This is a genomic window from Aliidiomarina halalkaliphila (assembly GCF_007096385.1).
Taxonomy (GTDB): domain Bacteria; phylum Pseudomonadota; class Gammaproteobacteria; order Enterobacterales; family Alteromonadaceae; genus Aliidiomarina; species Aliidiomarina halalkaliphila.
Genome location: NZ_VJWL01000001.1, coordinates 703,194 through 818,536 on the forward strand (window position 1 = coordinate 703,194; position 115,343 = coordinate 818,536).

Below are 115,343 nucleotides of genomic sequence, written 5' to 3' on the forward strand. Positions count from 1 at the left end.
TGTGCGCGGCATGGACGCCGCGCCCAAGCCCCCACGGATGGTTCACGGCGTCCCTCACGGGGGCAATCCCATCCCCGGGCCCTATTTTACTGTGGTAGCTAGAAGCACGGAGATGGGTGTTGGCCTCGTGAGGGTGTGCGCGGCATGGACGCCGCGCCCAAGCCCCCACGGATGGTTCACGGCGTCCCTCACGGGGGCAATCCCATCCCCGTGCCCTAAACTACAGGCACAGAAAAACAAAAGGCAGCCCGGAGGCTGCCTTTCTAAATTCGGTTTTGAACCTATTGCTTACAGAGCAACGATGTTCTCAGCCTGAGGACCTTTCTGACCTTGAGTCACAGTGAAAGATACCTTTTGGCCTTCTGCCAGAGTTTTAAAACCGTTACCCTGGATAGCACTGAAGTGTGCGAATACATCTGGACCGCCTTCGCGCTCGATGAAACCAAAGCCTTTAGACTCGTTGAACCACTTAACAGTACCAGTAATAGTATTAGACATAATCTTTAAATCCTGAAATTTCTTAATTTGATAAAGTGCGCCAATTGGCTGCACAGGTCATGCGAGAAAAATAGTGTCAAACTTAAGGAACTTCAGAACGTAGGCTTTCAACGACGAGGCGTATGGTGCAACTAACGTGTGGAGTATTAAATCAATATCTTTCGAGCACACTGGTTAGGATACAGCATTCCAAGCGAATAGCAATCTATTTCTCTGAATACAACGGATAAATTTGTACGCTTGTCGCTGAAATACAATCCCTCAGTTTACAGGGGCCCGCTTTTCGTTATAGTAAGCCCTGTTTTGCTCACATCTGAGCTTACGCATAGGAGACAGCAATGAAACGTTTTGCCCTCGTGCTTCTGCTGCTGGTCATGCCATTTACGGCTGTTGCAGAAGATAAAAATGTACTATCCGTGGAACTCATGTGGGAGTTACAACGCATTGGTTCACCGGTAATCTCACCGAACGGTGAACATATCGTTGCGCCGGTCACGCGCTTTGATATGGATAAAGAACGTGGTCATACCCAATTATATCTCTTCTCACCGGATGGCAGCACGCAACGCCCATTGACAGCCCAAGGCATGCGCGCAAGTGAAGCCACCTTCTCACCAGATGGAAGCACCCTTGCCTTTATTAGCCAGCGCGATGGTGACGATGCCGGTCAAATTTACTTGCTGCCTATGGATAAGCCCGGTGAGGCGAGTCGCCTTACATCGGTGCCTACCGGAGTATATGGCTTAAAATGGAAAGGTGATCACCTTTACTTTATTACCCGCATTTGGCCCGGCAAAGACTGGGATGAAATGGCGGAACGGTTAAAGCAAGAGAAAGCCAGCAATGTATCTGCAAAGAAATGGACAGCGCTCCCCTTCTCTCACTTTGATCATTGGCTTGATGAAAACCGTCAAGCTCATGTATTCCGTATCGCCGCAGAAGGCGGTGACGTAGAGCCGGTTACTCAGAACTTTAATCGCGAACTTCCACGCTCCACTCAAAGCAGCGGTAGTTACGACATAGACCCAAGCGGCACCTGGATCGCCTTTACGAGCGATAGTAAAAGCGAAAATCCTGAGCCTGAGATTGACTTATTTTTAGGTCGTATCGGTGAATCAACCGCTGAAAACATTACTGAAGCGAACCCAGGCCCTGATGGAAACCCGATGTTTAGCCCGAATGGCCAAACCTTGGCATACACGCGCCAAGTAATTCCGGGTTTCTACGCAGACAATATCAACATTGTGTTGTTTGATATGGAGCGCCGTACACATCGAGAAATCACCGCAGACTGGGATCGCTCAGCCACAGGCTTAGTATGGACACCCGATAGCCAAGGCTTCTACGGTGCAATTGACGATGCCGCCACAGTGCGGGTGTATCATATCAATGCGCGCAACGGCCAAGTTCGTGCGATCACAGGTGAAACCAACTTTGGCGGGCTTACGATTGCCAACAATGGCACCTTAGTGGGCACCAACGAGAGCTTCTTACACCCAGCACAATTGGTGCGGATTAACCCGAGCGATGGTTCAACGGCTCGTTTAGATACCTTTAACGACGATATCTTAAGCTCCGTCGACTTCGGTACCTACGAATCAGTAACCTACGAAGGCTATAACGGCCAAGAAATCCAAATGTGGGTGCACTACCCTCCTGGATTTGATCCAGAGAAGAAATACCCATTGTTTTTGTTGATTCATGGCGGTCCACACAATGCCATCAGTAATGGCTTCCATTACCGCTGGAACGCGCAAACCTTTGCTTCATGGGGTTATGTGACTGCATGGCACAACTTCCATGGTTCAAGCGGGTTTGGACAAGAGTTTACCGACAGCATTAACCCGGATTGGAAAACCGCTCCCTATGCCGACACCATCGCCGCTGCAGAATGGTTTAAAAATCAGCCGTGGATCGATAATGACCGCATGGTTGCCGGTGGCGCCAGTTATGGTGGGTACTTGAGCTCAATTTTATTAGGTAAAGAGCATCCATTTAACGCGCTCTTGATTCATGCCGCTGTGTACAACATGTACTCGCAAATGGCGGCTGACTTCGCGGTTCACTCAGTGCGTTTTGGCAACTACTGGGATAATCCTGAGATCTACAAAGAGATTTCGCCTCACTATTTTGCCGAGAACTTTAATACGCCAGCATTGATTATCCATGGCCAGCTCGATTACCGCGTGCCCGTTGGTCAAGGCTTCGAGTTGTTTAGAACTTTGCAGAGCCGTGGCGTTGAATCTCGGATGATTTATTTCCCTGATGAAAACCACTGGATCTTGAAGCCGAATAACTCGGTGTATTGGTATAACGAAGTAAAAGATTGGGTCACCCGATTCGCCGAGCCAGGCGCACGCTAAGCCCCTTTCTTTCTAAGAATGAATAAGCCCGCCTCGTTGCGGGCTTTTTTCTGCATTGCGTCGGTAGCGGCGAACAACGTAAGATAATCAAACCGCGATACACAGGAGTACCCTATGGCAGATTCTCCCCACGCTGATATTGTGACTTTCACCATGAACCCAGCGATCGATATTTTTGGCGCAACCGATACGCTCTTTGATGACAGCAAAAGCCGCTGCGAAAAAGCACTGCAGCAACCCGGTGGCGGCGGTATAAACGTAGCGCGCAACATCGCCCGAATGGGTGGCGATGCCCTTGTTGTATATCCTGCAGGAGGTCCAAATGGCGCCCTGCTCGAAAGCCTATTAGACGAAGAAGGCACCCGTCAGCTCGTGGTCAAAATCGCCGACCATACGCGGCAGAACATGGCCATAACCGAGTTATCCACGGGCAAGTTCTATCATTTTGTATTTCCCGGCCCAAGCTTAACCCCGCAAGAACAAAGTGCGTGTTTCGATACGATTTTCAGTTGCCAACCGCCTCCGCGCTTTTTGGTGCTCAGTGGTAGTTTACCTAAAACCGTGCCTGAGGATTTTTATGGTCGCATTACGAAACAAGCAAACCAAAACAACACCAAGGTTATTCTAGATACCTCGGGAGCGGCTTTAAAGAATTCGCTCTATCAAGGAGCTTGGCTCGCCAAGCTAAACCGCAAAGAGTTCGCATCGCTCGGATTCCCCGAACACGATTCTATTGCGTCGTTGCGTGATAATATGCAAACGCTGGTTGAGCGCGGCGCGGTAGAAAACTTAATTGTCACCCTCAGCCGGGGTGGTGCTGTTTTAGTGGCCCGAGATCACGAGCCCTTATTTATCAGTGCCCCAGCCGTTACCATTGTTTCGCACGTAGGTGCCGGCGACAGCTTTGTGTCGGCCCTCACTTATCAGTTGGCTCAAGGCAGTTCCCTGGCAACCGCATTCCAATATGGTGTCGCGGCAGCAAGTGTGACCGTCCAAACCGAAGGAAACCAGCTCACAGATTTCGAAAAGCTCGAACGCACATTGCAGCAATGCAAACGGGAGCCGTTTACAGGAAGATAGACTGAAAATATGGCGTTAAATTGCAGGTTGTAGCTGCGTTAAAACGATACGCCTTACGCAATATGTGCTACTTTGAATACGAGGTTGTTGCCCAAGGATTTTCAACATGCAGGAAGAGAGAGTTCCGAGCGCACGTGTAGAGAATCACACGCTGATGCTCGATGGCGAATGGAATATTGCCCACTTTCGCGACGTACAAATGGCATTAAAGCAGCTACCTAAGCAAGACTTAGCTGATCTTCGTGAGCTTGTCATTGATCGCCTGCACAGTATTGATTGTTCCGCAGCCACCGAGCTGATGGAATATGTACCCGCCGATACCATATTAACTCTGGCAGCCCCACCCGACAACGACACCCCACAGGTGTCTGATGAGCCCGATAGCCAGCGGCAACGCCACTTACGCCTTCTGTATACCGTTGCTGAATCATTAGCCGCTGAAACCGATGCCGAACCAACACCATATCGCTTTGGTGATGGCCTTGCGCGTTTTGGAAAGTGGGTGAGCGAACGCAGCCGACACCAATGGCAGCAAACCACGCTGTTATTGTCATTTATTGGGCTTACGTTAGTTCGAACCCTGGTGCTCGTGGTGCTCCCCCATCGTTGGCGGCTTACCTCATTTTTTGTGCATATCCAACAAGCCGGTCTGCAAGCCATCCCAATTGTGGCATTACTCACGTTCCTAGTCGGCGCGGTGGTCGCGTTTTTAGGTGCCACCGTACTTGAAGATTTTGGTGCCACAATCTACACGGTGGATCTCGTGGCCTACGCCTTTATGCGAGAACTGGGCGTGTTACTGGCCGCCATCTTACTTGCCGGTCGCACCGCGAGTTCTTTTACGGCGCAAATTGGAGCGATGAAAGTAAATCAAGAAATCGATGCCTTACGTGTGCAAGGTATCGACCCTATTGAAGTGCTGGTCATCCCACGTTTGCTTGCCCTACTCATTATGCTGCCGCTGCTCACTTTTGTGGGAATTGTATCGGGTATATTAGGGGGCATGGTGGTGTCAGTGCTCTCCTTGGATATTTCGACAGGTCAGTTTTTGCGTATCGTTCAAGCTATTCCAGAACGACACTTGTATTTGGGTTTAGCAAAAGCCCCCTTATTTGCCGCAGTCATTGCCATTATTGGCTGTTTGGAAGGCTTTAAAGTGAAAGGAAATGCGCGCTCCGTAGGGGAACACACGACCTCTTCAGTGGTGCAAGCGATCTTTATTGTGATTCTGTTCAACGCCATCGCCGCGTTATTCTTTATGGAAATGGGATGGTAATACCAATGAGCGATGCGGTCATTCAAGTAAAAGGCTTAAAGAACCAGTTTGGCAGCCATGTGGTGCACGACAATCTTGATCTCACCATTCAGCGCGGCGATATTACCGGTATCGTCGGTGGTTCTGGCTCCGGCAAATCGGTGCTGATGCGGTCGATTATTGGCTTGCAGCGCCCGGTAGCGGGCACGATTGAAATGCTTGGCGAAACCGTAGGTCCTAACGGTATTCAACGGGGAAGTCTCCTGAGTCGCAAAATGGGTGTACTTTTCCAGTCCGGTGCCCTACTGTCGTCGCTCACTGTCCTTGAAAATATCGCCATGCCCCTGCTTGAGCATACCGATATTGCAAAGTCCGATGCGCTACGTTTGGCAAAAACCAAACTAGCCTTGGTGGGCCTGCCCGCCCACGCCGCCGGCTTATTTCCTTCAGAGTTATCGGGCGGCATGGTGAAGCGTGCGGCATTAGCCCGCGCCCTAGCTTTAGAACCAGAGCTACTCTTTTTAGATGAGCCAACGGCTGGATTAGATCCCATTAGTGCAGCGGCTTTCGATGATTTACTGGTCACCTTGCGCAATGCCCTTGGTTTTACAGTGTTTTTGGTCACCCATGACCTCGATACCTTGTATCACAGTTGCGATCGGGTCGCCGTCATTGCAGAAAAACGAATTATTATCCATGATACCTTAGAGCAGGTTGCAGCCTTTGATCACCCATGGCTCAAAGACTACTTTCATGGGCCTCGCGGCCGCGCTGCTGCATCTATCTCTCGCCAAAACAAGGAGCGCTAAACCAATGGAAACTCGCGCCAATTATATTGTCATCGGTTTGCTATCAATATTGCTCATGTTTGGGAGCGTGGCGGGGATTTTATGGCTCAGTAAAAAGAGTGATGATGGCCAATACTCCCAATACGAAGTTCTCTTTCGTGAGCCCGTGTCCGGATTGAGTACAGGCAGTCCTGTGCAATTTAGCGGGATTCGTGTCGGCGAAGTTGAATCGTTGCGACTCGATCCTAATGACGCCCGTATTGTACGTGCATCGATTCGTATAAGCGCCGATACCCCAGTCGACGCTCAAACCCGAGCCCGTCTCACCTTACTGAATATTACGGGTGCCAGCGGCATTGAACTGCAGCCCGGCCCAGATCTCGCCCAAGCGCGCATACCTGGGGAACGGGTTCACGTAATTGAGGCCGATCCTTCGCCCTTTACACGCCTGCGCCTAAGCTCTGAAGAGCTCTTAGTAAAACTTGGGGCATTCCTGGATAGCACCATTGAGTTAGTGTCAGATGAAAACACGGAAAAACTCACCAATATTCTCAGTAATTTGGAAGATTTCACCGGTAACCTCAATGAAAGCACGGCGAAGTTTGACCATACACTTGAGGAAGTAAATCGAGTGCTTACCCAATTTAGTGAGTTGGCGGTGCAAATTACCACCCTCATCGATGATGAAGGCGATGCCACTTTTGCCGATGCACGCGCCGCCATGACTCAGCTCACCGCCCTCGCCCAAGATTTGGCGGGAATTATCGAAGCTAATGAAGATTCCATTCAAAGTGGTTTTGATGGCCTCAATGAGTTCGGACCCGCTGTAAATGAACTGCGCAACGCCATCACCACCATGGGCATGATCTTACACCAAGTGGATCAGAACCCAGCGGCCTACCTGTTCGGACGAGAGAAAATTAAGGAGATAGAGGAATGAGCGCGCTGAAAATTATTCAGAGTACCGCCTTTTTAGCTGTCGTCATCTCGAGTATGGCGGCTTGCACTATCATTCCGAAACCGGAACATGTGGCAAGTTACCGTCTCGCACCGGCCACTATTCAAACAACAAACACCGATATTAGCGCGCGCAACATCCAAGTTAAGCGCCCTCAAGCCACCGATTTATTTGCCGACGACCGGGTATTGCGCTTACAAAACGATGGCAGCTTTAATGCTTACGCTGGCGCCCGTTGGAATAATCCCATCCCGATCTTATGGCGCGACTGGTTGATTGATTCCCTTTGGCGCGATCCACGCTTCCAAGAGATCAGCGGAGATAGCGGTCAAGTACGCAGTGATTTTCAACTTTTAGGCACCGTACGTTCATTTCATGTGGAAGGACAACAAGCGGAGATTCGCTTCGATGCGCAAGTGATGCGGAGCAGCGAAAGACGGATTATTGCCGAGCGCAGCTTTGTTGTTCGTCATCCCATGAGTGGCACCGGTGCATCTGCTGCCGCCACCGCCCTGAGTCGGGCGGCAGACAATTTAAACCAAGAGTTACGTGATTGGTTAGTTCAGACCGTAGGGGCGCCGTAAACGCGTCTCACCCTTGTGGTTTCGGGTATTTCTTGCCCATCAGAAACGCATAGGCCACAGTAAACGCAGTCTCTTGAAAGCCCTTTAAACCCGTATCTGCGAAATCTACTGGGATTGGGTTACGCTTGAGTATGTCTTTTTGTTCTGATCCCGCCATGACATGCACAGTAACCCCATCAATTAACTGTAGCGCCGCTTCGATTTTAAAACCCAAGGCACTCCCTGCGAACTTGCCCTTCTGCGGGCGTTCTTTAATCGCCACATGGCTTACGCGATAATCAGTAAACAGCTTTGCCAACGCAAACTGAAGTTTCTGCATCGACTCCTGATCACCGGTTTTGCTCAACTGAAAGCGCGTTTGTCGACAATCGGGGATTTGCACGAGATCACCATCGAGCTCCATTAAGCAAATAATGGCTTCGTTACTTTTTATTTCAATGCCGCATACACGCATAGTTCATCCTTCCTCTCGTTGGCTTCTTGCAATTAGCGCGCATTAAACCTCAGCGCTACGCTACTGGCAACCCTCTCGGGGATTTACATGGAAATCTATAGAAAAATCCCGTGCTACTAGCACTTTATCCCGTTCCCAAGTAACCTTAGTTGTTGCACCTATGACAAACAAGGATTCTGTTTTTTATGCGACACATTTTTCTGATTACCGTCGCCAGCCTGTTGTTCTTTATCGCCAATCCAGGAGCGGCACAAGCCTCTGCAACCGGTGATCATGCCTATGAAATGGCTGAGCTCGAGAAGCAGCGAGAACAACTTAGCCAACAAATCAGTGAGCTTGAACAGAATAAAGCGGATCTGGACTCCCAGTACCAGAGTTTGTCAGGCAGTCGCTTGCTGCATCGGGTGCTGCAAGAACAACGGTCCATGCTGCCGGATGCGTTTACGGTGGATTACCACGATCGTCTCGCCGAGCTTCGCCTTCAGCTATTTTATACGCAGCGGCAACTACGCGAAGCGGAGCAGCTTGCCCCTTCCCAAGCGGCTGCCTTGCGCCAGCAACGAGACACCCTCGAAGAACACATTGCACTCATTGTTGAAGTACACACAAAAGAACAGCAATTTGGCAACTTACGGCGAGAGTTTGGCAATCAACTCGATGAGTATTTGTTTTGGACACCCAGTAACCCATCGATGAACTGGGCGTGGTGGCAATCAGTTCCGGAACGTATACAGCAACAATTTGGCACCATGCAAAGCGCCGTGCAGTTAATGGTCCAGAATACGCATGTTCGCCTTACATCTTATGTATTCTTTTTACTGCTCGCCCTTGCTGCAGTGATTTACAAGCGTCCGTACCTCAAAGAAAAAATCGACAGCTACAGCGCAAATATTAAAGATCCAGATTTTGCCGCATCACCATGGGTAGTGCCCGGAGCGTTGATAAAAATCGCGCTTTACGTGATGCCCGGAACCCTTGTGTTATTGATCATCGGGCAGTTTATTCAATCACCGCCTGAGGCCGAACACTTAAACCCCGGAGCAGCATTTACTGCCCTCGCTTTTGCTTGGTTTGTCTTGAGCTTTTTGCACAAACTGACCAAGCCCACAGGATTTGCCCATCTCTACTTTGATTGGCCACAAACCACGTGTGCGTCTGTGCGTAAATTTATTCGCTTACTGGGGGCGGTATTACTACCACTCACCTTTATCTTGGCATTTGCGACCCAACAAACCAGTTTGTTTGGTCAGGATGTGGTGGGCAGTCTAGCGCTGCTATTTGCCAGCATTTATTTACTGGCGCTGGTTATATGGATCTTTCAACGCATTCCGCCGCTATATGATTCTCGTTATATCCACCGCAGCATTGCATTCGTTGTCGCTTTATTACCGATAACCTTGATTTACATGGTCACGACCGGTTTTTACTACACTGCCCTTAAACTCAGTGGCTATTACCTCGCCACCTTCTATGTATTAGCCGCTTGGATTATTAGTGAAGCCAGTATTTATCGAGCGATTAACTTCTCAACCCAGCGTTTGCAAAAACAACAAGAAGAGCAGCAAAAGGAATTACTAGCGCTGGCTGAGATTGAAGACGACAGTGAGCAAGCCAAGGAGATTCCAGAACCGGAGGTAGACCCACTGCGTGCGCATCAACAGGCAATTCGCTTAGCACGTTTCTTGCTATTAATTGTTTTTGCGTTTGTTTTGTTTGCGGTGTGGTCGGATGCCATGGTCGCACTTGAATACCTCGACACCCAGTTTATCTGGCAAGACGGTGACGAAGTCGGTGTATTACCCATAAGCTTTGGAGGCCTCTTCTCGACAATATTTATTATTGTTGTGAGCGTTATTCTGGTACGTAACTTACCGGGCTTACTGGAAATGCTCGTATTATCTCGGCTCAATCTGGAGATGGGCACGTCCTACGCGGTTACATCACTCCTAAACTATGTCTTGGTGGGTATTGCCATCGTGGCCATCTTCTCCGCCCTAGGCTTGCAATGGGCTCAGTTACAATGGCTTGCCGCAGGCTTAACCGTCGGTTTGGGTTTTGGTCTACAAGCCATTTTTGCCAACTTTATATCCGGACTAATTCTATTCTTCGAACGGCCGGTGCGGGTAGGCGATATTGTGACTCTCGACAATCTATCGGGTCGCGTGAGTAAAATTCGTATTCGAGCTACGGTAATCACCGATTTCGATCGTCGCGATATTGTGGTGCCAAACCAAAACTTTATTACCAGTAAATTTGTAAACTGGTCACTAAGCAACACCGTTACCCGAATCACGGTCAAAGTAGGCATTGCCTATGGCTCTGATCTTGAGAAGGCTCGAGAGATCCTATTAGATATCGCGGAAAAAGAACCTCGCATTTTACCGGATCCACCACCGCAGGTGCTGTTCTTAAGTTTCGGTGAAAGTACCTTGGATCATGAAATTCGTGTGCATGTGGGCGCCTTGAAAGACCGTAACCCCACTATTGATGCGGTGAACCGCGAAATCGATCGGCGCTTCAAAGAAGCCGGCATCGAGATTGCCTTTAATCAAATTGATGTGCATTTCCGCAATGAATTGGGATTTGAAAAGTTGGTGGAACAACGGGGGCCGAAAGAAACACCGTCAGAAGATAAATAACTGACTGAACATGTTTCTAGGTAAGTATTTCCTACGCAAAGGCCACCGAATGGTGGCCTTTTTTATACCTACACACTTGCCACAACAAACCGCATTTACTGGGAATACTTCGGTAGCACACCACGCACTTTCTGTAGGTAATTTCGCGTTTCTGCAAAAGGATGTTGCTGCACCAAGCGTTGATAAACCTGCTCCGAGGTCAGTCGATTAATTTCATTCAGCGCTTGTTCTGATGAACTCCCAAAGGTACGGAAGACATTGCCGGCCCCGCCGTTATAGGCCGAGATCTTCGCCCACTGGCGGCTTTGCGGGTTTCGAATGCGGTTTAGATATACTTGATCCAGTAAATATAGGTAACCAGTGCCAATGTCCACGTTAAAATCGGCCACAAACAATTGTTGTCGAGTCGGTTCGCCATCAATGCCCTTCACTCGCTCAAATACATCGCGACCGGCGGTTGCCGGCACCACCTGCATTAAGCCGAGCGCATTAGCGTGGCTCACTGCATAGGGGTTAAAGGCACTCTCAATTTCTATCACTGCATACACCAAACTAGGCGCAATATTGTATTCACGACTGTAGCGCAAAACAGAGTCGGAGAATTGTAATTGCCGCAGGTGTAGATGGTTATCGACTAAGTCGGTGCGCACAAAATGGATACGACGACCATCGCTGTTACGTGACCGCAAACTATGCGTGATCAGGTAGTCGGCAAAGCGGCGTGCCCGCCACTCATAACGAATCGCTTCGTTATCCTGATCCAACACCTGCGGATACAAAAATGGTTCATCACCCAGAACGGGATCGTCATCGCTGAAAATATCTTCCAAGGTCAAATTACGGGGAGTCAGCAGGGCCACCACAAGGGCTTCGCGGAGCAGTTCAATAGGGTCGTCTTGAGCGATGGTTTCAACTTGCAAATAGCCACGTTCGAAATCAACGATCGCCCGGGCTTGGTAAGCGTTGGAGTACTTTACATAGCGCTTTTCTGAAGGCACTTCCTGTTCGTCTTTGCCCCAGATGTCTTCAATCACGATAGCAAGAATTTCCAAAACCTCACGCACCGTGCCTATATTCTTAAATGCCTCGGTGCCGCCATAGGGCTCAAGCTGCTCATCAAGGATAATACGAGCATATTCTTTAGCTTGGGTGCGTTCCGCTATGGTGCGCAGGTCATCACGAGATAATGAACAACTCACCAACAGGACGGAGAGCGCGACTGCAAGCAACCACATCCCTACGCGAGAAGGTACTTTAAGCATTCCAACCCTACTCCTTGTTTACGTGTTTTCGCAAAAACAGTCGAAAGTGTAAACTAATTCAGCTCGGGCGAAACGGATTGTCGGTAAAAAACATGAAAAGCTCTATCAGCGTAGAGCGACATTCACTTTGCTGTCTACCTTTTGAATCACGTAGGACACACTCACACTCGCATCGCGAGGCGTATGCACAGTGGCCACACACAGCAATTCTTTTTCTAGGTAGTTTTTGCGAATTTGCCGCGTACTGGCAATTTCGATATTGCTTGCATCAGCGCGGGCGCGCTCGTAAGGGTCGCGCGTATCAGCCGTGTTTTCTTCCGCATATTCAATTACAAGCTTTGCTGCAAAACGATCTTGACTCGCTTCAAGAACGCGTTCACGAACGGGATCTGAGTCACAACTAAAGTTCGCATCAGTGCATGCGCTTGTAGTCCAGATCGTAGCGAATACTATTGCGTAGCGACTCCAGCTTTTTTTATTCATATGGGGCGTCCTCCATTCGTGTATACGCAAGCATGTTGTATGTATTGATGATATAGATATTAAATGTAAAGACCAGAACTAAAATACCATTTAAATCAACAATTAAAAAGAATTAACATTTATTTAATATCATGCTCATTATTACATTTAATCATATGCATTAAGCGCGATGGAATATAGCAATCAGATCTGACCTGCTGAAACTGTCATAATTTTCTGATAACGTGCTATCACATTAAAAATTGGAAGAATAAGCATGCAACACACACACTCTTTACGCTTTTCACTTGCCATGGTGTTTGCAGCAAGCACGCTCATTGCTTGCTCCGATCCACAACCGGTAGTCGATTCGCAACCCACAGCTGCACAACCCCGGGCAATTTTGGTGAGTATCGATTCCATCAATGAACCGATTTTGCGCAGTACGTTAACCGAAGCTCAGGTTCCTGCTTTCTATGAAGTGTTTAATTACGGGGCCTGTTCCGATGGCGCTCAGCCGGCGTTTCCATCACTCACTGCTGCGGGCCATTCCGCGCTATGGACCGGAGCTTATGGCGATATCACCAACATTTCTGGTAACAACGTGCATCCGTTACCGCGTGACCAGCACACGGTAATGGCATCCGCATCGGGTTACTCACCGGATAACTCGGCGGCGGAACCCATTTGGATTAGCGCCGGTTACCAAGGCTTAAAAGCAGGTGGTCATCACGTTACGCAAGCGCCAGGAATCCCAGGGTTTCCATCCGCTGTTGGGGAGCGCACCGAAGAAAACGAACAAGCCCGTCAGCGCATTATTGAAGGCTATGCCAAAGAAAATGTGATTGTGATGAATGGTTATAATGACCAAATCCAAGGCGACGCCATGCTGACGGCAGATAGTGTGAAGTGGGATGAGCAGATTCCTTGGGCCAATAGTGATGCGTTAGATACGTACCTGACACCACGCTACTTCTCTTTTACCAACCAAGCAGGCACGTTTTATGGCGCCCTCTTTGGGAACGACAGCTATGATCATATGGCCATCAATACAGTTCCCGACGCCCAAGGCGCGGTAATTGCTTATGCCGCCGAAGTAGAACAAGCCCCTTTTGCAGGTCGTGAATTGGCGCGTCATTTCTCAGAACCGCTTCGCGTGCACCATGAGCGCGGTAGTCTGTTTATGCGCGTACGCTTATTCGACATCGCCGCAGACGGCTCTGATTTCATGCTATTCCATCCACCAATGCACGTGATCGAAGTGAATCACCCGGAAGCCCAGGCCGCATATGACGATTATGTTCAGGGATGGTTCGGTAACTCGGCCACTCGGATGTATACCCGAGGCGATTTTGGTCAGCCCTTCTTTAATGGCGGCGACGGCCTTGCTGAAGCGCGTTATCTGGAAACCGCAGAGCTAGAAACAAAGCTATTTAATCGCGGTTCGTCGTGGTTTTGGCAAGAACAACAAGTGGATTTGTTAGTGGATTATTTCCCACTCGGGGACTCTATCGACCACTCTATCAAAGCCTATACCTATGAAGCCTATCCAGGCTACAACCCAGAACACAGTGAGAAAGCGCATCAGTTGCGAGGTCGTACTTGGGAATTGGTAAATATTCGCTTGCAGCATTTAATGGATTTAGCCGCTGAAGATAACGCCGCGCTCTTTTTAGTGGGCGATCACGGCATGCGCACCAGTTGGATGGAATTCCGTCCGAACATTATGTTGCAACAAGCAGGTCTCCAGTATGTGGATGCCAACGGTATGATCGATTTGAGCCGCAGTAAAGCGGTATCAAATACCGGTAACTGGATTACCGTGAATACAACCGAATGGCGGGGTGGTATTGTGCCGCCCGAAGACAAAGAAGCCGTCATTGCTGAGATCGTAGCGGCTATGGAAACTGTGGTCGACGATGAAGGTAATCGTATTCTTGAGCGTATCTACGTGGCGACTGAGCACCCTGAGTTAGGCATTGGCGGACCTGCCGGTGGGGATGTGTATTGGGCAGAAGCCCATGGCTATCGCAGTGGCCGCAGCCACACCGCGGATGCGCCTGTTGGACCGATTCGGTTATGGGCGACCCACTCACACGCATCTACCGAGCCGCTTATGCAAACCGTCACTTGTGCCTGGGGTGGTGGATTTGAACCTAATCGCATACCACGCAGCCGTCAAATCGATGTATCCCCCACAGTGGCAGAGTATTTAGGCATAAGTGCCCCACCACACGCCGTAGGACGCTCTCTGCTGAACGATCTGCGTTCCAACTAATCACCACAAGCTTCACCACGTAAAAAGCCAGCACAGTGATGTGCTGGCTTTTTGACATTCCCTGCGAGGCACCGCGTTGGTAATGAGGCCATCAAAGTGCCTCATTTAACGCCTGCTCCCCTCGTGTCACCTTAATCGGCACTCTCAATGACAGCCACCGCATTGCCGTACCTGTCATGGTCCGGAGCGAGCATTTGAGCGATTTCGGCGGCAAGCATTGCTTCATCTCGCTTCCCTTGACGTAACAAAGCCCAAGCGAGGTTAAAGTAAATCACCGGTTCTTCCGCTGCCAGTTCTGTGGCGTGATAATAATGCATCTCCGCATCCGCATAACGTCCTTGCTGGTAAGCAATGTTTCCTAAACCAAATGCAGGCGTATATTCTCGCGGCCAGCGTCGGAGAGCCGCTTCATAACCTTTTATCGCAGTATCAAAGCGCTGTTGTTGCTCAAGGGCCGAAACCGCCGCCAAATAGCGCACAGGCTCAGCTGTGGCCGGTATCTGGCCCGGCTCTGTTACCACAACACCCCAGTAAGCGCCTAATTGCCAGGTTTGTTCAAAACGACGCAGCGACATTACTTCGCGTTCTGTTGTACCCGACCTTAGGATCACTTCTTCCCGCTGCGGATCAAAACCAATAACCACCGCATAATGCCAGCGAGGCCAGCGTTGCACGCCGAGGTTTTGTAGCACTAGCACTGGATGCCCAGCTTCGAGCTCTGTAAACAACGCAGCAAGTTGGGGTTGAATGGGATAAGGAATACGATCAGCTCTGCGAGCGGCCCCGAGCAGCTCGGGTTGCAAACTGCCCTCTCGTTCGGGAAGATACACCTGCGGTTTCAACACATCCGGGGTCATATCATCCACACCACTTACAACAAGCACCGTCGCCAGTGCAGCTGGCCCACACTGATAGGCATCTTGCGGAAAAAATGGCGTATTAACCAACTCCACGGGAGTAAATTCGGCGGTATTTAGCGTTCGGTGTTGCATCGGTGCACTGGCACAGCCGGTGAGGATACTCAGGCCGAGCAGCGCAATAAGCATGGGAAAGAAGCGAGCAGTCACCCTAATACTCCATAAAACGAATCTGAGATAGTCATAAAAAAACGCCCGGGGACCTCACCGGGCGTTTTTCTAGGGTTCATTAACGAAAGAAAATAAGCCAAATAATAATACCGATAAGAATAACCGAAGTACCTACACTAATGCCTGCACCCGCTGGCATTTGATCGATACCTGCGGTGAGTTCCATGATCTCTTGATCAGTCATAGAAGCAACACGTGCGATAGCTTCCTCTGGGTCAACGCCAAAGCGAACGAGCTGCTCACGCACGTCTTCCCGTTGCAGTTGTTCAGTCAGTTGAGCACGATTTAAGCCCGACTGCTGCTCTGCAACAACCTCATGCGTGGCGACGATATCTGCATTCGCAGTCGGCATAACTGCTGGATTCAGAATAAACGAAGTCAAAATGAGGGATGTACCTAAAGCAATAGATTTGTTCATGACAGATCTCCATGTTAATTGTCACTAATAAAAGTAGACCATAACTAAAGAAATGTCTGTGTATTCTTTACAAATAAATTAAAAAAATCCCGAAGATACAAAAATCTATAACGAATTCAAAAGCGCAGTTCGCCTTGTTGAATCTGTTCCAGAACCTGTTCATCGAGCGGTTGATAGCCTTGATCTCGATTTACCAGTACATAAATCGATTCTTGTGTACTTTTTATGTGAAAACCTTCCTGTTTTAAGGCGCTTTTTTTAATTTTCAACGTGGCGGTGGTGTCGTGATAACCTTGGCGCAATCTTACAAAAAGCGGAATCGCGTAATCTGGGAGTTTTTGTTTGATGGTGTGATAGAACTTCACCGGATCAAATTGCGCACCTTGACGAATACACAACGACACCATGCCAGCCCTCCCTTCCGCATGAGGCACCTGCACACCATATACCACGGCTTCCCTCACCTCCTGTAAGGCTTGTATCTCCGCTTCTACTTGGGTGGTCGCCACGTTTTCAGACTTCCAGCGGAAGGTATCACCCACGCGATCAACAAAGGCAATATGACGAAAGCCCTGATCTCGCACTAAATCGCCGGTATGAAACCAAGCATCACCGGGTTCAAATACATTACGTAGTACCTTGGCCGAAGAGGCTTCTGGGTTATTCGTATAGCCATCAAAAGGCGTGTTTTTACTGATTTCCGCTAGCAACAGCCCTACTTCACCCTTGGCTACCCGTTGCATAAAGCCAGCGCTATTCACAATCGGCTGTTCCCTTTCGTGATCAAACTGCACGATGGCAAAACGCATGGGCGAGAAACCTACCGTGCGTTTGAGGTTAAACACATTCACAAAGCCGATATTGCCTTCACTGGCCCCATAAATCTCATAGATTTGTGGAATCCCAAAGCGTTCTTGGAAACGGTCCCACACTTCAGAGCGTAGACCGTTACCCAACACCGCTCGCACCTGATGCTCTCGGTCCGCCGAATCCTCGGCTTGATTGAGCAAGTAGCGACATAGCTCTCCGATATACACAAAACTGGTGGCCCCATGCTGGCGGATATCCTGCCAAAACTGGCTTACTCGAAAGCGTTTGGCGAGCGCCAACGTGCTGGCAGTGGCAATAACGGTGCTTAAAGACGCTGATAGCGCCGTATTGTGATACAACGGCAAGCAACAATAATGCACATCGTTGCCCCGCAACCGCAGCGCCATTCGGCCAAACCCGATTCCGGCTTTATACCAACGCAAATAGGTCATCGCCGCCGATTTCGGCAGACCTGTAGTGCCCGAGGTAAATACATAAAAGCAGGTGTCTTGTAACTGAATGGATTCGGTAACGGCAGGGTTCGAATCCGGCATGGTTTTCGCTAGCTCCGCCAAATGTAACCAGCCTGGGCTTGGCTCGGCGGCCAACGACAAACAGCCAATGTTCTTCAGCGTAACGGCAGGCAAGCTGGCTAATGCCTCTTCGCAGTTATCGCCGACTACCAAGAGCTTGGGCTGAATAATCGAAAAACTATGGGCTAACACGGCGTCACGCTGCTTGTAATTCATCATACCCGCGGTGGCACCAAGTTTGTTTACCGCGAACACACAGGCTAACTGCTCCGGTGAGTTTTCAAACATCAAGGCCACGCAGTCGCCCCGCTCCACGCCCTGGGACGCCAAGGCATGGGCTAGTTGGTTTACCCAATGATTGAACTCTGCATAAGTGAATTCACGATCTTCAAATTTGAGAAACACGCGATCAGGGTAACGTGCAGCCACCCGCTGTAACGACAGGCCAGTTGAGCCAATATCAGTGCCCCGGGCGCGCTTCAAACGAATATTTGCCAATAAGAAACTGGGAAGCCGCGGTATAAAACGCAGAAGCGCTTTCAGCAGATCCGAATAGCGGTGAACTTGAGGTGTTGGGTTTGGGTGCATCGTGTCATTACGGCCTTTCTGGAAGGCTCTATTATTGTCATGTGTACATAAGATATATCAGAACTTGTGAATGCATTCCAACAGATATTGAGCCGAAAACGAGGCCCTAAGCTCCGTGACCGGCGCGCCCAGCAAAAAGGCGCTCCGAAGAGCGCCTTTGATACTGATTCTTTCGAATCATCACGTGCGTGGAATTACAGCAAATCGAAACGATCCGCGTTCATTACTTTGGTCCATGCCGCCACGAAATCACGCACAAACTTTTCTTGTGCGTCGTCTTGGGCATACACCTCAGAAATGGCACGAAGCTGTGAATTAGCACCAAATACCAAGTCGGCACGGGTACCTGTCCACTTCACTTTGCCTGAGTTGCGATCAACGCCTTCAAACTCTTCGGCGTCTTTCGAGGTAGGACGCCATGCGATGTCCATGCTCGTGAGATTCACAAAGAAATCGTTGGTGAGTTTACCGACCCGATCCGTGAACACACCGTGCTTGGTACCACCGAAGTTCGCACCGAGAGCACGCATACCGCCCACTAACACCGTCATTTCTGGCGCCGTTAAGGTGAGCAATTGAGCACGATCCAACAGCAACTCTTCGGTCGACACCGAGTACTTCTGCTTGAGATAGTTACGGAAACCATCTGCAATAGGCTCGAGTACTTCAAATGAATCCACATCAGTTTGCTCATCGGTGGCATCGGTGCGGCCTGGTGAGAACGGTACGTTCACATTGAAGCCTGCATCTTTTGCCGCCTTCTCAACCGCTGCAGCACCACCGAGCACGATCAAATCGGCCAGCGATACTTTTTTGTTACCCGACTGTGCAGAATTGAAGTCTTTTTGGATACCTTCATAGGTCGCCAATACTTTCTTCAATTGCGCAGGTTGATTCACTTCCCAGTCTTTCTGAGGGGCTAAGCGAATACGGGCACCATTGGCACCACCGCGATTATCGGAACCACGGAAGGTTGCGGCAGAAGACCACGCGGTATACACGAGTTCAGACGTTGACAGGCCTGAACCAAGAATCGTTTTCTTTAGTTCGCTAATGTCTTTGTCGTTAATTAAGTCGTGATCAACATCAGGCACAGGATCCTGCCAGATCAGATCTTCAGCAGGCACTTCAGGACCTAAGTAGCGTGATTTTGGACCCATATCCCGGTGCGTCAGCTTAAACCACGCACGGGCGAACGCGTCAGCAAACTCTTCTGGGTTCTTGTGGAAGTGCTCAGAGATCTTGCGATACGCTGGATCTTCTTTCATCGCCATATCAGCAGTAGTCATCATCAAACCGACTTTTTGCGCTGCTTCTTCCGCGTCTGGTGCATGATGCTCAGTGCGCAACCCTTTCGCCTGCCATTGATGCTTGCCTGCTGGGCTCTTTGTGAGTTCCCAATCGTAGCCAAACAACACATCAAAGTAGGTCATATCCCATTGAATTGGGGTAGGTGTCCACGCGCCTTCAATACCACTGGTAATGGTATCGCGGCCTTTCCCGCTCTTAAACGAGCTCTTCCAACCAAAGCCGAGCTGCTCAATTGGAGCACCTTCAGGATCCGGACCTAGATGCGACTCTAATCCGGCCCCGTGAGCCTTACCGAAGGTGTGACCACCCGCAGTTAACGCCACAGTTTCGTAGTCGTTCATGGCCATCCGCTCGAAGGTTTCGCGAATATCACGACCTGACGCTTTTGGATCCGGATTGGCATCTGGACCTTCTGGGTTTACATAGATTAAGCCCATCTGTACCGCAGCTAACGGATGCTCGAGCTCACGATCGCCACTATAACGGTTGTTCGCAAGCCATTCGTTCTCTTTACCCCAGTAAATATCTTCTTCTGGTTCCCAGATATCTTCCCGACCGCCACCGAAACCAAAGGTTTTTAACCCCATGGATTCAAGCGCTACGTTTCCGGTAAGAATAAACAAATCTGCCCACGATAAGCTGTTACCGTATTTCTTTTTCACCGGCCACAGCAAACGCCGTGCTTTGTCGAGGTTGCCGTTATCGGGCCAACTGTTTAGTGGCGCAAAACGTTGATTACCGGTACCACCGCCCCCGCGACCATCTGCCGTACGATAGGTACCGGCAGCATGCCATGCCATCCGAATCATAAAGGGACCATAATGACCGTAATCCGCTGGCCACCAGTCTTTTGAATCGGTGAGTACCGCTTCGATATCTTTCTTCACTTGCTTTAAATCAAGCTTCTTGAACGCCTCGCGGTAGTTGAAGTCTTCACCGAGAGGGTTGGTCTTTTTGTCGTTTTGAGCAAGAATTCTTAAATTGAGTTGATTCGGCCACCAATCTTTATTGTAGGTACCGTTCCCGCCCATTCTGGTGTTACCACCATGCATCACGGGGCACTTTCCAGCCTTGTTGTCACTCATGATTTTCTCCTCGTTGGAACACAAAGTTCGTGGGATGTAGCACAGGAAAGCCCACGAACAAAAATTCATTCAACCATAGGTATAGCAACCGAACCTTGCATGCACAAATCGACTAAATAGGTTGCGTTAAACGGTTTTATAAATTGAAAACAATATCTTGCGAAAAAGCTTATCGCTTCACCGAGCCCTACCCCTTAGAAACAAAGGCGATCCCTACAAATGAGAAAAGTTCTCATTTGCTGTTGACAATGATTCTCATTTAGATTTAAGATCCACGGCGTTCTGGAACAACGTCGAATTGATTGCAGAGACACAATCAAAATTTGTGGAACTAAATAAGCAGGCCCTGTGCACCCCCCCACCCTGCAATAAAAGTGAACTTACGGAGTGTTTATGTCAGCTAGCCCATTTTTGCGCCCTTCTCTTTTAGCCAGCGCGATTGCCATCGCCTTGTTACCGGCCGCAACCATTGCCCAAGAAGAAACGGATCAAGATTCAAGTGCCACAGAACGCTCAGCGTCTATGCCACGCATTGAAGTCATTCGTGTATTTGGTGCCCGCAATGCCCACCGTCACGACGAAACCGGTACCGTGGTTGTGTTAGATCGCGAGTACATTGAACAACTGCAGCCACTCTCAACTGAAGACGTATTACGCCGCGTTCCAGGCATTAATATCAAAGGCGAAGAAGAGACCTCGATTGTCTCTAATTTCGGTATCCGCGGATTATCCGCTAGCGAGAGCAAATCTCTGGTTCTCGAAGACGGCGTGCCTGTTGCCCCAGGATTGTTTATCGGTAACGACCGTTATTTTAACCCACGTATTCAGCGCGTTGAGCGGGTGGAAATTCTGAAAGGCTCTGCTTCCCTGCGTTACGGACCTTCAACCATTGGTGGTGTTGTAAACTACCAAACGAAAACCCCGGATCAGGGCGTGTTGCTCACCGGTCGCGTCGGCTCATTTAACATGCGTGAAGTGAACGTAGAAGCCGGCCAACACGGGACAAATTCCGACGCTTTCGCCGGTGTGGTTTTAAGTCACGCTCAGAGCGATGGCTTTATGGACAAAGGCTACGAAATGACCGACGTGATGGTTAAAGCCGGTATGTCGTTAAGCCCTGAGCACCGAGTTGGTTTGAAATTCTCATGGTATGAAAACGACGCCAATATTTCCTATCGTGGCTTGTTACTCGACGATTACCTCGCTGGTGCAACCTACAACCCGGCCCCAGATGACTACTACTTGCAAGATCGTGTGGCGTTTGATCTGAACCACGAATGGTTGGTCTCCCCGAATACCACACTCAAAACGTTGGTGTACTGGAGCGATGTCAGCCGTGATTACTGGCGTTACAACGTAGACACCGCTGCCTCGAATCAAGCAGGCCGCTGGGTATACACCGATGACCTTACCGGAAACAACCGTGCATTTGAGCGCTTCGGTATCGAAACACGCTTAAACATCCACCATGATTTACTGGGCTTCGACGCCAACAGTGAGCTTGGTTTACGCTACATGCAAGAAGAATCAGACGATCGCCGTATTCGGGCGACTCGTGATGCCGATCGCACCGGCACCAATGACCGTCATATCGTTGATTCTGCAGAAAGCTACGCAGCCTATGTCCAAAGCCGCATGTATATCACCGACCGTTTAGCAGTAACACCTGGCGTACGAATTGAATCGTATCAGCAGGAGCGCACGGTACTGACCCAAAACGGTGCTTCTGCAAAAACGAACAACACCGAAGTATTGCCCGGTATCGGTGCAACCTATGAATTGCGCGAAGGGGCAGAGATGTATGGTGGTGTGTATCGCGCATTCTCACCTGCATCAAACGGTGTAGCTCTTGATGGATTAACCGACCAACAATTGGATGGTGAGCGAGCGATTAACTATGAAATCGGTGTGCGTGGTCGTTCAGGCGACATGACCTACGAAGTGGCTGCGTTCTATATGGATTTCAGCAACCAAGTCGTGACCGGTAACAGCGATCCTAATTTATCACAGTCGAACGCAGGTAAAACGGAACACTATGGTATGGAGTTCGCGTGGGGTTATGTGCTCGGTGGTGGCTTCTCACTCGACACCAACGCAACTTGGATCCCAACGTCGGAGTTTAAATCAGGTGAATACCGTGGTAATCGCTTGCCCTATGCTCCAGAGTGGATGGCCAACGCCGCCCTCACCTACAACTACGATCGCTTTACTACCAGCCTCACGGCTCACTATCGCGGCGAACAGTATGGTGACCCAAGCAATGTAGAAGCACTACCTACGGGCGCAGCCGGTGGAATCTGGGGTGGATTATTACCTTCGTACACGGTGCTTGATTTGATGGCGCAATATCAATTTAACGAAGGCTTGAGTGTATATGGCTCTGTGAAGAACCTTACCGACAAACGTTACATCGCGGGTTTGCGTCAAGGTATCTATGCTGGCCCTGAGCGTTCGTTTGAAGTAGGTTTCCGTTACCGCTTCTAAGTAAGGCCGACGCAGGATAGAAAGCGTTTTCTCCCTAGCGCCCCATGTTGAGTGATCAATGTGGGGCGTTTTTTATCGGGGTCTTACTGTCTTTAGGTGAACAAGCGCGGAGGTTAACGTTTGTTGGGCTTTGAGCCTAATCTTTATTGCTGCTAACAATGAACTTTTTAAGGAAAGAGCGTATATAAGAAGAGTTAAATATTTCACACACACAACGAACGCACAGCCACACTTAGGGGCACCGAACAATGAGCATGCTATTTACCCTGTTATTCACCACGCTATTTATCGCCATGTTATTGCCATTTTTGGCAAAAGCGCCGCTCGTGATTGCCATGAACCGTCAGCCCGGAGGATACGATAATCGTTACCCAAGGGTGCAACAGCAACAACTTGAGGGATTTGGACAACGTGCCACCGCCGCTCACTACAATAGCTTTGAGGCCTTGTTAATCTATGGATTAGCCGTATTCACAGCGGTGGCCTTTAATGCGGTAGATACCTTCACAGTAGTTCTGGGTTGGGTGTTTATCGGCTCGCGAGTCGTATATTTGTTGTGCTATTGGTACGACAAATCAACCTTGCGGTCATTAAGCTGGTTAGTGGGAACGGTTGCCTGCTTCACCATCGCCGGCCGCGCCATCTGGGGCTCCTAATCGTACCCAACGCACCGCGTTGGGAATCCCTAGCCCCTTTGCACCCATCAATGTTAAAAATATTTGACATGGTCTGTTTTTTCGCCATACTAGCGCTATCCAATGTTAAAAATACTTAACACAACGAAAACAAAGCGCGTCACTACACAACGGAGCACTACAAATGGCAAACCATGAAAAAACAGCGTGGATCATGATGGTGGTATTACTTATAGCTTCAGGGAAATTACTGCAAACGATCATCCAACACAGCGAAACCCTCGGAACCCTAGTGCCACCAAACGCCGGCATATTGATCCAGTACGTGATTGCTCTGGTGGTGCTCAGTATCATCGGACACATTGCCCTGGCGATCACCTCAAAACAGGCACTGGAAAAGAAAGATGAGCGGGAACGTCAGTTTGAAGTTTACGGCAGCCATATTAGTGGTTTGGTACTCGGCTTGGGTTGCGTCACCGCGCTTGGCCACTACCTCGTTCACTTCGACGGGTCGCTACTATTTTATTCGGTATTTGCGGCCTTAATTGCCAGCCAGATTACTGAATACCTTGTCGTGATTTGGAGACATCGTCGTGGCTAAACCCCTCCCCATTACCAATTGCGTGAAAGAACTGCGGGAAGCCATGGGTATGACCCAAGCGGAACTTGGTGAACGGGTTGGCCTCACTCGCCAAACTATTGCAGCCATCGAGCAGCGGCGTTATTCGCCGTCGCTCGAAACCGCATTTCGCATCGCCGACACCTTCAACACCAATCTCGAAGCCGTATTTGAATATCAACCATAGGTGTACCCAACGCACCGCGTTGGGTATCCCGCGCCACAATCGTAGCCAACAAAATTATTGAAAACCGAGCCAAACAACTGTATAAACAACCAGTAATTCACAACAACCACCCACGAGGTACATCATGGCTGTGATCACACAGTACGTAGTTGTTCGCAACGGAGAAGAAAAAATGAAGTTCACCACCAAAGCCGAAGCTGATGCGTACGATAAAATGCTCGACATGGTCGATGAGTTAGTGCCTCTACTTGAGCAAAGTGAGATGCTCGAAAACGAGCAAGCCTGCGAAGACCTCGCCTTCTACCTCGCCAAACAGCGCGAGCCGCTGCTAATCGCACTAGGTGCGAAAAAGCCCGCGAAGAAAAAGACGGCAAAGAAAGTAGTTGAGACTGAGTCAGCCGCTTAATCGCCGCCAAATAGCCGGTTATGTATTTCGGCCACATGTCGTTCTGATTCTAGCTCTTCGTATGCTTCGGCGGCGCTGTCCGCCGTGAGTTCATTCGCATCGAACAGATGCTCGTTCGCAAAAACTTTCGCCATATATTGCTCTGTCACCCGGAAATTCTCAGACGATAAGCCATCGGCCCATGTTATATAACCATTGGCAATACCAAAACGAAGGTTCCCGTCAGGTTCGATCAAAAACGTAAAGGCTTGCGCTCTTGATGAGATATCCAAGTGCTCTGCATTAGCTTGGTCTTCGGGAAGTAAGCGTTTCAACGCGCTCATGTAATCGGATATTTTTAGCTCACAGGTAAAGCGTACAGCGCGCGCATCAATATCAGTGTCCTGCTCTTCCCAATAGGTATCTTTGCAGCTTACCCAACTTTCAAGGGCATCGCCAAGGGTAATGCCGTCGTCGAATTCGGTTTTCTGACTTTTCACAAAGTCGATATCGTTATAACTCGAGATATCGCTGTTACCATCGTTGGCGTTTGCATTTCCGCTATCGTTATCGTCGCCGCAAGCGCTGAAGGCAAATACCAAAGGTAATGCTAAGTAGAGTTTCTTCATTTTGGGCTCCATGCTTTTTTAATTTAAGGGTAAGCATAGCGCAAACACACTAAAATTCCCCTGAGTCACGGGGGGTATATTCCAAAGAAGGGAAAAACTGAAGAAGAGAGTGGCGTAACCGCCACTACCACATCAAATCGTCGGGGATTTTGTAATCGGCGTAGGGGTCATTTTCAGAAGGGTTATATTCCGTGGTGTCATTCGTATTTAACAGCACAATGACATCAGGAATACGCTGCTGGATTTTATCCGCGACGGGCGCAGGAATAAGTGCATAACCGTCGCCCTCACGCGCAATCGCGAGCTTGCCTTTGGTCAGCTCATTATGAATTTTCTGATTCACATACAAACGCTTCACCAAGCTGCCATCGGCAAAATTAAACGCGACCTCGCCTTGGTATGCCACACGATTGACATTAATAAGCTGTCGTACCTGCGCCGCAATCGCGCGTTCTTTAAGTTCAGCTTGGCGTTGACGGTTTAACTCCTGATCACGCGCCACCTTCTCCTGGCGCTGCTGCTCCACCGATAACGCAGCCTCACTCACGATGGTTTTCTTTTTACTCACCTTGGGCTGCTTTTGCTTTTCTTTCTTCAGCGCTTTTAGCTTTTTCTCATCGGCTAAGCCCGCTTTTAATAACTGTTCTTGCAACGCATTTTTCATTGGTGTTCTGCTGATTTGTTTAACTCATGGGGATAGTCTGCATTTATTGGTGTTCGAGCGCAACATGGGGAGGCCTCGAATAGGTACAAGGCCCACTAAAGAGCCTGCCGACACCCCGCCTCAAACCGCCCAAAGTACAGGAGGGTCTTACTCAGATCTGCCCTTGCGTTCAACGTGCTTTTTGAAGTTATTTAGAATACTTTGCCAGCCTCGTTCTTGAAGCTCGGCAGAATTTTCTTCTTCTGCATCAAATGTTTCCACAACCCGAACACCGCTCGGTGTTTCAGTGAACTCAACGGTGACTACCCGCTTATCTTCGAGCACATACTGGATGGATTCGTGTGAATCAATCTTGGTAAAAGTTCCTTCGAAGTCGAAGCCCATTGAACCGTCTTTTGCTTCCATGCGGTACTTGAATGTACCACCGACCTTCAGGTCTAACTCGGCCTTAGGGCAGCACCACGCATCTGCAGCAAAGTTCCAGTTTGTGATATCTTCGGGCGTTACCCATGCGTCCCAAACTGTTGTGAGTGGCGCATTTACTTCCGTTTCAATCTTGATTTTCATATGTATTTCCTCACGCTATGCCATCACGAAACTCAAAGGTCAAACGCCAGTTGCCACTGACCGTGATCGACCAAATGCCCTTTCGGTCACCTTTTAACGGATGGAGTTTGTATCCAGGAATGTCGAGATCTGAAACTTCCATCGCAGTATTCAGCGCCGTTAATTGCAAACGCAATCTGTTAGCGCTTTGCGCAACAGTGTCAACCTGCATGACGATTTAGTTATGTGGTAGATTCCGCCCGCCATAGTCCAGGATAGTCTATTACAAAACCAACATTATTGACGGCCAGTGTGCTTATAAAGGCTCCGCCGCCTGATTCATATCGGTAAATCTTGTCGCCCTCTCTACGGTATATCTGGGTCAGCTCCTTCAATTCGAATGAGGGGAATTGCAACCATGCCACTCTAACCTCCGATTCCTCACCCACATCTAACGCAAGACGCCGGATTGGAAGAATATTCGTTGAAGGGCTAAAACCAAGATCCACATCTAGACACCCGGAGACTGCTGGTTGGGCAACCCCATTTCGTCTCCATTCCTGATCAGAGTCCACCTCCAGATCAATCGCGAATCTCTCACCTCCAATCATTCCACAAACACTGACAGACCTAGTGGACCATGAAGAATCACATATGACCAAATACTCGATTTTGGAGGGGCTGCCCTCATGCATAAGAACAGCCGTTCCGGAAAGCTCCCAACCGTCTTCTCTTACGCCAAGATTCGCGAATTCTAGGCCCTGGTCCTCAAGCATTCTCCATATTATGGAGTTAGACATTATTCCTCCTTTTTTCCGGTTCTGCTTTAGGCCACATAACTTGGCCGTAACATTAGGTGATAACAACCGGGAACTGTCAGTCGATGCGCATGATATTAGCAGAGCAATCATACCCACATATGACAAAGATAGCCGTTACATTGATCGAAGATCCTTCGCACCCAACATGTCTATAGTCTACCGATAATTTCGGAAACTGTAATTAAGCCGACCGCGGTGCGGTCTTCGTCTGTCACCCGCTCCTGCCGCGCTTTTATTATTTCACCGTCTAATTTTAAAGCGTAACGATCGAAGTCGTGTGCAGAGTTTTCTAAATAGCGATTGTAGGTAGCCACTAGGAGCCAATTACTATTAGGATGTTTTAACTCATGGGCGCGTCTCGCTAGGAAAAGAACTTAACGCCCTTATTCACGCGCCAACACTACTGGTTGCGTGCAATTTACCGTTAGCTGTCCGACTCGGTGCTCAAAAGGAGCTTTCGGAGCTGCCTTTCCTCTCTCATGACGTGAACAACAAAAACGATATCATCGTCCTGTCGGTAAAAAATGCGACATGGTCTGACATAAAGCTCGCGGTAGATTGAATTGGGCAGTTCTGGTGGGACATGGCCGGAGTCGGGAGACCGCTCCAGTCGCTCGACTGTAGAGAAGATCTGACCCCCAAGGTTCGAGGCTGCATCAGGCTTATCCAGAGCAATGTACTCTGCAATTTCCTCTAGCTGGTCCAGCGCCGGGTCTGTCCATACTATTTCAGCCACTTCTGCATCCGCTCCCTGGCTTTGGTGTGGGAGGTAGTCTTACCCTCCAAAATCGCCCGCTCTCCCTTGGACAATCCTTCCAGCAACGCTAACCTGCGCTGCATAAACTCGTAATCCTGAACGTCAACCAGATAGGCCGACGGCTGGCCGTGCTCGGTTATCAATACGGCCTCTTTGCTTTCGTGCAGTTCAGCCAAAATCTTGGTCGCTTGGCGCTTCAGGTTAGTTACTAGCTCAACTTTCATGGGGTGCCCTCTCTCAAAGTATCACTATAGTATCACTCTGATGGAGTTGTGGGTACAACGTGTATGGCCGAATTCTGATATCTTGCGCTGAGCGCACCGGTGGACTTTTTGGAGCAACGCGGAGAAATAGTCATCCACGTTGCGCGATTTGTTAAGTGCTCCTGGCACGATCTATCCTCTCAAGGAGTTCTACTATTATTGGATTTTTAGAAAAGGGGTTAAAACTCATTGGTGGGTTAAAGATTAGCTCTTGACCAATCTGACCGCCAGAGCGAACTTTAAGAACAACTCTTTCGGGCGAGTTCATTTGCGCATAGCTGACGTTGATAATGTCCTTGAGAAGCACCCTTTGCTCCTTATCACCCTTGCGAAATAATAAAGATTCACCTTCGTCATACACCTCATCTGCTAAATCCCAGATAAGTTTTTTAAACAGAACAAAGCCGAAGACAGCCATGAATACCGGGACAACCAAGAACATAAAGGACTCAGAAATTGCCCCAGATAGAACTGCGGTAACAAAGAAAATGGCTAGGAATCCAAACCATACGGTTGGAAACACCTTCTTAAAGTAGAACGTAGAACCAGAGATTTTTTTCATGTTAGCCCTCACACGTAACGCCCAACTCAGCGGGCTTTTTTGCGCAGCAAAACAGATCCACTGCAGTTGTTTGTTAACCCCTGAGCGCTAAATCTTCCCGAATAACCTCGGGGTGACGGAAAGCAATCTCGATAAGTGCTTTTGCAGGGCCCGAAGGTTTGCGTCGACCTTGCTCCCATTCCTGCAAAGTGCGAGGCGAAATATGCAAAACTTCAGCAAACTCAACCTGCGTCAGGCCAGTTTTGCTACGCGCCTCAGCAACCTCATTAGGCTTCACGTGACTAACTCGAGCCACTTTGCCCGCTTTCATTTCTTTGACAGACTGAAGCAACTTATTACCAAGCTCCTCTGCTCTCAAACTTTCGTTACTCATTTTCCAGTACTCACGAATTGACTTCAAAATATGCGCGGGTATGTTTTCCTTAACAGCTTTTTTGTAGATCACCAACAACCAGATCTCACCATTTGCTAACTTTGTGAAGTAGATAACTCGCACCCCACCACGCTTACCTGAACCCGCTATCGACCACCGAACCTTGTCTACATCCTCCACCGCCAGGTATAAGATCGCCAATCTCCGGATTAGCGGCCAACCACCCGAAGAACGCATTGCGCTCCTCCTCGGTCCAAATATTTCTGGCATCCACTTCGAATGTAGGGGTTTCGATGATTGTATACATGGTGACAATTATACGTCAATGACGGAGTTATGCAAGGCAATGAGAAGAAGGGTTAACGCGAAGCACACGGGCGATAAACACCGCAGCTGTTTGTCGTCCCTGCTACCGTAGGGAGTATGTGATGCGTATTGTTATGTTTGTAATCCCACTGCTAACTAAAGTCACAAATTGTTATTCGCCGTCTAGCTCTCTCAGCATACGTTCGAATACCAATCTTGACCATTCCAAGACATCCTGTTTGTTACTGTGTGATGTTTCTGTGTCGTAGGTGACGACTACCGGGAACTGCCCAGCATCGCAGTATTGCTCAGGCGATATACCGCCCCAAAGAAGACCCAGTCCACTGACTCCGTTATCGATATCACCAGACATCCAGTAGTTCACCTTTCTCGTAAAGCCATTATTAAATATTTGTTGCCCTACAAGTTGAGCTCTTTCCTGCGACTCAAAGCAGGTAGCGACTTCGGAGCTGCCAGTCGATGCGCATGATACTAACAGAGCAATCATACCCAGAGATGACAAAGATATTCGTGACTTTGATCGAAGATTCTCCGCGCCCAACATGTCTATAGTTCACCGATAATTTCGGAAACTGGAATTAAGCCGACCGCGGTTCGGTCTTCGTCTGTCACCCGCTCATGTCGTGCCTTTATTATTTCGCCGTCTAATTCTAAAGCGTAACGATCGAAGTCGTGTGCAGAGTTTTCTAAATAGCGATTGTAGGTAGCCACCAGGAGCCAATTGGTATTAGGATGCTTTAATTCATGGGCGCGTCTCGCTAGGAAGTGAGCCAATAAATGGTTTTCATTCCCCATACTTCGCAAAGTATCACCGACGTATTCAAGGTTTGTATGCTGCAAAATAATAGCCGCATTATAAAAATCATTTGCTGTTACAAGCTCCCCTCGTGATAGGGCAGCAAAAACTAACAACCTTCTGTTTATTTCATCAGCGAGTTTAGGAAAGTTACCTTGCGCAATGTTCTCTTGCGAGCGTGACGCCTGGTCAGCCTCCAACGCACGTACCAACGACTGATTGTCCAGACTCTCGAATGCCATAACTAGCACCGGAGCGCACAGCAAAAGGCTACTGAGAAAAGTAAAAGCTTTCATGTAATTCCCTTAAAACATAACGCCCGAGCAAAGCGGCACGAACGTAGTGAGTGTCCGGTGCCGCAAGCGCGCACTGATGCGACTTGTTATGCTGCGGTGAGCTCAAGCTTCTGAACCTTATCTAAACTCAAATTCTTTCCAGCATGCCACAAGTCATAAGCATCTTGCATCGCCAACCAACTTTCAGGGCTTCTGCCTAAAGCTTTCGATAAACGAAGTGCCATTTCTGGACTGATGCCACTTTGGCACTTCAAAACTCGGTTTAAGGTAGAGGGCGATACATCTAACTTTCCAGCTAAATATCGGCAACTCAAACCAAAGGGCTCCATATATGTTGCCGAAATAAATTCGCCCGGATGGGCTGGGTTAAACATCACAGACATCAGTGATAATCCTCATAATCAAGCAGATACGCATGGCCATCATGAAATTCAAAAGTTAACCGCCAGTTTCCACTGACCGTTATCGACCAAATACCCTTTCGGTCACCTTTTAACGGATGAAGTTTGTATCCAGGAATGTCGAGATCTGAAACTTCCATCGCCGTATTCAGTGCTGTTAGCTGCATACGCAATTTGGTTGCGTGTTTATCCTGAATACCGCGAGTACTTCCTGTTTCGAAGTAAAGCCTCAGTCCTTTGTGCTTGAAAGTCTTAATCATGGATTATAGTGTAGCGCGTTGCGCAACAGAGTCAAGCTGCATAACGCCGCCAACACAGGCCGAGCGTAAGCGAGGTCCAGCCCAATGCTGCTTTTTGCATTGGGCGAATGTGCTTGGCCTTGTTAGGAGCTGCTTTCAAATGTGTGCCTAAGTAAGCTTTGCCAATTACCAAAAATGTATCCATCGTAAGCAGAATAAAAAGTCCTTTCCTGTGCTTGATGACTACAGTTTGATAAGGCTGTATTAAATTCTCTTGGATTTAACTTATTTTCTTTCAGAGACGCGGTAGTCATAAAATGTATCATCCAAGTAACTTGGTCATCAGGCATGATGCGTACTAGACCTATACCTTGATTTCTGGCATAGGAGATAGCACCACTCTGAAATGAGTTTTTCGTAGCGATGACACCCTTAACATTTTTACCTGAAATTTGATCTAACTTCGCCTTAAACTCTTCAACATCATCTACTGGAACTTTATGCCCATAGTTCTTGCATTCACACACCCAAAGCAAGGAATAGTTTGTAGCATTTGGCGGCCATACCTCTATTGAGATATCAACGATGATGTCTTTCTCGCGATCTTTAGAATAGTACCCCTTTTTCTTAAATATTTTTCCTGAAAACGCATCAATTCCCAAACGCCCTTTTTCGAGTTCTTCTTTAAGGAGATCAAAGATCTTATCTTCCAGAGCATCTCCTTTGGCCACTGTATTCATTTTTCTCCTAACGCCCGCATTTGCGGCTGATTTGAAGCGCAGCGGAAAAGCAGCCCGGCAACATGCGCTTGTAAAGTTTTGTCTGCATTTGCAACAAAGTGATCATAATATTTTCGCGCTTCTTCCTCTGGTCCTAACGCAACGTCAATAAGCATTTGAAGACTCCATACAGGGCCGGGAATCACCTGCTCTAAGTCTAGGCCTTCGTGGTAAGCATCTGGGTCTATGGCCATTTCTAAGTTTTCAAACCACCAAATCTCTATTTTTCTCAGTAGACCGACCATTTCTTCAAACGCTTCAGCGACATCAAAGTCGACACCTGACGAAGCAAACGTGAGCATTTCGTGGGCTAAGGTGTTACGACACCTTTTAATATGTTCGAATCTTTCTAAATCTTTATCATCAATAGCATGCATATCTTGCAACCATTTCAATGATGCGTAGAGAGGACTTCTGTTTAGGCTAAGCACCTTTTCTTTATATTCAGGACTAACAATCATCCCATTTTCGTCAAATCCATTTGTAAAAAAACCTTCTATCTTTTCAATAATGCTGCTCTTGAGCATTTCGAAGGCCATTGAAAATATAGAGGCGGTAATAATATTTGTTTTAAGCGTCTCAGGGTGAAGTGCCCGTTCCCATGACGCTTTTACTTTTTCATCCATGTTCGATCTCGATAAAGAAACTTAACGCCCGCGTAAAGCGCGCGAGGTACGAGCGTCGCATTTGACGGGTTTGTTAAGGGGTTTCTCGAAGATGATCCAAATATGGGCTGCACAAATTGATGAACGTAGATTTCCAGCCATCAGGCAAATCAACAAATTCATCTCCCCAATTATTCTGTATATGTAGATGAGCCTTATACGGTTTTTCACTACTCGGAGCGTCATAGCCCAACAAGTCTTCAATGCACTCCTCAATCATAACCCTTCGATCATTTCCAGTTTGAGCCAATATTGGGGCATTCATCGCTTCTGCGCGTGCTGTTCCTGCGTCGCGGTCGTGCATGAAAATGTAGTTCACATCTAGTGCATTCAAATATTTTGCGATTGATATAAGTACTGCTTTTCCTCTAGCCCTTAGAAACTCACAGTTTCCTATAACCCTTGCCTTATCCTCATGAGACAGCCTTTTGATGGTCTCGCGCACGACGACTTCTTCTGTATCACCCTCGACAAACACACACTTTTTCGAGAAGAACATTCTTGATATATAATCATCAACCTTTAAGAGCATTTTTAAGTTTTGCTTTTCATCTCCGACGAGCGTAAGGAAGGCCTCTTCGAGGTTGAAAGAATTTGCTGTCGAAAAATCGTCTTCAGTAAAACTAAACTTCGTGAGACTCATGCTCTTTTCTGATCCAAGATCAACCATATAAGGCGAATGAGTAGTCGCTATGATCTGACAGTTTGGACCAGCCAAGTCATACAATGAATCCCTCATTTGGCTTGCAGCCGAAGGGTGTAAGTATATTTCAGGTTCCTCAAAACAAAATATGGTTGCCCGGGGGCTATCAGTATTTTTATTTATAAAATCTTGCACAAATCTTAGCAACTGGAATGCTGTTGCCCTGATCATTCCATGTCCCTGATAGTCAACGGAAGTTTTTACATTACTCTTCATTTCCACTTTAAACTGGGGCTTGATAGATTTATCTGGTACGTCGAGCGTCGCGCTAACATGTACTGAAGAATCAGGGAAAAGGGTGTCTACCATTCCATTTAGGTCGCGAATTAGCTGCCCAAAATCCGTTTCTTCATCGTTTGGATTAAGCTCGGAAGCTAGGGCATTAAGAAAAGTCTGTGCTTGAGCGTAATTTTCGGACTTGCTTCTAACCGTATCAAATAGTCCCCCAGCAGGTTATACAATGCTCCACCTGAACTTGTCAGCTCTGAAATACACGATTCTGCTGGTATTACAACAATAATAGGAAGCTTGGATAACACGTTACCGGGAATGCCGCCTGGATTCTCTACCCAAGTAGGTTCTTCGTCCACTTGAACGTCCCAGCACTCTGGTAAATCTAATAGCTTTTGTTTTGCTGCTGCAGTAGTTAGGCCTTTCTCAAAATTAGCTTCGCCAAAATGATCTTTTAGAAATACTTCCGAGTAATGCTCTCCTACAAGGTCCGATACCTTTCTGCAGTCAGCATACAAGGCACTTCTTGTTCTCGGATATTCCTTCATGAATATCTTCGGCTTAGTTTGGTTAAGTGACCAAATTTTTTTATAAACAATAGAATTGCCTGTCTCGCCTTCAAGTTGATCTTGAGAGGATAACACTCGGCCTTTAAATCCCAGCCAGTTATTAGCTTCATTTGGTAAGTTGTGATATTCCGCTATAATTTCAACTTCTTCTTCATAGGTATAACTCTCTTCGTCTTCGTTATACTCTTTTGAATAGTCCTCCCTATCCAAATTCGAATTTTTGTGGAAATGTTCCAACGCGGAAAATACGCTAGATTTCCCAGCGTTGTTCGGACCGATAAGAAAAGTGGTATCTCTAAATTTGATGTGGCAATTCTTGAGTTTTCTAAAATTTTTTATTTGGAGCTCATGCAGTCTCATCAAGATTCCTTATTTGACTCTTGGGCACACAGCCCCTTAACGCCGCGATCACGCGCTTGTCGCGTGCATTGCCTTGTTATTGCTAAGACAAGTTGTAGTATTTCATCATTGGAAGGCCTTTGCTCCAGCCATACCATGAATGACCAAAGTTCCACGCCCCCTGATAGAACCCATTTCCCATTAGCTTACTAGGAAATTCTGGCTTGTGGCCTGTGGCAGTACGTTCAAAGTCTCTAGCAACACAGTAGGAAACAAAATCAGCCACCTCAAGAAGATGATGAGATCCAGGCCTCACAAATGTAGGCTTTGTGGCTGTTGCTCCTGCGGTCAACCACGCAAATAGCCTTGTGTACTGGAGCCCAAGAAAGCATTCTTCCGCCCAACCTTCGGTTTTCTCGCCGCTTGAGGTATCTTTCACATTGTCAAAAATCCAATATGTACTAACCTGTCTCAGCCGAAACTGCAGTACTGACGAGATAATAGATTGCTGGAAAATCTCTTGTTTCTGCCTTCTTATAAGCTTTTTACGCTCCTTTTCATTTTCAGGAAGCACGATGCAGCTTGAAAAGTTTAGCGTTACGATATGGTATCTATTTTTACGAATCAGCGAAGCGATCTTTTTTGCATAATCAATTTTTTGTGCTTTTGAAGAGAAAGAGTATTCTTTGTCATCAGCGCCAGCCGACCATATTTTTGTAAAGTGGTGGGCCCACTCCTTTGGGTCAACGTCCGGCCTAGCCTCACGTTTCAAATCTTCAAAATCACTGAGGAATTTCTCCGCTCGGTCTTTGTGAAGACCGACGAGCGTAATGCAAAAGAAATGTAGTCTTTTTGTTGTGTAGTTCGCTTTAGGATTCTGTATATCCCGACTTGCTTCGTCGCCATACAATGCCCACGGACTCAAATTCTCAAGATTGGGAATAGTATAGTTGAAACTATTATTACAATCGAAATTTGGGCACCGAAGAGGAAAGGAGACAGGCACAAAATGGCCTTCGTTTCGTACTGCAATCGGCTGTAAAGGGTGATCCAGCTCCTCTAGCCAAGGTATGTCAAAAGTCGTGTTGCAGTCAGGACATTCCGCCTTTTTATCTAACAGTCCTTTAGGAACTAGACCTGGAGCTTTTCTGTAAGGCTGCTTCCCCTTTTTCTTACCCATAATCTTCCTAGCTTATCTTGACCCGTCTAGCGCACTTGGCTTCACTTTATTCAATAACGTCCGCCATAAACGGCGCGAGGTACGAGTGTCCGGCGACCGCAGGGAGCGAATTTAATGGCTTTGTTATGTGCTTTTTTAACCAAGCTCAATGTTAAATTCACGAAGAATCTCTACTCTAGCGTTTGACAGGGCCTGATCATCAATTCTGTAATACTCGTCTGGGTTGGCCACCATCGTTGATAGGCTCATATTAATAATTTGATTATCGCTTGATATAAACTTTGGTGTTTTAGGTATACAGCTTCTAAGTGCCACTATCTCACCAAGTGCAAGTTTATGTGATGGAAACTCAATATCTCTTTCATCTTCTTGCCTTACCCAATCCCGTAACCGCTCCAGCACCTCCCCGTTTAGGTAGTTTTTTGTGAGGTAACCATCGCAAATGCATAGAACAAGAGTCAAAGAACCTATCTTTAGCAAAATACTGCTTGGATCAACTAAAGTCACAAGGTCTGTAGTAGCATTATTTGTTTTAAAAACATAAAGACTTGATGGCAATTGAAACCCATGACCATGTTTATATGAAGCTCGAACGTACTCGAAGTTTTTCCCCATTACAACGGATGAGCAAACTTCTCGCCAGCCCTCATCTTGAGTCGAAATCAAATCATAATAGAACAGGCCATAATAAATTTTTGACATCCAAGTTGTAATCATTGCCGTTTTGGACTCGTCCGGCCCGTACATTATGGGAATACCAGCCTCTTCTGACTTTATCGCTTCATAGAGAGAATCAGGGTCATCAAGGAGTTTAAGAACTCTACTTTCATAATTGCTACCAAACTCACTATTACAGCTTGAGTGTGCCGGCACCTTGACCCTACTATACTGAGTTTCCTTTTGGCCAGTAATCGTCTGCTCTTTAATTCCAAGCTTGCCAAGAAGGCTATTTGGAATAATATGCTCTAGCGTTTTCTTACCTTCAATTACCTCATTGCAAAAGAAGCATACCTTTCTTAAATCGCTCATATTTCATCTATCCCTAGAGCTACATTAGCACATAACGCCTTGCTCACCGGTAAATTAGGAGCGCAGCGAGTAATTTATCCGCGTGCAGCAACTTGTTAACCATCATATCTCCTGAAGTTCACGCTTCATTAGGCTCATGATGTTGTCTCTGCACTGTTTTACCAAAATGCCAGATTCCTCCGCTTTCTTCTGGTACGGAACGATCAGCGATTGATCCTCCCAGAAGTCAGGGGTAGCCATAAATTTCAGCATCTCACTCGCATCGTTCGTTGATTCTCTTACTGCTTCATCAAGTCGATTCAGAAGGTCGTCCATCTCGTCAGAGGCAATCAACCTTATGCTGTTGGTCTCATTCGCTATTCGAATCTGCTCCTCTGACAATTCATGAAAGAGGGCTTGTACACCAGAATTGAAATCAGCGATAGCTGCTTGATCAGCTTCATCTGAGGTGCCCGTGTATGACGCCACAAATTGATTCATTATTGGGTAAAAACGTTCTCCGAATAGGGTATAACTTCTTCTCTGAAATTCATCCAACATAGAGAAGAACTTAGTAAACTGTTGTCGTTTCTCTTCGTAGAGGTATTTCCTTTTCTCAAGATCAAGCGCATGCTGCCTCTTTAACTCCTGAAGCTCGGATTGGTACTTGGCAATCACACGCTGCTTCTCATCTTCTAACCTTGACACGTCTTCTTCCAAGGCTTTGTTCTTGCCCTTTGCTTTCGCATACGCCGTAAGATAAAGGGACAAAAAACCGAGGATGATTCCAGCTACTGAATATAAAAGCTCTTCCATATGGTGGATGTTTACCTTATCTGGCTAACGCTCGAGCACAGCGGCGCGAACGAAGTAAGTGTCCGGCACCGAAGGTGCGAACTGATGCGACTTGTTAAAAGGCATTATCCTCGACCTCTCAACTTGCAAAAAAGCTTTACCCAAAAGTCAGAACGGCTAGCAAGCCATAGTCCAATTACCAACTGCAATATCAATCCCGCAGACGTCATAAAATGAGTCAAAGAGAAATCAGGTATATTGGATATCGGCACAAACGAACGAGGCAAATAAGCCAAGGCATTGACAATAAAATACAAACCAGCCAACTGGAACAGCATCTTCTGAGAGTCATTACTCAGTGTTAGCGCAGAGTCGCTCTTTGCTCTCGTCAATGCAGACGTTGCCGACTTGAAGATAAGAAATACAGCAAGCAAGCCAAGTACAAAAAATGCACCGGCAATGCCGAAAAGCATCCATTTAGGAGCCTCTTTCCCATGGAACGTCTCAAAAGTTGGAATCATTAAAGCGAAGCTTGGCAAACTCAACAGAAGATGAATCAGCAACCAAATTGACAGGACTCTTAATGCTATAGCTGTAACTTGTTGAGTGACCATATTTTTCCTTTTAACGCACGCGTAATAGGCGCGAGCTTGCGAGCGTCCTAATTGACGCGATTGTTATGAGAGGCACGGCACACACGGTCTCTACCTTCTTGCTTGGCTTTGTACATAGCCTTGTCAGCACGAGCAAGTAAGCTTTCGAGGGACTCTCCATCCTCCAGCATAGCGAGCCCAGCACTTACGCTTAGCGTGATAGATTCTCCGCTGTCGAGATTAATCGGAGACTCTGCTAAATGTTTTCTCAAATTATTGCCAAACTCCTGGCTATCTTCTAAACCCGTTCCGGGCAGGACAAAAAGGAATTCCTCTCCCCCTATGCGGCCACAAAAATCTGTTTTGCGACCTAGTCCTGAAGCCAAACCTGCAAATGTAGCCAATGCCAGATCGCCTGCAGCATGTCCCCATTGATCATTAATATTCTTGAAGTGGTCAATATCAATCGAAAGAATACTGAGATTTTGGGCGGACCGAGCTGACTGCTCTATGAGTTGATTCAAGCGTTCCTGTGTTGCTCGTCGGTTTAGTAACCCGGTTAACTCATCGACTCTGGCCAGGCGTTCCAAATCCTCCTCAGACTGCTTCTTATACAGGAGGTAACTAACAGTGTCAGAGAGCAACTCCATAAGAATATAATCATCCTTGCAAAATGGCTCAGCTGGCAAAGGGCTGGAAAAATTAATTGTTCCATATAGCTGGCCGGATAACCTTATCGGAGCCCCTATATACGACTCCAGCTTGAAATTTTTGTAGCATGGATGATCTTTAATTTCACTTTTCGATGCGAAATGAAAACCGACGGGCTTATTCTCGCTCAATGTGTGAATACAATAGGTTCCCGACAAATCAAAAGTAACAAGTGGCTCCAGCTCTCCTTGGAGATCAACGCAGTGCTCAACAGTGTAATTACTTCCGGAAATGCTTGAAATAATCGCTATTTTCAGACCAAAGTGGTCAAGGCTAAGCCGAAGCAATGACTCTATTTTACTGTCATGGCTCAGCCTGATATCCGAGGTTATATTGTGAACCTTTTGCAGAGTATCCAAGGACTGATCTGCTGAGCGAGCCGGACGGATAATCCCAATAAATCCCACCACTTCACCGTCCGGAGTCCGCATAGCTGAACCAGTCGTCAGACCAAAAAACAGCTCTCCATCCGCGCGACGATATGAAACTCGGTAGTTCTCCGCAGCTATCTTGCTGGCAGCGTTAAAGCGTTTTCGGCCTTGTTCGGAAAAATCACTTTCATCGGCGTAAAGCATTTTTGTCTTTTCGCCATACAGCTCATTCTTTGAATATCCAAACAGGCGTTCTGCCGCTGAATTCACATAAACCATGCACCGACTTATGTCGGCAACGACAACAGCATCTTCAAAGGTATCGAATATTTCAGTGAGTAGTGATGGTGAAACCGAACTGACTGTGCCCCCATCAACCAAATCTTTTCTGGCTTTTTCTACCTCATAGTCTTTCATAAGTTCCTCTTGCATGAAGCCATGACTCATAACATTTGAATACTAAGCATGCGCGGTGTATTGGACGGGGGAATCTTACGTGAGGCCTTATGGTTATTGCTGATGTCATGACATGCTCCCTGCGTTCACTGTGCACAAACCGTGCGTGCTTGTTTATTCTTTTCGTGGCGACGTTATTGTCGCTCGTTTTATGCTCGATGTTTCGACTCTAGCGCGCTTAGTGAAGATCGGCAAGTAGATAATATGCGAGATTGCGCACCAAACTGAGCATAAATTTACTCCCGATTTGGTCTATTTTCTTCTAAGTAGTCAATAACATCGGATGTTAGCTCATGCCCAAAAGCCCTTTCATAGAAATGATGCGTTCAGAAATGCGCCTGCGTGGTAACTCGTTGCGTACGGAGAAGTCTTATCTTTACTGGATTCGCCAATACATCCGTTTTCATCGTTTTAAGCATCCAACTGATATGGGCGCTGAGCAGGTTAAGTCATTCCTTTCATGGTTGGCGTGTGAGCGACACGTTGCTGTTAATACCCAGAAAGTTGCCTTGAACGCATTGGTGTTCATGTACCATAAAGTTTTGAAGCAAGATCTCGGCGAGTTGGACTTTAAGTTGGCTCAAAAACAGCGGCGCTTGCCAATTGTCTTAACACCAGAAGAAATTTTGAGAATATTGAACAAGCTTCATGGGCGTAACAAAACCATCGTTGAAATGCTGTATGGAAGCGGTCTGCGGGTAAATGAATGCTTAGGCCTGCGTGTGCAAGACATTTGCTTGAAAACCTGCGCGGTTACGATTCGTGGAGGTAAAGGTAATAAAGATCGACAAAGTATTCTAAGCCAACATCTCATTGCGCCGCTAACTGAGTTGATAACCTCGGCGCTAGACATTCAGCGAGAAGACAACAAACGGGGTGTTGGCCCCTCGATGCCAGTTGCATTAGCCCGCAAATATCCAAGTGCATTTAAAAGCCCTGGGTGGATGTTCATTTTCCCTTCCTCAGGATTATGCGCGCACCCAATCACGGGTGAACTTTGCCGCCATCACCTGCACGACAGCGTTATTCGCAAAGCATTGAAACCAGCAGTGTCAGCAGCAGATGTTCATAAGAAAGTAAATTGCCATACGTTTCGGCACTCATTCGCCACGCATTTACTTCAGAACGGCTGTGACATTCGTACGGTACAAGAGCTACTTGGTCATAATGACGTCAAAACCACTCAAATATACACCCACGTACTGGGTCAACACTACGCTGGAACCATGAGCCCATTGGACAGAATAAAAGGTGCACTTTAACTCACCGCTTATCTGCACCATATAACGCACATTATCAACTTGCCTAATGGCTGCAAGCCGTTTATGGTCTACTTTATCGGATAAATAATAAGCAAGCATACGAAAGCAAACGAGCATGCGCAATTAGTACCGCGCGAACACAGGGAGCCGTTCATGAAATCCTCAGTATTCATAAACCCCGCACGTCGTTCCTTGCCGCCAATACACCGCGCATGCTTAGTATTCAAATGTTGTGTGCTACCCATTAGAGTCACTTAGGAGGGAACTGTGGGAAATGAGAATAAGCATGGCCTCCCTCGGGACATCCCTGCAGCCGTAAAACGCGAAGTGAGGCAGCGTTGTGGATTCGGATGTGTAGTGTGTGGATTGGCAATTATTCAATATGAGCATATAGATCCGGAGTTTTATGAAGCTAAAGAACATGACCCCGAAAAGATTACAGTACTCTGTGGGGCATGCCATGACAAAGTAACTAGGGGTGTTTGGTCAAAGGAAAAAGTAATACGCCACAACGAAAAGCCGAAGTGCGTATCTGCCGGTTATGCGGCTGACTTCTTTGATATTGGTGAGACCTTACCAATAGTCGTCTTCGGGGGTAGCGAATGGGCAGATACCCCTACGATCATTGAGGCGTTCGGAGAAACTATCCTAGGGCTGTCCCTAGATGATGACTCTGGATTGGTCCAGATTTCAGGAGTTTTCCATAACGACGAAGACCAAGAAATATTCAGAATTGATAAAAATGAATGGAAAGGGTCCGCGGGAAACTTCGATATTGATATTGTTGGAAGCACTCTCACTGTCAGAAAAGAGAAGCGAAAAATTGCTCTAAAAATAAAGGTCGAACCGCCGAACTTATTTATTGTAGAAGAGATCGATATGGTTTTCAGAGGTGCTCAAATCTCAGGGGTTAGAAATAAGGGCTTTAAGGTTGTAGCACCCGATGGATCGACAATTAATGTTCATACGTTAAAGGCAGAGAGCTGTGTTGCAGGCGTAAACATTGAAGAGAATGGTGTCAGTTTAGGTTACAAGTGCAAGAAGTTGAGGTTTTAGCGTGCTTGATCACACAACAAGGCGGTCAACCGGACGCCAAAAGCGTGCCGCTTTTGGTTCCCTCCGCTCGCGCTCCGGCGCCGGTTACCTTTGCGTTATGTGAATAGGTAACCTATGGAGCTAGAGGAGAGATTTGAAAAGTTCATGCTAAGTTTACCTTCAGTTGAAGGGATTGATTTAATTGAACTAGAAGAGTCAGATAGGAAACAGAAAAAAGCTGATTACCTTGCAATGGGAAGACAAATTGTTATCGAGCAGAAGTGCATAAACCAGGAACAGGCAAGTAAAATACAAGAAGAAGTTGAAAAGTTTTCAGACGCCGATGAATATCCTATTTTTTATGGAAAGCGAGACCTTAACTCTGTTATTGATAAACTACCCAACAAGGAAGATATTAAAAGAACGATATATTCAAAATCAACTAGACTTTTGGAGTCTTATTTAATTCAGGCTAATAAGCAAATAGAGTCTACTGTGAATATCTTTGGTTTAAGTTCAACTTGCGGAATTTTAGTTGTACTAAATGACAAGGTCAAAGTGCTCTCGCCAGAGATTGTTGCTTCAAGGATTCAACAACGCTTAAAAGAAACAAGAATCGGGAACCCAAGATTTCCCCAAATTGACTATGTCATTTTTATTTCTGAAACTCATAATTTTGAAGGGGTTCCTATAATAGTTGTTCTTGAAGGTGCTAATGCTTCCGAAAATAGCTCCGCAATTTCTGAATATATTGATTACTTAATTCATTCATGGGGACATTTCAATGGGGGGGATTGTGCTAAGCTTGCTGATTCCAAAACGTGCTTCAAAAAAATAAAGGAAAATGAAGATCCTATCCCTGATAAATTGACTCGATCAGAGGCACGTATCCACTGGTATAGAAATAACAGATATATGGAAGGTTGGACTGATCGACAAGTAGCAATGGGTGCAGCAAAACTAATTGATGATATTCAACCATTTATAATGAAAGGCGGGCCATCGTTGCCGGCGAATGAGTTAGCTGAATTAATGATGCAATTTGGTGATTTTATTGAAGAGTCAAATTTAAGAGGCTTGGATATTAGAGAGTTTAATAAATACCACCAAAGATGAAATTTCACATAACAAACGGCTGTTGTCGCCCCTTCGGGGCTAGGACGGCCTTTCCGCCGCTACGCGGCTGCAAGTCCGCCCCAAAGCCGGGCGTTAGCCCATCGGGGTGATATGCCTACGGGGACATTAAGAAAATGACTGAACCAAATCGATTTCCAATTGTGCTTTCTGTAGTGGTATTGCTTTTTGCAGTTGGCCATCTTAGTTTCGAACATTTTACGGGCGGCGTGAGAAGTCACAACTTGCTCAATGACCCGGACCTACCTGCGATATCAAACTGGCTAGGGCTGATCACTTTGCCGGCCATTGCTGTAATTCTTGGATTACGAGTGCGGACCTATCCAGCTCCAGCGCGTTTGTTCGGATTGCCACGTCCCATGCTCGTAGCGCTTGTAGGTGCATTGCTTTATGGGGCAGCAATGGCCATATCGTTTTGGCTTGGTTTCGAGAATATTACTTTTGCTGCCTTTGTTGGCTTGTTCGTTTGCGCATTGGTGTTTCCAGTGTACCGTGCCGAGTACATCTTGGGATTCGTGATCGGTATGACCGCTACCTTCGGTGGCCTGCTCCCGCTCATTGTTGCGCTTGTCGTTGCAGTTGTTTCCTTCCTGAGCCGCTTGCTGATTGGCAAAGTGGTTAAATTGATAGGCATACGTAATAAATCAGACTAGGCCTAACAAATAATCGCATGCGATCAGCGAAGCGCGCGCAGCAGAATTTGAATGTCCGGTGTAACTCAATTCACCCTGCCGCAATTCTGACACCTATGTGGGAACCGATGCTGGGTAACGGGCCAGAGCGTGAGGCTAATATGGCTGCTTTTGTTCAAGATACACCGCTAAGGCGTTTCGGTTTACCCGAGGAAGTAGCCTCTGTTGTTGTTATGCTGGCCTCAGATGAATCTGGCTATTTAACAGGAACAGAGATAAATATTGATGGCGGCATTCTTGCAGGTTCAGCAGGAGCGCCTGCGAAATAATGTCTAACAAAACGCATCACCCGCTGCGCGACTCGTCGCCCGTTTACTTCACGTTACCCCCCCAAACCCAATCCAACAATCACTCGCTGTTCAAGCGTCGTGTCAGATCAGGTTTGAGTTCGCACAATTTATTTCGCTAATATTGCGCGTTTTTTCGCCTGAAACTCGTCTTCCGTGAGAATGTTTTTCTCTTTGAGTTCATGAAGCTTCAAAAGCTCTTCGGTACTACTCGCGTCAGTTTCTTTTTTCTTCTTGGTGGTTACAACCCCTACGATCGCGTATGGCACGGCATAGGCAAGTCCCAATAAGCCCCAACCCACCGCGGCTTCGATATCAGTATCGGCAAAAGCGAAAATACAAATTAACGATAGCGAAAACCAAACAACGCCAATAATCGACATCACCCACATATACAGTTCCTTTTTATTTATTTTTAGTCCGTACGTATGTACATGCTTCACAAACATGTTTTGAAAAGCTACCTTGATTTCATGAGGTTAGCAAGATAATTAACGAGATCTACAAAGCCTCCGGGCGGTGAATCGCATACCCCTGCCCCAAATTAATACCGAGCGAATGCAAGTGCTCGATAAGCTCTTGTTCTTCGATACGTTCGGCGATGGTGATGAGGTTCATTACCTTGGCGATTTGTTGAATCGATCCCACGATGGCTTGGCTCACCGGGTTCTTTGTTACGTTCTGAATAAACTCACCGTCGATTTTTACGTAACGAATTGGGAGTTTTTCGAGGTAATTAAAGGTAGCCACCCCACTGCCAAAATCATCGAGAGCAAACTCAATACCTCGATCTCTAATTTTCCGCATCATCTCCGCGGTGTTACGAATGTTATTCACTGCCGCCGTTTCGGTAATCTCGATACACACCGAATCGGTCGAAACTTGCGGATATTTCGCCAGAAGCGTATCGATAAAATAAACAAATTTGGGGTTACTCAAGGTGATCCCCGACACGTTCACAAACAACCGACAGCCTTGGTCTTGGGCTTCACTCAGTCGTTGAAATACTTTGCTTAGAATATGGCGATCTAACTGCTCGATTAATCCATAGCGCTCCGCGGCAGAAATAAATGCCCCCGGAGCCACGAGCTCTCCCGACTCATCCTTTAATCGACTGAGCACTTCGCGATGTAACACCACCTTTGGGTTATCCAAAGCAACAATACTTTGTCCAAAAAGAACAATACGATCTTCGCGCATGGCTTTCTTTAACCGATTCGTCCAGTCCATGTCGCGACGCTGCTGACACACATCAGAATCATTCAGGTCGGCAATTTGTACGCGCGCCCTGCCCTTATCCTTGGCTAAAAAAGATGCAGAGTCGGCGGCAGCGAGGGCGTGCGCGAATGTAAGCCCACTCTCTTTTCCAAAGTAAGCAATACCAATACTCGCGGTCACACTATATTGGCGACCATCGCAAACAAAAATATGATCACTAATGGTCTGAATAAAGGATTCGGCAACGGCAACGGCGTTTCCCGACACAAGGCTTTCTAATAACAACACAAACTCATCGCCACCAACGCGGGCAAGCATTCCGTTGTGGTCTATCTCATCCATTGCTTGCGCTAATTGAATGAGCAGTTTGTCGCCTTCCTGATGACCGCATCGGTCGTTTACAATCTTAAAGTGGTCGAGGTCAATATATAAAATTGCGTGCGTGCCAGTGGTTTCTTCCAATATTGCACTGCGTTGTTCAAGCTCTCTACGGTTAAACAAACCGGTAAGCGGATCGTGCATCGCTTGGAACTGTATTTGTTGTGTCATCAAGTGCGCTTGAGTTACGTCGTACCCTTGCACAAATATACCGGTCACTTCGTTCTTGTCGTTACGCATCGGTTGATAAACAAAATCAATATACACATCCTCAGGAGCTTCATTTTCATTGCGCCGTATTTCAACAGGAACCGCACTCCCCACGAAAGGTTCGCCGCTTTCATAAACCTGATTCAGTAAATCAATAAAGCCCTGGTTAATTATTTCTGGCATAACTTCCGCAACAGTTTTACCAATCACATCTTGCCTGCCAATTAAGCGGAGATACGCTTGATTCGTGAGTTCAAATCGATGGCTTTCTCCCGCCAATACACAAATAAAGCCGGGGGCTTGCTGAAAAAGCTCGTTTACGCGTAACCGCTCTTTTGCCAGCAACTCTAAAAAGCCTTTGTTGGCCCTCATATCCGGTATGGAAAATTCGTCCTGCTCGATGTCTAACAGAAGATGGCCATAAGAATCATTATCGAAATTCACTAGCGACGTAATGTTGGTCGGTTGATTGAGAATGTATTGAACTTCCCCGTGGGCGTCTAAAATCGGCGTATTTAGAATTTGCCAATATAAGGTTTGCGTCATAGTAGGGGCTTTAGGTAGGTCGTATTGCAGGGTTGAAATTTGATGAGATTGCCCTGTTTTTATGACGTACTCATATGACTCGAGAAGCGATCTCCGCTGTTCAATACTACTCCCCGGAAATGCCTCGACGACCGTTTTTCCCACCAAATCAGTACGCGTTTCACCAACAACCTGCTCATAAGCTTCATTACACCACAGCACACGTAACTGCGTATCCAATACCATTGAGGGCGCATGGCTTTTTTCGAGAACCGCTTCAAATTCACTAAACTCGCTTACCGCATCAATGTCCATCGGCATCTCTGTTTCAATTCCCATAAATCTTCCCCACGTCCATTCTCGCTGTTGAGGCCCACTCTTACATGCCCTTTTGTAACCTTAATTATAACTAGACATCAACACCAAAACCGTAATTATCGGTATGAAAATAGATAATCAGCTGAATATCTAAGGCTATTTCTCAAAATAAACTGAGAAACTCATACTTACGCTCATACCCGCCGAGGGGCTGATTACAGCCCCGACGCCATCAAGCCCGCCAAGAATACGGTGCTCAGGCCGAGGTAGATGCTCACTCCCGTAATATCCGTAATGGTGGTGAGCACGGGCCCGGTCATCATCGCCGGATCCTTACCCAAGCGTTTAATGAGGAATGGCATGGTGCCACCCACTACACCAGCAACAAGCACATTCATGGCCAGCGCAATTCCGGCCACGAGGCTTAATATCAAACTGCCCTGAAAAATAAAGGCAATCACACCAAAGAGCACACCAAGCGCTATACCGTTCACGATACCGATGGCAATTTCCTTGCGTAGTGCTTTGGTGATATCCCGCAAGCGCGCTTCCCCGAGTGCCATGCTGCGAATAGACACAGAGAGCGCTTGAATACCCACGTTCCCGCCCATGTCGGTGATCATCGGCAAGAACGCCGCCAAGATCGCCACTTGCACAATGGTGGCCTCAAATGAGGAAATCACCCATACCGCCCCTAGGTTCAGGAATACGTTGGCCATCATCCAGGGTAAGCGCATGCGAATCGATTGCCGTGGTGGTGTGAAGAACGATTCATCTACTGAGGCTCCGCTCACCGCAGTAAAGTCGTCAGCCACCTCTTGTTCCAGCAGTTCAATGGCGGTGTCTATCGTGATCACACCCACTATTTCCTTGGTTTCCGACACCACCGGCAACAGCTTTAAACGTCGGGTACGAATACGTCGGGCGGCATCTACGGCAGAATCACCGACTTCAACGGCGAGTACATCTTCATGCATGGCATAGCTAATCGGTACATCATGTTTGGTTAACAGCAATTCACGAGTAGACAACACGCCTATTGGCTTATTGTTCTCATCAATGACATACACATAAGCAGTGGCTTCTATCTCACTTGGCGCTTCGCGCACTACAGCGATGGCTTCACCTACGGTGAGATCTTTTGACACCGATAAAAAATAAGGGCTCATCACCGAGCCCGCGGATCCATCTGCGTGATTTAATAGCTGCTCCACTTCTGATCGAAACTCTGGTTCAAACTGTGATAACAGCAATTCTGAGCGCTTACGATTTAGCAGCGACAACATCTGCGCAATGCTTTGTGGCGGCATATTCGACAGCAAGGTACCCGCGGTATCCACATCTAACTCATTAAGGATACGGGCGGTAAATGGTGCTGGCATATATCGCGCGACCCGCCCCGCACGTTCCCAGCCCAGTTCGGGCAAGAATAAGAGTACTTGAGAAAACTCAGCTTCGGTTAAAATTCGGGCAATTCGGCGTGTGGAAAGATGCTTGGCTAAACGCGACGCCTCAACAGGTTTACGGGCATTCAGAAGCTCAGAAACTTCATCGGCATAATGTTCTAGCGCGCTGGTCGTGAGTAGCATGAGAGATCCTATTTGAATTTCAAAGACTTAAAAACTTTAGTTGTATTTCTAGCACTAAGCAAAATAACAAACGCATCTCTTCAACGTTGTGATCGCGGAAAAAGGCTAATTTTTACATTTGATTTTTCTAATTAAATAGTTCATGAATACAAGTGTAATTACAGTCTACTAAAGCGAGTCGTCGTCCATGGATGAAGTCTTAAGCAAGCTAACACGTTTAGAAGACATCATAACCAGTGCCGGTGTAGGTACGTGGGAGTGGAATGTTCAAACGGGTGAAATGCGCGTGAATGAAGCTTGGACAATGATGCTTGGTTATCGTATTGACGAGTTCGAGCCTTTGACTATCGACACCTGGCAGCAACACGTACACCCCGATGATTTGAAGAAATCAAACACCATATTTGAGCAGCACATCAATGGCGCGAGCGAACGCTTTCAGGCGGATTTACGCGTGCGCCATAAAAATGGTCACTGGGTCTATGTGCGCAGCACAGGACGCCTCTGTTCACGCACAGAGGAGGGCTTACCCGAGTGGATCATGGGAACACACTTTGATATTACCGACCAAAAACTGATAAAACATCGCGTTATCACCCAACAAATTACGTTAGAGCGCGCACAAGAAATTGGCCACTTGGGGTATTGGACGGCGAAGCCTAATATCGAAGATCTATATTGGTCAAATAAAATCTATGCCATTCTCGGCCTTGATCACGATCAGTTTACTCCCTCAGTAGAGTTGTTTGTAAGCATGGTTCATCCCGACGATCTGGATTACTTTGAAGAAAATATGAAACTGCTCGCTGCTGGCGAACGTTTCGATTTTGAGCACCGCATTATTCGCCCTAGCGGTGAAATAGTCTGGGTTCATGAACGCGCATTTCAGACTGAAATTAACGACTCCACAATGCTTATTGGCACCATGCAAAACATCACCGAAGCGAAAGAAACCCAAGCAAAATTGTTGCAACTCAGTCGCGTGGATGATTTAACTAAGCTATATAACCGGCGTTATCTATTGGAACAATTGGAACAGGCTCATTTCGAAGTAAAACAAAATAAGACTACTGCCGTTTTAGCCATGCTCGATATCGACCATTTTAAGTCCATGAACGACACCTACGGCCATGATGTGGGTGATGAAGTACTGCGCCAATTCGCGCGCTATTTGAAAGCATCCGTGCGCTCAAGCGATATTGTCGCCCGTTCCGGCGGCGAAGAGTTTGTGATCCTAATGTTCGACACATCCCTCGATAACGCACAACGCCACATGGAGCAATTACTTGCGGGATTACGAGAGAACCCCTTCGTTGTGCAAGACACTCCACTTCGCGTTTCCGCAACCATTGGCCTCACTCACGTGCTCCCCACTGATTCAGAAAACAGTGATGTTTTAATCCGGGCTGATCGTGCAATGTACCACGGTAAGAAAAATGGCCGCGATCAAGTGGTCGTCGCAAAGGGTAGCAAGTAAGATAACTCAACCACTCGCCTGTAATCTCCAGTTTACCCACTGGTTTAGCTACTCAACTCCGTCCTTAGTCAGGTACTTTTACCGAAACCCCATGCGTCCGAGCTTTCAATCATTACGACCGTCACCAACCGCAGGCAAAACACTTCGAAAACGCTAGCCTTGTTGGCACAGTTCGACAGGGATATTCATAAATATCACCTCAGGGCGCATTCCGCTCCGCCGGGGTTCGCTTAAATGCCTTCACCAACGAGTGAGGATCCACTTTTGCTCGCTGTTCTCTGGTGGCTTGAGCCCACCAAATGAGTTGATTAAAGGTGCGTCCGAAATAATCAAACCACGACGTTTGATCCACGCCTTCAAGCGCAACACCATCCTCGTCGAATACCTCTTGTGCTTTGGGCACATGAATCATGGCCGATACGGGCAAACAACCCAGCTCCGACAAAAACGTGCGCATGCCAATAGCGGCACGCATGCCACCCCACTGACCAGCCGAGTAAGTTACTATCGCGCTCGGCTTGTAGGAAAACAGAGAGCTTCCAAAATGGTTTAGCAAATTTGCTAAAGCAGGACTCATCGAGTGATTGTACTCAGGGCTAATCATAATATAGCCGTCGGCTTGCTCAATTTTATCGGCAAGCGTGCTCAGCTCTTTTAGTGCGCTACTTTTGGGATATGCGAAATGAGGCTTAAATACCGTATCGGTGGGATAATCAAGCACATCTATAAGTTCAACTTCGTGGTCATTGAATCTGTCACTCAAACAAAACATACAAGCCTTCGCCACACGAGCCCCTAAACGCGCAGGTTTTGGGGGGGTGCTATCGCGGGCGGTGCCTAAAAACACTAAAAACTTCATCGTTAAATCCTTAATTTGTTCGTCTCTCAATCTTAACTAGAAACCTAGGTCGTTTAGCTCACTCGGTAAGTGATCATTGGGCTTCCGGAGTGCGCAAAACCATCGTAAGTTTTTTCTAAAAATGCGAGCTCATGCCCCAGTTCTTCCAAGTTTTCCCAGACTATAGAACTGATCATTTGCTCTGTGTACTTAAATTACGCTCGGCCGGAATGTCACTGAGATACTCAACGAACTCAACTTCAAAGCCTGCTGGATCGACAAAATATACATTCTTTCTAAAGGGATCTGCGGCGCCCGTGCTCGACACGGTAAATCCAGCATGATTTAAACGAGTAATAACGTCTGCAATACTATTTGTTACATAAGCAAAATGCGCCAACCCGACACTGTGGCCTTCCAAATCCCGGTTTTCACCTTCTCCGTTGTCGTTTAGCGCTAAATATTGGTAATCATCGCCGAAGTGTAACCACTTGCGAGGCTTCCCATTCCAAAATCCAGTTCCCTCTTCGCGAATACGCCAGTGAGGAAAAGCGGCGCGATAAAACTTTAACATGGCATCCATATCAGCCACGACCAAATTGACATGTTCTAAGTGCATAAAGCCTCCTTGAATTAATGGAGGAGATAGGTTAAAACCTCAACAAAGCTTGAGGTAAAGTGTTTTTTTAAAAAAACATTAAAAAACTTGGGGTAAATCAATGGAAGAAGCAAAGTTAAGCGTTGGTATTGTGGCAAAGCGATGCGGAATTAAGGTGAGCACCTTACACTTTTATGAACAGCAAGGACTTATTCAAAGTTGCCGTAATTCGGGTAATCAGCGCAGATACAAGCCAGAAGTGATGAGGCGAATTTCGGTAATTAAAGCGGCCCAAAAAGTGGGCGTTAGCCTAGAAGAAATTAAACAAGCTTTCTCATCACTACCAAATAAGCGAACACCAACTGTGCAAGACTGGCAAGAACTGTCAAAAAATTGGCAACGTATGCTGGAGGGCCGCATAGCATATCTGCAGTCGCTTCGTGACAACCTTACTGGGTGCATAGGTTGTGGCTGTCTGAGTATGGCCAAGTGCCCCCTATATAACCCCAACGATGAGCTTTCGAAGTCAGGCACAGGAGCGGTGATACTAGATAACGCGGAACAAAAAGCCCGCACTGCATTCACAGGCGGGCTTTTCTGAATTCGTGGTGCGTCCGAGTAGACTCGAACTACCGACCCCCACCATGTCAAGGTGGTGCTCTAACCAACTGAGCTACGGACGCACATCTTATTTTTGCTCGCTTCCGCGAACGGGCGCTATATTAGTAATTCCCCTGCTTGGGCGCAAGTGTTTTTTCCTCCTCGCCCGGCCTTCTCCGACAAAAAACAACGCAACTGCCGAGTTTTTGCACGATGCCTCTAGCGCAAGTTCGACGCATGAAAACGCAGGTGGTCTTCAATAAAGGTCGCGATAAAATAATAGCTATGGTCGTAGCCTGGCTGCATACGGATCTGTGCGCCCGCTCCTGAGGCTTTATTCGCCTCCCGAAAGAACTCAGTGCACAGTTGCTCTTTGAGAAACTGATCGGCATCGCCTTGATCCACCAAAATTGGTGGAATGGCTTGGCCAGCAAGCTCTTCTAGCAAATAAGTAGCATCGTAGCTACGCCATTGCTGCTCATCGCTTCCCAAGTAGCCGCTCAGGGCTTTCTTGCCCCAGGGCACTTGTGTAGGGTGCACAATCGGCGAGAACGCCGATATAGACGCGTAACGCTCGCTATTGCGTAAACCAATCACTAAAGCCCCATGACCACCCATGGAGTGCCCGGAAATTGCGCGGTCTTCACTAAGTGGCAAGTGCGCTTCCACCAGCTCCGGAAGCTCTTTCACGATGTAATCATACATCTGATAATGCCTGCGCCATGGTTCTTGTGTGGCGTTCACATAAAAACCGGCACCTTTGCCAAAGTCATAGGCACCCTCGGGATCATCCGGTACATCATCACCCCGTGGGCTGGTGTCAGGAATAATCAATGCAAGCCCTAGCTCAGCAGCGGCGCGTTGCGCCCCTGCTTTGCTCGAAAAGTTTTCGTCGGTGCAGGTGAGGCCCGATAGCCAATACACAGCAGGCACCTTGCCCTGCTCCGCCTGTGGCGGCAGAAATACGGAAAACTGCATGGTGCAGTTCAGCACCTGAGATGCATGTTCATAACGCAGTTGGCGTCCGCCAAATACTTTCTTGTCGTCTTTGAGTTCCATGCCGATGGCATCCCTCTGTTAAAAGTGAATCACGCTACGAATCGATTTACCTTCATGCATTAAATCAAAGGCCTCGTTAATCTTCTCTAACGGCATAGTGTGGGTAATAAAGGTATCTAGTTCAAATTCGCCGTTAAGATAACGCTGGACATAATCCGGTAGCTGGGTCCGCCCCTTTACACCACCGAATGCGCTGCCGCGCCATACCCGACCCGTCACAAGTTGGAATGGCCGCGTGCTAATCTCTTCCCCGGCACCGGCCACACCGATAATTACTGATTCACCCCAACCTTTATGGGCACACTCAAGCGCAGCGCGCATCACTTTCACATTGCCAATGCACTCAAATGAATAATCGACACCGCCATCAGTCATGTCGACGATCACTTCTTGGATGGGCTTATCGAACTTACTTGGATTCACCACATCGGTGGCACCGAGGCGCTTCGCAATATCGAATTTATCTTCGTTAATATCAATGGCAATAATTCGCGATGCTTTAGCCATCACCGCGCCAATAATTACGGAGAGGCCAATACCGCCCAGGCCAAATACCGCAACAGTGTCTCCAGGCTGAACATTGGCAGTGTTCTTTACCGCGCCCATCCCGGTGGTAACACCACAGCCGAGCAAGCAAACTTTCTCGAGAGGTGCCTCTTTGGATATTTTCGCTAAGGCAATTTCGGGAACCACTGTATGTTCCGCAAAGGTTGAGGTGCCCATGTAATGGAAAATGGGTTTGCCGTTAATCGAGAATCGGCTGGTGCCGTCAGGCATAAGGCCTTTCCCCTGTGTTGCGCGAATTGCTTGGCATAAATTGGTTTTTCCAGAGGTACAAAACTTACACGTGCCGCATTCTGGGGTATACAAAGGAATCACATGATCGCCCACATCAACAGTAGTGACTCCTTCCCCCACGGCTTCCACAATGCCAGCGCCTTCATGACCTAAAATTGCGGGGAAAATGCCCTCTGGATCCGCGCCCGACAGCGTATAAGCATCCGTATGGCAAACGCCGCTCGCCACAATACGCACTAATACTTCGCCTTTTTGCGGCGGCTGTAGGTCGACTTCTTCGATGGTGAGCGGCTTGCCTGCTTCCCAGGCAACAGCGGCGCGTGTTTTGATAGTTTCCATGGAGCGTCCTCGTTGTGTTCGTGTGTTGTGTTGGGAGAATCTGGTTCGCTCTTTGCTTAATACGGTGCAGTAAGTTTTCTGACTGCATTTTTAAACTCATTAAACAAAGCTTAGTTCATTGTAATTATTTCTTTTGTTTTATTAATCAGACAAAATAAAATTCAGTTTTTCATATATGGAATAATAGATGAGTTTTTATAGAAAACGGACCCGTGAGCGACACCGCGTTTTTGCTCCAATTCCGTGGTAAATACTCTCTCACAAAGGATCACACACAATGAAGCAATGGCAGGGTATCTCCGAATTTGTGGCCGTCGCCGAGCACGGAAGCTTTACCGAGGCAGCCCAGCATCTGCATATTTCTATTGCACAAGTCTCTCGAAATATTGCTGAACTTGAATCCCGTTTGGGGCTCAAGCTGCTGTATCGCAGTACCCGGAAGGTCAGCCTTACCGAAGAAGGGAAACTCTACCTGGCCCATTGTCGGCATTTAGTAGAAAGCCTAGATCAAGCCAATCAAGCCCTTTCTTCCCTCAAACAAACCCCACGCGGCCTGCTCAAGATTACGGCTCCGGTGTATTTTGGTGAAAACAAACTCGCCCCTTATCTAACCCAATTTTTAAGTCGTTATCCTGAAGTCGAATTGGATTTGCATTTAACCAACGCCAAACTTGATCTCATTCAAGGGGGTTATGATATTGCGATACGCTTAGGCACCTTGGAAAGTTCATCGCTGATTGCGCGCCGTTTGGGCTCGCGCAACCAGCATGTGGTGGCATCACCGGCTTATTTACAAGCCCATGGAACACCCGAAAACATCGCCGATTTACAAACACATCAATGTTTACAAGGAAGTTTGGAGCACTGGCGGTTGCAGTGCCCGGAACGAGGACTGGTACAGTTTCGCCCTCAAGGTCGTATTCATTGCAATAGCGGGCCCTTTTTGTTGCAGGCGGCGCTGAGCGGTATGGGGTTAGTGCAACTACCAGACTATTACGTGGATGACGCCCTATCTACGGGCAAATTAATTGCCGTGCTGCCCAATTACCAGCTCCCTAACGAAGGAATATGGGCAGTATATCCAGAAAACCGTCATCTCTCGGCTAAAGTTCGCCATTTAGTGGATTTTTTAAAAGTACAACTTTCCGGATCGGATTAAATTCATGACTAAAACATACGATTTTTCGCTAATTTATTTAGGTTTTAAATCGAATATAAATTGATTAATCTATATTTTTCAAAGACTTGAAACATGGCACGCTAATTGCTTGCTTCTCATTGCTATTTTATTAACCAACAGAGAAGAGTAAAGCAATGAAGTTGATGAAACACTGGTACAGCGCTGTAGGACTGTTAGGAATAAGTATCCTTATGCTTAAACTAACTTCAGTCGCCCATGCTGCCGCCCTAGAAACTCAAACACAGCCCAGCCAAGCACCGCAAAAAGATGCATTAATCCGTATTATGGAGCAGAGTATCCCTGAATCCATACCCGGAGCGATTGTATTTGCCGTACATCATGGCGAAGTAGTGCTCGAAGCGGCCCAAGGGTATGCAAACCTTGAACTGCAAGTACCCATGCAAACCAACTTTAGTTTCCAAATTGGTTCGGTTGCGAAACAGTTTACAGCCGTTGCTGTGTTGCAATTGGTAGAACAAGGTAAACTTTCACTCAGCACGCCAGCGGCAGAATTTTTACCCGAGACGTGCAGCCTGCCCGATACCATTACCGTTGAGCATTTGCTCACACACAGTTCTGGAATTCCAAATTACCTGGGCCTTGCAGCTTGGCGTGAGCAAGCACGATTACCTGCGAGCCTAAACGATGTTCATAAGCTCTACTGCAACCTTTCTCCGCATTTCCCCGCAGGGGCCGCTTGGGATTACAGTAACTCAGGATATTTCCTTCTTGCGGATATCGTTGCGCAGGTGAGCGGTCAATCCTTTCACCAGTATCTACAAGAGCACTTACTAAACCAAGCCGGCGTTACTGAAATTTGGCCCCATGAAAGCCATGTAATTTATCCAGGCTTCGTGAACGGTTATATCGAGCACGGCGCAGGGCATCGTCCTTCTGACTTCTATGACCCATCACAAGTTCTGGGGGCGGGTTCACTGATCGGCACCATGCGTGGCTTATATCAGTGGCATGAGAGCGTACTCAACAATGAGCTCTTGCAACCGGATACGCTCGCCAAAGCATGGACTCCTTTTGTGACGGTTTCAGGGCGCCCCACCGACTACGGTTACGGCTGGGAAATGAAACAAATTCAGGGTTTTGACACCGTTGAGCATGGTGGTTACTTCCCGGGATACTTCACCTCGGTGATAAGTATTCCTGATGAAAGCCTATTCGTTGCGGCCTTCGTTAACGCTCGGGGTTATGATCCAATCGATCTCACCACCCGTTTGGCCGCAGCCATTCTTGGTCAGCCCTACCCTGAACCAGACTATGTTGCAGTATCCGATGAACTCGTATCGAAGTGGCAAGGCACATGGCGTGATACTGATAACGTAGAGCGTCGTATTGGATTGCGCAATGGCGAGTTTTATATTCAGCGTGGTCAGGGCTCGGCATTTCAGTTACTTCCCGATGCCCAAGGCAAACTGCATTACACCGATAGCGTGAGTTATTTAGCCTTAGAAACGAACGCGAACGGCACCACCGAAATGGTGTTATATAACCGTGCCGGTATGCAAAGCCGCTCAGAGCGCGTGAACAACGATGCATTCCATTACCAACACGTAGCGCTCTCTGCCACGCAGAAAATTGCATTAACCGGTTACTATCAAATTGCCCCTGAATTTGGCTTTCGCTTGTTCATTGATCAAGGGGATTTGTACTTGCAGGGAACCGGTCAGAACGCAGGGCGTCTCATGGTATTGGGGCCGCTGCATTTGATTAGCGAAGACTTAATTGCCGAGTTTAAATTCACGACAGATGACAACGGCGCAATCGACACTATGGTGATCTATCAAGGGAGTCAGCGAATTCCCGCCACTAAAGTGAATTAAATTCATGTATTAAGACGTCGCAGATGAATCTAATTCACATAAACAAAAACCGCTTTACAAGGGCGGTTTTTCATTTTGAAGCCCACGATTCTTTGTTAGGCATGCTCAATCTGTGCTAACACCTCATCGAGCCATTGATGGAGTTTCTGGGGTGGCATGGAACCGGAGGTGCGCGCCACTTCTTGGTCGCGGTAAAACACGATAGTGGTGGGAATACTGCGCACATTGTAGCGCTGGCCCAGGGTGGTTTCAGTTTGCGTGTTAATTTTCGCGAATCGGGCTTTTTCAGCAAACGGAGCGGCGACTTTCTCGAAAATCGGCGAAAATTGCTTACAGGGACCACACCAAGGGGCCCAAAAGTCGACAACAACAGGGAAGTCAGCGCTCATGTGGCGCTGATAATTGTTGAGGTTCAAATCCATCGGCACCCCAGTGATCAACGGCTGATCACAGCGTCCACAATGGGGGTGTTGATCAATGCGCTCCGAGGGCACACGGTTTTTCGTATCACAATGGGGACAGGTAATAATCATCGACATCTCACGGAATCAACTTCAGTTACCTTGAAGATGAGGCCACCCCCGCCTGATTTCAAGTTAAACCGGCTCAGCGGCAATCACATAATCGAAGCCATAAGGAATTCCCTTATGTTTATCGATTAACGCATACCCTACTTTCTCCAGATGTTCGATTTGTTTAAGTAGCCCTACCCGCAAAGTTTCATCTTGCACGAGATGCAATCGGTCACGGCACATACGGAGTTGACTGCGCACAAAGCGTTCCCCGTAGCGAATGGGGAACCGACGCCCTTCTAAGGGCTTAAAGCCAGCGCGTTTCAGTGCGCGCGCCATCCAATCACTGGGGTACTCCCGATACGGGCGATGCCCCACCAACAGCAACATGGCATCCCGGAAGCGCCCCACATCACCGATATAGCGACCACATTCGTCTTTCTCTACGACAGGCACATAAGGCTCCACTGCCGTGATATACATGCGCCCTTTCACATGGGGCCGCAAACGCTCGAAGGCGAGATCTTGCCAATATGGAGCAAAACCATCGATAGCCCCGATAAAGTAATCCACTAACACGGTATCGAAGGTTTCCCCAGCCAGCATCTTGGGATCGATCCAGTTGCCAACCACAATGCGATCATTCTCACGCATGGGTTTGGGATAGGCTTTGCGCGAGCTTTCTGCCATAGGCGCAGATGCCGTTACCGCCGTCCAGCGCTCGGTATCTAGTGTGCTTAGCCACTGTAAACTCTTTACACCGGTACCCGCATCGAGAAAGCTACCCCAGGGCCGATCGCCCTGGAGGTGTTCGATATACTGAAATAGCCCAGAAACTTTTATGCTCATTCTTTATTACTCTATAAACTTCCGCACTGTTATAAAGTAACAAAAACAAGCCTGAATTAGAATCCTAGCGGGATACCTAGTGTGAAAAATCCGACTAACAACAGGATCCACACCACCATAAAGGCCATTGAGTACGGCAGCATCATGGCAATCATGTCACCGAAACTTAAATCTTTATTGTACTTGCGCATAAAGGCCAAAATAATACCCGCATAGCTCATCATGGGAGTGATGATATTGGTCGCCGAATCGGCCACACGGAAAGCCGCTGCGACAAGATCTGGCGTCATCGCAGGGTTTACCATATACAGCATCGGAATGAATATCGGCCCGAGCAGCATCCATTTCGAGGTTAATCCACCCACGAATAAATTAATTATGCCAGTAACAAACACGAACCCAATGAGCAGAAGAACAGGGAAACTCTGCAATCCCATGCCCGTGAGTAGGTTGGCTCCTAAAAAGGTAATATAAGCCCCTAAACCACTGTAATTGAGCACGCCGAGGAAGTTATAACAGAAGAAAGTGAGCACCAGAATGTAGCCCATGGTGTCCATTTGCTTCACCATGGCTTTCACCACATCCAACATGGAGCGAAATTTACCACTGGCAACGCCAAAAGCCACACCCACAGCTGTGAATACAAAGGTAATCAACAAGATAATATTGTTGAGGAATGGCGTTACTTCGTTACCCAATTCGTTCTCATAAGGCGCTAATGGCCCCATTCTTAATCCCCACACTGCGAGAAGCGACAGCACCAACGCAACCCCAGACCAACGCAACCCTTTTTGCTCCGCTTTAGTCACGTCGAAATCGGAAATTTGCAGATCGTCAGGTACGGTGAATTTCTTTTGCTCTAAGCGTGGCCCAACAAACTTCAGCGTTACCCACGCACCCACGGCGGCCAGTACGAAGGTCGATACAAAGATAAAGTAATAGTGCATGGTGGCAGGCGTCAGGGCTTCACCGGCGGCGTTTACAAAAGGAATCCCTTGGGCTTCGGCAAACACTTGCGCGTTCACGCCGATAATTACATCAATTGGCGTAGCAGGAATTAAGTTGGCACTAAAACCGGCAGACACACCGGCAAACGCAGCCGCCATTCCAATCAGTGGATTCTTACCAATTCCGGCGTAGAGCAATCCGGCCAATGGAATCAGAATCAAGTAACCGGCGTCGGTGGCAATCGACGACATAATCCCCAAAAAGACCAGTAACAGAGGCAACCAACGCACCGGAATACCGCGGCTCACTTTCTTTAATACCGCAGCAAACAACCCAGAGTTTTCCGCCACACCAACACCGAGCATCACAATTAAAATAACCCCGAGCACGCCACCGCCAAAGCCAAGCCAATTGGCTAACAGGGCGTTATCGAACAGCCATACCACATGCTCACTGGCGAGCATATTGCGGATTTCATGTTGTACCGGTTCACCGCCAGCCCCATAGGTTTCAAAGGTCAAACCGCCAATGACCGCAGTTAGCACCAAAGTACCAAATAGAAACCAAATAAAGAGAATAACGGGATCGGGAATACGGCGCCCGACACGCTCAACAAAAGCAATAAAGCCTTTTTGTGATTCAGAGGAAGGAGTCGACACAGCAAAGTCCTTTTGTGATTTTTATTGTGGTTTGCTGCATCCTAAAACATGAGGGAGACGTTGTCATGCCCCAAAAAGGGGCACGTCAAACTAAGCCCGTAATACTGACAAAATAATCGTGGCGAACAACATCAGCGCAAGCACCACGAAATAGAGCAAGCTGGTTATCGTAAACTTAACAGTTGTCATGCCCCAGCCTTGCCGATAAAAACGTTTTTGGGTGAGGAATAAATAGATCGGGATCCACCACCATAACAGCGTATACACCCAACTCACGATGTTCGCCATCCAAATTGGTAATGCGAGCCCCATCACGCTATTCACACCCATAATCACCATAAGTGATAGCAAGATAAACGCATGGGTGTGCAACGCCAATACTAAGTGCTCCACATAGTAGCGACCGCTAAAGGCATACAGCAACTTCAGAACTAACGCGAATAGAGGCAACATCACGAGCATCAGTTGCGGAGCGAGCGAGAAGAAGCGATCCATAAACACACGCGGATGTTCTCGTAGGAACTGAAGTTTCGCGTTTAGAGTTTCGTTGTCGGCTTCACTCAAAAATCCGAAATTGAGATTAACGTCATTAAACTGAAATTCGCTCACCACGGCGGGCGCTTTTGCCTCAGTCTCGTCTGCAAAAATGACTTGACCTTGGCTGGCGAGCTGCGAATCTAATTGCTGAAATCCATTGCCAAGGCTGGAGAACAAAATAAAGGATATCAATGAAATAAAAATATACAAACGCAGGGGCGGCACATAGGCAATGCGCTTGCCGGTGACATATTGTTTAGAAAGAAATCCAGGGCGAATAAAAAGTGGAATTAATGTGCGCCAGAAACGTCCATCCCAGTTACCCATTTCCCCAAACAACTCGGTAATCAGGCGAAACACGTTACGAATATAGTTTTTATCTTCTTGCCCACATTGATGGCAAAAGGGTCCTTGTAGCTCAGCACCACAATTAGTGCAGTTCCCAGTCAGAGCGTTGCGCCCCTTGGCTTGCGGCGCTGCTTTGATAGGAGAATCTCCAGCGTTCGCATTTTCGGCAGCACTGTTATCGGAAGGCGTGGCAGCGGACATGGGCATGGCTCTTGTAGTTGTTATACAGCCATTTTAGCCGCAATTAACCATTGTGCAATTTGATTTTTTTGTTTCACTAGCACACTGAATGGCCTTCCTCATCTCACGATAAGGTGCAGCAGATCTGAAGGATCTACCCGTTTATATATGAGCTCTTGATCGCTCAACAATACTCGCGCAATCAACACCTTTCGGCATGCCCCCATAATTCCATGACGCATCCCCTAACCGACTCGCACAGAAACCATCGGCAACCGCATTCGGCGCATACTGAATCAGAAGACTTGCTTGCAGTGCGAGGGCTAGTCGATCCGCCAATTGCCGGGCTCGGTAGGGGAGCTCGTGGGTATCATTGAGCGCGACTTTCAGCTCCCGTACCATTTTATCCAGCTGCGCGTTCTCGCCAGCCGCCTTCTCCACTTCGGTAAAATATGCCTGTAACACCTCAGGTTGCTTCTCAAGAGCACGCAGGATATCGAGGCACTGTACATTGCCGCTACCTTCCCAAATGGCATTAATCGGTGCTTCCCGGTACAAGCGGGCCATAATATGAGTTTCCATCACTCCGGTGCCACCAATCACTTCCATCGCCTCATAGGCGTGATTAGGCGCGCGCTTACAAATCCAGTATTTGCCAATGGGAGTCGCTATACGAGCCAAGAGCTTCTCGTGTTCGTCGGTTTGTTGGTCCATGGCCCGAGCCATGCGCATCATAAACACCATCGCGGCTTCGCTTTCGAGAGCAAGATCCGCAAGCAGGTTTTGCATCAATGGTTGCTTCACCAAGGTCGCACCGAAAGCCTGGCGATGCTCACAATGATGGATCGCCTGCACTGTTGCCTGACGCATGCCTGCTGAGGAGCCAATCAAGCAATCGTAGCGCGTTGCCGCCACCATTTCGATAATAGTGCGCACGCCACGCCCTTCTTCACCCACCATCCATCCTAGAGCACCGCGCAGTTCAACCTCACTAGAGGCATTCGACACATTGCCCATTTTGTTCTTCAGCTGCTGTATTTGCATGGGATTCTTACTGCCATCTGGGCGCCAGCGAGGAACGAAAAAGCACGATAACCCCTGCTCCGTTTGTGCCAGCACCAGAAATGCATCGCTCATTGGTGCCGACACAAACCATTTATGGCCTAAAAGCTCATAAGCTTCGCCAGGGCCAGTTGCCCCCACGGGAAAAGCGCGCGTGGTATTTAGTCGCACATCGGAACCGCCCTGTTTCTCGGTCATTGCCATGCCAATGGTTAGCCCTTGCTTATCGTGCATGGGGCAATTTCTAGAATCGTAAGATCGAGCCAAGATGCGAGGGCCGTACTCTGCGAGAAGATTGGGCTGATGCCGCAAGGCCGGAATAGCGGCGAAGGTCATGGTAATGGGGCAACCATGCCCGGCTTCTACTTGTGTGTGTAAATAGTATTTCGCAGCGCGGGCGACATGTGCGCCAACCTGTGGCGCCGACCAAGGGCTGCTGTGAAGCCCTTGCTCGATCGAAGTTTGCATCAATTGGTGATAGGCCGGGTGGTATTCAACAAAATCAACCCGATTACCCACCCGATCATGGGTGCTTAAATTAGGTATATAGGCATTGGCTTGCATACCTAAGGCGATATACGCTGCGGAACCGCAAAGCGAACCGAAGGCCTGTACGTCTTGGCTTGCCCAACCGCCGCCCTCGCGCTCCAGCGCCTCTTTTAAGGCAACATCTGCTGCAAAGGCGTTATAATTCTCAAGTGGCGGGGGAACGTTCTCAACCTGGTGGGTATTTGCGTAGAACTTATCTGTCATACAGGCACCTCACGCGCCTTAAGGCCTTCTCTCAGTTTAGTCTTCTTTCTTAAAAGACTCCTGCCGTTGTTGCTCTTCTTTATTAAACCACCAAATTAAGTAACCCGCGATGGTGGCTATCACCGCAACAGGAATAAATACGAGAAGCAAAATTGGTCCAAAACCCATAACAACTGCCTTCCTAATCTATTTATCGTAAAGGATGAATGGATTCAGGGTGCCATAATTAATCGATAAAGAAAACGTTAGTCGGAGACAGGCGCATGGCGTGTTATGACAACCACGCCTGCTCAAATTCTCTCGCGGAAACCGGTTTACCGTACAAGTAACCTTGAACGCTGTGGCATCCGAGATTGCGCAATAGTTCCGCTTGTTCTTCAGTTTCTACGCCCTCGGCCACCACATTCATTTTGAGATTTTTTGCCATCGCAATGATGGTCGAAACGATCGACATATTGTGCTTATCTGTGGTAATGGCGCTTACGAACGACCGATCGATTTTCAATGCACTAAGCGGGAAGCGGCTCAAGTAACTCAATGAGGAAAAGCCGGTGCCAAAGTCGTCAATGGAAATACTGTAACCGCGCTCACGCAAACGCGCGAGCAGCTTCATCGCCTGCTCCGGATAGCGCATCATAATACTTTCAGTAATTTCGATGCCCAAACGTTCTGTGGGAATATCCTTGGTGCTATTGAGGAAGTAATCCACTAAATAAGGGCTATCAAACTGTTGTGCCGATACGTTTATCGACAATACGCCAGTAAAGCGATCTTTATCTTTGTTCCATTCTCGGAGTTGTGCGCTAGCGTTGCGCACCACCCAATCTCCGAGTTCACGAATCAGTCCGCGCTCTTCGGCAAGCGCAATAAACTCAACTGGGCTGACCTGCCCCCATACTTCGTCGTCCCAACGGCACAAGGCTTCAGCGCCAATAAGCTCGCCAGTGTATAAATCAAACTGCGGTTGATAGTATAGCGCCAATCCTTCGTTGCGAATGGCCTGCCCTAACCGTTCAATTTTGGATTGTTTTTGTTGCAGGAACTCCCCCATAGACGCGTCGTATATGCGGCTACGGGTTGATACCCGTTTTGCGTGCTCAAGGGCAATACTTGCGTGTTGGAACAGTGTGCCGCCTGATTCTGATTCGCCCGGATATTGAGCCGCACCAACATTGACTTCAACGAACACACTAAGCTTGCTGTTTACCTTGATCGGTTCATGAAATGCAGACTTCACCCGTTCAATGGCTAGTGGCAAATCACTGCCGCCTAAACCGGGCATTAAAATACCGAATTCATCGCTTCCATAGCGCGCTAGGTATTCACCATTTTCAATAAACCCTTTTAAACGCTTTGCGGTCAATGCCAGTACAGCATCGCCCACTTCGTGGCCATGAAGATCGTTAATCTCTTTAAAACGGCGCAAATCCAGTACCAGTAGGCTCAATGGCTCATCACTGCGCATGGATTCATAAAGTTCATTGTTCAACTTTTCGGTAAATGCTGCCCGATTAGGTAGCCCAGTGACCACATCTTGATAGGCAAGCTGACTTATTTGCCCCAAGGACGCTTGCCGTTGCATTTCCACGCCAATTTGCGCCCCACACATGCGCAGTACATCTCGCGCTATGCTTTCATTTTCGAGGGTTTGAGAATGCATAATACAAATTAAACCGAGCTTCTTACCACTTCTGTTCATGATGGCATAGCCCATATAGGAGTCGACCCCGAGATCGCTGAGCATGGTATCGGAGGGAAATTGGGCCGCCACGCCCTCACTAAAATAACAGGTATCTTGTCCGCGCACCCGTTCGCACGGCGTACCTGCTAAAACATAATGTGGGGCTTGTTGATGGCCTCGTGGTGTGTAAAAACTCACGGGAACGCTGACCTGACGAAAATCTTCGATACGCGCGCACAGCACATAATCAACACCTAGGATAGTCGCAATACACTGAGTTAAGCGATCAAAAAAGTTGTCATCGCCAACAAAGGTAAATATATCCGCCAGTTGACGAAAGACATCACCTGCTTGTAACCCCGATGAGGTTGGAAGCTCTGGATTCATACGATCTGTCATATCCTCAAAAATCGAGCGGATTGACTCTTTTATTTGACTCAGCGTAACAAGCCGTGAAGAGCACGCACTCGAACTCACTATATCGCTCTAATAAGGTAGCAGTAATATACTGAATAGCAGATGAGGGTTTCCCCTCATTTTTTAATGATTTGTGTCTATTTTTTGCATTTTTTGCATTAAATTACCGACATTTGCACAAAGATGATTAGTTTTTCGCCGATTCAGTTAAGCCGCCGAATACAACTGTGATTACAACAACCAATCGATGGGTAACCATGATAAGACTCGCACAGAGGCGCGTTTAAACAGCGTGGTGTTCGGATCAACATCGTGACGAATCACTTCGCCAGGGTTTCGCTCCAGCCAATAAATTCGTCCAGACGACGATAACTTGAGCTCATAGGTCATGTACGGCATACGTTCAGAAAACGTATCGTCGATGCGTTGCGCCAAGCGCTCACTTTCAATCACAAAGCCAAGTTCGGTATTGAGTGCCACAGACCGGGGATCAAAGTTAAACGACCCCACAAATACCCGTTCACCGTCGATGGCGAAGGTTTTCGCGTGCAAACTTGCCGCGCCACTACCAAAGCGTGCCAGGCGTTCATCCGACTCCGGCTCGCCATTCGTGGGGAGTCGTCGCATTTCAAAGATACGGATACCCGCTTCAAGCAACGGCTTACGCCATTTGGCGTAACCTGCATGCACAATGGCCACATCAGTAGCCGCTAGCGAATTAGTGAGGATGGTAATTTCCACGCCTCGCTCTGCGTATTCAATGAGCGCTTCAGTTCCTGCCCGCGTCGGCACAAAGTAAGGAGAGACCAACTCAAAGTAATGTTCAGGTTCGCCAATCACTTTACGCAATTGATGGGTAATCAACTGACCACCATGGGCATGGCCGAGTCCCTTACCCGGATCGTCGCTCACCATAATGGTATTGGCCCACTCAAATGGCATGCTACCATCGAGCAGCGCTTGCATGTGTGAGGTGTCCATCACCGAATTCAGGTATTCATACACTTCTTCTTGCGACGACATCATGGCAGCAATCGATTGCGGCGCATAACGTTCCCGCTTTGCACTCACGTCTGCCACAAAATCGAGAGGATAGGCTGACTGACTTGCCCAAAAATGATCAAAGTCTAACGAGACTTCTTGCACCACAGGCCCAATGGCAAGCACATCCAAATCAGCGAAGAGCAAGCCATCACCAGTACCAAAATAACCATCGCCAATATTCCGCCCACCTACAATAGTGGCCTGATTGTCAGCCGTAAACGACTTGTTGTGCATGCGCCGGTTAGCCCGATCAAAATCGGTAATAAAGCCCCAAATGCGAGAGTTCCGCTGCATAAATGGATTAAACAAACGAACTTCTATATTCGGGTGAGCGTGCAGATGAAAAAGCACACCTTCCAGTGGACGGCTGTTAAGATCGTCGAGTAAAAATCGAACCCTTACGCCACGGTCGGCGGCGTCCAACAATGCAGACAGCATTAGGCGCCCGGTTTTATCGTTGCGCCAGATATAATATTGAACATCTAATGTTTTTTCAGCACGCTCGGCTAAAAGTAAGCGAGCGGCAAAGGCATCCCAGGCATCATCGAGGGGATAAATGCCCGATTTACCGGGATGTAAATCGACTTGAGGGCGAAATGTATCGCCTAATTGCGTTTGACGGGCGTCTTGAAGATGCAGTGCAGTACTTTCACTGCGTCCTTCCAGTGAGGGCAATGACGCGCAACCGGAAAGCCAAAGTAAAATCAGAGCAAGAGATGCAAACGGACCAATTTTGAGCAAACGCACGCAATGAGTTCCTTTCATCAATCTTAATGACGGATGCGGATTCTAACAAAGTTTCCCAAAGTTTGCCCTTAAACTTGGTTTTTGTGTAAGCGCTGTTGTGTAAAAAAGCGCCGCAGTAACTTCTCGCCTTCTAGAACCACGAACAACACGATTCCTATTCCCGCACAAATAAAGCCATGAGTAATGGATAACGATGCCGTATTAAACCAGGCTTGCATCGGTGCCGCGTAGGTAAAAATAAGCTGCAATACAAACACTAGCGATACCGCAATTAACACCGGACGCGTTCCTTGAATGCCTTCTTTAAAGAATGAGCCGCGACGCAAATAACGCACACTAAATAGATACCAAACTTCCATGGCGACTAGCGTATTGACCGCCATAGTGCGGGCATACGCTTCGCCTAAACCTTGTGCCAGAGCCCATTGGAATACTGCAAAGATCCCAGTGGTAAATAGCAATGACACAAAAAGAATGCGCCACAACAAAAAGCGCGACAGCAAGGGCTCTGACGATAACCGTGGCGGTCGCCGCATGATATCGCGCTCACTGGCCTCAAAAGCCAAGGCTAAAGCGAGCACAATCGAACTCACCATATTCACCCAGAGAATTTGCAGGGGCAGTATGGGTAGAGTTAACGCAAATATGAGGGCAATCATAATTGCCAAGGATTCGCCGCCGTTTACCGGTAGCAAAAAGCTAATGGCTTTTTTCAGATTATCGTAAACCGTGCGCCCTTCCTTGACTGCCGCGACTATCGAGGCAAAGTTATCATCAGTGAGCACCATTTCACTGGCCTCACGGGCGGCATCTGTACCGCCCTTGCCCATAGCAATGCCAATATCTGCACGTTTTAGCGCTGGTGCATCGTTCACTCCATCACCGGTCATGGCCACCACTTTATTGTGGCTTTGTAGTGCGCTCACCAAACGTAATTTATGCTCGGGTGTGGTGCGTGCATAAATAGCCACGTTTTGAACGCTGGCAGCGAGCTCCTCATCACTAAGTTGTTCAAGCTCTGCCCCGGTTAGTACGTTTTCAGCACCAATAATTCCTAACGCTTTACCAATGGCGGAAGCGGTCGCCGCGTGATCACCGGTAATCATCTGCACGGTAATCCCCGCGCGCTGACAATCAGCCACGGCTTTAATGGCTTCTTCTCGCGGTGGGTCTATCAGTCCGGTAATACCAAGAAACGTCAGCCCGGCGCTCAAGCTCTCGTGATTCAGCGTTTCGTTATCTTGAACCGCTTTATAAGCAAAGCCTAACACCCGCTGACCTTCTGCGGCGACGGCATCAATGTATGACGTCCATGTTGCCTGATCCGCCCCACACAGTTGTAGTAACCGTTCCGGCGCACCTTTCACGAGCACATAGCTTTGGCCATCCGGGCCACGATGTTGCGTCGCCATATATTTATGGCGCGAATCAAAAGGCAAGGTTTCGGCGCGAACAAGCTCGTTTGCTTCAGTACGAATCCCTTGATCGGCTTTTTCTGCCAACACCAACAAAGCACCTTCCATGGGATCGCCAAGCACGATGCGCTCGTCGCCCTGTGCTTTGATTTCCGAGTCGTTACACAACAGTGCAACTTTCAAAAGCCAGGAGAGATCGGTATCGTTCGCACCGTTTGGATGAATTTCACCATGCGCGGCATAGCCGACGCCTTCTACTTGATACAATGCGTTGGCGGTGCGCACTTGCGCCACCATCATCTCGTTGCGGGTTAAGGTGCCGGTTTTATCAGAGCAAATCACCGACACCGCACCTAATGTTTCTACCGCAGGCAAGCGCCGAATAATGGCGTGTCGTGATGCCATGCGCATCACTCCCATGGCCAGCGCTACCGTGAGAATTGTAGGCAGTCCTTCAGGGATCGCCGCCACCACCAAGCTCACCACTGCCATAAACAGATAAGTGAGCTCATAGCCACGCCACCAACCCAACACAAATAAGATCGCGCCTAGGGCTAAGATCACATAGGTCAGATAGCGGGCGAAAATCGCCATTTGCCGCAACAGTGGGGTTTCTATAGTCACCACTTGCTTGAGCATTTGATTAATGCGCCCGAGCTCCGTGTGAGCGCCAGTCGCTGTAACCACACCCCGTCCCTGTCCATGAGTTACTAGCGTGCCTGCGTACAACATACACTTACGTTCCGCCAGCGGCGTGGCCTCGTCGAGGGCATCCGTGTGCTTTGATATCGGCACAGATTCACCGGTGAGAGCCGCTTCTTGCGCTTGCAAGGAAGCATTTTCAAGCAAACGAATATCGGCAGGAATTTTCTGACCCGCTTCAAGTAAAACAATATCGCCGGGTACTAATGCTTGCGCAGGAATGGTGGTGCGCTTGCCGTGACGAATAACGTGTGCTTCTGGACTCAACATATTTTGAATCGCCTGCAATGCCCGCTCCGCTTTGCCCTCTTGAACAAAGCCAATCACTGCATTCACAACAACCACTGCAAGAATAACAGCCATATCAAGCCATTCTGTTAGCAGCGCCGCTAACCCTGCGGCCACCAACAGCACATAGATCAACACATTATGAAATTGCCGCAGTAGTCGCTGCCACCAAGGCGCAATGGATTTTTCCGGTAGGCTATTCAGACCATATTGAGCCTGTCGTTTGGCAACGTCGCTGTCGGACAATCCTTGTTTTACATCCACCCCAAGGGTGTCGAGCACTTGCGATGTCGATTGGGCGTAACTGCACGGCTGCTCGAGTGGCTGCTGATCCATGGTGTTATCCCTGCTTTCTATATGCGTAAAATGCTCATGTAATCAGGAATATCTACATCATAAGGTGTAAACTCCGAGAGATAATCACGAAACTTCTCTAATGCCTCGGGTTCACCGTGAACTAACTGAATCTTGGTGCTTGCTGGCATCTTCGATACCTCGAGCCACTCCTTCAGTTCCATAAAGTCTGCATGTCCTGACATACCTTCAAGGTTGCGCACTTGAGCTCGCACCGGTAACCATTCGCCATGCAGCTTAATATGTTCAACCCCTTGCAGCATTTTCGCGCCGCGGGTGCCCCCCGCCTGATAGCCTGCAAATAACACCGTGCAGCGATGATCCCCTAACCAGTTCTTAAAGTGATGTAAAATACGCCCACCAGTTGCCATACCGCTGCCTGCAATAATAATGTGCGGGCCTTGTTGGTTGGCAATGGCTTTGGATTCATCCACGGAGTGGGTGTAGTTCACCACTTGTTCAATACGATTGCATTGGTCCGCATTTAAGCGGTGGTGTTCATGGTGAGTTCGGTAAATTTCAGATACAGAAATAGCCATGGGGCTATCGAGAAACACGGGGATGCGAGGTACTTGTTTGCTGTCCATGAGCGACACAATCATGTGCTGCAACAGTTGTGCCCGCCCTACCGCAAAGCTTGGAATTAACAAAACGCCACCTGCCTTTGCCGTTTCATTGATAACCTTGGCCAACTCTGCTTCAAGATCGGTATCGTCGTGGCGGCGATCGCCATACGTAGACTCAAGCAACAACACATCCACATGCGGCATAGGTTTCGGTGGCTTCATAAGCAGATCGTTATCACGGCCAACATCGCCGGAGAAACCGATCCGCTTGCCCTCAGCTTCCACCACCACACTGGCTGCGCCGAGAATATGACCTACCGGCGTTAGCGTAATTTTGATGTCACCAATACTAAACGTTTGATTAAACTCAACGGGCCGAAATAATTTACAGGATTGCACCGCCATATCCGCAGTGTACAAAGGCTCGGGATTTTCATGTTTACTCAGTTTATGGCGTTCCAGATATTTGGCATCTTCTTCTTGAATTTTGCCACTATCGGGCCAAAGTATCCGGCACAGTTCGGTTGTGGCTTGATGGGCATACACTGGCTTACGAAAGCCGTGCTTGTAGAGTACCGGAACAAAGCCCGAGTGATCGAGGTGGGCATGGGTTAACACAATGCCATCAACCTCATCAATGCCTAGCGGTAACGGCTGCCAATTGCGCTTGCGCAACCATTTGTAGCCTTGAAATAAACCACAATCCACCAAAATCCGAGTGGTGTCTGTTTCCACTAAGTATTTGGAACCTGTTACTGTTTCGGTACCGCCGAGAAAGACAACGCGCATCCGTTTTACTCCTGTAAACCCGAAAATCAATCTTTAGTATCTTAGCTTAGCTTGGTTTCAATACTTTCCGCTTTGCCCTGGATCAAAGTGTAGTAAGCATCCGCTGGAGGTAAAGCCTTTTCCCCATGGGCCACCATAAAACAAGTTCTATTAGCCAACCATTCTTCTAAGCGTGCACGCAACAAGTTCTGCTGTTGCTCATCTAATCCCGTAAAGGGTTCATCTAACATCACAAACTCTGGGTCTTGTAGATATAAACGAGCCAGTTGTAAGCGTCGCGCCTGGCCACCGGAAAGACGGTAACCACCTGCACCGGCAAGGGTTTGCAGCTGATCCGGCATCTGTTGCACGGTTTCCGCTAAATCCGCAAACGCCAAGGCCTGCCACAATTCCTCATTTGAGGAATCTGGCTTCACAATTCTAAGGTTCTCGGCAATGCTGCCGGCTAATACACGGGACTCTTGTTCAACCACACCAAGATTCGATTTCCAGTGCGTAGCCGATTGCCCCATAACAACCTGACCGCGATCCCAACCCTGTAAGCCGAGCATCATACTGATCAACAAGCTCTTACCGTGGCCTGAGGGAGCCAACAGCGCCACTTTTTCGCCTCGTGCCACCGTAAGAGTTAAGTCGGCAAAAATCGCTTTGCCGCGCAACTTCAGATCGATGTGTTGCCAGATAAAGGCCGCAGAAAGTTCGGGCGCGTAATTCACCATCGGTTCGTTACCCGTTGGCGTACAAATCTGATTAAGTTCGTCTGCGGCTTGCACTACGCCGCCCCAATGCCCATTCTGTTCTGGGAGGTTTTGCAGTAGTTCGCCATAAGCAAGCGCCGCAAATACGAGCAAGGCGATGTGTGGAACACTGGTTTGCTCATCCACTAGCAACAACGCCCCCATGCCCAGTAACAGCATTACAGCAGCGCCAGACCACAGGGCGACCCAGCTGGTAAGCATGCGTTGCCGACGCAAACGTTCGGCCTGTGCCGATGTGAGGGCATTGCCAGCGGCGAGCAGTTGCTGTTGCCGCAATTGCGCACTTCCTGCCGCACTGAGTTCCGCCAATCCTTCGAAATACTGTTGCCCATGCTCACGCAGCACACCATAGTGGTACTGTTCCAAGCGACCATTGGTACGCGAAAAATAGCGCGCACCACCAATGCCACCAAGGAGCGCCATACCGTAACAGAGCAAAATACTTATGCTGATAAATAGATGTTGATACAGCAAAGACACTGCACCGATGACCACAAGCAGCAACAGCGTGGCGACCACGCTGGGTGCCTTAATGCGTAAAAACAACGCATCCAGTGCCGACAAATCTTGGGTTAAACGCTGCGTCAGATCAGAGGTGCGCAATTGACTGACAAATCGAGACGGCTGACGCACCATATGTGCAAATACCTGCACCCGCCATTGTTGCTGTAGTCGAAGTACCGTGTTGTGATTAAGCAACCGCTCGCCGTAACGCCCAACCGTGCGAGTTAATGCGAGTACGCGAATCGCTGCCCCCGCAATATAGATATCAAAATATACCCATACGCCAGTCGCCAACAGGGCCCCAGTAATACCCGCCCCGACAATAAACCATCCCGAAATCGCGAGTAATGCAATTCCCGAAAGGCCCGTCACTAAAATCAACAATATCCCGGGTAAGATATAACGGCGATGGGCCCCTATCTCTTTTAGCCAGGGTGCTAGAATTTGCAGGTCACGGTTCATGACTGCATCTCCGTGATCCCCATAGCAAGGCAGTGCGTGGCCATCTCCCGCAGTTGCCCTTTTCCGTGCTCATGAGCAGCAATCACGATGGTTTGCCCCTGTTTATGATGGCTATGAATTCGTTTAAGCACGCGGTCTGCAGTGGCAGCATCCAGCCCCGCAAGGGGTTCATCTAGCACCAACATAAAATCAGAGATAGGAGCCAATAGGCACCGCGCCAGTGCAATTCGTTTTGCCTCGCCACCGGAGATATTACGCCCCTGCTCGACCACCTCTACCTCAGCAAATCCGGTTAAGCCGACATCATCTAACACTGCATCAATATCAGCGTCACTGGCATTCGCATTGGCAGTGGCATAAAAGAGCTTTAAGTTGTCTGCCACAGTGCCCGCAAAAAGCCACGGATGTTGTCGTTGCAACGCGATTTTGCCGGGAAGCGGTGCAAAAATTGTGCTGCCATGAACATCTGTTGCCACGTCTCCATGAGTTAGCAATCGCAACAGGGTTGATTTACCCACCCCCGATGGTCCTGTGACAAGCATCAAATCACCGCGGCATAGCCGAAACGCGGGAATATCAATGGCAGGCTCATTGGGGTGATAGCGGTACGTGCCACCTGGGTAGTTCAATAACCAAGGTTCAGGCCCCGCAGCACGAGCGGTGTTATCGCTCAGCACCGGCCCCGCAATGTCGCTTGGTGCGCTTCCAGTAGGCTGCGCTGCTAGCAATTGCGATGCCGCACCTAAGGCCGCAGCGCGGTCGTGATAATACTGAGCAAAACTACGTAGCGGCTGAAAAAATTCAGGGGCCAGCATCAAAATCAGCAAACCGGAGAATAAGCTCAGATGTTGCGATGGGCCCCAATCGATATAGCCTAATAGTGAGAACCCGATATAGATGGCCAAGGCGGCAATGGCCACTGCTGCAAAAAACTCCAGTACCGCAGACGATAAAAAAGCGACACGCAAGGTGCGCATATTGATCCGTCGGTATTCATCAGCGGCCTTGGCTATATGGGCGGTGGCGGCGGATTCGCGACCACTGGTGTAGAGCAAGCTCAAATTGCGCAAACGATCGATAAACAGTGCAGACAATCGCTGTAAGGTTTCCATATGTTGTTGGTTGAGCCGTTCTGCTCCCATGCCAACTAACGCCATAAATACAGGAATCAGAGGCGCTGATACCAGCAAAAAGAGTCCCGCAACCCAATCGAGGGAAAATACGATGATAAGAATGACCGCCGGCACCATCACCGCCTGGCTACGCTGAGGTAGATAGCGCGCGATATAGCCAAATAGAGACTCCACGGGTTCCAGCAATACGCCCGCTTGTTCCGGAGCCTGCTTACCGGCTTGCTGCACTAAGCTTGCACGCCAGTGCTCCGTTAACTCAGCCCGCGCCTGCTGGCACGCCCGTTGTCCGGCTCGCGCCGCGAAATGATCCGCAAGATGCTGGAATACCACCCGCACTACTAAGGCCGCGCCAGCGATAGCAAGTGCTGCAAAAACAAGGTTGCCGGAGTTGCTATTGAACACGCTCACCAAGGGCTGCTCATGCAAAGAGTCCGCATCCCCGAGGATTGGATGGAGTAGCGCACTCAGAAAATAAGCAATGGCGACCAACTGAACAAGCAAGCTTAGGCTCGCCATAAAGGCACATAGCTGTACTACAAGCAACAAGCGGCCCGTGGCCGCTTGTATGTGTTTTAAATAGATGTGTTCGCGCTTGAATTCACTCAAAACTAACGCCTATTAATGATAACCCACATCAGCTTTCACCTTGCCACGGAATACCCAGTAGGTCCATGCGGTGTACACCAGCACAATCGGAATCACAAAAAGTAGCCCTAATAGCAAGAACAGCTGTGATTCATGCGCTGAGGCTGCATCCCATAAGGTATAGTTTGGCGGCACCACGTAAGGGAATTTACTCGCAATGAGCCCTAAATAAGTAAAGATAAACATCCCCATGGTGGCCACAAAAGGCGATCCATCCCGACGTTGATGTACCGAACGCATCAACCAAAACGCACACAAGAGCGCCAGCAGGGGGAGTAGCCAAATATAGCTCATTCCTGAGAACCAACGATCAGCCACAAAGGGATCGATAAATGGCGTCCATACACTGACAAATGCAAATACGACGAGCACGGCAATGAGCAGCCAGGGCGTGATGCGGTAGGCCCAGGCCTGAATATCACCCTCTGATTTTAGGATCAGCCAAGTAGAACCCAGCAATGCATAACCCGCGACGAGTCCTAAACCGGTAAGCACGGTAAAGGGCGTAAGCCAATCAAAAGCACCGCCGATATATACAAAGTCAGCCACGGCGAAGCCTTGAATATAAGCACCCACCACGGCGCCTTGGGCAAAAGCCGCCAGGGTTGAACCGATAGCAAACGACCAATTCCATAGGTAGCGCGAACTTTTGGCTTTAAAGCGAAATTCAAATGCCACCCCGCGAAAGATTAAGCCCGCAAGCATGAGAAATACGCCAATATAAAGTGCCGGTAAAAATACCGCGTACACCAAAGGAAAGGCAGCAAGCAGGCCGGTACCACCAAGAATCAGCCAAGTTTCATTGCCATCCCACACCGGTGCCACAGAATTCATCATGACATCCCGCGCATCTTCGGACGGGGCAAAAGGAAACAAAATTCCCTGGCCTAAATCGAAGCCATCCATCAGCACATACATAATCACGCCAAAGGCGATAATCACGGCCCAGATAATGGTTAAATCAAATACGGGTTCGATCATGACGTGTGCTCCTCATCCCAATTTGCATCGGCAGCGGATAGCGGCCGTTTTGCCCGTTGATGTGAATGACTTTCGCGAAGATCGTTCTCAGACATCACGCCGCTGGCAATCACGCGCAACAAGTAGTAAATCCCCGCAGCAAATACCAGTGCATACACCACGATATAACCAATCAGGGTAAACAACGCCATCCCGCCGGTAAGCGATGGTGTAATGCCCTCACTGTGGGTCATGACTTCATAAATCAACCACGGTGCCCGCCCCACTTCGGTCACAAACCAACCGGCAAGCACCGCGATAAAGGGCGAAAATGCCATCCACTTTAAGCCGTTAAGGAACCATGGGGTACGAGCGTACGCACCGTTTCTGCGCAGCACCAAGCCAGCGATCGCAAAAAACAGCATGATCACGCCAATTCCTACCATGATGCGGAACGCGAAGAACACGATCGCTACCGGCGGTTGCATCTCCCGAGGGATTTCATTTAACCCGGGCACTTCGCCCTCGAAATCATGGGTTAACACCAAACTCGCTAATCCAGGAATGGCGACTTCAAAGCGGTTGCGTTGATTTTCTTGATCAGGGATGGCGAACAGCACTAAAGGCGCATTGGTTTTGGTCTCCCAGGCCCCTTCCATTGCCGCCACTTTCATCGGCTGATGTTCAAATGAGTTCACACCATGCTCATGGCCCACATAAATTTGGGCAGGCACCGCAATCAAAATCAGCCAGAGCGACATAGATAGTGCTTTTTTGTGTACGTCAGTGTCTTTCTTGCGCAGGATATACCACGCACTCACACCGCAAACCACAAAGGCACCGGTTAGAAAGGACGCAAGTGCCATGTGGAAGAAGCGTACCCATAAACTTGGATTAAAAATGGCTTCGGTCCAACTGGTCACATAAATCAGACCGTTTTGCATTTCCACACCTGCCGGTGTGTGCATCCAGCTATTGGCAGATAAAATCCAGAACGATGAAATAAAGGTGCCCAACGCCACCATTACTGCAGACAAGAAGTGAATGCCTTGAGGAACTTTATTGCGCCCAAACAACAACACTCCAAGAAACGCCGCTTCGAGGAAAAACGCAGTAATAACTTCATAGCTCAACACCGGCCCTAAGAAATTTGCCGTAGTATAGGAAAACACACTCCAGTTGGTACCAAACTGAAAGGCCATCACAATCCCCGATACCACACCCATACCGAACACCACGGCAAAGACTTGTATCCAAAAACGTGAAAGCCGTTCCCAAACCGGGTTGCCGGTTTTCAGTGACAGCCCTTCAAGGAGTGCGATATATGAGGCCAGGCCAATGGTAAATACAGGGAAGATAGCGTGAAAGGAAACAACGAATGCAAATTGAATTCGCGAGAGTAAGACCGGATCGAGTTCCATTAAAACACTCCTTGATGCACACGTGTGGTGATGGATAACAGCATACCCCTTTTGAGGTACCTATTCTTGCGTTAGATCAAATACCTGCCGAGCTATGCATGCACGACTTTCATCATAGCGCATCCGAAAATGTATTGCCTTGTCAAATATTAGGTTTTTATAATACAAATTCTATGGGGTGCTGATACAAATACTTATCCTTTTTAGGTAACGTAGTGCATTCTGCAAGGAAACATTCTGCGATAATACATTCTGCAATGGTATATCCTGCAAAAACTAACCGTATGGAGAACAATGTGGACGAAGCGATGCGCGAGCAAATAACAGCGATTGAGTTTGAATCCTTTTGCGTGCAGCCATTCTTAGATAACGACAGCGAAACCTTTTCCTACGTGGTGTATGAACGTCATGGCAATGCAGCCGTGATTATTGACTCCGTGCTGGATTTTGATGCCGCCTCGGGCCACACCCGCACGGCTGGTGCCGATCGTATCCTTCGTTTTATTCGCGAACATGACTTGGACGTGGCCCATATCCTCGAAACTCACGCCCATGCTGATCACCTTTCAGCCGCTCCTTATTTACAGAAACATACGGGTGCCCCTATTGGTATCGGCGCTTACATTCGTGATGTGCAGGCCATATTCAAAGACGTATTTAATTTCGAGAAAGAATTTCTACCGAACGGGGCCCAGTTCGATACCTTGTTGCAGGAAGGTGAGTATATTCGAGCCGGTGGGTTGCAATTTGAGGTCATTCACTGCCCTGGGCACACCCCAGCCGATTGTGCCTACCTACTCAATGGCTCTGCGCTATTCGTTGGCGATACGCTATTTATGCCCGATGTGGGCACGGCGCGCTGTGACTTTCCGGGCGGTTCGAGCAACACCTTATATCACTCGATTCGTAAATTACTCAGTTACCCGGAAGATACCTCGCTATTTGTATGCCATGACTATCCCCCTGAAACCCGCGAACATGCGTGCTGTACCACGGTCGCCGAGCAGCGCGCGAGCAACATTCATATCAACGATAACGTAAGCGAAGCGGAGTTTGTCGCCATGCGTGATAAGCGCGACGCAACCTTGGCGATGCCGCGCCTTATTATCCCAGCGGTGCAAGTGAATATTCGCGCGGGGCACTTCCCTCCAGCGGAAGATAATGGCGTAACCTATCTCAAAATTCCGATAAACCATTTGCGCTAAACACATGAAGTTTACGTATAGTTTCGGCATACTGCGTACAACGTTACTGTTTGCCCTGTGTTTTTTAAACCGGAGTTCGCCTGTTTATGATGTCTGTCACCTTTGGTCCTTTTGCCTTCGCCACGGTTCATTTGATCTTTTTTATTGCCCTCGTTGTGGCCTTTGGGCTCGCTTGGATACTCGGACGTAAATACAAAGTAAACGCCACGGACAGTGTGTTTCGTATTCTTGCGGTGGGCCTCTTATTTGCGCGCATTAGCTTTGTCATTCGTTACTTTAGCGACTACGCAAGCAGCCCGTGGCAGATTTTGAATGTACGCGATGGCGGTTTTGATCTGTGGGCGGGGGTTATTGCCGGAGTGGCGCTCGCTGGCTACGAAATTTTTAAGCAGCGGGCTTTATTTAAGCCGGTCGCGGTTTCTTGCCTGGTCGCCGCCCTTGCTTGGACCAGTATGCATGGGTTTTACAATCACAAGTACGGCAATGAACTCTTCATTCCAGAAGTGCGGGTAAGCACCTTAGACGATCGCCCGGTGTTTTTGCATCGCGCATTTCGTGGGCAGCCTGTGGTGATGAACCTATGGGCCACATGGTGTCCGCCCTGTGTACGGGAAATGCCGTTACTCGAGGATGCGCAGACCCGCTACCCAGATGTCGCTATTGTGACTGTAAACCAAGGTGAGGATGCACAGTTGGTGCGCGAGTTTATGTTGGCCCAAGGGTTAGATATTACCCATACTCTGCTGGATCCCAATAGTCAGCTTGGCACCCATATCCAATCTTTCGCCTTACCTACCACCCTGTTTTTTGACGCCAACGGTATGCTCATTGATACCCATGTAGGGGAATTCTCGGCCGCCCGCTTGAATCAAGCGATTCGCAGCATTCGCCGCAGCAGCCCAGTAGACGCAAGTGAATCGCTGCAGGATGGCGAATAAGCGGCTACAACGCCTCAATCGCGTCGGTAATGCCATGCACGGTTAAGGGGTACATGCGCCCTTGCATAATGCCCCGAATCATCTCAATGGAATGGTAATAGGGCCAGCGCTGATGTGGCTGGGGGTTTAACCACACGGCCTTTGGAAAATGTCCCAAAAGTCGCTCCATCCATACCTGCCCAGGCTCTTCATTCCAATGCTCGACACTGCCTCCGGGATAGGCAATTTCATAAGGGCCCATGGTGGCATCGCCCACCAGAATTAACTTATAGTCGCTAGCATAGGTGTGCAGCAGATCATGAATCGACAACTGCTCTTGCTGCCGGCGCTGATTGGTTTTCCACACGCCTTCATACACACAGTTGTGAAAATAGAAAAACTCCAGATGTTTAAACTCCGAGCGCACAGCGGCAAAGAGCTGTTGGCACTCGTAGATGTAATCATCCATAGAGCCCCCCACATCGAACAAAATCAATACTTTCACTGCATTGTGACGCTCTGGCTGGTAACGCAGATCAAGTAAGCCGCCCTGGCGACTGGTGGCGCGAATAGTTTCGGCCAAGTCGAGCTCTGTGGCTGCGCCCGTGCGCGCAAACCGGCGTAGCTTGCGTAAGGCTAATTTGATATTACGGTTATTCAGCTCTTCATCGGTATCGAGATCTTTAAACTCGCGCTTATCCCACACTTTCACCGCACGCCGGGCGTTACTGCCGTCCTGACCGATACGAATCCCCTCAGGATGATACCCATAAGCTCCAAAAGGCGAGGTACCGCCGGTGCCAATCCACTTATTACCGCCCGCATGGCGTTTTTGTTGCTCGGCTAAACGCTCACGGAACTGGTCTAACAGTGCCTCTAACCCGCCTAAGCTTTGCAGCTTAGCTTTCTCTTCCTCACTGAGTTGACGTTGTAAGCTACGCTCCAGCCATTCTTCAGGAATACTTGCGGCAATGTCGACTTCACTCACGCCTTCAAAATAATCAGCAAACGCCCTATCGAAGCGATCATAATGGGTTTCATCCTTGACCAGTGTTAACCGCGCCAAATTGTAAAAACCTTCGATGTCGGCAAACACCACCTGCGACTCGAGAGCCTTGAGCAAGTCGAGTAATTCGGTGATGCTGGCAGGTACCCCGTAATGGCGCACTTTTAAGAAAAACTGAATGAGCATTTAACGCCCCTGACGACGAGCCATAAAGGCGAGCTTCTCAACCAGCTCCACGTCTTGTTCGTTCTTTAGTAGTGCACCAAACATGGGCATCAAGCCGCCGTGGCTATGTTGTTCTTGCAGATCTGCAGGGGTTATCGACTCCGCCAAAAGCAGTTTCAGCCAATCCAATAATTCAGAGGTCGATGGCTTTTTCTTAAGGTTGGGTACATCCCGCAGCTCAAAGAACACTTCCAACGCTTGGCTTAATAGGTCTTTGCGAATCGTCGGAAAGTGAACCCGCACGATGTCCGCGAGCGTGTCTTCATCAGGGAAGCGAATATAGTGAAAGAAGCAACGACGCAAAAAGGCATCGGGGAGTTCTTTTTCGTTATTCGAGGTAATAATCACAATCGGACGTTGCTTGGCGCTGATCTGCTCACCGGTTTCATACACATGAAACTCCATTTGATCGAGCTCATGCAGTAAATCATTGGGGAACTCGATGTCGGCTTTATCGATTTCATCGATCAATAGCACCGGGCGCTTCTCAGCGGTAAATGCCTGCCATAATTTACCAGGCTTAATGTAATGGCTGATATCGTGCACTTTATCACTGCCCAGTTGGCTATCTCGCAAGCGTGATACCGCATCGTATTCATACAAACCCTGTTGGGCCTTCGTAGTGGACTTAATATGCCAACGCAGCAACTCAGTGTCTAAACTTGCGGCCAATTCTTCTGCCAAACGGGTTTTACCGGTCCCAGGCTCCCCTTTGATTAACAGAGGCTTCTCCAAGGTTACGGCAGCATTTACTGCCAGCGCCAATTCAGATGAAACAATATAGCGCTCGGTGCTGGTAAAACGGGTCATGGCCACTCCTTAAACAAGCAATAAAAAACGAAGGCCATGATAACAAAATCATGGCCTTCGCCGTAGGTGTTACCAGAAATTAGTGGGAGGCGCGCACTATTTTTTACCTAAAAACACACCACCGATCCCCACGACTACAAGAATGGCACCAATGATAAGGAACCACATGGCATTATCGGTAGGCTGGCCGGTAAATGCTTCGCTAACTTCCGAGGCGACCGACTGTTTTTCCTGCCAGCCGAAATACAACACGATAACGCCTGCGACTAAAATGGCCAGTGACACAATCTTGTTCATTGTCGTTTTCTCCTTGTAAGTGTCAAAGTGACACTCCTAAGCCTAGACAAGGTTGTGCAAATGTCCAATTATGCGCGATTTTTTCCTGAATTTTTGCAAAGGAGACAAGGACCTAGTCCTTCCACTCGGTTACTGCATCGCGGATTTTTCCGCTGCTAATCAGTTCGGCTAGTTCATCGGCCATACGATAGCCAGCATCCACAGCCTGTTGCCAAAATTTCTGCCGCGTAGGTACATCCATATTGGCAAAATCATGGCGATCCGGAATTTTCTGATAGGGCAACGCATCGATAAACTTTTGCGTCGGCATCAGCGCCAATACATTAGGCCACTGTTGACCCGACATTCGGCGTTTTAAATGCTTATCAAACCATCCTGGAATCACTTCGCGTTGGAAATGCGGGTAAAGTACTAAACCAGATTGCTCATCAAATGGCAGATTGAAATGGTAGTCGGTTACGCCGCCATCACGATACACTCCCGGCGGCGCTCCAGGAATATCGCGGACACCAGCAAGCACCATAGGAATGGATCCTGTCGCCAGCAAAGCATGACGGAAATTTTCTTGGGTCAGAGCCACGTGGCGCGTAGGAAGATCGTGCCAATCGTGCCCTAACGGTGGTGTTGCTTTTGGATGATGAAACACAACACGCTCAAAGCTATGGCGCAGCGTTTTCCGCGATACTGCATTAAGGGCTGCGGCTCTAATCAACGACATTCCTTGCAATACACGGTTGTCGGACGCGCCAATTCCACGGCTGCGCACCACAATCATATGGTGTAAAAAGCGATCTTGAGACAAGATCTCGGCAATGGCGTCATCGGTCACGTATTCGTTGAGTAGATCGATGGCTTTATCAGTGATTTCGCGCACGTCCGGCTTTTCACTATACACAGTAGCGCGATACAGCTTACAGAATAATGCACTGGCGTCGGCGGCATCGGAACGACCCAAACTAGCAAATCGCCAGGCTCCCGCAGAGGTCCCAAGTAGCTCCATAGGTTGTTGACGTTTGGAAAAAAATTCGCCAAACAGATAATTATCCAAACCTTGAAGGATAAACCACTTCGGCCCCCCGGACGCACCCAGCAACAAGCTAATATCGTCGGGCTGCAAACCGTGCTCTTGAATCTGTGCAAGGGCATGACTGCCAGCACGAAGATCGATCCATTGGGTCGTCATCTTATTCGTCCTATTCCTCTTTACAACGGTCGTTAGCAACCGCGTTTGCGTTCAGCAATCATGCCCAACGCCACCATAATCGCAACTACCAGAACCCCTAAATAACGGGTCGATACTTGCGCCAGTTGCATATGCAGAAATGGGGCCATCCAATTCAGTAGCAAACCGTACCCGAAAGCACACAAGAGAACAAACACGGTTGTGCGAATGATAAAGTGATACTGAATAACTTGATTGCGCACAATACGATTGATATCACTGCCCCAGATCACGAGCACAGTGGCAGAAATCATCATGGAAATATAAGGCAAGTGGCCGCGCATCCAGCTTCCCAAAGTCATGAGCACATCGTTAAACATTGATCTTATTCTCTCGTTCTTATTTTCAATAATGGCTCGCAGTATACGAATCCGTGCCTTGATGTACAGTCTCGAACGGTGCAAACGATGCTTTCGTACTGCATCCTCGTTCTGGCAATGGTATGCTTTTACTTTATCGACCAAACTAAAGAATAACAGCATGAAATTTATTAGTTTTAATATCAATGGCATTCGCGCGCGTTTGCACCAATTGCAAGCATTGATCGATAAGCACCAACCTGACGTGATTGGCTTGCAAGAAACCAAGGTACACGATGATTCCTTTCCTCTTGCCGACGTAGAAGCGATGGGGTACCAAGTGCTCTATTTTGGTCAGAAAGGTCATTACGGCGTTGCCTTGCTCTCCAAGTTACCGGTGCAGGACATAACTTACGGATGGCCAGGCGATGATCCCGAAGCCCAGCGGCGGATGATTATGGCCACAGTCACCAGCCCTGAAGGCGAGCAGATTCGCGTAATGAACGGTTACTTCCCACAAGGTGAATCGCGCGACCATCCTGTGAAGTTTCCGGCTAAAGAGAAATTCTATCAGGATCTGATGCAGTATCTGGAGGCCGACTTGTCTCCAGAACAACCGGTAATTTTGATGGGGGATATGAATATCTCCAGCACGGATCTGGATATCGGGATTGGCGAAGACAACCGCAAGCGCTGGTTGCGCACCGGCAAATGTAGCTTCCTTCCAGAGGAACGGGAATGGCTTGGGCGCTTGCTTGACTGGGGCTTTACCGATACCTACCGAGCATTAAATCCTGACACCAATGATCAGTTCAGCTGGTTTGATTACCGCTCGCGGGGTTTTGACGATAACCGTGGCCTACGTATCGATTTGATTTTGGCCACGGATGTATTAGCAGAGCGCTGTGAAGAATCAGGCATTGATTATGAATTGCGGGGTATTGATAAGCCCTCGGATCACGCCCCAGTGTGGAGCGTATTTCGTTCAAAATAATGGGCGTTAACCTAAGTTTACCGTTCTTCCGGTGGAAGGACGGTAAGCGCCGCTTTTAACACCCGCGCCAAATCGATATAACAAGGCCCCGGTCGGTGACTGGGTAACCGGATATCCTCGCCTGACTCGTTTAATTTCTGTTTAAGCTCAAAATACCAATGCTTCAATGGCGGTGGTAATTTGCAATAGGCCCGTTGCCCTAGCCAATAATAGCCTTGTAGGGGTAACAGCAAAATAAACAAACTCGCGCCGATAATTTGCGGGAGGTAATCAGTTCCCAGATATTGAAACTGAACGAAGAAATTCACCACGGCCGCAATCGGAAGCATACGCGCACCCAATCGTGTTGCGGGGATCACTTTGGCTTCGGTCATATTGCCAACAACCGCATGATTCGGCCACACTTTCATGTATTTCACACCACGCCGAACAGACTTCCACATCGAATATCACCTCACTTTATGTACCATATGATCGCATAAAGACCACTAAAAGATCAAAAAAACAGCACATGCGCATTTCTCGAACAGCTGTGTTTATCCTTATAAAACAAGAGGTTGACAAGTTTAAATCAGCTAATTAACAAGGTTATCCACAGAAAAAGTGGATACCTTTGAATAACTTTCAGCTCTTTTGTTTTTGGCCCATTTGTGGCACTGTTTTCCCACGTTACCACTGATTGAAGAAAGGAACGCATCTATGAGTACCGTTGTGTTCGGCATCACCAACTGCGACACCGTTCGCAAGGCCCGTAAATGGCTAAAATCCCATAACGTTCAGTATGAATTTGCTGATCTCAAAAGCGCCCCACTTCCGGCCACAACCATCGAGCACTGGGTCAATACGCTCGGGGTGGAGCAACTGATCAACAAACGCGGAACAACCTGGCGTAATCTTCCCGACGACGATAAAGGCGAATTAACCTTGCCCCGTACTATTCATCTAATCCAGCGTCATCCGACGTTGCTCAAACGCCCTGTTGTGGTGCATGAAGGCGACATGTTAGTTGGCTTTGACGAAGCGACTTGGCAGGGGTTTTTCCGTGTCTGAACAGCATCCTACACTCGAACTTGCCCGTGAACTTATCAGCCGAAGGTCGGTGACCCCCGAAGATGCCGGTTGCCAACCACTCATGGCTAAGCGCTTAGCCGCCTTAGGTTTTGATATCGAGACCATGGTATTTGAGGACACCACCAACATGTGGGCACGCCGTAATACATCCGGTCCGGTATTTTGTTTTGCCGGTCACACCGATGTAGTTCCTCCCGGCGATGCCAAAGATTGGCACACCGACCCTTTTGTGCCCACTGATAAAGACGATGTGCTCTATGGCCGTGGCGCGGCAGATATGAAAGGGTCATTAGCCGCGATGGTTGTGGCCACGGAACGCTTCGTAAAAAAGCACCCAGAACACCATGGCAGTATCGCGTTTTTGATTACCAGCGATGAAGAAGGCCCTTTTATCAATGGCACCGTACGCGTGGTGGAAACCTTAGAAGCACGCAACGAAAAAATCACCTGGTGCCTAGTCGGCGAACCGTCATCCACAAATTATGCGGGTGATGTGGTAAAATATGGTCGGCGCGGGAGCATGACCGGGTACTTAACCATTGAAGGCGTGCAAGGCCATGTGGCCTACCCACACTTAGCCCGTAATCCTGTGCACTTAGCGGCGCCTGCTATTGCCGAGTTAGCGACTGAAATGTGGGACGAAGGCAATGCAGCATTCCCCCCCACCAGTTTTCAAATTGTGGATGTGCAAGCAGGCACTGGAGCAACTAATGTGGTTCCGGGACGAATGAAGGTCACCTTTAATTTGCGCTTTAGTACAGAGTCTACCGCACAAGGTCTCCAGCAACGTATTCTTGCCATCTTGGATAAACACGAACTCGTTTACTCCATGGATTGGATTCTCAATGGTGAGCCCTTCTTGACCGAGCAAGGCCCGCTCGTAGACGCCACTAAAGCCGCGGTCACGGATGTGATAGGCACACCTCCGGAGCTATCGACGGCAGGAGGGACCTCCGATGGTCGCTTTATTGCACCGACAGGTGCGCAAGTGATTGAGCTTGGTCCGGTGAATGCAAGTATCCACAAAGTAAACGAGCACGTGAGCCATCAGGATTTAATCACCCTGACGGATATGTACGAGCGGATTCTGGAACGTATGCTTGTGCCAACTCCAACATCAGAGCGCGCGTAGTATGGAGCTCACTCTGGCACAACTTTGTGGCGTGAGAGACACCCACGTGCGGTCGGTACCGGGGGAGTCATCCCCCTTAATTCAACTGCAACCGCAAGTCAGCGCGGCTTTTACCCGCATGCAAAGTGCTGCTGCTCAAGCGGGTGTTCATCTGCATATTGCCAGTGGATTTCGTAGCTTTGAGCGACAAGCAGGAATTTGGGCGCGCAAGTATACTGGTATTCAGACCCCGGTGCGCGATGAATCCCTGCATGCCATATTGCGTTGGTCTGCCCTGCCCGGCTTATCACGTCATCATTGGGGCACGGATTTTGATTGTTATGATCCAGTCGCCTTGGGTGAGCAATCATTACAATTAGAGCCATGGGAATACGGGCCTGAGGGCCCCATGGCGGCACTATTTGCGTGGTTGACGGCCCATGCCCATGAGTTTGGTTTCTATCGCCCATATCTCAGTAACGACACGCCTGGTGTCGCCGCCGAGCCGTGGCATTGGTCATACGCACCATTGGCGGCGCAATATCAAGCACGCTATCAAGCGCCGGTGCCCATTGTGCGGGCGCTTGATCAGTTCTATCAAGAGTTCGAAGTGGTGGGGCGTGAGCACATCACCGCCCAGTTTGCGAGTTTGATCGAACGCTACATGGGCTCGGTGGCAGCCATTCCAGATGCGGCGTTACAGCCAGTACAAGGGGGACGCTGATATGTCGGTGTGGGGTGTGATTATTATTGTCTTGGCGCTAGGCATTATTCTGAGCAATATTATGTTGGTGAAAAAAACAGCCCATATGAAAATGCCCGATAGTGTTGTGAAAAAAGCAGAGGAACAACGCCGTTACGAAGAACAACTGCGTGACGAAGCGAATAAAGATACCCACGCAACACTAGATTCCAAGAAGGCTCAAGCAGAACATTCCTCAAATGAGGAATTTACACAAAAAAACGAGGACTAATTGTCCTCGTTTTTATTTAGGTTACTGTCAACGCAACGGTTAGCTCAACGGTACACCCAAGCGTTTGGCGACTTCTTCATAGGCTTCAACAACACCACCTAAGCCTTGGCGGAATCGATCTTTATCCAGCTTAGTGCGGGTTTCTTTGTCCCATAACCGGCATCCATCTGGGCTAAATTCATCCCCAAGCACGATGCTGCCATTGAACACACCAAACTCAAGCTTGTAGTCCACCAACAGCATGCCCGCGTTCTCAAACAGTGGCTTAAGCACGTCGTTGACTGCAAAGGTTAACCGCTTCATTTCCGCTAGCTGTTCGCTCGTGGCCCACCCAAAAGCAAGCGCGTGCGATTCATTCACCATAGGGTCATGCAGCGCATCGTTTTTCAAAAACAACTCAAACGTTGGCGGATTCAACTCAAGACCTTCGGTAACACCTAAACGGCGCACCAATGAACCCGCGGCAAGGTTACGCACCACGCATTCGACGGGAATCATTTCGAGTTTTTTCACCACACACTCAGTATCTGACAGCAATGTTTCCATTTGCGTTGGAATACCGGCTGCGCTCAATTGCTCCATAATGAAGTGATTGAACTTATTGTTCACCATGCCCTTACGAGCCAACTGCTCTACTTTTTCACCGTCAAACGCCGAGGTGTCATCCCGAAATTCTAAAATCAGATAATCAGGATTATCCGTGGTGAATACTGTTTTTGCCTTACCGCGATACAACTCGTCACGTTTTTCCATTGCCGTTTCTCAGTGGTTCGATGAAAAATTACAGTTTATTGGTCAAGATTTCTAAATGCGTCTTCTAGTGCCGGCGCCCACGATTCGAGTTGCGCTTGGTCGAGGGCATTGCCATCGATCATAGGCACGATGTAGACAATACCGTTTACTTCATCAACGGAGAAGTTCACTTCGGTACCCCGTGGCAAATCTAAAGGACCACGAACACTACGACGGAACAGACGTGAGAACCAGCCGCGTTTACCACCCGGTTGATACTCGGTGTAATACGTTCCTTCGGTTTGATTCAAATCGTCGATCACAAACCCTAAATCCGTGATAATCCCAGGCATGATTACCCAACCGGTATTGAAGTCGCCCGCGAATGCCACCGCAGGGTAGCCATCCGGTGATTCCAGCAATTCAAACTCAAGGTCCGTTTGCACGGCGGCCACACGGCCTTGCATGTAACGGCGATTTAGATTGCTACTAATGGTATTTAGAAAATCAGCTTCGATCTCACGCTGCAGCATTGCAGGGAGTTGATCCTGAGGTACCCGACGACCATCATCATATTGACTGATCGATTGCGCATTCACCGACAACGTAGCACTGCGACGATGCGCTGGTGCTGTCATATCAACAATAAGCGTTTGTTCTGTTTCCACGGCAACACGACGACCGCGCAGACGGTTAAAGAAACCTTGGCGTGGGCGTGTGTATTGCTGAATGCGGAACGAGTCAGTGACCGCTCTGCTCTCACGGTCGTGCTCCACTAAGGTTGCGCCAGAAGCGGCGAGCACGCGCTCTACTTCATCCCAAATCCACGCCGGCAAATCGGAGACCCCTTCCACCGCATCAAAGGCTAAAACAGACGCCTGCACACCTTCTTCCACACGGCTACCAGGTGCCAGAGTAAGAATTTGACGCGGCGAACGGATGCTCACGTTTGCACCTACAGGCGCATTACGCATGGCCGTTGTTTCTTCAGGGATCTGATACTGCGAACGAGGTGCCCGCTGCTCCAACCCTTCTGGGATAATCAGCGAGGGCTGTTCCTCAACTTCCAGATAACCAAAACCGCCTTCCGCTAATTCACGATTTGACGTACAACCACTCACCAAGGCGATTCCCATGGTAAGTAAGACTACGTGTTTAAACTTCATCCGAACTCCGCTCTTTTAATTGTCCTGCGTTTATCAGTGCCTGTTCGATAACTTTTTCGCTCGCAAGTTCCGGGGGTGTCAGCGGAAGTCGGTAATTCGCTTGAATCCAACCTAAGCGCGCCATGGCCCACTTCACCGGAATAGGGTTTGCCTCGATAAATAAAGCTTCGTGCAAAGGCGCTAGTTTCTTATCTAATTCTTCGGCCAACGCCACATCACCGCGGGTTGCCGCTTCCACCATGCGTTTCATGGTTTGTGGCATAAGGTTCGCGGTCACGCTGATCACACCATGGCCACCGGCCAACATAAACTCACGGGAGGTGGGATCATCACCGCTTAATAATAAGAAGTCATGTCCACAAATCCGCTGAATTTCAGCAACCCGTGACACATCACCAGTGGCTTCTTTAATGCCCACAATATTTGGCAACTGCGCGAGCTCTCCAACAAGCTCCGGCGTTAGATCACAACATGTACGACCCGGAACGTTGTACAGAAACTGGGGTAAATCACTGGCTTCGCCAACATGACGATAATGTTCAATAATGCCGCGGCGGCTGGGTTTGTTGTAATAAGGGGTCACATTCAAAAAGCCATCTACGCCAAGCACCGCGATACGCTCTGTGAGTTGCACCGCTTCTTGAGTCGCATTAGAACCATTGCCCGCGATCACTTTAATTCGCCCTGCGGCCACTTCCACCGTGGCCCGCACAACATCGACATGCTCGTCATGGCTGAGAGTTGGGGATTCGCCGGTGGTACCGACCGAAACAATCGCATCAGTACCGTATTGAATATGAAACTCAACCAGTTCTGTGAGGAGTTTGTAATCCACATTACCGTTGCTTGTGAACGGGGTGACAAGTGCCACCATACTGCCGGTCAGCATAGATTCTCCCTCTAAAAATGAGGGCTCAATCTTACTCGTGGAGCACTACAATGACAAGCCTAGTGGGGTGTTTCCTTGTGATAAATCTGTAATTATTCCGCTCACCGAGTCTAGGCCCTCCCTTTCGTTCTCATTGGCGACAGGGTATCCTCTTAACTGGTCCCCTTCGATTCGTTTCACTCGACTATTGCGACAGGAGTCTTTTCATGAAAACACTGCAGGTTGGCGATAAAGCCCCGATGTTTACCTTACCTGATCAACAGGGTGACGCGGTGAGCCTTGAGAACCTACTTAAATCCAATCGCGTGCTGGTGTATTTTTACCCAAAAGCGATGACCCCAGGCTGCACCGTGCAAGCGCAAAATTTGCGGGATACCCGCGACGAATTAGCGAAGAAAGGCGTTGTGGTGGTGGGAATTAGTCCTGATGCGCCGAAGCGCTTGGCGAAGTTTACCGAGCGCGACAATTTAAATTTCACCCTGCTTGGCGATGAGCACCACGAAGTCGCCGATGCCTTTGGTGTATGGGGACCGAAGAAATTTATGGGGCGCGAATACGACGGCATTCACCGTATTAGCTTTTTGATTGATAAAAACGGCAAGGTCGCGCACGTATTCGATAAGTTTAAAACCAAGGATCACCACGAAGTGGTACTTGCGGCTTTAGATAGCCTATAAGGCAAGGCCGATTACCGAACTACTTGCAGCAACTAAAAGGCCCGCGTTATCACCAACGCAGGCCTTTTATTTTTGGAGGGGTCTTCTGAGCACAGCGCTCTTAGACTATTCCTGAGCGACGTCTTGCTCTTCACGATGAGTGGAAAGCGCTGTAATCACCGCTTTCACCAAGCTGGCTAATGGAATGGCAAAGAATACCCCCCAGAAGCCCCAGATCGCGCCAAATATTAAAACCGCACCAATGATGTATACCGGGTGCAAGCTCACCGCTTCGGAGAACAATATGGGAACCAGTACGTTGCCATCCAATGCTTGGATAATTAAATAAGCGACGATAAGCCAAAGCAAGGTCGCACTAATGCCAAACTGGAACAAACCCACCAACGCCACGGGGATAGTCACTACAGCGGCACCGATATAGGGCACCAGTACCGAGAACCCAACAAGGGTGGCCAACAAGGCGGCATAGCGCAAATCGAACATGGTGAAAACAATGTAGGTCACGACCCCGACAATCACGATCTCCGCCGCTTTCCCGCGAATATAATTCATGATTTGCAAGTTCATTTCCGTGCCCACTTGACTAATCAAGCGGCGTTGCTCTGGTAAGATGCGATTAAAGTGTTCCAGTAACAGCTTTTTATCTTTCAGCATAAAGAACACCAATAACGGCACGATAATCATGTATACCAAAACCACGGCCAAGAGCACCAAGGTATTCAGTGAGCGTTCCAACAAGCCTTGACCGAACTGCAACAAGCGGTCATTGACCTTGTCGGTAAACAGCTGTAACTGACTCGCATCGACAAAGGCCGGGGCTATTTCTTCAACGCTCTCCATCATTTCACGCCAAGCCTGGGCAATTAACGGCAATTCCGCGAGCAAATTCACACTTTGTTGCCAAATCACTGGCATCAAGAACATCACGGATAAGAGGGCGAAGGTAAAGAAGAGGACAAAGACAAGGAGTACCGCGTAGAGCCTTTTAAAGCCAAGTCGTTCTAAGCGGCTTACCGGCCATTCCAATAAATATGCGAGGGCAATAGCAACCAGGATCGGGGCCAGCACGGTACCAAACAGGACAATAAGTCCAAACCCGATGAGCAATAACAACGTAAGCGTAATTGCGTTTGGGTCAGAAAATTTGCGTTGAAACCAATCGCGAATATATCCCAACATAAATAATGCTGCTCCTTTCGAGCCTCAATCCGCAAAACTGTTTGCGTAACTCTCATTGTATCAAGGGCTGCAACCTTACACCATACGCGCAAAGGTCGACAAGCCATGCGCAACCTTTTAGACTCAGAAACTAAACCTGTGAGCGTATTGAACCCACGCTGTTGTTTAAGGTCTCAAGCATTACCGTGAGTTGCAGTCAGGCCCTGTCCTCCGAACGTTTGCCGCGGGCTTTCGTGAAACGGGTCGATAACTATGGAGTCCTTTGGACATGCAAATCTCCTTCCGTGCCCCTGCTTTAGTCATGATCTGCACGGCTTTTCTTATTTTTTTCATTACCTCAAGCCATCAGGCTTCGGCCCATTCGCGTACCGACGTGCCCACAATAGGTACTGCCGGTGGCGCTTTTATGTCGATCGAGCGCGAACGTTTATTAGGTGAACATTTCGCCCGCGAAGTACGCGGTGCGGCGCCGGTGATCGAAGATCCGGTATTACGCGAGTATCTCGAAGGTGTTGGCAATCGCTTAGTTCGACACACCGATAATGTGCGCTACCCATTTAGTTTCTTCTGGATTCGTGACGATAGTATTAACGCATTCGCTTTTTTAGGTGGTCAAATTGGTATGCACACGGGGTTGCTCATGGAAGCCCAGGATGAATCCGAGTTGGCCTCGGTATTAAGCCATGAAATTGCCCACGTAACGCAGCGCCATATCGCCCGCAATATGGAGCGTATAACGGCGGCAGCCCCTATGACGGTTGCTCAGATTATTGGCGGCATGATTATTGGGGTGATCAACCCCACTCTGGGTATGGCAGTTTTGACCGCCAATATGGCCGGCTTCCAACAACGCCAGATCAATTACACGCGCCAGTTTGAACTTGAAGCGGATCGCATTGGCATGCAAGCGCTGCATCGCGCCGGATACGATCCTGAAGGCGCACCGCGCTTCTTTGGCCGCCTGCAAGATCGGTATCGTTATACCTCCACCTTGCCCCAGTTCTTAGTCACCCACCCGCTTCCGGATTCACGGGTTGCGGATACACAGTCACGGGCACGGGCACTTGGGCCGCGTAGCTTACCACCGAGCCTTGATTTTCATCTTGCCAAAGCACGGGTTCGGGTGCGCTTTTCAAATCGCCCAGCGCGAGATGTTTTAACCAACGTGGAACAAGAGCTACGCCAAGAGCGTGACACCACGAAGCGGGAAGGTCTGCTCTATGCACAAGCACTGGCGCTGTATGAACTCGAGCGCTATGAACAAGCCGACCAAATTATTCTCGATTTGCGCGAGACACATCCGCTCAACTTATTCTTTATTGATACGCAAACCGATATTTGGCTTGCCCAGAAGCGTTATGAAGAAGTGCTGGAAATGCTCACCACGGAGTATTCTCGCCGTCCAAATAACCAAGTGGTTACTTTGAACTTTGTTTATGCGGCGAACCATGCAGGCAAATACGACATTGCCCGCCGTGTAGTGCAAGATTATCTGATTGAGAACCGTCGCGATGTGTTGGCTTGGCAATTACTGCATGAGAGCCATCAAAAATCAGGCAATGTGGTAGGTCAACACGAAGCCATGGCCGAAGTGATGGTGCTGCGTGCCAACTTTACCAATGCCATTGAGGAGTTGCATTCAGCGTTCGCAAAATCAAACGAACATGATTTAATGAACCGGCAACGCATTCAAGCGCGAATCCAGCAGATACAGAACTTACAGGTTGAACGTGAACGGGTTTTTGACTTTTAAAGAAAACTGAGTAAAGTTGCCCGTCACCGAGAGCGGCGCTGTAATCCGTGCGCCATTTGCGAAAAGGGACTCAGCATGAGCGAATATACGATTTACCACAATCCGCGCTGCTCAAAGAGCCGCGAAACATTGAAGTTACTGCAAGAGAAAGGCATCGAGCCACGGGTTGTTGAATACCTTAAGAATCCATTGTTGCCGACTGAGCTACTTGATCTTGCGGATCAGGTTGGTGTGGCACTCAAGGATTTATTGCGCAACAAAGAAGACGAATATAAAGCACATGGCTTTGCGGATGTGTTAGATTCGCCCGAACAGCTCGCGAAGAAACTAAGTGAGCATATCAAAGTGCTCGAACGTCCCATCGTCGTGAATAACGATAGCAAACAAGGCCGTGTCGGGCGTCCGCCTGAAAACGTATTGGAGATTCTGTGAACACTCCTTTTTATAAAACGGCGCGATTTCATCGTAAACTTACATTAGTTTGCTACCCCGCCCTACTCGGATTTGTCGTACTTTGGCATGGTGTATTGGCACCCAATGAGTTTCTTCCCATCTGGCTCACTTTAGTGATTTGGGGTGTGCCCTTGTTGCTGCCGCTTAAAGGTATTTTACAAGGCAATCCGTATACTCATGCGTGGGCCAACTTCATCCTGATTTTTTACTTTATGCACGGCTTTACCACCTTGTATACCCACCCTCAGGAAATTGGATACGCTATCATCGAGATCCTATTAACCACCGGGGCTTTTTTCGGGGCAACCTTTTACGCCCGCTATCGCGGCCGCGAGCTTGGTTTAAAGCTAAAGCGAAAGAAAGAAGAAGATGCGGAGTACGACGAGCAAATGCAGGCCTATATCAGTAACGCGGGTAAGATGCCCAAGAACAAATCATCCGATTAAATGACAAGCACTTGTTTCACGAAGGGTAAAGTTAAACGGCGCTGACGAGCCATCGACGCTTGATCGAGCTGCTCTAAAGCGCCCATTAATTCATGCAAATCTCGGCTTAACCGCTGCACAATAAACTCCCCAACACCTTCCGTCAGTTCAAGCCCACGGGCTTGGGCATGTTGCTGTAGCACTGTGACTTTATCGGTATCCGGCAGAGGCCGGAGTTGATAAGGGCTCGCCCACTGTAAGCGTGAGCGCAAGTCTGGGAGTGCAATGGGGAGTCGGGTAATTGATTGGTCGGCAGCGAGCACCATAAAACCCGTGCCTGCATCTTGCACGCGATTAAACAAGGCAAACAGCGCATCACACCAAATCGATTGGTCACATACGGCTTGGATGTCGTCTAAGGCAATCACATCGTAACGCTCGAGGCCCTGAAGCACCGACACGTCGTTGGCAGATTGAAATTCATTAAGCGACAAATAAATGCTCGACCGCCCTTGATCTGCACAGCGTTCACAGAGCGCGCATAGTAAATGGGTTTTACCACGCCCAGAACTTCCAAACAAATAGGTGTATTGACGCTCGGGAGCCCACGCTGAGGCGCTAATTAGTTCAAGATGCGCAAGCAGCAGTCGGTGCGCTTCGCCAATTTCACCGCCACCTGGAACAAAATTATCGAGGCGCGCATGATCGGGCAATTGCACCGGCAAAGCCAGTTGATGGTCCGATCCCATTACCGCACCCATCGAAACTCCAAGGCTACCTCAGACGCGCTTATGTCTGCATCCGGATTGAGCGCTTCCCGCTCGATACGGCGGTCAAATTCCAATGCTTGGGCCAGCCACGAAGCGCCTCCGTTTAACTGCACCGCAAACTCGGCGGTACCTTGTTGATAGCGGCGGAGCTGCACGCGATATACTTGTCCCTGTTGCTGGAGCATCTGTTCTGCTTGCAGAACATGTGCAAGCTGCTGCAGGCCACGCATCCGCACTAAAACTTCACTAGTACCTTCGGAGGTTTCACCGATAAATAATGCGCTCACACGATCGGCGACGCGATTCACGAACTCCGTCACCAATTCGCCTTCATCGGCGGCTTCGATCACTTCGACAAAGCGCATATCTCCGATGCTCACACGCGCTTCAAGAATATAATGGTAAGCCGCATCGACTTCGAGCTCTTCCGGCAAGTAATTCGCAGCGGACTCATCTTCCGGTTCAAGTAAAATACCATCTGACGCATCGGCAGCTTGTCGAAATACCCGAGCACTGACCACCCCTTCGGTAGGGTAACGGGTTGAGGCTTGTAAAATTTCCCGTTCAAACCGGCCCCATACATCCCGTGGTGTGATGGCCATTTGATCTTGCAAATCCATTAACGGCATCATCATCGGCAAGCCGCGTCGTTCAGACGCTTGCCGAAGCTTTTCAATCAGCGGGCGCTGCTCCGCCCGGCTCACTAAACGAACCCCTCGCTCCGGGTGGTTTTCGGCAATCCATAACAACAATTGTGGACGCCGACCCGTCCATAGGGTGAATCCTGCCCGTTGCAGTAAATCGCGGACACGAGATTCATCAAAGGTAGCCAGTAAATACAAAGTGTCTTCGTCGGTACGGTAGCCAAATTGCAGTAAATAATCGTTCACATTGCGTAATTCTGCGCGAATTTGGCTGTTCTGGAGCACCGCTTCGGTACCCGATACGCGCACCAATACATCCGAGAAAATGGTTGGCAGCACTTGTTGACGCTCGTTGCGCGTTTGTGATTCAACCTCACGCTCGCCCTGCAACATGCGTTGTAGCTCACTACTCGCTGCCGTTGGTGCGGTAGCAACCAGTGCCAGCACCAAGAAAACGCCCATACTCAACGCCATCAATGCGCGCTGCGCGGCACCGAGGCTCGTTCGTAAGATGGATCCTGTCGTCAAATTCATTCGTTGCACAACAACCGCCTGAATAATTAATGTCATCGGATAATAAACACGCAGCCCCTTCACGGCAAGTGACAACCTGTGGATAAGGCTGGGGGAAATCTGGCGAAAACCCATGCTCAATGATAAAGTATTGAAATATAGGCCATGCCACTCATTCTTTGAACACTCGCCCGGTGTGTCAGCTACCCTAGGACGCAAACGCTATGCTCAGACAACAAGTTCGCGCTGTCAGTTCGTTATTATCAACAATGACATTGATCGGCTTGTGTGTAGGCATGACCAGTACCCTACTGAGCTTACGCGGTACCATCGAAGGTTTCTCGACCTTTACCATTGGTTTAATCATGTCCGCCTACTTCATCGGGTTCCTTTTCGGCACGACGCGAGCCCCAAAAGATATCCGGCGGGTCGGGTATATTCGCGCGTTCGGTGGTTTGGCCGCCTTAGGTACGGTCGCGGTACTAGTCCAATCTATATGGATCGATCCAACCGTTTGGTTTGTAATGCGTTTTGTCAGCGGTTTCGCGCTTTCCGCCATGTTTGTTATTGCTGAAAGCTGGTTAAACACCATGGCCGATAACCGCAATCGCGGTGCCCTGCTCTCTGTATATTTGGTGCTCATCTATGGTGGCCTCATTGTTGGTCAACTTATTTTGGGATTGGTGGATCCAGCGAGCTTTGTTCCGTTCGCGATTATCGCGCTGCTGATAAATGTATCGCTCATTCCGATTTTGGCGAGCGTAACCGTTGAGCCGACCACCCACACACCGAAGAAAGTTCCCATGAAATTGTTGCTCGAACAGGCCCCGCTTGGTTTGTTTGCCGCGTTCTTGGCCCAAGGCTGCTACGCCATGTTCTACGGTGTTGGCCCGGTATACGCCACTATGGTTGGGTTATCCGTGGGGCAAGTATCAATTTTTATGGCCGCCTTCATTTTCGGTGGCTTAATTGCACAAACGCCGGTTGGATTTCTTTCTGATCGGTATGATCGCCGCTTGGTTCTGGCCGGAGTAACGGGAGCCGGTGCCATTGTCGCCTTGGTGTTATCACAAGTGAGCATTACTAATCCGATCTGGATTTATATTGGCATGGGCATTCTCGGCGGTTGCTTGCTCCCGATCTACTCCCTGGCAATGGCCCACACCAACGATTACCTCGAAAAAGATCAAATGATCGGAGCGACCGGAGCCATTATTAAAGTGGGGGGCGTAGGTGCCATTATCGGAGCTCCACTCGGCGCTGCGCTGATGCAATTTGCCAACATCAATATGTTCTTTGTGATGATGGCCGTACTTGCTTTTATGATCTCCGGATACTCGGTCTATCGCGTTACGCAGCGCGCGAAAGCGCCCGATCAGATACATTCTGCACTCACCAGCTTAGCCCCAGCGCAACCGTCGGAAGAATTGCTAGCGGGCTTGATTGAAGAAGCAAACGAAGATTTTGAAGAGCCGGATGGGAAAATCCCAGTTAAACCGGGCTCATCTGGCCCAGTTTAACCGCGAATTGCTAAATCTGATGGTGATGCGACGTTATAACCAGGCGCTTAGCAGCGCCTCCGCTTCGGTTTGAATTTGTGCCAAATGTTCGGCACTTTTTAAACTTTCCGCGTAGATCTTATATACAGGCTCAGTACCCGAAGGACGCACCGCAAACCAGCCGTTCTCTGTACAGACTTTCACACCGCCAAACCCTGCCTGGTTACCCGGTGCTTTCGTCAATACCGCGGTGACCGGCTCCCCAGCCAAGGTTTCGAGATAAGGTGGTTTTTCCACTAGATGCGCAAACGACGCCATTTGTGCCGGCGTAGCCTGGCAGTCAATACGCGCGTAGCTGGCTTGTCCGTACTTGGCTTCTAATTCTGCATAGTAGGCGCTCGGTGATTTTCCTGTCACCGCCTGAATTTCCATAGCCAATAGACCCAGCAAAATGCCATCTTTGTCGGTGGACCAAGGTTGGCCTTGGCGATCGATAAAACTCGCTCCTGCACTTTCTTCGCCAGCAAAGGCAATACTGCCCTCATGCAGACCTTGAGCAAACCATTTAAAACCTACCGGTACTTCCATTAAGTTGCGCTGAACACCGGCAACAACGCGATCAATCATGGCGCTCGACACTAAGGTTTTACCAATGGCGATATCCGACGACCAATTTCGGTGCTGAACTAAGTAATCAATGGCCACTGCCAAGTAGTGATTTGGATTCATCAATCCGGCCGGAGTAACAATCCCGTGCCGATCATAATCCGGGTCGTTCCCCACCCCTAAATCATAGTCATCTTTAAAGCGCAGCAGGTTCGCCATGGCCGCCGCTGAAGAACAATCCATTCGAATCGCGCCGTCTTTATCCAACGTCATAAAAGCAAACGACGGATCCACGTGACCATTCATAATGGTTAAATCGAGCTGGTATGTATCACGAATCGCACGCCAATAAGCCGCGCCTGCACCACCCATGGCATCGATACCTACTTTTAATCCCGCTTTCTGAATCGCTGCCATATCAATTACATCGGTTAAGCTATCCACGTAGCTGGCGATCCAATCAATTTTCTTTAACCGACGCGACTTTTTTGCCTGCGCGAAGGTAACAACATTCACGCCGATGAGTTCGCTGGCTAAGATCGCATTGGCATATTTTTCAATGGTTTTGGTCACATCACCGTCGGCTGGACCACCATGAGGTGGGTTATATTTCAGGCCACCATCTTGTGGTGGATTATGGGATGGCGTAATGACCACGCCATCAGCAAGCCCTTCAGTACGACCCAGGTTATAACGAATGATTGCATGACTAATCACCGGCGTCGGCGTGTAGCCCAAATCCGATTGAATATGCACTTCAATTTCGTTGCCAATAAAGACTTCGAGGGCGGTAATAAACGCCGCCTCCGACAGTGCGTGGGTATCTTTACCCAACATCAATGGTCCGGTAATGCCTTGTTCCGTGCGGTAGGCAACAATGGCTTGGCAAATCGCCAAAATATGGGCTTCGTTGAACGATAAACGCAGAGCACTACCACGATGGCCTGAGGTGCCAAAGCTCACCTGTTGGTTCGCTTTACCAGCATTTGGCTCGTTCACGTAATAAGCACTCATCAGTGCTGGAATATTGACTAAATCACTGGGTTCCGCTGGTTGTCCAGCGCGCGGATGTTGACTCATGTTAATAAATCCCTGATTTGCTCTGCTTCGTGTGCAGTATAGCCAAGTTCCCTAGCCACTTGGGTCAGAATAGACTTTTTCTTGGTGGTGTTATTGTTGGTAACGACCCAGTACGGTGTTTCTGGAATCTGTTTTGGATTCGTACTTGTGCCAGTGCTGGTGAGCTCTGCTTCAGAGGCGGAAAAATACAAGCGATTACGCCCGCGAATATCCAATACCCGCACAAACTGTTCCGGATGACAGCGATGCAAGGTGGTTAGGATAAATAAGAAGCGTCCGACCACGCCTTTTTGCGATGTAAGATCCTGGCGAGCCACCCGATCAAAAAATCGCGTTGAATGTTCCGTATCTGACGACACCGCCACCGACTGCACATCGGCTGGTACATGACGCAATGATTCGGTGCGAGTATGGGCGGAGGTTGCATCTGAGAGACCCAGCAAGCGCCGTAAAATAGACGAGGCTGATTCGCCGATATGTTGCGTGTGCGAGGCGATGTACGTGTAGAGTTCGTCATCGATTTCTATCTTTTTCATATACTTACTGCTCTGAAATCGGGTGTTACTAAAAGTGGCGGATAGTATAACTGAGGCGGCTTCAGTTTGCACAAAAAGCACTTCCAAGCGACACTATAGCGAGACTTCCGCAGTATGAGAGCAATCATGATCTTAAATTACGAAACGTCGGGGAAACAGAGCCAAGCCGCCATCATTTTAGTGCATGGGCTATTTGGCGATCTCGACAACCTAAAAAGCATCTCCCGAGCCCTTCAGGACGACTACTACGTGGTGAACATCGAGTTGCGCAATCATGGCAATTCGCCCTGGACCGACTCCATGACCTTAGCCGAAATGGCCGAAGATATTCGTGAGGTCATGAATGAACTCAACATCGATTCCGCTTACCTGCTTGGTCATTCACTGGGCGGCAAAGTGGTGATGGATTTTGCCTTGCAGCATCCTGAACAAACCCTTGGCCTCATCGTGGCGGATATCGCACCCGTTGCCTACGACGCCCGCCATACTAGTATTCTCGATGCCCTAGAAGCGTTAGATCTCGACGCGGTTTCCAGCCGCCAAGACGCAGATAAGCAACTCAGTGAATATATTAATGAGAAAGGTGTGCGCTCATTCTTGCTGAAGAACCTTCGCAAGGACGATGACGGCTGGCACTGGCGTATGAACCTACCGGGCCTTCGCGCGTGTTACCCGGATTTGATTGGCGCACCGCAATCGGAAGGCCATTACGATGGCCCTGTGCTGTTTATTCGCGGCGGCAATTCCGACTACATTACCGAAGCGCACCGCCCAGAAATACAAAAGCGCTTTAGCAATGCAGAAGCGAAGACTATCGCTGATACGGGGCATTGGCTTCATGCAGAGAAGCCTCAGGTATTTAACGGAATTGTACTGCGCTTTCTAGAAGATCGTTAAGCAGGCGCGTGCTAGTTCCACCGATAATGGGTTTTGTGGTATCCTCCGCGCGCAGAGGCTGCGTTAAGCGCCGGTACCCATCGAGGAGTTCATTATGCTGTCTGAACACTTTGAGCTCATAGAGAGCCTGATGACCAATTTCGCGATTGCGGCTTTGTTTCTGTTGATTGGCTTGGCGATTCAAGATGTGCTGAAAAAGGGTGATGTTCCAAAGATTGGACGCTTTTTTGTATGGCTCGTTTTGTTTCTGGGAATGGCTGGATTTATTGCAAAAGGGATCATTCAGTTCTTCGTTGAGCGCAGTTTGGGTTAAGCGTACGCGGCCCAGTTCAACAAGCTCTTGAATTCTAACTATGGCGAAAGAAGCAGCAGACAAAATAACACCCGATTTATTTCAGGCGGAGCGGCGTCCGGGGCGACCCCGAACCAACCCACTGCCACGGGAACAACAACTTCGGCTCAATAAACGCCGACAACTCCAGCGCGATAAAGCCAAGGGCTTACGCCGCGTGGAGTTAAAGTTAACAGACGAACTCTATGCCGCGCTGACCGAACAAGCCGATGCCCAAAACATCAGCCGCAGCGCGCTCATTGAAAATCTAATCAAGAAAGCAATGCGTACCAAGTAACGCATTAGAACACACTGGTTTAACACGACGTATTGGGAACCACGTAGATATGGCAACCGTTGGATTATTTTTTGGCAGTGACACGGGCAACACTGAAGCCGTGGCGCAAATGATTCAGAAAGAGCTGGGCAAACATCTTATTGATGTAAAAGATATTGCCAAGTCGACCAAAGAGGAGATCGCTGATTACGATCTGCTTATTTTTGGTATTCCTACTTGGTACTACGGCGAAGCCCAGTGCGATTGGGACGATTTCTTCCCAGAGCTTGAAGAAGTCGACTTTGAAGGCAAAGTTGTAGCGATCTTCGGCTGTGGCGACCAAGAAGATTACGCGGAGTACTTCCTAGATGCTATGGGCATGATTCGCGATATCGTTGAAGCCCGCGGCGGGATTATTATTGGTCACTGGCCTACGGATAGCTACCATTTTGAAGCATCCAAAGGCATGGCCGACGACAACCACTTTGTCGGTTTAGGTATTGATGAAGATCGTCAACCTGAGCTCACCAAAGATCGCGTGAAAGCTTGGTGCGCCCAATTAATGGATGAGATGGGCCTCGATCAATTAGCCTAAGTACTGCAATCGTATAAAAAGGCCTCACAGGGCACCCTGTTGAGGCTTTTTTTTGATCCTTTTCGCGAGGATTTGGCTAACGGTTAATCAATGCTGTTTTCATCGCTGCTCGGATGTGTCTATAATCGAAAACAGTAGAACAGTCGGAGATCTTGATGACAACGCCAGATGCTCAATTAAAGAAAGCGGGACTTAAGGTTACCTCTCCCCGGATTAAAATCCTCGAAGTCATGAAGAACCCTGCGCATCAGCACGTGAGCGCAGAAGAGGTTTACAAGATTTTGTTAGAACAAGGGGATGAAGTAGGCTTAGCCACCGTGTACCGGGTACTGAATCAATTTGACGACGCTGGTATTGTCACGCGCCATCATTTTGAAGGTGGTCGTTCGGTATTCGAATTGAGCGCAAAATCTCATCATGATCACCTTGTTTGTCTCACCTGCGGCCGTGTTATCGAGTTTGAAGATGACACCATCGAACGCCGTCAGGTACAAGTTGCCACCGAACACGGCTTAAAACTCACCAATCACAGTCTTTATCTTTACGGTGAGTGCAAAAATGCAGCCACCTGCGAACATAACCGCGAAGACGCCGATCACCACAGAATTGAGATTTAATATGGAATGGATGATTTACGGAGCAAACGGCTACACCGGAGAGCTGATTGCCCGCTACGCCGTTGAACAAGGCCACCGCCCTATCCTTGCTGGCCGCAATGAAAAAGCAATTACGGAACTTGCAGACTCATTAGGATTACCCAGCCGCATTTTTGCATTAGATCGCGCTCCAAAAATCGCTGAACAACTCAGTGATATTGATTTAGTTGTGCATTGTGCGGGCCCTTTCGAGTTAACCGCCGAAGTTATGATGCGCGCTTGCATTGAGAGCAAAACCCACTATTTAGACATTACTGGTGAGCTGGATATTTTTGAGCTCGGTGCCAGTTTTGATGCGGCCGCCAAAACAGCTGGGATTGTGATCTGCCCTGGCGTTGGCTTTGATGTTATTCCAACTGATTGTGTTGCAGCAACACTCAAACAACAACTGCCCAACGCGTCCCATTTACGTCTTGGCTTTGATTCACGCTCGCGTATGAGTCGGGGCACCGCTAAAACGAGCGTGCGTCGTATTGGTCAGGGTGGCGCTGTGCGTCGCGATGGTAAGATTGTCAGTGTGCCGCTGGCTTACAAAGCCGAAACCATTGATTTTGGTGGTGGCGAGAAAATGGCCATGACCATTCCTTGGGGCGATGTATCTACTGCCTATCACAGCACCGGCATCCCAAATATCGAAGTGTATATTCCTGCATCACCGAAACTGGTGAAGCGGATGCGCAATATGAATTGGGTGCGTTGGTTATTCCGCGCTGAATTTATGAAGCGTTGGCTGATGAAAAAAATTGATCAGCAACCTGCTGGTCCAGAAGAGAAAGAACGTAAAGCCCATTACACTTGGGTATGGGGCGAAGCCACTAACCCGCAAGGCGAAGTGGTGACTATTCGTGAAAAAGTCATGAACGGATACACCCTCACCGCCCAAGGCGCCGTGACCATGGCGTTGTTTGTGCTGAATAATCCAGGCACCGGTGGTTTCCAAACCCCATCGAAACTATACGGCCCAGAGCTTATTGAGAAGTTTCGGGTGTAGGCGCAACTGCACCTTTGTAGCTAACGTTTGTGTATAAAAAAAGCTAGCCTCGGCTAGCTTTTTGCGTTTAGCCTCGAGCGCGGGCTAAATCCTCCGGCGTGTCGATGCCCGCCGGCGGTTCAATGATCGCTTCGGCAACGTGGATCTTCTCCCCATGCCAAAGTACTCGTAATTGCTCAAGGGATTCTAACTGTTCCAGTGGGCTTGGCTCCCACTCGGCGTAACGCTCTACAAATCCAGCGCGATAGGCATAAATACCCACATGGCGGCGATACATACCCAGAACGAGTTCAGCGTGGTCACGGTTGGCAGTAAAACGCTCCCGATCCCAAGGAATCGCCGCTCGACTAAAATACAGAGCGTAGTTCGACGCATCGGCGACCACTTTCACCACATTTGGATTAAATAACTCATCGGAACTGGTCAGCGGTACTGATAACGTTGCCATGGGTGCACTGCGTTGGCTAGCTAAGTTCTCTGCCACTTGGCAGATAATCTCCGGGGGGATAAAGGGTTCGTCGCCTTGTACATTGACCACCACCTGATCATCAGCAAGGGCTAGCAAATCAACGACTTCAGCCAAACGTTCCGTACCCGATTGATGATCTGTTGAGGTGAGCATGGCGCGTCCGCCAAAGCCACTCACTACATCCACAATACGTTGGTCGTCGGTGGCAATAATGACTTCCGAAGCACCACTTTGAATGGCGCGCTCGTAAACGTGTTGAATCATTGGCTTGCCATGAATATCTGCCAGCGGCTTTCCAGGCAAGCGCGTGGATTGATAACGTGCTGGAATTACAACGGTAAAGCTCATTTCTTTAATTGCTCCAATTCAGCCACCGAAAGCTCACGGGCTGCACTTGCCAGTAACGCAGGGATACCTTCGTTTACCGGATATGCGAGCTGCTCGCCGCGACACACAAGTTCGCTGCGGTCGTGATTCCAAACCAATTTCCCCTTGCATGACGGGCATGCCAAGATCGATAACATATTGGTGGGAATACTCATGCTTTGACTCCCTGCTGTTGTTGCTCAAGTTCGCGGCCCGATGCCTGCTGCACCGCCCGCAAAAACTGTTCTTTAAACGTCTCGGGGAACTGCGCCGAGACCTGCAAATAATACCAATGCGGTCGCGCAAATGAACGACATTTAATGGCATCTTTTTCCGTCATTAAAATAGGCACTTCATTGCTTACATCATAAAAATCTTGTGCTGAATACGCATGATGATCCGAGAACACACGGGTTTCCTGAATATCAATGCCGTGCTCCATCACAAAATTAAAGAATCGCTCCGGATTACCAATACCGGCAATGGCCAATACACTTTCACCATCGGGCACATCAATTTCAGCACCGTCACTCACCCGGCGCCAGCCTACTGACGTTAGCGTCATAGGCACAGCCTGCTCATTGCGCTTTAACTTTAAGCCCGCAATGGTGGCCGGCTGACCCCCATTGATAATGACCCATTGTGTCTTCCGTAATCGCCGACGACTCTCACGCAATGGCCCAACCGGCAAGCGCCAACCATTTCCTAGGCCGCGTTCGCCGTCAACCACAGCAATTTCAATATCGCGATCGAGAGCGTAATGTTGCAAACCATCGTCGGCCAAAATCACATCGACTTCACCAGATGCTTCTAACATTTGCGCTGCCTGAACACGCTTGGGAGCCACTACAACAGGCACTCCGGTAAGTTCCGCTAATAATTTTGGTTCATCCCCGACTTGCAGCGGCGAACTATTTTTATCCACTCGTTGTGGAAACGGGCCTTCACCACCGTAACCGCGACTCACAATCCCAGGTCGATAGCCGGCTCCTTGCAGTAACCGCACCAATCCCATCACCGTTGGCGTCTTTCCGGTTCCACCGACAGTCACGTTACCGACCACAACCACTGGCAAAGATACCTTTGTACGACGTTTTAAGCGGATTTTATACAAACCACGTCTGAATGCCGCGACCCACGTAAAAAGCACGCTAAGGGGCGCCAGAGGCCACAACGGCAATACCAACTTGGGTTGATACCACCAGCGCACAATTTGTTTTTCCTGTTTACGTTGCTGCATCGGCTGCAACGACTTCCTTCTCGATTTCAATTTCACGCTGAATCACTACCAAACTGCATTTGATACAACTGCGCGTACGCCCCATTTTTCTCAAGCAAATCACCATGGGTGCCGCGCTCAACCACTTTACCTTGATCCATCACCAATATCTCATCCGCAGCTTCAATCGTGGACAAGCGATGGGCAATCACCAACGAAGTACGGTTTTGTTGGAGGTTATCCAGGGCTTGCTGAATGTGCCGCTCTGATTCTGTATCCAGCGCCGAAGTCGCTTCATCTAATATCAGTATAGGTGCATCCCGCAACAGCGCGCGCGCAATAGCAATACGCTGACGTTGGCCGCCGGAAAGCATCACCCCGTTTTCACCAACAATGGTATTCAACCCTTCCGGAAGTTTATTTACAAACTCATCCGCATAGGCCAGCTTTAACGCTTGTTCAATTTCTTCTTGACTCACCGATTGGTTGGCCCCATACGCAATGTTATTGGCAATGGTATCGTTAAATAAGCTCACGCTCTGCGACACCACAGCAAACTGGCGGCGTAGGGAACGCAAATCGTATTCGCGAATATCCACCCCGTCGAGCTTAATCACGCCAGTTTCATAATCATAAAAGCGTGTTAATAGACTGGATATCGTTGATTTACCACTACCGGAACGCCCCACTAAGGCGAGTGTTTTACCCGCAGGAATGGTGAAGCTCACCGAATCTAATGCAGCCGCTTTTTTGCCTGGATACCGGAATGTAATATTCTCGACGGTAAGATCACCGCGCACCCGATCTTTTTGCAGGCTACCGGTGTCTTTTTCTGCTTCTTCATCAAGTACAGTAAAAATACTCGCCGCCGCTGCCAAGCCGCGCTGGAAATCAGCATTCACATTAGTGAGCTGTTTTAACGGGCGTAATAACATAATCATACAGGTGAGCAGCGTGGTGAACGCCCCTGGTGTGAGCTGTTCCAACATGCTTGGAAAGCTCGCAATAAACAACACCGCCGCCAAACTTAGCGACGCGATAAATTGAATCACTGAGGTGCTGATCGTGCGGATATTCACCAACTTCATGTTTTGTTGGCGGGTTGAATTATTCACCTGACCAAAGCGTTCGGACTCTTGCTTCTGCCCTTCAAACATTACCACCACTTGATGGCCGTTAATCATTTGTTCCGATGAGGTTGTAACATTCCCCATGGCTGTCTGAATCTTTGAGCTTACTTCCCGGAACTTACGCGACACCACAGCAACAATTTTGCCAATAGCAGGACCGATTAACAGAAACACCAACGACAACTGCCAACTGTGGTACATCATCAAGCCCAGCAAGCCAATCACAAACGCCCCTTCACGAATCATGGTGAGGATCGCGCGGCTGTTGGCTTCGGCAAGTTGTTGCGTATCGTAGGTAATCTTTGAAATTAAATCACCGGTAGAAATACGGTCGTGATAAGACACTGGCAAACGCATCAAGTGCTCAAATAGCTCTTGACGCATGGTGGTTACAATATGAAACCCCACGTAACTGAGAAAGTACGTGGAGATAAAGTTAAAAAAGCCACGCAAAATAAAGATTAAAGGAACAAAGATTGCCCCATAAATCAGAATCGTTGGATTCCCGGCACCGAGTCCGTCATCAATAAGGGTTTCAATATGATAAAAGAAGAATGTATCGACACCGGCGTAGCCGAGCATACCAATCACGGCAATTACGAAGGCAAGACGGTATGGTTTTAAGTATTTTATTAACCGTCGAAAATTAGATTTTCGTGTGTGTTGCGAATCCATTGGAATCCATTTTGTTGTGAAATCACTTTCATTGTAACCGTAACCCGATTCCCTTGACCAGTCAGCATTCGCCCTCGCATGGGTGTGAACCTATCTATTTTTTCTACGGTTTCGCCTGCTGTAGGTACCAAAACGGCTGAATTTCCTGACGAAATGGCCGTATCAGCCAGTTGTATTCATTTTCTCTATTGCGGTGCAGTATGACGGATATTTGACCAAAGTCACCTGTATTGAACAGCGGAATGCGGCGTTCAGCGTAACGTTTACGCACATCAGGATGAGGCATTCCCCACTGATTTAGAAATCCAGCCCCCACCAATGCCACTTCTGGTGCCACACGATCAATAAATTCGGTTTGGCTGGATGTTTGCGATCCGTGGTGAGGCACTTGCAGAATATGGGCCTGAAAACTGCCCTCGTAGCGGCCGACCATGCGCAATTCGGTAAGACGCTGAATATCGCCCGTAAGCAGCACCCGTTGCCCGTTGTATTCCAATAACAGCACACAGCTATCGTTATTAGGGCCAAACGACGGCCCCGGCATGGGTGCTAACGCGCGAATGAGTACACCTTGCCAGCGCCAGACTTGGCCCCATTCACAGGGCCAGCGGCGCGGTATACTGTGGCTATGGTCGGTGCTTGTTTCTCCTTGCAACCGCGTTTCTAGAACCTGCATGCGGGGATATGCTGCTGTTAGGCTAGGTGCACCTCCCACGTGATCTTGGTGGGGATGGGAAAGCACCAACCATTCCGGAGTGAGCCGGTGATAACGTAAAAAGGGAATCACCACACTTCGCCCCGTATCAAAGCCACCGACAAAGCGAGGCCCTGCATCATATAGTAAAGCGTTGCGCCCTCGCTGAATCACTATGGCATTCCCTTGCCCTACATCGAGCATATGCACTGCAAACTCGGGAGGCTTTGGCGGCTGTAGCCAAATCAACATCGTTACACTGAGCACGCTACTGGCTCCTAAGCGTTGCCACATCGCACCGGGCCAATAGCGAAGTACTAACCATACCAATGGGATCACACTCCAGCGCAGATCCTGAACAGATTGCCAATGCAACGGCACATAGGTGCTAAGCATAAGTCCGTGGATAACGCTGTGAAGTGCAATATCCGCGGGATAAGCCAAGCCATATGCAATCTGCGCGGCTCCAACAACCCCGAGCAATTCAAGCACAATCAAAAGGGCTGCCAGTAAGCACAACGGCAAAATCAGCAGTGTAAATATCGGGATGACCCACAGATTGGTAAGAGGAGCAATCCAAGGGATGCCTTGAAAATAACTGATGGTGAGCGGAATCAGAGCCAGCGTTAACAGAACTTCAAGTCGCCACAAACTTGCTATCTTCTGCAGTGCTCCAGCCTTGGTTCTGCTTTCCCAAGGCGCGCACCAGTGCCACAGAAATATGGCCAAAACTGCCGTGACCGAAAGCCAAAAGCCAGGATCCAACCACGCAAAGGGATCAAGCAGCAACAGCAGGGCCACACAGCGCAGCAAAATACGCAATGGCGCAATTTGCCAACCAAGGCAACGAGTCACCACAAAAAAGCTCACCAAGATCAGAGCGCGAGTGGTACTTACTGCAAAATCGGCAAGAGCTGCATAAGCTACCGCAACCAACAGTGCGGTGAGTAAGGTGTGCCGCTCATAAGAGGATTGTCTGCCCTGGCCTAACGCACAGGATAACCAGCCTAAACGAGCTAGCCACCAAGCAAATCCAAACACTAGCGTGAGGTGTAATCCCGAGATGGCCATGATGTGTGCCACGCCAGTCTGTTGGAAGAGCTGCCACTGATGCGTGTGGATATATTGTCGGTTGCCTGTCATCAGTGCCAGCAAAAAACCAGTGTAATCCAGCCCTCGGGGGTTATCGACGCTGCGTTGCCATTGCTGAACTTGCGAAGCGATCTCATGCCGAATCGCCGAGATCCGCAACATATGTGGTACTCTCAGTAATTCCCCATCGTGCACCTGCACACTCGCCCGAATCCGCTCACGAACCCAGCGCACTTGAATCGGGCGACTTCCTTGATTCACTAAACCTGTTGCAGGCCGTGCGCGCGCATGAAGCTGCCATATTTCTCCCGGTTGCGGCGCGGATATGTCTGGCGGAAAATACCACTGGGCGCGCACCCGAGTAGGTGCGATCTGGCTGAGAAAGCGAGGTAGTTTCCACGCTTGTGGTGCATCGATTATAATGCCATCAAATTGCCAGCGTTCTGGATACTGAACACTAACCTGCTGGACCTGAATGGTTATCTGCGCCGGTTCGCGCCATTGGCTGTTCGGCAATTGCCATAAATTCAGCATCTTCACGTTGAATAATGACCAGCAAATACCGCACAATAGAGCACTCAGGAGAAGGACAGCCAAAACCGTAGTGGTGCGTAAGGCGTGGCGATACATGCAGATAGCAAATGATGCGCCGGTCAGAAGCAACAACCACCACAGCGACCACGTTGGACTTAACCAGGGCATCGCAAGCACACCACCGATGAAGGCGGCACATAGGCGATCGAGCGGAAGGAATCTATTCACAGTGAGCATCCGTGCTTGAAGTGAATATGAGTTACTCATCAACCCTTGGAATTGACGAGCGCACATGCCAAGAAAGTTTCTAAAACGGTTTATGCCAGATATTCACAAGCTCAACCGCTATGGGGTGTTAAAGCCTTTCGGTACGCTTGCGCATGATCCGAACCTTTGGCATCTTAACCGGCGCAGTGCTGCCGGTGCCTTTGCTGTTGGAATTTTCTTTGCCTTTATGCCCATGCCCTTTCAAATGGTGGCGGCAGCGGCGTTCGCGATTTTATTTCGAGTCAACTTGCCACTTTCCGTAGCACTGGTTTGGATCTCCAACCCTATTACCATGCCGCCCATGCTCTACGGCTCTTATCGGGTTGGCGCATTTTTGCTCAATCAGCCATCCGAACCCTTCTTATTTGAGCTCTCTTGGGCGTGGTTTCAGGCCAGTATTTCATCGATTGTGCCTGCCCTGTTACTTGGCTGTATTGTCGTCGGTTCAGTATTCTCTGGCGCCAGCTACTTAGCCGTGCGTAAGATTTGGCGACAGGCAGTGCAGAGTGCTTGGGATGAACGGATAAAATTACGCCGGCAGCGCTTGCGGGAACTGAAAGCCGAGTTTAAACAACGCCGCCAAAACTTGCGCGACGAGGCCGATTAACGGCCTCGCAGCCCATCTACCGGCGCCAAATTAGCCGCCCGCCACGCGGGGTATAGGGTTGCCAGCACACTAGTGAGCATGGCCACGCCGATCACGACAAGCACATCACGAATCAGTAATTGCGACGGGATCTGGCTCACAAAGTAGAGCTCATTGGGTAGCAGCGAAAAAGCAAACTGGGTTTCTAAAAACGCCAACATCGCCGGAAGATATACCGCCACCAAGCTCCCAAACACACCGCCCAAGAGCGCACCGACCACCCCATTCAAACTCCCCTGCCAAACAAAGGTTTGAAGAATCAATCGATGATCCGCCCCCATGGTCTTTAAAATTGCAATGCTCGACTTCTTCTCCTGCACCACCATCACCAAGGTCGATACGATATTAAATGATGCTACCGCAAGCACGAGTACCAGCACCAGATACATTATTGTACGCACAAGCTGAATATCACGGTATAAATGCCCTTCGGTGCGTGTCCAATCATGGATATATGCAAATTCATTGAGCTGGCGGGCAATTTCATGGGCAATATGGGGCGCATCATATACATTGTGCAACGCCAATCGCACGGCACTGGCATCGCCCTCAAGGCGCGCCGCTTCTCTTCCCGTAGCAAGGTGAATATAGCCCTGCTGAAAATCAAGTTCGCCGCCCATCGCGAAAATCCCCGCCACTTGCGTGGATAATCGCCGCGGTGCACGTAATCCCCCGCTACTTTGCAGTTGCGGAATCATCACAACAAGGTCATCACCCACCTGCACATTCAACAAATCCGCCATTCCCCGACCTAAAAGTATACCGTTTGGGGTGTTCTGAAACTGTAGCCAATCTGCATCGCTCACATACCGGCGTAATCCCGATACACGCGCTTCGTACTCTGGCTCAATGGCACGCAATTGCAGCCCACGGAAGCGGCCCGGCTGTTGAATCATGGCGCTCAATACAATCACAGGTGCCGCAGCGCGCACCCCAGGGTGCGACTCTGCCACTCGAACCACTTCCTGCCAATCTTGCAAGCTGCCCCGTACCGCTTGGTATTCCACATGGGGTACCAAAGATAAAAAGTCGTTTTCCAGCGCTTTTTGAAAGCCGTTCATTACCGATAGCAACACAATCAAAATGGCACAGCCAAGGCCAATACCAATCGTCGATGACGCTGAGATAAAACTTAAATAGCGGGTTTTCTCCCGGCTGCGGCGGAAGCGCTGCGCCAACAACAAGGGCAAATTCATGCAACGCCCTCCACGAACACGCCATGGTCGAGGTGAAGTTGACGAGGAAGTTTCTTGGCTAATGCCGTATCGTGAGTGACGACAATGAATGCCGTATTAAATTCGCGGTTGAGTTCTAACATTAAATCGTAAATCACCGCGGCAGTATCTTCGTCGAGGTTACCGGTAGGCTCGTCCGCCAATACCAACGCTGGGTTATTCACCAAGGCACGAGCGATAGCTACTCGTTGCCGTTCACCACCCGAGAGCTTCGCCGGTGCGTGATGTAATCGATGCCCAAGCCCAACCCGTTCGAGCAACGCTTTAGCCCGCGCATGGGCCTTTTGGGTTGATTCGCCGCCGATTAATAAAGGCATAGCGACATTTTCCAGCGCACTAAACTCGCCAAGGAGGTGATGAAATTGGTAAATGAAACCGAGCGATCGATTGCGCCACTTGGCCAAACCGTTCGCGCTCAATTGCGTGGGTTGTTCGCCGACCACCTGTAATTTGCCCGCATCCGGCGTATCTAATCCACCTAGGATATGCAAGAAGGTACTTTTACCGGAGCCCGAAGCGCCCACAATCGCCAACATTTCGCCGGCGTCGAGATCAAAATCTAATTCATCCAGCACACTGACTCGCTGTTCACCGTCTTGATAGCTTTTCGACAATCCCTGAACCTGAATTAACTTACTCATAACGTAAAATCTCTGCCGGTTGAATTCGAGCGGCCCGCCACGCTGGATACAAGGTCGCGATCATGGTGAGTACAAGTGCAGCCAGCACAATTTCAACAATCTGCCCCCAGCGCACTTCAAAGGGCATCGCTTGCCCATGCATAAAGATGTCAATCCCTAACCCCATTAAGATGGGATTGAGACCATAAGTAAGCAGCACACCAAGGAGCGCACCTAAGGTGATGCCCACCACCCCGCTGTACATGCCCTGAATGACCAAGGTTTGATACAAACGACTACGCGCCAAACCGAGGGTTTGTAGAACCGCGATATCGCTGCGCTTATCTTGAATGAGCATCACTAATGCGGATACAGCATTAAACGCGGCCACGGCAACAATCAGGCCTAGCATAATCATCATCATGCCTTTTTCCATGCGCACAGCCGCAAAAAGTTGACCGAAGCGTTCTTGCCAATCTCGCAAGAGCACTTGGTCGTCGAGCTGTAATTGCTGAATTTGTCGTTCTAGCTGATTGGCCACATCGCGCGCTTGAAAAGCATCGTCTAGCCATATGCGAATCCCGCTCACATTGCCTTCCGGGAAACGGAACAAGCGCGCAGCATCTTGTCCGTGCATTAGAATCAACTGGCGATCAATATCTGCCCCCACTTCAAATACACCAGCCACAGTGAACTGTCGTTGCGCGGGCATCACACCGATAGGGGTATGTTGCTGCCCCGCCGCTGCGGTTACGCGTATACGGTCGCCCACATGGGCATCTAACTGCATGGCTAAAGGCCGACCAATGAAAATCCGGTATTCCCCAGGCTGCAAGTCGGTTAACCGTCCCATCAGCAGATGCGCCGCTAACACACTATTGGCCGGCTCATGCTCTGGGTAAATCCCCTGCAGCATCACCGCCTGCATTTGCCCCTCTCCTTGCACCAAACCTTCTGATTGCACGAAGGGGCTCACGTGCTGAACTTGTTGGGGCCACTGCATTTGCGCCGCAGTCCCTTGCCAATTAGCTAACGAGCTTTGCTGTGCATCGATAAGGGTAACTTGCGGCACAATACCCAGAATGCGGGTTTTTAATTCCCGCTCAAATCCATTCATCACTGACATCACAATAATCAGCGCCATCACACCAAGCATGATCCCAGCCATGACAAATCGACTAATAAACCGGGTGAAAGACGATCGTTCTCGCGAACGACTATAACGAAGTGCCAAAAATACAGGGATCGGCAATGAGAGTTTCAACACGAATGTATTCCGAATCCAAAAGATGAATAGCAAGGATAATCACATCCGCGTGTCGGTACAACCTGCCCGAAGCAGTTGCTTTGCTGTATAATCGCAAACTTGCCGTGTGCGATGGACAACCATTGAGTATTTCATGAGCCAAATTTCTTTATTACAGCCCCCGTTTCCAGAGTCTTCATCTGCATCCGCCAAGGAAATGACTTGGCGTCACCTCGCAGGGAGTAGTTTATCTCTCGCCATCAGCCAGTTGTTGCAACAGCGCGAAGGCATGCTTCTGCTGATTACCGCAGACGCCCCTAGCGCCTACCGACTGGAAGAAGAGTTACGTTTTTTTGCGCCCCAGTTTGCTAACGACATTCAAGTTCTCCCAGATTGGGAGACCTTGCCTTATGATAATTTCTCGCCACACCAAGATATTATTTCCGATCGCATTCGCGTACTGGCACGTTTACCGGGAAGCAAAAACGGCATTCTGATTGTAGCGGCAAATACCTTAATGCACCGTTTTGCACCGCCTTCATATATTGCCGGTCATCGTTTTTTATTGGAAGAAGGCCAAACGCAACCGCTCGAAGGGCTACGTAGCCAGCTCGATACGGCAGGATACCGACATGTAAACCAAGTGATGGAGCACGGTGAGTATTCTATTCGCGGTTCGATTCTCGATGTATTTCCGATGGGCACACAGGCCCCATTACGCATCGATTTTTTCGACGACGAAATCGATAGTATTCGCACCTTCGATGCGGATACGCAGTTGTCGGATGCGCCTATTGAGCGCATTTCCTTACTCCCAGCACGGGAGTTTCCGACCACCCCCGATGGGATTGAACGCTTCCGCCGCCAGTTTCGTGATCAATTTGAAGCATTAACCTCTCGGGAATCGGTGTACCAGCAAGTCACCCAAGGCATTATGCCTGCAGGTATTGAGTACTTCTTCCCGTTGTTTTTCGATGAGACCGCTACCCTGTTTGATTATTTGCCCGCGGATACCCTAGTACTTACCTACGGCGATTTACCCAAACAGATACAGAAGCTATGGCATGACTTGCAGTTCCGCTATGAAGATCGCCGCTGGGACCGTCAGAAACCCATTCTGCCACCCCAGCAGTTATTCTTAGCAGAGAACGAACTGTTCGAGCAGTTAAAGCAATATCCTCGTATTCGCCTTGGGGTAATCGAAGGCCAACGCTCCCCCGGACCGGTGGATTTTAAAACCCGTCCGGTGCCTGAAGTAAGCGTTGATGCAAGGCATAAAGATCCCTTGCATAAGATTCGCGAACACGTTAATAGTGCTCGCAGCAAGCAACAGCGCATTCTTTTTTGCGTGGAATCCGCAGGCCGTCGTGAAAGCTTATTAGAACTCCTCGGCAAGGGCGCAATTC

At 48.9% G+C, this 115,343-nt stretch carries 114 protein-coding genes, 1 tRNA gene and 1 pseudogene (1 of these 116 only partly in view); 42 read left to right on the plus strand and 74 right to left on the minus strand.

What is annotated here, in order from left to right:
* Positions 1–288: 288 nt before the first annotated feature.
* Positions 289–498: a cold-shock protein gene (locus tag FM042_RS03245; protein WP_126775947.1), complete on the minus strand. Its 210-nt coding sequence runs from the start codon at positions 496–498 to the stop codon at positions 289–291.
* Between the two features lie 338 nt (positions 499–836).
* Here FM042_RS03245 and FM042_RS03250 point away from each other — a divergent pair, with 338 nt between their 5' ends.
* The 6 genes from FM042_RS03250 (at position 837) to FM042_RS03275 (ending at position 7,526) form a co-directional block, all read left to right on the plus strand.
* Positions 837–2,861, plus strand: a complete 2,025-nt coding sequence (locus FM042_RS03250) for a S9 family peptidase (RefSeq protein WP_143234302.1) — start codon at positions 837–839, stop codon at positions 2,859–2,861.
* 114 nt (positions 2,862–2,975) lie between these two features.
* A complete protein-coding gene (locus FM042_RS03255; protein WP_143234303.1) occupies positions 2,976–3,941 on the plus strand; it encodes a 1-phosphofructokinase family hexose kinase in 966 nt (321 codons plus the stop codon).
* Positions 3,942–4,047: 106 nt separating this feature from the next.
* Entirely contained in the window at positions 4,048–5,217 is a 1,170-nt protein-coding gene (locus FM042_RS03260) for an MlaE family ABC transporter permease (protein ID WP_232366347.1), read from the plus strand.
* Between the two features lie 5 nt (positions 5,218–5,222).
* Positions 5,223–6,005, plus strand: coding sequence for an ABC transporter ATP-binding protein (locus FM042_RS03265; RefSeq protein ID WP_143234304.1), 783 nt, complete (start codon positions 5,223–5,225; stop codon positions 6,003–6,005).
* Between the two features lie 4 nt (positions 6,006–6,009).
* Complete coding sequence (locus tag FM042_RS03270) at positions 6,010–6,924, plus strand: MlaD family protein (RefSeq protein ID WP_185960682.1); 915 nt, start codon at positions 6,010–6,012, stop codon at positions 6,922–6,924.
* Positions 6,921–7,526, plus strand: a complete 606-nt coding sequence (locus FM042_RS03275; protein WP_143234306.1) for an ABC-type transport auxiliary lipoprotein family protein — start codon at positions 6,921–6,923, stop codon at positions 7,524–7,526. The genes FM042_RS03270 and FM042_RS03275 overlap by 4 nt, the downstream gene beginning before the upstream one ends.
* Before the next feature lie 7 nt (positions 7,527–7,533).
* Here FM042_RS03275 and FM042_RS03280 read toward each other — a convergent pair whose 3' ends face one another.
* The gene (locus tag FM042_RS03280; RefSeq protein WP_143234307.1) at positions 7,534–7,980 is read right to left on the minus strand and encodes a DUF3010 family protein; all 447 of its coding nucleotides are present in this window, start codon (positions 7,978–7,980) and stop codon (positions 7,534–7,536) included.
* 185 nt (positions 7,981–8,165) lie between these two features.
* Here FM042_RS03280 and FM042_RS03285 point away from each other — a divergent pair, with 185 nt between their 5' ends.
* Positions 8,166–10,619 (plus strand): mechanosensitive ion channel domain-containing protein, encoded by a 2,454-nt coding sequence (locus FM042_RS03285; protein ID WP_143234308.1) that lies wholly within the window; start codon positions 8,166–8,168, stop codon positions 10,617–10,619.
* Positions 10,620–10,714: 95 nt separating this feature from the next.
* Here FM042_RS03285 and FM042_RS03290 read toward each other — a convergent pair whose 3' ends face one another.
* Complete coding sequence (locus FM042_RS03290) at positions 10,715–11,881, minus strand: murein transglycosylase domain-containing protein (RefSeq protein WP_143234309.1); 1,167 nt, start codon at positions 11,879–11,881, stop codon at positions 10,715–10,717.
* A 105-nt stretch (positions 11,882–11,986) separates the two neighbouring features.
* Positions 11,987–12,364, minus strand: coding sequence for a hypothetical protein (locus FM042_RS03295; protein ID WP_143234310.1), 378 nt, complete (start codon positions 12,362–12,364; stop codon positions 11,987–11,989).
* Between the two features lie 256 nt (positions 12,365–12,620).
* Between FM042_RS03295 and FM042_RS03300 the strand changes: the two genes are divergently transcribed.
* Positions 12,621–14,621, plus strand: a complete 2,001-nt coding sequence (locus tag FM042_RS03300) for an alkaline phosphatase family protein (RefSeq protein ID WP_143234311.1) — start codon at positions 12,621–12,623, stop codon at positions 14,619–14,621.
* Between the two features lie 131 nt (positions 14,622–14,752).
* On the opposite strand, the gene FM042_RS03305 is transcribed toward FM042_RS03300, so the two are convergent.
* The 4 genes from FM042_RS03305 to katG all read right to left on the minus strand — a co-directional run bounded on the left by FM042_RS03305 (position 14,753) and on the right by katG (position 20,454).
* Positions 14,753–15,688: a PA2778 family cysteine peptidase gene (locus FM042_RS03305; RefSeq protein WP_143234312.1), complete on the minus strand. Its 936-nt coding sequence runs from the start codon at positions 15,686–15,688 to the stop codon at positions 14,753–14,755.
* A 79-nt stretch (positions 15,689–15,767) separates the two neighbouring features.
* Complete coding sequence (locus tag FM042_RS03310; RefSeq protein WP_143234313.1) at positions 15,768–16,127, minus strand: PA2779 family protein; 360 nt, start codon at positions 16,125–16,127, stop codon at positions 15,768–15,770.
* Positions 16,128–16,243: 116 nt separating this feature from the next.
* Complete coding sequence (locus FM042_RS03315; RefSeq protein ID WP_143234314.1) at positions 16,244–18,058, minus strand: long-chain-acyl-CoA synthetase; 1,815 nt, start codon at positions 18,056–18,058, stop codon at positions 16,244–16,246.
* 194 nt (positions 18,059–18,252) lie between these two features.
* Entirely contained in the window at positions 18,253–20,454 is a 2,202-nt protein-coding gene (katG, locus tag FM042_RS03320) for a catalase/peroxidase HPI (protein ID WP_143234315.1), read from the minus strand.
* Positions 20,455–20,847: 393 nt separating this feature from the next.
* On the opposite strand from katG, the gene FM042_RS03325 reads away from it, so the two are divergent.
* The 5 genes from FM042_RS03325 to FM042_RS03345 all read left to right on the plus strand — a co-directional run bounded on the left by FM042_RS03325 (position 20,848) and on the right by FM042_RS03345 (position 24,785).
* Entirely contained in the window at positions 20,848–22,938 is a 2,091-nt protein-coding gene (locus FM042_RS03325) for a TonB-dependent receptor family protein (RefSeq protein ID WP_143234316.1), read from the plus strand.
* A 248-nt stretch (positions 22,939–23,186) separates the two neighbouring features.
* Positions 23,187–23,594 carry an MAPEG family protein gene (locus FM042_RS03330; protein WP_232366348.1) on the plus strand — a complete coding sequence of 136 codons (408 nt, stop codon included), beginning with the start codon at positions 23,187–23,189 and terminating at the stop codon, positions 23,592–23,594.
* Positions 23,595–23,757: 163 nt separating this feature from the next.
* Positions 23,758–24,174, plus strand: a complete 417-nt coding sequence (locus tag FM042_RS03335; protein WP_143234317.1) for a hypothetical protein — start codon at positions 23,758–23,760, stop codon at positions 24,172–24,174.
* Positions 24,167–24,379, plus strand: coding sequence for a helix-turn-helix transcriptional regulator (locus FM042_RS03340; RefSeq protein ID WP_143234318.1), 213 nt, complete (start codon positions 24,167–24,169; stop codon positions 24,377–24,379). The genes FM042_RS03335 and FM042_RS03340 overlap by 8 nt, the downstream gene beginning before the upstream one ends.
* Before the next feature lie 124 nt (positions 24,380–24,503).
* On the plus strand, positions 24,504–24,785 hold the full coding sequence (locus FM042_RS03345) for a YebG family protein (RefSeq protein WP_143234319.1): 282 nt from the start codon (positions 24,504–24,506) through the stop codon (positions 24,783–24,785).
* Here the strand turns inward: FM042_RS03345 and FM042_RS03350 are convergent.
* The 22 genes and pseudogenes from FM042_RS03350 to FM042_RS03450 all read right to left on the minus strand — a co-directional run bounded on the left by FM042_RS03350 (position 24,782) and on the right by FM042_RS03450 (position 39,799).
* The gene (locus FM042_RS03350) at positions 24,782–25,393 is read right to left on the minus strand and encodes a hypothetical protein (RefSeq protein WP_143234320.1); all 612 of its coding nucleotides are present in this window, start codon (positions 25,391–25,393) and stop codon (positions 24,782–24,784) included. The genes FM042_RS03345 and FM042_RS03350 overlap by 4 nt on opposite strands.
* 124 nt (positions 25,394–25,517) lie before the next feature.
* The gene (locus tag FM042_RS03355; protein WP_143234321.1) at positions 25,518–26,057 is read right to left on the minus strand and encodes a DUF2058 domain-containing protein; all 540 of its coding nucleotides are present in this window, start codon (positions 26,055–26,057) and stop codon (positions 25,518–25,520) included.
* 147 nt (positions 26,058–26,204) lie between these two features.
* Positions 26,205–26,624, minus strand: coding sequence for an SRPBCC family protein (locus FM042_RS03360; RefSeq protein WP_143234322.1), 420 nt, complete (start codon positions 26,622–26,624; stop codon positions 26,205–26,207).
* A gap of 10 nt (positions 26,625–26,634) precedes the next feature.
* On the minus strand, positions 26,635–26,835 hold the full coding sequence (locus FM042_RS03365) for a type II toxin-antitoxin system RelE/ParE family toxin (RefSeq protein WP_143234323.1): 201 nt from the start codon (positions 26,833–26,835) through the stop codon (positions 26,635–26,637).
* Positions 26,836–26,845: 10 nt separating this feature from the next.
* The gene (locus FM042_RS03370; RefSeq protein WP_185960683.1) at positions 26,846–27,403 is read right to left on the minus strand and encodes a putative glycolipid-binding domain-containing protein; all 558 of its coding nucleotides are present in this window, start codon (positions 27,401–27,403) and stop codon (positions 26,846–26,848) included.
* A gap of 445 nt (positions 27,404–27,848) precedes the next feature.
* Positions 27,849–28,160, minus strand: coding sequence for a type II toxin-antitoxin system RelE/ParE family toxin (locus FM042_RS03375; protein ID WP_143234325.1), 312 nt, complete (start codon positions 28,158–28,160; stop codon positions 27,849–27,851).
* The gene (locus FM042_RS03380) at positions 28,148–28,405 is read right to left on the minus strand and encodes a type II toxin-antitoxin system Phd/YefM family antitoxin (protein ID WP_143234326.1); all 258 of its coding nucleotides are present in this window, start codon (positions 28,403–28,405) and stop codon (positions 28,148–28,150) included. Before FM042_RS03380 ends, FM042_RS03375 begins: the two co-directional genes overlap by 13 nt.
* Before the next feature lie 151 nt (positions 28,406–28,556).
* A complete protein-coding gene (locus FM042_RS03385; RefSeq protein ID WP_143234327.1) occupies positions 28,557–29,006 on the minus strand; it encodes a hypothetical protein in 450 nt (149 codons plus the stop codon).
* A 73-nt stretch (positions 29,007–29,079) separates the two neighbouring features.
* On the minus strand, positions 29,080–29,616 hold the full coding sequence (locus FM042_RS11895; RefSeq protein ID WP_232366349.1) for a helix-turn-helix domain-containing protein: 537 nt from the start codon (positions 29,614–29,616) through the stop codon (positions 29,080–29,082).
* Between the two features lie 636 nt (positions 29,617–30,252).
* Positions 30,253–30,798, minus strand: a complete 546-nt coding sequence (locus tag FM042_RS03400) for a hypothetical protein (protein WP_143234328.1) — start codon at positions 30,796–30,798, stop codon at positions 30,253–30,255.
* 86 nt (positions 30,799–30,884) lie between these two features.
* Positions 30,885–31,181: a HigA family addiction module antitoxin gene (locus tag FM042_RS03405; RefSeq protein ID WP_143234329.1), complete on the minus strand. Its 297-nt coding sequence runs from the start codon at positions 31,179–31,181 to the stop codon at positions 30,885–30,887.
* Positions 31,181–31,459 (minus strand): type II toxin-antitoxin system RelE/ParE family toxin, encoded by a 279-nt coding sequence (locus FM042_RS03410; RefSeq protein ID WP_143234330.1) that lies wholly within the window; start codon positions 31,457–31,459, stop codon positions 31,181–31,183. The genes FM042_RS03405 and FM042_RS03410 overlap by 1 nt, the downstream gene beginning before the upstream one ends.
* Positions 31,460–31,581: 122 nt before the next feature.
* The gene (locus tag FM042_RS03415; RefSeq protein ID WP_143234331.1) at positions 31,582–32,178 is read right to left on the minus strand and encodes a restriction endonuclease; all 597 of its coding nucleotides are present in this window, start codon (positions 32,176–32,178) and stop codon (positions 31,582–31,584) included.
* Complete coding sequence (locus tag FM042_RS03420) at positions 32,175–32,843, minus strand: hypothetical protein (RefSeq protein ID WP_143234332.1); 669 nt, start codon at positions 32,841–32,843, stop codon at positions 32,175–32,177. The genes FM042_RS03415 and FM042_RS03420 overlap by 4 nt, the downstream gene beginning before the upstream one ends.
* Positions 32,844–32,916: 73 nt before the next feature.
* On the minus strand, positions 32,917–33,621 hold the full coding sequence (locus FM042_RS11855; RefSeq protein WP_333472952.1) for an ATP-dependent nuclease: 705 nt from the start codon (positions 33,619–33,621) through the stop codon (positions 32,917–32,919).
* Positions 33,604–33,924 (minus strand): annotated as a pseudogene (locus tag FM042_RS12005) (AAA family ATPase); the annotation flags it as partial. The pseudogene FM042_RS12005 and the gene FM042_RS11855, both read right to left, overlap by 18 nt.
* 35 nt (positions 33,925–33,959) lie before the next feature.
* On the minus strand, positions 33,960–34,745 hold the full coding sequence (locus FM042_RS11860; protein ID WP_221931492.1) for an AAA family ATPase: 786 nt from the start codon (positions 34,743–34,745) through the stop codon (positions 33,960–33,962).
* 82 nt (positions 34,746–34,827) lie between these two features.
* On the minus strand, positions 34,828–35,904 hold the full coding sequence (locus FM042_RS03430; protein WP_143234333.1) for a hypothetical protein: 1,077 nt from the start codon (positions 35,902–35,904) through the stop codon (positions 34,828–34,830).
* 135 nt (positions 35,905–36,039) lie between these two features.
* Positions 36,040–36,933, minus strand: coding sequence for a hypothetical protein (locus tag FM042_RS03435; protein ID WP_143234334.1), 894 nt, complete (start codon positions 36,931–36,933; stop codon positions 36,040–36,042).
* A gap of 102 nt (positions 36,934–37,035) precedes the next feature.
* Positions 37,036–37,728 carry a hypothetical protein gene (locus FM042_RS03440; protein WP_143234335.1) on the minus strand — a complete coding sequence of 231 codons (693 nt, stop codon included), beginning with the start codon at positions 37,726–37,728 and terminating at the stop codon, positions 37,036–37,038.
* A gap of 104 nt (positions 37,729–37,832) precedes the next feature.
* Complete coding sequence (locus FM042_RS03445) at positions 37,833–38,321, minus strand: hypothetical protein (RefSeq protein WP_143234336.1); 489 nt, start codon at positions 38,319–38,321, stop codon at positions 37,833–37,835.
* Between the two features lie 47 nt (positions 38,322–38,368).
* The gene (locus FM042_RS03450; RefSeq protein WP_143234338.1) at positions 38,369–39,799 is read right to left on the minus strand and encodes a bifunctional diguanylate cyclase/phosphodiesterase; all 1,431 of its coding nucleotides are present in this window, start codon (positions 39,797–39,799) and stop codon (positions 38,369–38,371) included.
* Between the two features lie 332 nt (positions 39,800–40,131).
* On the opposite strand from FM042_RS03450, the gene FM042_RS03455 reads away from it, so the two are divergent.
* The 5 genes from FM042_RS03455 (at position 40,132) to FM042_RS03475 (ending at position 44,230) form a co-directional block, all read left to right on the plus strand.
* On the plus strand, positions 40,132–41,100 hold the full coding sequence (locus tag FM042_RS03455) for an integron integrase (protein WP_143234342.1): 969 nt from the start codon (positions 40,132–40,134) through the stop codon (positions 41,098–41,100).
* Positions 41,101–41,367: 267 nt separating this feature from the next.
* On the plus strand, positions 41,368–42,156 hold the full coding sequence (locus FM042_RS03460) for a hypothetical protein (protein WP_143234345.1): 789 nt from the start codon (positions 41,368–41,370) through the stop codon (positions 42,154–42,156).
* A gap of 114 nt (positions 42,157–42,270) precedes the next feature.
* Positions 42,271–43,251, plus strand: coding sequence for a hypothetical protein (locus FM042_RS03465; protein WP_143234347.1), 981 nt, complete (start codon positions 42,271–42,273; stop codon positions 43,249–43,251).
* A 134-nt stretch (positions 43,252–43,385) separates the two neighbouring features.
* Entirely contained in the window at positions 43,386–43,922 is a 537-nt protein-coding gene (locus FM042_RS03470; protein ID WP_143234349.1) for a hypothetical protein, read from the plus strand.
* Between the two features lie 17 nt (positions 43,923–43,939).
* Positions 43,940–44,230, plus strand: a complete 291-nt coding sequence (locus tag FM042_RS03475; protein ID WP_143234351.1) for an SDR family NAD(P)-dependent oxidoreductase — start codon at positions 43,940–43,942, stop codon at positions 44,228–44,230.
* Positions 44,231–44,358: 128 nt separating this feature from the next.
* Here FM042_RS03475 and FM042_RS03480 read toward each other — a convergent pair whose 3' ends face one another.
* From FM042_RS03480 to mgtE, 3 genes are all read right to left on the minus strand, one after another.
* Positions 44,359–44,640: an SHOCT domain-containing protein gene (locus FM042_RS03480; RefSeq protein WP_143234353.1), complete on the minus strand. Its 282-nt coding sequence runs from the start codon at positions 44,638–44,640 to the stop codon at positions 44,359–44,361.
* 109 nt (positions 44,641–44,749) lie between these two features.
* Entirely contained in the window at positions 44,750–46,918 is a 2,169-nt protein-coding gene (locus FM042_RS03485; RefSeq protein WP_143234355.1) for a sensor domain-containing protein, read from the minus strand.
* A gap of 194 nt (positions 46,919–47,112) precedes the next feature.
* Complete coding sequence (gene mgtE / locus FM042_RS03490; RefSeq protein ID WP_143234357.1) at positions 47,113–48,486, minus strand: magnesium transporter; 1,374 nt, start codon at positions 48,484–48,486, stop codon at positions 47,113–47,115.
* A 187-nt stretch (positions 48,487–48,673) separates the two neighbouring features.
* Between mgtE and FM042_RS03495 the strand changes: the two genes are divergently transcribed.
* Entirely contained in the window at positions 48,674–49,963 is a 1,290-nt protein-coding gene (locus tag FM042_RS03495) for a sensor domain-containing diguanylate cyclase (protein ID WP_143234359.1), read from the plus strand.
* 199 nt (positions 49,964–50,162) lie between these two features.
* Here the strand turns inward: FM042_RS03495 and FM042_RS03500 are convergent, their stop codons facing one another.
* Together FM042_RS03500 and FM042_RS03505 are read right to left on the minus strand one after the other, a co-directional pair.
* Positions 50,163–50,822 carry an NADPH-dependent FMN reductase gene (locus FM042_RS03500; RefSeq protein WP_143234361.1) on the minus strand — a complete coding sequence of 220 codons (660 nt, stop codon included), beginning with the start codon at positions 50,820–50,822 and terminating at the stop codon, positions 50,163–50,165.
* A 172-nt stretch (positions 50,823–50,994) separates the two neighbouring features.
* A complete protein-coding gene (locus FM042_RS03505) occupies positions 50,995–51,420 on the minus strand; it encodes a VOC family protein (protein WP_143234363.1) in 426 nt (141 codons plus the stop codon).
* A gap of 100 nt (positions 51,421–51,520) precedes the next feature.
* On the opposite strand from FM042_RS03505, the gene soxR reads away from it, so the two are divergent.
* Positions 51,521–52,000: a redox-sensitive transcriptional activator SoxR gene (gene soxR, locus FM042_RS03510; protein ID WP_143234366.1), complete on the plus strand. Its 480-nt coding sequence runs from the start codon at positions 51,521–51,523 to the stop codon at positions 51,998–52,000.
* Between the two features lie 5 nt (positions 52,001–52,005).
* Here the strand turns inward: soxR and FM042_RS03515 are convergent.
* The 3 genes from FM042_RS03515 to FM042_RS03525 form a co-directional block, all read right to left on the minus strand.
* Positions 52,006–52,082 (minus strand) — tRNA-Val (locus tag FM042_RS03515).
* 136 nt (positions 52,083–52,218) lie between these two features.
* Positions 52,219–53,058: an S-formylglutathione hydrolase gene (gene fghA, locus FM042_RS03520; RefSeq protein ID WP_143234368.1), complete on the minus strand. Its 840-nt coding sequence runs from the start codon at positions 53,056–53,058 to the stop codon at positions 52,219–52,221.
* Positions 53,059–53,076: 18 nt separating this feature from the next.
* Positions 53,077–54,195 carry an S-(hydroxymethyl)glutathione dehydrogenase/class III alcohol dehydrogenase gene (locus FM042_RS03525; protein WP_143234370.1) on the minus strand — a complete coding sequence of 373 codons (1,119 nt, stop codon included), beginning with the start codon at positions 54,193–54,195 and terminating at the stop codon, positions 53,077–53,079.
* A gap of 277 nt (positions 54,196–54,472) precedes the next feature.
* On the opposite strand from FM042_RS03525, the gene FM042_RS03530 reads away from it, so the two are divergent.
* Positions 54,473–55,354 (plus strand): LysR substrate-binding domain-containing protein, encoded by an 882-nt coding sequence (locus FM042_RS03530; protein ID WP_143234372.1) that lies wholly within the window; start codon positions 54,473–54,475, stop codon positions 55,352–55,354.
* A gap of 212 nt (positions 55,355–55,566) precedes the next feature.
* Positions 55,567–57,210 carry a serine hydrolase domain-containing protein gene (locus FM042_RS03535; protein WP_185960684.1) on the plus strand — a complete coding sequence of 548 codons (1,644 nt, stop codon included), beginning with the start codon at positions 55,567–55,569 and terminating at the stop codon, positions 57,208–57,210.
* Positions 57,211–57,305: 95 nt separating this feature from the next.
* Here FM042_RS03535 and trxC read toward each other — a convergent pair whose 3' ends face one another.
* The 14 genes from trxC to FM042_RS03600 form a co-directional block, all read right to left on the minus strand.
* Positions 57,306–57,749, minus strand: a complete 444-nt coding sequence (trxC, locus tag FM042_RS03540; RefSeq protein WP_143234376.1) for a thioredoxin TrxC — start codon at positions 57,747–57,749, stop codon at positions 57,306–57,308.
* A 57-nt stretch (positions 57,750–57,806) separates the two neighbouring features.
* On the minus strand, positions 57,807–58,571 hold the full coding sequence (locus FM042_RS03545; protein WP_143234378.1) for a class I SAM-dependent methyltransferase: 765 nt from the start codon (positions 58,569–58,571) through the stop codon (positions 57,807–57,809).
* 56 nt (positions 58,572–58,627) lie between these two features.
* On the minus strand, positions 58,628–60,178 hold the full coding sequence (locus tag FM042_RS03550; protein ID WP_143234380.1) for an AbgT family transporter: 1,551 nt from the start codon (positions 60,176–60,178) through the stop codon (positions 58,628–58,630).
* 90 nt (positions 60,179–60,268) lie between these two features.
* On the minus strand, positions 60,269–61,264 hold the full coding sequence (locus tag FM042_RS03555; RefSeq protein WP_185960685.1) for a DUF3667 domain-containing protein: 996 nt from the start codon (positions 61,262–61,264) through the stop codon (positions 60,269–60,271).
* 141 nt (positions 61,265–61,405) lie between these two features.
* The gene (locus FM042_RS03560; protein WP_143234384.1) at positions 61,406–63,058 is read right to left on the minus strand and encodes an isovaleryl-CoA dehydrogenase; all 1,653 of its coding nucleotides are present in this window, start codon (positions 63,056–63,058) and stop codon (positions 61,406–61,408) included.
* A 36-nt stretch (positions 63,059–63,094) separates the two neighbouring features.
* Entirely contained in the window at positions 63,095–63,226 is a 132-nt protein-coding gene (locus FM042_RS11960) for a hypothetical protein (protein WP_269902485.1), read from the minus strand.
* Positions 63,227–63,329: 103 nt separating this feature from the next.
* The gene (locus FM042_RS03565; protein WP_143234386.1) at positions 63,330–65,138 is read right to left on the minus strand and encodes a putative bifunctional diguanylate cyclase/phosphodiesterase; all 1,809 of its coding nucleotides are present in this window, start codon (positions 65,136–65,138) and stop codon (positions 63,330–63,332) included.
* A 249-nt stretch (positions 65,139–65,387) separates the two neighbouring features.
* Positions 65,388–66,947 carry a phospholipase D family protein gene (locus FM042_RS03570; protein ID WP_232366351.1) on the minus strand — a complete coding sequence of 520 codons (1,560 nt, stop codon included), beginning with the start codon at positions 66,945–66,947 and terminating at the stop codon, positions 65,388–65,390.
* Positions 66,948–67,015: 68 nt separating this feature from the next.
* The gene (locus FM042_RS03575) at positions 67,016–69,688 is read right to left on the minus strand and encodes a cation-translocating P-type ATPase (RefSeq protein WP_143234390.1); all 2,673 of its coding nucleotides are present in this window, start codon (positions 69,686–69,688) and stop codon (positions 67,016–67,018) included.
* 17 nt (positions 69,689–69,705) lie between these two features.
* On the minus strand, positions 69,706–71,061 hold the full coding sequence (locus tag FM042_RS03580; RefSeq protein WP_143234392.1) for an MBL fold metallo-hydrolase RNA specificity domain-containing protein: 1,356 nt from the start codon (positions 71,059–71,061) through the stop codon (positions 69,706–69,708).
* Between the two features lie 41 nt (positions 71,062–71,102).
* Positions 71,103–72,785: an amino acid ABC transporter ATP-binding/permease protein gene (locus FM042_RS03585; RefSeq protein ID WP_143234394.1), complete on the minus strand. Its 1,683-nt coding sequence runs from the start codon at positions 72,783–72,785 to the stop codon at positions 71,103–71,105.
* Positions 72,782–74,524: an ABC transporter ATP-binding protein/permease gene (locus tag FM042_RS03590; RefSeq protein WP_143234396.1), complete on the minus strand. Its 1,743-nt coding sequence runs from the start codon at positions 74,522–74,524 to the stop codon at positions 72,782–72,784. Before FM042_RS03590 ends, FM042_RS03585 begins: the two co-directional genes overlap by 4 nt.
* A 12-nt stretch (positions 74,525–74,536) precedes the next feature.
* Complete coding sequence (gene cydB / locus FM042_RS03595; RefSeq protein ID WP_143234398.1) at positions 74,537–75,544, minus strand: cytochrome d ubiquinol oxidase subunit II; 1,008 nt, start codon at positions 75,542–75,544, stop codon at positions 74,537–74,539.
* A complete protein-coding gene (locus FM042_RS03600; protein ID WP_143234400.1) occupies positions 75,541–76,944 on the minus strand; it encodes a cytochrome ubiquinol oxidase subunit I in 1,404 nt (467 codons plus the stop codon). Before FM042_RS03600 ends, cydB begins: the two co-directional genes overlap by 4 nt.
* Before the next feature lie 308 nt (positions 76,945–77,252).
* Between FM042_RS03600 and FM042_RS03605 the strand changes: the two genes are divergently transcribed.
* Together FM042_RS03605 and FM042_RS03610 are read left to right on the plus strand one after the other, a co-directional pair.
* On the plus strand, positions 77,253–78,149 hold the full coding sequence (locus FM042_RS03605) for an MBL fold metallo-hydrolase (protein WP_143235600.1): 897 nt from the start codon (positions 77,253–77,255) through the stop codon (positions 78,147–78,149).
* An 86-nt stretch (positions 78,150–78,235) separates the two neighbouring features.
* A complete protein-coding gene (locus tag FM042_RS03610) occupies positions 78,236–79,087 on the plus strand; it encodes a TlpA disulfide reductase family protein (protein WP_143234402.1) in 852 nt (283 codons plus the stop codon).
* 4 nt (positions 79,088–79,091) lie between these two features.
* On the opposite strand, the gene FM042_RS03615 is transcribed toward FM042_RS03610, so the two are convergent.
* From FM042_RS03615 to FM042_RS03635, 5 genes are all read right to left on the minus strand, one after another.
* Positions 79,092–80,258: a vWA domain-containing protein gene (locus tag FM042_RS03615; protein ID WP_143234404.1), complete on the minus strand. Its 1,167-nt coding sequence runs from the start codon at positions 80,256–80,258 to the stop codon at positions 79,092–79,094.
* Entirely contained in the window at positions 80,259–81,107 is an 849-nt protein-coding gene (locus FM042_RS03620; RefSeq protein WP_143234406.1) for an AAA family ATPase, read from the minus strand. It abuts the gene before it with no gap.
* Between the two features lie 96 nt (positions 81,108–81,203).
* Positions 81,204–81,404: a DUF3185 family protein gene (locus FM042_RS03625; protein WP_143234408.1), complete on the minus strand. Its 201-nt coding sequence runs from the start codon at positions 81,402–81,404 to the stop codon at positions 81,204–81,206.
* A gap of 112 nt (positions 81,405–81,516) precedes the next feature.
* Entirely contained in the window at positions 81,517–82,587 is a 1,071-nt protein-coding gene (locus FM042_RS03630) for a patatin-like phospholipase domain-containing protein (RefSeq protein WP_143234410.1), read from the minus strand.
* Between the two features lie 32 nt (positions 82,588–82,619).
* On the minus strand, positions 82,620–82,946 hold the full coding sequence (locus FM042_RS03635) for a DUF3392 domain-containing protein (protein ID WP_143234412.1): 327 nt from the start codon (positions 82,944–82,946) through the stop codon (positions 82,620–82,622).
* A gap of 160 nt (positions 82,947–83,106) precedes the next feature.
* Between FM042_RS03635 and xthA the strand changes: the two genes are divergently transcribed.
* Positions 83,107–83,919 carry an exodeoxyribonuclease III gene (gene xthA, locus FM042_RS03640; protein ID WP_143234414.1) on the plus strand — a complete coding sequence of 271 codons (813 nt, stop codon included), beginning with the start codon at positions 83,107–83,109 and terminating at the stop codon, positions 83,917–83,919.
* 17 nt (positions 83,920–83,936) lie between these two features.
* On the opposite strand, the gene yfbV is transcribed toward xthA, so the two are convergent.
* Positions 83,937–84,362 carry a terminus macrodomain insulation protein YfbV gene (gene yfbV, locus FM042_RS03645; RefSeq protein ID WP_143234416.1) on the minus strand — a complete coding sequence of 142 codons (426 nt, stop codon included), beginning with the start codon at positions 84,360–84,362 and terminating at the stop codon, positions 83,937–83,939.
* Between the two features lie 256 nt (positions 84,363–84,618).
* Between yfbV and FM042_RS03650 the strand changes: the two genes are divergently transcribed.
* From FM042_RS03650 to FM042_RS03665, 4 genes are read left to right on the plus strand one after another with little or no spacing between them, the layout of a single operon-like run.
* Positions 84,619–84,969: a Spx/MgsR family RNA polymerase-binding regulatory protein gene (locus tag FM042_RS03650; protein ID WP_143234418.1), complete on the plus strand. Its 351-nt coding sequence runs from the start codon at positions 84,619–84,621 to the stop codon at positions 84,967–84,969.
* Complete coding sequence (gene dapE / locus FM042_RS03655) at positions 84,962–86,122, plus strand: succinyl-diaminopimelate desuccinylase (protein WP_143234420.1); 1,161 nt, start codon at positions 84,962–84,964, stop codon at positions 86,120–86,122. Before FM042_RS03650 ends, dapE begins: the two co-directional genes overlap by 8 nt.
* A gap of 46 nt (positions 86,123–86,168) precedes the next feature.
* Positions 86,169–86,825, plus strand: a complete 657-nt coding sequence (locus FM042_RS03660; protein ID WP_221931493.1) for a M15 family metallopeptidase — start codon at positions 86,169–86,171, stop codon at positions 86,823–86,825.
* A gap of 1 nt (position 86,826) precedes the next feature.
* Positions 86,827–87,075 carry a DUF2897 family protein gene (locus FM042_RS03665; RefSeq protein ID WP_185960686.1) on the plus strand — a complete coding sequence of 83 codons (249 nt, stop codon included), beginning with the start codon at positions 86,827–86,829 and terminating at the stop codon, positions 87,073–87,075.
* A 39-nt stretch (positions 87,076–87,114) separates the two neighbouring features.
* On the opposite strand, the gene purC is transcribed toward FM042_RS03665, so the two are convergent.
* From purC to dapA, 3 genes are read right to left on the minus strand one after another with little or no spacing between them, the layout of a single operon-like run.
* Entirely contained in the window at positions 87,115–87,828 is a 714-nt protein-coding gene (gene purC / locus FM042_RS03670; RefSeq protein ID WP_143234426.1) for a phosphoribosylaminoimidazolesuccinocarboxamide synthase, read from the minus strand.
* Positions 87,829–87,863: 35 nt separating this feature from the next.
* Positions 87,864–88,973 carry an outer membrane protein assembly factor BamC gene (gene bamC, locus FM042_RS03675; RefSeq protein WP_143234428.1) on the minus strand — a complete coding sequence of 370 codons (1,110 nt, stop codon included), beginning with the start codon at positions 88,971–88,973 and terminating at the stop codon, positions 87,864–87,866.
* Positions 88,963–89,862: a 4-hydroxy-tetrahydrodipicolinate synthase gene (dapA, locus tag FM042_RS03680; RefSeq protein ID WP_143234429.1), complete on the minus strand. Its 900-nt coding sequence runs from the start codon at positions 89,860–89,862 to the stop codon at positions 88,963–88,965. The genes bamC and dapA overlap by 11 nt, the downstream gene beginning before the upstream one ends.
* A 206-nt stretch (positions 89,863–90,068) precedes the next feature.
* Here dapA and bcp point away from each other — a divergent pair, with 206 nt between their 5' ends.
* The gene (gene bcp, locus FM042_RS03685) at positions 90,069–90,539 is read left to right on the plus strand and encodes a thioredoxin-dependent thiol peroxidase (protein WP_143234430.1); all 471 of its coding nucleotides are present in this window, start codon (positions 90,069–90,071) and stop codon (positions 90,537–90,539) included.
* A 105-nt stretch (positions 90,540–90,644) separates the two neighbouring features.
* Here bcp and FM042_RS03690 read toward each other — a convergent pair whose 3' ends face one another.
* Positions 90,645–91,718, minus strand: a complete 1,074-nt coding sequence (locus FM042_RS03690; protein ID WP_143234431.1) for an AI-2E family transporter — start codon at positions 91,716–91,718, stop codon at positions 90,645–90,647.
* A 268-nt stretch (positions 91,719–91,986) separates the two neighbouring features.
* Between FM042_RS03690 and bepA the strand changes: the two genes are divergently transcribed.
* The 3 genes from bepA (at position 91,987) to FM042_RS03705 (ending at position 94,370) form a co-directional block, all read left to right on the plus strand.
* Positions 91,987–93,471: a beta-barrel assembly-enhancing protease gene (gene bepA / locus FM042_RS03695; RefSeq protein ID WP_143234433.1), complete on the plus strand. Its 1,485-nt coding sequence runs from the start codon at positions 91,987–91,989 to the stop codon at positions 93,469–93,471.
* A 75-nt stretch (positions 93,472–93,546) separates the two neighbouring features.
* Positions 93,547–93,903: an arsenate reductase (glutaredoxin) gene (gene arsC, locus FM042_RS03700; RefSeq protein WP_143234435.1), complete on the plus strand. Its 357-nt coding sequence runs from the start codon at positions 93,547–93,549 to the stop codon at positions 93,901–93,903.
* Positions 93,900–94,370, plus strand: coding sequence for a DUF2069 domain-containing protein (locus tag FM042_RS03705; protein ID WP_143234437.1), 471 nt, complete (start codon positions 93,900–93,902; stop codon positions 94,368–94,370). The genes arsC and FM042_RS03705 overlap by 4 nt, the downstream gene beginning before the upstream one ends.
* On the opposite strand, the gene hda is transcribed toward FM042_RS03705, so the two are convergent.
* Positions 94,367–95,110, minus strand: coding sequence for a DnaA regulatory inactivator Hda (gene hda, locus FM042_RS03710; RefSeq protein ID WP_143234439.1), 744 nt, complete (start codon positions 95,108–95,110; stop codon positions 94,367–94,369). The two genes, FM042_RS03705 and hda, sit on opposite strands and share 4 nt — an antisense overlap.
* Positions 95,098–96,297: a DUF2066 domain-containing protein gene (locus FM042_RS03715; protein ID WP_185960687.1), complete on the minus strand. Its 1,200-nt coding sequence runs from the start codon at positions 96,295–96,297 to the stop codon at positions 95,098–95,100. The genes hda and FM042_RS03715 overlap by 13 nt, the downstream gene beginning before the upstream one ends.
* A 203-nt stretch (positions 96,298–96,500) precedes the next feature.
* Here FM042_RS03715 and FM042_RS03720 point away from each other — a divergent pair, with 203 nt between their 5' ends.
* The gene (locus FM042_RS03720) at positions 96,501–97,796 is read left to right on the plus strand and encodes an MFS transporter (RefSeq protein ID WP_143234443.1); all 1,296 of its coding nucleotides are present in this window, start codon (positions 96,501–96,503) and stop codon (positions 97,794–97,796) included.
* 33 nt (positions 97,797–97,829) lie between these two features.
* On the opposite strand, the gene pgm is transcribed toward FM042_RS03720, so the two are convergent.
* Together pgm and seqA are read right to left on the minus strand one after the other, a co-directional pair.
* Positions 97,830–99,461: a phosphoglucomutase (alpha-D-glucose-1,6-bisphosphate-dependent) gene (pgm, locus tag FM042_RS03725; protein ID WP_143234447.1), complete on the minus strand. Its 1,632-nt coding sequence runs from the start codon at positions 99,459–99,461 to the stop codon at positions 97,830–97,832.
* On the minus strand, positions 99,458–99,997 hold the full coding sequence (gene seqA, locus FM042_RS03730; RefSeq protein ID WP_143234450.1) for a replication initiation negative regulator SeqA: 540 nt from the start codon (positions 99,995–99,997) through the stop codon (positions 99,458–99,460). Before seqA ends, pgm begins: the two co-directional genes overlap by 4 nt.
* Positions 99,998–100,123: 126 nt before the next feature.
* Here seqA and FM042_RS03735 point away from each other — a divergent pair, with 126 nt between their 5' ends.
* From FM042_RS03735 to FM042_RS03760, 6 genes are all read left to right on the plus strand, one after another.
* Positions 100,124–100,894, plus strand: a complete 771-nt coding sequence (locus FM042_RS03735) for an alpha/beta fold hydrolase (RefSeq protein ID WP_143234453.1) — start codon at positions 100,124–100,126, stop codon at positions 100,892–100,894.
* A gap of 94 nt (positions 100,895–100,988) precedes the next feature.
* On the plus strand, positions 100,989–101,207 hold the full coding sequence (locus FM042_RS03740) for a DUF2788 domain-containing protein (RefSeq protein ID WP_143234456.1): 219 nt from the start codon (positions 100,989–100,991) through the stop codon (positions 101,205–101,207).
* A gap of 40 nt (positions 101,208–101,247) precedes the next feature.
* Complete coding sequence (gene ybfE / locus FM042_RS03745) at positions 101,248–101,523, plus strand: LexA regulated protein (RefSeq protein WP_143234460.1); 276 nt, start codon at positions 101,248–101,250, stop codon at positions 101,521–101,523.
* Between the two features lie 49 nt (positions 101,524–101,572).
* Positions 101,573–102,097: a flavodoxin FldA gene (gene fldA, locus FM042_RS03750; RefSeq protein ID WP_143234463.1), complete on the plus strand. Its 525-nt coding sequence runs from the start codon at positions 101,573–101,575 to the stop codon at positions 102,095–102,097.
* A gap of 155 nt (positions 102,098–102,252) precedes the next feature.
* On the plus strand, positions 102,253–102,714 hold the full coding sequence (gene fur / locus FM042_RS03755) for a ferric iron uptake transcriptional regulator (protein WP_143234466.1): 462 nt from the start codon (positions 102,253–102,255) through the stop codon (positions 102,712–102,714).
* 1 nt (position 102,715) lies between these two features.
* Entirely contained in the window at positions 102,716–103,744 is a 1,029-nt protein-coding gene (locus FM042_RS03760) for a saccharopine dehydrogenase family protein (RefSeq protein ID WP_143234468.1), read from the plus strand.
* A gap of 67 nt (positions 103,745–103,811) precedes the next feature.
* Here the strand turns inward: FM042_RS03760 and kdsB are convergent, their stop codons facing one another.
* From kdsB to FM042_RS03785, 5 genes are all read right to left on the minus strand, one after another.
* Positions 103,812–104,561, minus strand: coding sequence for a 3-deoxy-manno-octulosonate cytidylyltransferase (gene kdsB / locus FM042_RS03765; RefSeq protein WP_143234470.1), 750 nt, complete (start codon positions 104,559–104,561; stop codon positions 103,812–103,814).
* The gene (locus FM042_RS03770) at positions 104,558–104,755 is read right to left on the minus strand and encodes a Trm112 family protein (RefSeq protein ID WP_143234472.1); all 198 of its coding nucleotides are present in this window, start codon (positions 104,753–104,755) and stop codon (positions 104,558–104,560) included. The genes kdsB and FM042_RS03770 overlap by 4 nt, the downstream gene beginning before the upstream one ends.
* Positions 104,752–105,819: a tetraacyldisaccharide 4'-kinase gene (lpxK, locus tag FM042_RS03775; protein WP_143234474.1), complete on the minus strand. Its 1,068-nt coding sequence runs from the start codon at positions 105,817–105,819 to the stop codon at positions 104,752–104,754. Before lpxK ends, FM042_RS03770 begins: the two co-directional genes overlap by 4 nt.
* A gap of 32 nt (positions 105,820–105,851) precedes the next feature.
* On the minus strand, positions 105,852–107,603 hold the full coding sequence (gene msbA, locus FM042_RS03780) for a lipid A export permease/ATP-binding protein MsbA (protein ID WP_143234476.1): 1,752 nt from the start codon (positions 107,601–107,603) through the stop codon (positions 105,852–105,854).
* A gap of 103 nt (positions 107,604–107,706) precedes the next feature.
* Positions 107,707–110,151, minus strand: a complete 2,445-nt coding sequence (locus FM042_RS03785; protein WP_185960688.1) for a DNA internalization-related competence protein ComEC/Rec2 — start codon at positions 110,149–110,151, stop codon at positions 107,707–107,709.
* 64 nt (positions 110,152–110,215) lie between these two features.
* Here FM042_RS03785 and FM042_RS03790 point away from each other — a divergent pair, with 64 nt between their 5' ends.
* Positions 110,216–110,797: a DUF2062 domain-containing protein gene (locus tag FM042_RS03790; RefSeq protein WP_143234481.1), complete on the plus strand. Its 582-nt coding sequence runs from the start codon at positions 110,216–110,218 to the stop codon at positions 110,795–110,797.
* Here the strand turns inward: FM042_RS03790 and FM042_RS03795 are convergent.
* Genes FM042_RS03795 through FM042_RS03805 form a run of 3 tightly spaced genes read right to left on the minus strand, consistent with a single transcriptional unit; the run spans position 110,794 to position 113,958 of the window.
* Entirely contained in the window at positions 110,794–112,032 is a 1,239-nt protein-coding gene (locus FM042_RS03795; RefSeq protein WP_143234485.1) for a lipoprotein-releasing ABC transporter permease subunit, read from the minus strand. The two genes, FM042_RS03790 and FM042_RS03795, sit on opposite strands and share 4 nt — an antisense overlap.
* On the minus strand, positions 112,029–112,712 hold the full coding sequence (lolD, locus tag FM042_RS03800; RefSeq protein WP_143234488.1) for a lipoprotein-releasing ABC transporter ATP-binding protein LolD: 684 nt from the start codon (positions 112,710–112,712) through the stop codon (positions 112,029–112,031). The genes FM042_RS03795 and lolD overlap by 4 nt, the downstream gene beginning before the upstream one ends.
* Complete coding sequence (locus FM042_RS03805; RefSeq protein ID WP_232366352.1) at positions 112,705–113,958, minus strand: lipoprotein-releasing ABC transporter permease subunit; 1,254 nt, start codon at positions 113,956–113,958, stop codon at positions 112,705–112,707. The genes lolD and FM042_RS03805 overlap by 8 nt, the downstream gene beginning before the upstream one ends.
* Positions 113,959–114,091: 133 nt before the next feature.
* On the opposite strand from FM042_RS03805, the gene mfd reads away from it, so the two are divergent.
* Positions 114,092–115,343 carry the 5' portion of a transcription-repair coupling factor gene (gene mfd, locus FM042_RS03810; protein WP_143234490.1) on the plus strand. It continues 2,240 nt past the right edge of the window, so 1,252 of the gene's 3,492 nt are visible here — the first part of the coding sequence; its start codon is at positions 114,092–114,094; its stop codon lies beyond the right edge, outside the window.

What these genes read in the sequence shown, in the direction of transcription:
- arsC (WP_143234435.1), top strand. Translation starts at nt 93,547, where the DNA reads ATGAGCGAATATACGATTTACCACAATCCGCGCTGCTCAAAGAGCCGC.
- FM042_RS03435 (WP_143234334.1), bottom strand. Translation starts at nt 36,933, where the DNA reads ATGAGCGATTTAAGAAAGGTATGCTTCTTTTGCAATGAGGTAATTGAA.
- FM042_RS03495 (WP_143234359.1), top strand. Translation starts at nt 48,674, where the DNA reads ATGGATGAAGTCTTAAGCAAGCTAACACGTTTAGAAGACATCATAACC.
- kdsB (WP_143234470.1), bottom strand. Translation starts at nt 104,561, where the DNA reads ATGAGCTTTACCGTTGTAATTCCAGCACGTTATCAATCCACGCGCTTG.
- hda (WP_143234439.1), bottom strand. Translation starts at nt 95,110, where the DNA reads ATGGGTGCGGTAATGGGATCGGACCATCAACTGGCTTTGCCGGTGCAA.
- FM042_RS03530 (WP_143234372.1), top strand. Translation starts at nt 54,473, where the DNA reads ATGAAGCAATGGCAGGGTATCTCCGAATTTGTGGCCGTCGCCGAGCAC.
- FM042_RS03385 (WP_143234327.1), bottom strand. Translation starts at nt 29,006, where the DNA reads ATGAAAAAAATCTCTGGTTCTACGTTCTACTTTAAGAAGGTGTTTCCA.
- FM042_RS03500 (WP_143234361.1), bottom strand. Translation starts at nt 50,822, where the DNA reads ATGAAGTTTTTAGTGTTTTTAGGCACCGCCCGCGATAGCACCCCCCCA.
- FM042_RS03555 (WP_185960685.1), bottom strand. Translation starts at nt 61,264, where the DNA reads ATGTCCGCTGCCACGCCTTCCGATAACAGTGCTGCCGAAAATGCGAAC.
- fur (WP_143234466.1), top strand. Translation starts at nt 102,253, where the DNA reads ATGACAACGCCAGATGCTCAATTAAAGAAAGCGGGACTTAAGGTTACC.
- FM042_RS03795 (WP_143234485.1), bottom strand. Translation starts at nt 112,032, where the DNA reads ATGAATTTGCCCTTGTTGTTGGCGCAGCGCTTCCGCCGCAGCCGGGAG.
- FM042_RS03720 (WP_143234443.1), top strand. Translation starts at nt 96,501, where the DNA reads ATGCTCAGACAACAAGTTCGCGCTGTCAGTTCGTTATTATCAACAATG.
- FM042_RS03635 (WP_143234412.1), bottom strand. Translation starts at nt 82,946, where the DNA reads ATGTTTAACGATGTGCTCATGACTTTGGGAAGCTGGATGCGCGGCCAC.
- cydB (WP_143234398.1), bottom strand. Translation starts at nt 75,544, where the DNA reads ATGATCGAACCCGTATTTGATTTAACCATTATCTGGGCCGTGATTATC.
- FM042_RS03315 (WP_143234314.1), bottom strand. Translation starts at nt 18,058, where the DNA reads ATGCACCCAAACCCAACACCTCAAGTTCACCGCTATTCGGATCTGCTG.
- FM042_RS03505 (WP_143234363.1), bottom strand. Translation starts at nt 51,420, where the DNA reads ATGCACTTAGAACATGTCAATTTGGTCGTGGCTGATATGGATGCCATG.
- FM042_RS03610 (WP_143234402.1), top strand. Translation starts at nt 78,236, where the DNA reads ATGATGTCTGTCACCTTTGGTCCTTTTGCCTTCGCCACGGTTCATTTG.
- ybfE (WP_143234460.1), top strand. Translation starts at nt 101,248, where the DNA reads ATGGCGAAAGAAGCAGCAGACAAAATAACACCCGATTTATTTCAGGCG.
- FM042_RS03295 (WP_143234310.1), bottom strand. Translation starts at nt 12,364, where the DNA reads ATGAATAAAAAAAGCTGGAGTCGCTACGCAATAGTATTCGCTACGATC.
- FM042_RS03630 (WP_143234410.1), bottom strand. Translation starts at nt 82,587, where the DNA reads ATGACGACCCAATGGATCGATCTTCGTGCTGGCAGTCATGCCCTTGCA.
- FM042_RS03270 (WP_185960682.1), top strand. Translation starts at nt 6,010, where the DNA reads ATGGAAACTCGCGCCAATTATATTGTCATCGGTTTGCTATCAATATTG.
- FM042_RS03560 (WP_143234384.1), bottom strand. Translation starts at nt 63,058, where the DNA reads ATGACAGATAAGTTCTACGCAAATACCCACCAGGTTGAGAACGTTCCC.
- FM042_RS03260 (WP_232366347.1), top strand. Translation starts at nt 4,048, where the DNA reads ATGCAGGAAGAGAGAGTTCCGAGCGCACGTGTAGAGAATCACACGCTG.
- FM042_RS03265 (WP_143234304.1), top strand. Translation starts at nt 5,223, where the DNA reads ATGAGCGATGCGGTCATTCAAGTAAAAGGCTTAAAGAACCAGTTTGGC.
- FM042_RS03455 (WP_143234342.1), top strand. Translation starts at nt 40,132, where the DNA reads ATGCCCAAAAGCCCTTTCATAGAAATGATGCGTTCAGAAATGCGCCTG.
- FM042_RS03535 (WP_185960684.1), top strand. Translation starts at nt 55,567, where the DNA reads ATGCTTAAACTAACTTCAGTCGCCCATGCTGCCGCCCTAGAAACTCAA.
- FM042_RS03440 (WP_143234335.1), bottom strand. Translation starts at nt 37,728, where the DNA reads ATGGAAGAGCTTTTATATTCAGTAGCTGGAATCATCCTCGGTTTTTTG.
- FM042_RS03620 (WP_143234406.1), bottom strand. Translation starts at nt 81,107, where the DNA reads ATGACCCGTTTTACCAGCACCGAGCGCTATATTGTTTCATCTGAATTG.
- FM042_RS03430 (WP_143234333.1), bottom strand. Translation starts at nt 35,904, where the DNA reads ATGGGTAAGAAAAAGGGGAAGCAGCCTTACAGAAAAGCTCCAGGTCTA.
- lpxK (WP_143234474.1), bottom strand. Translation starts at nt 105,819, where the DNA reads ATGCAGCAACGTAAACAGGAAAAACAAATTGTGCGCTGGTGGTATCAA.
- FM042_RS03345 (WP_143234319.1), top strand. Translation starts at nt 24,504, where the DNA reads ATGGCTGTGATCACACAGTACGTAGTTGTTCGCAACGGAGAAGAAAAA.
- FM042_RS03290 (WP_143234309.1), bottom strand. Translation starts at nt 11,881, where the DNA reads ATGCTTAAAGTACCTTCTCGCGTAGGGATGTGGTTGCTTGCAGTCGCG.
- FM042_RS03280 (WP_143234307.1), bottom strand. Translation starts at nt 7,980, where the DNA reads ATGCGTGTATGCGGCATTGAAATAAAAAGTAACGAAGCCATTATTTGC.
- FM042_RS03300 (WP_143234311.1), top strand. Translation starts at nt 12,621, where the DNA reads ATGCAACACACACACTCTTTACGCTTTTCACTTGCCATGGTGTTTGCA.
- FM042_RS03565 (WP_143234386.1), bottom strand. Translation starts at nt 65,138, where the DNA reads ATGACAGATCGTATGAATCCAGAGCTTCCAACCTCATCGGGGTTACAA.
- FM042_RS03605 (WP_143235600.1), top strand. Translation starts at nt 77,253, where the DNA reads ATGCGCGAGCAAATAACAGCGATTGAGTTTGAATCCTTTTGCGTGCAG.
- bamC (WP_143234428.1), bottom strand. Translation starts at nt 88,973, where the DNA reads ATGAAGTTTAAACACGTAGTCTTACTTACCATGGGAATCGCCTTGGTG.
- FM042_RS03625 (WP_143234408.1), bottom strand. Translation starts at nt 81,404, where the DNA reads ATGAACAAGATTGTGTCACTGGCCATTTTAGTCGCAGGCGTTATCGTG.
- FM042_RS03650 (WP_143234418.1), top strand. Translation starts at nt 84,619, where the DNA reads ATGAGTACCGTTGTGTTCGGCATCACCAACTGCGACACCGTTCGCAAG.
- FM042_RS03350 (WP_143234320.1), bottom strand. Translation starts at nt 25,393, where the DNA reads ATGAAGAAACTCTACTTAGCATTACCTTTGGTATTTGCCTTCAGCGCT.
- FM042_RS03405 (WP_143234329.1), bottom strand. Translation starts at nt 31,181, where the DNA reads ATGTCTGTGATGTTTAACCCAGCCCATCCGGGCGAATTTATTTCGGCA.
- FM042_RS03615 (WP_143234404.1), bottom strand. Translation starts at nt 80,258, where the DNA reads ATGCTCATTCAGTTTTTCTTAAAAGTGCGCCATTACGGGGTACCTGCC.
- pgm (WP_143234447.1), bottom strand. Translation starts at nt 99,461, where the DNA reads ATGAGTCAACATCCGCGCGCTGGACAACCAGCGGAACCCAGTGATTTA.
- FM042_RS03325 (WP_143234316.1), top strand. Translation starts at nt 20,848, where the DNA reads ATGTCAGCTAGCCCATTTTTGCGCCCTTCTCTTTTAGCCAGCGCGATT.
- FM042_RS03245 (WP_126775947.1), bottom strand. Translation starts at nt 498, where the DNA reads ATGTCTAATACTATTACTGGTACTGTTAAGTGGTTCAACGAGTCTAAA.
- FM042_RS03370 (WP_185960683.1), bottom strand. Translation starts at nt 27,403, where the DNA reads ATGTCTAACTCCATAATATGGAGAATGCTTGAGGACCAGGGCCTAGAA.
- lolD (WP_143234488.1), bottom strand. Translation starts at nt 112,712, where the DNA reads ATGAGTAAGTTAATTCAGGTTCAGGGATTGTCGAAAAGCTATCAAGAC.
- FM042_RS03715 (WP_185960687.1), bottom strand. Translation starts at nt 96,297, where the DNA reads ATGAATTTGACGACAGGATCCATCTTACGAACGAGCCTCGGTGCCGCG.
- FM042_RS03770 (WP_143234472.1), bottom strand. Translation starts at nt 104,755, where the DNA reads ATGAGTATTCCCACCAATATGTTATCGATCTTGGCATGCCCGTCATGC.
- FM042_RS03735 (WP_143234453.1), top strand. Translation starts at nt 100,124, where the DNA reads ATGATCTTAAATTACGAAACGTCGGGGAAACAGAGCCAAGCCGCCATC.
- FM042_RS03585 (WP_143234394.1), bottom strand. Translation starts at nt 72,785, where the DNA reads ATGAACCGTGACCTGCAAATTCTAGCACCCTGGCTAAAAGAGATAGGG.
- FM042_RS03410 (WP_143234330.1), bottom strand. Translation starts at nt 31,459, where the DNA reads ATGATTAAGACTTTCAAGCACAAAGGACTGAGGCTTTACTTCGAAACA.
- FM042_RS11860 (WP_221931492.1), bottom strand. Translation starts at nt 34,745, where the DNA reads ATGAGACTGCATGAGCTCCAAATAAAAAATTTTAGAAAACTCAAGAAT.
- FM042_RS03415 (WP_143234331.1), bottom strand. Translation starts at nt 32,178, where the DNA reads ATGAATACAGTGGCCAAAGGAGATGCTCTGGAAGATAAGATCTTTGAT.
- katG (WP_143234315.1), bottom strand. Translation starts at nt 20,454, where the DNA reads ATGAGTGACAACAAGGCTGGAAAGTGCCCCGTGATGCATGGTGGTAAC.
- FM042_RS03690 (WP_143234431.1), bottom strand. Translation starts at nt 91,718, where the DNA reads ATGTTGGGATATATTCGCGATTGGTTTCAACGCAAATTTTCTGACCCA.
- fldA (WP_143234463.1), top strand. Translation starts at nt 101,573, where the DNA reads ATGGCAACCGTTGGATTATTTTTTGGCAGTGACACGGGCAACACTGAA.
- FM042_RS03600 (WP_143234400.1), bottom strand. Translation starts at nt 76,944, where the DNA reads ATGGAACTCGATCCGGTCTTACTCTCGCGAATTCAATTTGCATTCGTT.
- msbA (WP_143234476.1), bottom strand. Translation starts at nt 107,603, where the DNA reads ATGGATTCGCAACACACACGAAAATCTAATTTTCGACGGTTAATAAAA.
- FM042_RS03475 (WP_143234351.1), top strand. Translation starts at nt 43,940, where the DNA reads ATGCGATCAGCGAAGCGCGCGCAGCAGAATTTGAATGTCCGGTGTAAC.
- FM042_RS03740 (WP_143234456.1), top strand. Translation starts at nt 100,989, where the DNA reads ATGCTGTCTGAACACTTTGAGCTCATAGAGAGCCTGATGACCAATTTC.
- FM042_RS03380 (WP_143234326.1), bottom strand. Translation starts at nt 28,405, where the DNA reads ATGAAAGTTGAGCTAGTAACTAACCTGAAGCGCCAAGCGACCAAGATT.
- xthA (WP_143234414.1), top strand. Translation starts at nt 83,107, where the DNA reads ATGAAATTTATTAGTTTTAATATCAATGGCATTCGCGCGCGTTTGCAC.
- bepA (WP_143234433.1), top strand. Translation starts at nt 91,987, where the DNA reads ATGCAAATCTCCTTCCGTGCCCCTGCTTTAGTCATGATCTGCACGGCT.
- bcp (WP_143234430.1), top strand. Translation starts at nt 90,069, where the DNA reads ATGAAAACACTGCAGGTTGGCGATAAAGCCCCGATGTTTACCTTACCT.
- FM042_RS03365 (WP_143234323.1), bottom strand. Translation starts at nt 26,835, where the DNA reads ATGCAGGTTGACACTGTTGCGCAAAGCGCTAACAGATTGCGTTTGCAA.
- fghA (WP_143234368.1), bottom strand. Translation starts at nt 53,058, where the DNA reads ATGGAACTCAAAGACGACAAGAAAGTATTTGGCGGACGCCAACTGCGT.
- FM042_RS03545 (WP_143234378.1), bottom strand. Translation starts at nt 58,571, where the DNA reads ATGAGCATAAAAGTTTCTGGGCTATTTCAGTATATCGAACACCTCCAG.
- FM042_RS03470 (WP_143234349.1), top strand. Translation starts at nt 43,386, where the DNA reads ATGACTGAACCAAATCGATTTCCAATTGTGCTTTCTGTAGTGGTATTG.
- FM042_RS11895 (WP_232366349.1), bottom strand. Translation starts at nt 29,616, where the DNA reads ATGCGTTCTTCGGGTGGTTGGCCGCTAATCCGGAGATTGGCGATCTTA.
- FM042_RS03480 (WP_143234353.1), bottom strand. Translation starts at nt 44,640, where the DNA reads ATGTGGGTGATGTCGATTATTGGCGTTGTTTGGTTTTCGCTATCGTTA.
- FM042_RS03335 (WP_143234317.1), top strand. Translation starts at nt 23,758, where the DNA reads ATGGCAAACCATGAAAAAACAGCGTGGATCATGATGGTGGTATTACTT.
- FM042_RS03575 (WP_143234390.1), bottom strand. Translation starts at nt 69,688, where the DNA reads ATGGATCAGCAGCCACTCGAGCAGCCGTGCAGTTACGCCCAATCGACA.
- FM042_RS03790 (WP_143234481.1), top strand. Translation starts at nt 110,216, where the DNA reads ATGCCAAGAAAGTTTCTAAAACGGTTTATGCCAGATATTCACAAGCTC.
- FM042_RS03255 (WP_143234303.1), top strand. Translation starts at nt 2,976, where the DNA reads ATGGCAGATTCTCCCCACGCTGATATTGTGACTTTCACCATGAACCCA.
- FM042_RS03485 (WP_143234355.1), bottom strand. Translation starts at nt 46,918, where the DNA reads ATGGGAATTGAAACAGAGATGCCGATGGACATTGATGCGGTAAGCGAG.
- FM042_RS03250 (WP_143234302.1), top strand. Translation starts at nt 837, where the DNA reads ATGAAACGTTTTGCCCTCGTGCTTCTGCTGCTGGTCATGCCATTTACG.
- trxC (WP_143234376.1), bottom strand. Translation starts at nt 57,749, where the DNA reads ATGTCGATGATTATTACCTGTCCCCATTGTGATACGAAAAACCGTGTG.
- FM042_RS03360 (WP_143234322.1), bottom strand. Translation starts at nt 26,624, where the DNA reads ATGAAAATCAAGATTGAAACGGAAGTAAATGCGCCACTCACAACAGTT.
- FM042_RS03285 (WP_143234308.1), top strand. Translation starts at nt 8,166, where the DNA reads ATGCGACACATTTTTCTGATTACCGTCGCCAGCCTGTTGTTCTTTATC.
- FM042_RS03450 (WP_143234338.1), bottom strand. Translation starts at nt 39,799, where the DNA reads ATGAAAGACTATGAGGTAGAAAAAGCCAGAAAAGATTTGGTTGATGGG.
- mgtE (WP_143234357.1), bottom strand. Translation starts at nt 48,486, where the DNA reads ATGCTACTCACGACCAGCGCGCTAGAACATTATGCCGATGAAGTTTCT.
- FM042_RS03760 (WP_143234468.1), top strand. Translation starts at nt 102,716, where the DNA reads ATGGAATGGATGATTTACGGAGCAAACGGCTACACCGGAGAGCTGATT.
- FM042_RS03525 (WP_143234370.1), bottom strand. Translation starts at nt 54,195, where the DNA reads ATGGAAACTATCAAAACACGCGCCGCTGTTGCCTGGGAAGCAGGCAAG.
- FM042_RS03580 (WP_143234392.1), bottom strand. Translation starts at nt 71,061, where the DNA reads ATGCGCGTTGTCTTTCTCGGCGGTACCGAAACAGTAACAGGTTCCAAA.
- purC (WP_143234426.1), bottom strand. Translation starts at nt 87,828, where the DNA reads ATGGAAAAACGTGACGAGTTGTATCGCGGTAAGGCAAAAACAGTATTC.
- yfbV (WP_143234416.1), bottom strand. Translation starts at nt 84,362, where the DNA reads ATGTGGAAGTCTGTTCGGCGTGGTGTGAAATACATGAAAGTGTGGCCG.
- FM042_RS11960 (WP_269902485.1), bottom strand. Translation starts at nt 63,226, where the DNA reads ATGGGTTTTGGACCAATTTTGCTTCTCGTATTTATTCCTGTTGCGGTG.
- FM042_RS03420 (WP_143234332.1), bottom strand. Translation starts at nt 32,843, where the DNA reads ATGGATGAAAAAGTAAAAGCGTCATGGGAACGGGCACTTCACCCTGAG.
- soxR (WP_143234366.1), top strand. Translation starts at nt 51,521, where the DNA reads ATGGAAGAAGCAAAGTTAAGCGTTGGTATTGTGGCAAAGCGATGCGGA.
- dapA (WP_143234429.1), bottom strand. Translation starts at nt 89,862, where the DNA reads ATGCTGACCGGCAGTATGGTGGCACTTGTCACCCCGTTCACAAGCAAC.
- FM042_RS03445 (WP_143234336.1), bottom strand. Translation starts at nt 38,321, where the DNA reads ATGGTCACTCAACAAGTTACAGCTATAGCATTAAGAGTCCTGTCAATT.
- FM042_RS03665 (WP_185960686.1), top strand. Translation starts at nt 86,827, where the DNA reads ATGTCGGTGTGGGGTGTGATTATTATTGTCTTGGCGCTAGGCATTATT.
- FM042_RS03400 (WP_143234328.1), bottom strand. Translation starts at nt 30,798, where the DNA reads ATGAAAGCTTTTACTTTTCTCAGTAGCCTTTTGCTGTGCGCTCCGGTG.
- FM042_RS11855 (WP_333472952.1), bottom strand. Translation starts at nt 33,621, where the DNA reads ATGAGGGATTCATTGTATGACTTGGCTGGTCCAAACTGTCAGATCATA.
- seqA (WP_143234450.1), bottom strand. Translation starts at nt 99,997, where the DNA reads ATGAAAAAGATAGAAATCGATGACGAACTCTACACGTACATCGCCTCG.
- FM042_RS03275 (WP_143234306.1), top strand. Translation starts at nt 6,921, where the DNA reads ATGAGCGCGCTGAAAATTATTCAGAGTACCGCCTTTTTAGCTGTCGTC.
- FM042_RS03310 (WP_143234313.1), bottom strand. Translation starts at nt 16,127, where the DNA reads ATGAACAAATCTATTGCTTTAGGTACATCCCTCATTTTGACTTCGTTT.
- FM042_RS03330 (WP_232366348.1), top strand. Translation starts at nt 23,187, where the DNA reads ATGAGCATGCTATTTACCCTGTTATTCACCACGCTATTTATCGCCATG.
- FM042_RS03465 (WP_143234347.1), top strand. Translation starts at nt 42,271, where the DNA reads ATGGAGCTAGAGGAGAGATTTGAAAAGTTCATGCTAAGTTTACCTTCA.
- FM042_RS03355 (WP_143234321.1), bottom strand. Translation starts at nt 26,057, where the DNA reads ATGAAAAATGCGTTGCAAGAACAGTTATTAAAAGCGGGCTTAGCCGAT.